The 112,520-nt window shown below is 73.9% G+C and carries 104 protein-coding genes, 1 pseudogene and 1 riboswitch (1 of these 106 running past the window's edge); of the genes and pseudogenes, 52 read left to right on the top strand and 53 right to left on the bottom strand.

Translation table 11 applies throughout. The features are described from left to right. Both AC07AL_RS18750 and AC07AL_RS18745 read left to right on the top strand, forming a co-directional pair. A protein-coding gene (locus AC07AL_RS18750; protein ID WP_363580645.1) for a DEDDh family exonuclease crosses the window boundary here: on the top strand, positions 1-462 show its final stretch. Its footprint begins 534 nt before the window's first position; only the last 462 of its 996 coding nucleotides appear in the window; the start codon falls outside the window, past its left edge; the stop codon is at positions 460-462. A 31-nt stretch (positions 463-493) separates the two neighbouring features. Then, on the top strand, positions 494-1,300 hold the full coding sequence (locus AC07AL_RS18745; RefSeq protein ID WP_363580643.1) for an SURF1 family cytochrome oxidase biogenesis protein: 807 nt from the start codon (positions 494-496) through the stop codon (positions 1,298-1,300). A gap of 46 nt (positions 1,301-1,346) precedes the next feature. Here AC07AL_RS18745 and trxA read toward each other — a convergent pair whose 3' ends face one another. After that, on the bottom strand, positions 1,347-1,679 hold the full coding sequence (trxA, locus tag AC07AL_RS18740) for a thioredoxin (RefSeq protein ID WP_063349617.1): 333 nt from the start codon (positions 1,677-1,679) through the stop codon (positions 1,347-1,349). Positions 1,680-1,682: 3 nt separating this feature from the next. Next, entirely contained in the window at positions 1,683-2,108 is a 426-nt protein-coding gene (locus AC07AL_RS18735; RefSeq protein WP_350880255.1) for a MerR family transcriptional regulator, read from the bottom strand. Between the two features lie 191 nt (positions 2,109-2,299). On the opposite strand from AC07AL_RS18735, the gene AC07AL_RS18730 reads away from it, so the two are divergent. After that, entirely contained in the window at positions 2,300-3,070 is a 771-nt protein-coding gene (locus AC07AL_RS18730; RefSeq protein WP_363580641.1) for an SDR family oxidoreductase, read from the top strand. A 42-nt stretch (positions 3,071-3,112) separates the two neighbouring features. Here the strand turns inward: AC07AL_RS18730 and AC07AL_RS18725 are convergent, their stop codons facing one another. The 9 genes from AC07AL_RS18725 to AC07AL_RS18685 all read right to left on the bottom strand — a co-directional run bounded on the left by AC07AL_RS18725 (position 3,113) and on the right by AC07AL_RS18685 (position 10,069). Beyond that, positions 3,113-3,754, bottom strand: a complete 642-nt coding sequence (locus AC07AL_RS18725) for an alkaline shock response membrane anchor protein AmaP (protein ID WP_363580639.1) — start codon at positions 3,752-3,754, stop codon at positions 3,113-3,115. Further along, positions 3,751-4,347: a DUF6286 domain-containing protein gene (locus tag AC07AL_RS18720; RefSeq protein WP_400807585.1), complete on the bottom strand. Its 597-nt coding sequence runs from the start codon at positions 4,345-4,347 to the stop codon at positions 3,751-3,753. Before AC07AL_RS18720 ends, AC07AL_RS18725 begins: the two co-directional genes overlap by 4 nt. Further along, entirely contained in the window at positions 4,344-4,691 is a 348-nt protein-coding gene (locus AC07AL_RS18715) for an Asp23/Gls24 family envelope stress response protein (protein WP_400807583.1), read from the bottom strand. The genes AC07AL_RS18720 and AC07AL_RS18715 overlap by 4 nt, the downstream gene beginning before the upstream one ends. Further along, entirely contained in the window at positions 4,691-4,882 is a 192-nt protein-coding gene (locus AC07AL_RS18710; protein ID WP_063349611.1) for a hypothetical protein, read from the bottom strand. Before AC07AL_RS18710 ends, AC07AL_RS18715 begins: the two co-directional genes overlap by 1 nt. Positions 4,883-4,934: 52 nt before the next feature. After that, positions 4,935-5,441 (bottom strand): Asp23/Gls24 family envelope stress response protein, encoded by a 507-nt coding sequence (locus AC07AL_RS18705; RefSeq protein ID WP_400986588.1) that lies wholly within the window; start codon positions 5,439-5,441, stop codon positions 4,935-4,937. 198 nt (positions 5,442-5,639) lie between these two features. After that, positions 5,640-6,446: an enoyl-CoA hydratase/isomerase family protein gene (locus tag AC07AL_RS18700; RefSeq protein ID WP_400807579.1), complete on the bottom strand. Its 807-nt coding sequence runs from the start codon at positions 6,444-6,446 to the stop codon at positions 5,640-5,642. 232 nt (positions 6,447-6,678) lie between these two features. Continuing rightward, on the bottom strand, positions 6,679-6,912 hold the full coding sequence (locus tag AC07AL_RS18695) for a helix-turn-helix domain-containing protein (RefSeq protein WP_030059940.1): 234 nt from the start codon (positions 6,910-6,912) through the stop codon (positions 6,679-6,681). A 327-nt stretch (positions 6,913-7,239) separates the two neighbouring features. After that, positions 7,240-8,838 (bottom strand): ribosomal protection-like ABC-F family protein, encoded by a 1,599-nt coding sequence (abc-f, locus tag AC07AL_RS18690; RefSeq protein WP_363580629.1) that lies wholly within the window; start codon positions 8,836-8,838, stop codon positions 7,240-7,242. A gap of 205 nt (positions 8,839-9,043) precedes the next feature. Next, positions 9,044-10,069 (bottom strand): hypothetical protein, encoded by a 1,026-nt coding sequence (locus tag AC07AL_RS18685; RefSeq protein ID WP_478317812.1) that lies wholly within the window; start codon positions 10,067-10,069, stop codon positions 9,044-9,046. Positions 10,070-10,429: 360 nt separating this feature from the next. On the opposite strand from AC07AL_RS18685, the gene AC07AL_RS18680 reads away from it, so the two are divergent. Continuing rightward, positions 10,430-11,677 (top strand): glycoside hydrolase family 26 protein, encoded by a 1,248-nt coding sequence (locus AC07AL_RS18680; protein WP_478317811.1) that lies wholly within the window; start codon positions 10,430-10,432, stop codon positions 11,675-11,677. A gap of 16 nt (positions 11,678-11,693) precedes the next feature. Here AC07AL_RS18680 and AC07AL_RS18675 read toward each other — a convergent pair whose 3' ends face one another. From AC07AL_RS18675 to AC07AL_RS18635, 9 genes are all read right to left on the bottom strand, one after another. Continuing rightward, positions 11,694-12,854: a GNAT family N-acetyltransferase gene (locus AC07AL_RS18675; protein WP_363580623.1), complete on the bottom strand. Its 1,161-nt coding sequence runs from the start codon at positions 12,852-12,854 to the stop codon at positions 11,694-11,696. Further along, positions 12,851-13,678 (bottom strand): Wzz/FepE/Etk N-terminal domain-containing protein, encoded by an 828-nt coding sequence (locus AC07AL_RS18670; RefSeq protein ID WP_400807573.1) that lies wholly within the window; start codon positions 13,676-13,678, stop codon positions 12,851-12,853. Before AC07AL_RS18670 ends, AC07AL_RS18675 begins: the two co-directional genes overlap by 4 nt. Before the next feature lie 49 nt (positions 13,679-13,727). Continuing rightward, positions 13,728-14,843, bottom strand: coding sequence for a glycosyltransferase (locus AC07AL_RS18665; protein WP_400807570.1), 1,116 nt, complete (start codon positions 14,841-14,843; stop codon positions 13,728-13,730). After that, positions 14,840-15,754, bottom strand: coding sequence for a polysaccharide deacetylase family protein (locus AC07AL_RS18660; protein ID WP_363580617.1), 915 nt, complete (start codon positions 15,752-15,754; stop codon positions 14,840-14,842). Before AC07AL_RS18660 ends, AC07AL_RS18665 begins: the two co-directional genes overlap by 4 nt. Beyond that, positions 15,744-17,480, bottom strand: a complete 1,737-nt coding sequence (locus AC07AL_RS18655; RefSeq protein WP_363580615.1) for a lipid II flippase MurJ — start codon at positions 17,478-17,480, stop codon at positions 15,744-15,746. The genes AC07AL_RS18660 and AC07AL_RS18655 overlap by 11 nt, the downstream gene beginning before the upstream one ends. After that, positions 17,477-18,790, bottom strand: a complete 1,314-nt coding sequence (locus tag AC07AL_RS18650; RefSeq protein WP_363580613.1) for an O-antigen ligase family protein — start codon at positions 18,788-18,790, stop codon at positions 17,477-17,479. Before AC07AL_RS18650 ends, AC07AL_RS18655 begins: the two co-directional genes overlap by 4 nt. 5 nt (positions 18,791-18,795) lie before the next feature. Then, positions 18,796-20,319, bottom strand: coding sequence for a sugar transferase (locus tag AC07AL_RS18645; RefSeq protein ID WP_363618561.1), 1,524 nt, complete (start codon positions 20,317-20,319; stop codon positions 18,796-18,798). Between the two features lie 378 nt (positions 20,320-20,697). Beyond that, positions 20,698-21,852, bottom strand: a complete 1,155-nt coding sequence (locus AC07AL_RS18640) for a glycosyltransferase (protein ID WP_363580609.1) — start codon at positions 21,850-21,852, stop codon at positions 20,698-20,700. 253 nt (positions 21,853-22,105) lie between these two features. After that, positions 22,106-22,546 (bottom strand): SRPBCC family protein, encoded by a 441-nt coding sequence (locus tag AC07AL_RS18635; protein WP_363580607.1) that lies wholly within the window; start codon positions 22,544-22,546, stop codon positions 22,106-22,108. Positions 22,547-22,676: 130 nt separating this feature from the next. On the opposite strand from AC07AL_RS18635, the gene AC07AL_RS18630 reads away from it, so the two are divergent. Beyond that, on the top strand, positions 22,677-23,570 hold the full coding sequence (locus AC07AL_RS18630; protein WP_363627915.1) for a HipA family kinase: 894 nt from the start codon (positions 22,677-22,679) through the stop codon (positions 23,568-23,570). 121 nt (positions 23,571-23,691) lie between these two features. Here AC07AL_RS18630 and AC07AL_RS18625 read toward each other — a convergent pair whose 3' ends face one another. From AC07AL_RS18625 to AC07AL_RS18615, 3 genes are all read right to left on the bottom strand, one after another. Further along, positions 23,692-25,179, bottom strand: coding sequence for a S8 family peptidase (locus tag AC07AL_RS18625; protein WP_363580603.1), 1,488 nt, complete (start codon positions 25,177-25,179; stop codon positions 23,692-23,694). Positions 25,180-25,387: 208 nt separating this feature from the next. Continuing rightward, positions 25,388-26,524 (bottom strand): amidohydrolase family protein, encoded by a 1,137-nt coding sequence (locus tag AC07AL_RS18620; protein WP_363627916.1) that lies wholly within the window; start codon positions 26,522-26,524, stop codon positions 25,388-25,390. Positions 26,525-26,527: 3 nt separating this feature from the next. Continuing rightward, on the bottom strand, positions 26,528-27,982 hold the full coding sequence (locus AC07AL_RS18615; RefSeq protein ID WP_363580599.1) for a glutamine synthetase family protein: 1,455 nt from the start codon (positions 27,980-27,982) through the stop codon (positions 26,528-26,530). A 530-nt stretch (positions 27,983-28,512) separates the two neighbouring features. On the opposite strand from AC07AL_RS18615, the gene AC07AL_RS18610 reads away from it, so the two are divergent. The 9 genes from AC07AL_RS18610 (at position 28,513) to AC07AL_RS18570 (ending at position 40,115) form a co-directional block, all read left to right on the top strand. Then, positions 28,513-30,288 carry a 3-hydroxyacyl-CoA dehydrogenase family protein gene (locus AC07AL_RS18610; protein ID WP_478317810.1) on the top strand — a complete coding sequence of 592 codons (1,776 nt, stop codon included), beginning with the start codon at positions 28,513-28,515 and terminating at the stop codon, positions 30,286-30,288. Between the two features lie 194 nt (positions 30,289-30,482). Then, positions 30,483-31,403: a TetR family transcriptional regulator gene (locus AC07AL_RS18605; protein ID WP_363580595.1), complete on the top strand. Its 921-nt coding sequence runs from the start codon at positions 30,483-30,485 to the stop codon at positions 31,401-31,403. Positions 31,404-31,770: 367 nt separating this feature from the next. Next, positions 31,771-33,108, top strand: coding sequence for a crotonyl-CoA carboxylase/reductase (gene ccrA / locus AC07AL_RS18600; protein ID WP_478317809.1), 1,338 nt, complete (start codon positions 31,771-31,773; stop codon positions 33,106-33,108). Between the two features lie 10 nt (positions 33,109-33,118). Continuing rightward, positions 33,119-35,146, top strand: a complete 2,028-nt coding sequence (locus tag AC07AL_RS18595; RefSeq protein WP_400986473.1) for a protein meaA — start codon at positions 33,119-33,121, stop codon at positions 35,144-35,146. A gap of 27 nt (positions 35,147-35,173) precedes the next feature. Continuing rightward, positions 35,174-36,157: an HpcH/HpaI aldolase/citrate lyase family protein gene (locus tag AC07AL_RS18590; protein WP_478317808.1), complete on the top strand. Its 984-nt coding sequence runs from the start codon at positions 35,174-35,176 to the stop codon at positions 36,155-36,157. An 11-nt stretch (positions 36,158-36,168) separates the two neighbouring features. Next, the gene (locus AC07AL_RS18585) at positions 36,169-36,672 is read left to right on the top strand and encodes a MaoC family dehydratase (RefSeq protein WP_363580587.1); all 504 of its coding nucleotides are present in this window, start codon (positions 36,169-36,171) and stop codon (positions 36,670-36,672) included. A gap of 149 nt (positions 36,673-36,821) precedes the next feature. After that, entirely contained in the window at positions 36,822-38,024 is a 1,203-nt protein-coding gene (locus AC07AL_RS18580; protein WP_363580585.1) for an acyl-CoA dehydrogenase family protein, read from the top strand. Between the two features lie 533 nt (positions 38,025-38,557). Next, positions 38,558-39,250: a phosphatidylserine decarboxylase gene (locus AC07AL_RS18575; protein ID WP_363580583.1), complete on the top strand. Its 693-nt coding sequence runs from the start codon at positions 38,558-38,560 to the stop codon at positions 39,248-39,250. Further along, a complete protein-coding gene (locus tag AC07AL_RS18570) occupies positions 39,237-40,115 on the top strand; it encodes a CDP-alcohol phosphatidyltransferase family protein (RefSeq protein ID WP_030059975.1) in 879 nt (292 codons plus the stop codon). Before AC07AL_RS18575 ends, AC07AL_RS18570 begins: the two co-directional genes overlap by 14 nt. A gap of 102 nt (positions 40,116-40,217) precedes the next feature. Here the strand turns inward: AC07AL_RS18570 and AC07AL_RS18565 are convergent, their stop codons facing one another. Further along, positions 40,218-41,651, bottom strand: a complete 1,434-nt coding sequence (locus AC07AL_RS18565; RefSeq protein WP_363580581.1) for a hypothetical protein — start codon at positions 41,649-41,651, stop codon at positions 40,218-40,220. Positions 41,652-41,996: 345 nt separating this feature from the next. Then, entirely contained in the window at positions 41,997-43,118 is a 1,122-nt protein-coding gene (locus AC07AL_RS18560; RefSeq protein ID WP_363580579.1) for an alpha/beta hydrolase family protein, read from the bottom strand. A 264-nt stretch (positions 43,119-43,382) separates the two neighbouring features. After that, a riboswitch (cobalamin riboswitch) is annotated at positions 43,383-43,514 on the top strand. A gap of 107 nt (positions 43,515-43,621) precedes the next feature. On the opposite strand from AC07AL_RS18560, the gene AC07AL_RS18555 reads away from it, so the two are divergent. Genes AC07AL_RS18555 through AC07AL_RS18535 form a run of 5 tightly spaced genes read left to right on the top strand, consistent with a single transcriptional unit; the run spans position 43,622 to position 50,292 of the window. Beyond that, a complete protein-coding gene (locus AC07AL_RS18555; RefSeq protein ID WP_363580577.1) occupies positions 43,622-44,590 on the top strand; it encodes a cobalamin biosynthesis protein in 969 nt (322 codons plus the stop codon). Further along, a complete protein-coding gene (locus AC07AL_RS18550; RefSeq protein WP_363580575.1) occupies positions 44,587-46,125 on the top strand; it encodes a cobyric acid synthase in 1,539 nt (512 codons plus the stop codon). Before AC07AL_RS18555 ends, AC07AL_RS18550 begins: the two co-directional genes overlap by 4 nt. Beyond that, positions 46,122-48,266 (top strand): putative cobaltochelatase, encoded by a 2,145-nt coding sequence (locus AC07AL_RS18545; RefSeq protein ID WP_400986480.1) that lies wholly within the window; start codon positions 46,122-46,124, stop codon positions 48,264-48,266. Before AC07AL_RS18550 ends, AC07AL_RS18545 begins: the two co-directional genes overlap by 4 nt. Before the next feature lie 6 nt (positions 48,267-48,272). Next, positions 48,273-48,878 carry a cob(I)yrinic acid a,c-diamide adenosyltransferase gene (cobO, locus tag AC07AL_RS18540; protein WP_363580571.1) on the top strand — a complete coding sequence of 202 codons (606 nt, stop codon included), beginning with the start codon at positions 48,273-48,275 and terminating at the stop codon, positions 48,876-48,878. A gap of 25 nt (positions 48,879-48,903) precedes the next feature. Then, on the top strand, positions 48,904-50,292 hold the full coding sequence (locus tag AC07AL_RS18535) for a cobyrinate a,c-diamide synthase (protein WP_478317814.1): 1,389 nt from the start codon (positions 48,904-48,906) through the stop codon (positions 50,290-50,292). A gap of 23 nt (positions 50,293-50,315) precedes the next feature. Here the strand turns inward: AC07AL_RS18535 and AC07AL_RS18530 are convergent, their stop codons facing one another. The 5 genes from AC07AL_RS18530 to AC07AL_RS18510 all read right to left on the bottom strand — a co-directional run bounded on the left by AC07AL_RS18530 (position 50,316) and on the right by AC07AL_RS18510 (position 55,161). Next, entirely contained in the window at positions 50,316-50,789 is a 474-nt protein-coding gene (locus AC07AL_RS18530; protein ID WP_363627922.1) for a hypothetical protein, read from the bottom strand. A gap of 210 nt (positions 50,790-50,999) precedes the next feature. Then, positions 51,000-51,782, bottom strand: coding sequence for a hypothetical protein (locus tag AC07AL_RS18525; RefSeq protein ID WP_478317807.1), 783 nt, complete (start codon positions 51,780-51,782; stop codon positions 51,000-51,002). Positions 51,783-51,848: 66 nt separating this feature from the next. After that, a complete protein-coding gene (locus AC07AL_RS18520; RefSeq protein WP_063349576.1) occupies positions 51,849-52,883 on the bottom strand; it encodes a TolB-like translocation protein in 1,035 nt (344 codons plus the stop codon). Beyond that, positions 52,880-54,208, bottom strand: a complete 1,329-nt coding sequence (locus AC07AL_RS18515) for an MFS transporter (RefSeq protein WP_400986488.1) — start codon at positions 54,206-54,208, stop codon at positions 52,880-52,882. The genes AC07AL_RS18520 and AC07AL_RS18515 overlap by 4 nt, the downstream gene beginning before the upstream one ends. Before the next feature lie 5 nt (positions 54,209-54,213). After that, positions 54,214-55,161, bottom strand: coding sequence for an alkaline phosphatase family protein (locus AC07AL_RS18510; protein WP_400807528.1), 948 nt, complete (start codon positions 55,159-55,161; stop codon positions 54,214-54,216). 243 nt (positions 55,162-55,404) lie between these two features. On the opposite strand from AC07AL_RS18510, the gene AC07AL_RS18505 reads away from it, so the two are divergent. Both AC07AL_RS18505 and cobC read left to right on the top strand, forming a co-directional pair. After that, positions 55,405-56,781 (top strand): cobalamin biosynthesis protein, encoded by a 1,377-nt coding sequence (locus tag AC07AL_RS18505; RefSeq protein WP_400807526.1) that lies wholly within the window; start codon positions 55,405-55,407, stop codon positions 56,779-56,781. Then, positions 56,778-57,824, top strand: coding sequence for an Rv2231c family histidinol phosphate aminotransferase CobC (gene cobC / locus AC07AL_RS18500; RefSeq protein WP_400807523.1), 1,047 nt, complete (start codon positions 56,778-56,780; stop codon positions 57,822-57,824). Before AC07AL_RS18505 ends, cobC begins: the two co-directional genes overlap by 4 nt. Positions 57,825-57,871: 47 nt before the next feature. Here cobC and AC07AL_RS18495 read toward each other — a convergent pair whose 3' ends face one another. The 7 genes from AC07AL_RS18495 to AC07AL_RS18465 all read right to left on the bottom strand — a co-directional run bounded on the left by AC07AL_RS18495 (position 57,872) and on the right by AC07AL_RS18465 (position 64,911). After that, positions 57,872-58,663, bottom strand: coding sequence for an MOSC domain-containing protein (locus AC07AL_RS18495; protein ID WP_363580555.1), 792 nt, complete (start codon positions 58,661-58,663; stop codon positions 57,872-57,874). Further along, entirely contained in the window at positions 58,660-59,190 is a 531-nt protein-coding gene (locus AC07AL_RS18490) for a hypothetical protein (RefSeq protein ID WP_400807522.1), read from the bottom strand. Before AC07AL_RS18490 ends, AC07AL_RS18495 begins: the two co-directional genes overlap by 4 nt. 49 nt (positions 59,191-59,239) lie before the next feature. Then, positions 59,240-60,337 (bottom strand): LLM class flavin-dependent oxidoreductase, encoded by a 1,098-nt coding sequence (locus AC07AL_RS18485; RefSeq protein WP_400807519.1) that lies wholly within the window; start codon positions 60,335-60,337, stop codon positions 59,240-59,242. Positions 60,338-60,554: 217 nt separating this feature from the next. After that, positions 60,555-61,577 (bottom strand): glutamine synthetase, encoded by a 1,023-nt coding sequence (gene glnII / locus AC07AL_RS18480; protein WP_363580549.1) that lies wholly within the window; start codon positions 61,575-61,577, stop codon positions 60,555-60,557. A gap of 220 nt (positions 61,578-61,797) precedes the next feature. Further along, positions 61,798-62,853, bottom strand: coding sequence for an SCO1860 family LAETG-anchored protein (locus AC07AL_RS18475; RefSeq protein WP_478317806.1), 1,056 nt, complete (start codon positions 62,851-62,853; stop codon positions 61,798-61,800). Between the two features lie 184 nt (positions 62,854-63,037). Beyond that, the gene (locus AC07AL_RS18470) at positions 63,038-63,715 is read right to left on the bottom strand and encodes a uracil-DNA glycosylase (protein WP_400807513.1); all 678 of its coding nucleotides are present in this window, start codon (positions 63,713-63,715) and stop codon (positions 63,038-63,040) included. A gap of 104 nt (positions 63,716-63,819) precedes the next feature. Continuing rightward, complete coding sequence (locus AC07AL_RS18465) at positions 63,820-64,911, bottom strand: amidohydrolase family protein (protein WP_063349565.1); 1,092 nt, start codon at positions 64,909-64,911, stop codon at positions 63,820-63,822. Between the two features lie 97 nt (positions 64,912-65,008). Between AC07AL_RS18465 and AC07AL_RS18460 the strand changes: the two genes are divergently transcribed. From AC07AL_RS18460 to AC07AL_RS18450, 3 genes and pseudogenes are all read left to right on the top strand, one after another. After that, positions 65,009-66,094: a pyridoxal-phosphate-dependent aminotransferase family protein gene (locus AC07AL_RS18460; RefSeq protein WP_363580541.1), complete on the top strand. Its 1,086-nt coding sequence runs from the start codon at positions 65,009-65,011 to the stop codon at positions 66,092-66,094. A gap of 431 nt (positions 66,095-66,525) precedes the next feature. Next, positions 66,526-67,560 (top strand): annotated as a pseudogene (tmpA, locus tag AC07AL_RS18455) (2-trimethylaminoethylphosphonate dioxygenase); the annotation flags it as partial. After that, positions 67,555-68,112 carry a phosphonate degradation HD-domain oxygenase gene (locus tag AC07AL_RS18450; RefSeq protein ID WP_478317813.1) on the top strand — a complete coding sequence of 186 codons (558 nt, stop codon included), beginning with the start codon at positions 67,555-67,557 and terminating at the stop codon, positions 68,110-68,112. The pseudogene tmpA and the gene AC07AL_RS18450, both read left to right, overlap by 6 nt. A gap of 48 nt (positions 68,113-68,160) precedes the next feature. Here the strand turns inward: AC07AL_RS18450 and AC07AL_RS18445 are convergent, their stop codons facing one another. Further along, complete coding sequence (locus AC07AL_RS18445) at positions 68,161-68,940, bottom strand: GntR family transcriptional regulator (RefSeq protein ID WP_363580537.1); 780 nt, start codon at positions 68,938-68,940, stop codon at positions 68,161-68,163. A 369-nt stretch (positions 68,941-69,309) separates the two neighbouring features. Between AC07AL_RS18445 and AC07AL_RS18440 the strand changes: the two genes are divergently transcribed. From AC07AL_RS18440 to AC07AL_RS18370, 15 genes are all read left to right on the top strand, one after another. Then, a complete protein-coding gene (locus AC07AL_RS18440) occupies positions 69,310-70,476 on the top strand; it encodes an ABC transporter substrate-binding protein (RefSeq protein WP_363618622.1) in 1,167 nt (388 codons plus the stop codon). A 7-nt stretch (positions 70,477-70,483) separates the two neighbouring features. Beyond that, entirely contained in the window at positions 70,484-71,521 is a 1,038-nt protein-coding gene (locus tag AC07AL_RS18435; protein WP_400334696.1) for an ABC transporter permease, read from the top strand. Then, entirely contained in the window at positions 71,521-72,330 is an 810-nt protein-coding gene (locus AC07AL_RS18430; protein ID WP_387818562.1) for an ABC transporter permease, read from the top strand. The genes AC07AL_RS18435 and AC07AL_RS18430 overlap by 1 nt, the downstream gene beginning before the upstream one ends. A gap of 78 nt (positions 72,331-72,408) precedes the next feature. After that, positions 72,409-73,494, top strand: coding sequence for an ABC transporter ATP-binding protein (locus AC07AL_RS18425; protein WP_363580531.1), 1,086 nt, complete (start codon positions 72,409-72,411; stop codon positions 73,492-73,494). A gap of 55 nt (positions 73,495-73,549) precedes the next feature. Then, positions 73,550-74,284: an HAD family hydrolase gene (locus AC07AL_RS18420; RefSeq protein ID WP_400807504.1), complete on the top strand. Its 735-nt coding sequence runs from the start codon at positions 73,550-73,552 to the stop codon at positions 74,282-74,284. A 5-nt stretch (positions 74,285-74,289) separates the two neighbouring features. Beyond that, positions 74,290-74,610 (top strand): DMT family transporter, encoded by a 321-nt coding sequence (locus AC07AL_RS18415; protein ID WP_363618628.1) that lies wholly within the window; start codon positions 74,290-74,292, stop codon positions 74,608-74,610. A 100-nt stretch (positions 74,611-74,710) separates the two neighbouring features. After that, on the top strand, positions 74,711-75,199 hold the full coding sequence (locus AC07AL_RS18410; protein WP_363580525.1) for a hypothetical protein: 489 nt from the start codon (positions 74,711-74,713) through the stop codon (positions 75,197-75,199). A 134-nt stretch (positions 75,200-75,333) separates the two neighbouring features. Then, complete coding sequence (locus AC07AL_RS18405) at positions 75,334-75,630, top strand: hypothetical protein (protein ID WP_363580523.1); 297 nt, start codon at positions 75,334-75,336, stop codon at positions 75,628-75,630. Beyond that, positions 75,627-76,940: a putative T7SS-secreted protein gene (locus tag AC07AL_RS18400; RefSeq protein WP_478317805.1), complete on the top strand. Its 1,314-nt coding sequence runs from the start codon at positions 75,627-75,629 to the stop codon at positions 76,938-76,940. Before AC07AL_RS18405 ends, AC07AL_RS18400 begins: the two co-directional genes overlap by 4 nt. Next, complete coding sequence (locus tag AC07AL_RS18395; protein WP_400807501.1) at positions 76,933-77,604, top strand: hypothetical protein; 672 nt, start codon at positions 76,933-76,935, stop codon at positions 77,602-77,604. The genes AC07AL_RS18400 and AC07AL_RS18395 overlap by 8 nt, the downstream gene beginning before the upstream one ends. Then, a complete protein-coding gene (locus AC07AL_RS18390; RefSeq protein WP_478317804.1) occupies positions 77,601-78,494 on the top strand; it encodes a hypothetical protein in 894 nt (297 codons plus the stop codon). Before AC07AL_RS18395 ends, AC07AL_RS18390 begins: the two co-directional genes overlap by 4 nt. A 307-nt stretch (positions 78,495-78,801) precedes the next feature. Beyond that, a complete protein-coding gene (locus AC07AL_RS18385; protein ID WP_400807498.1) occupies positions 78,802-79,134 on the top strand; it encodes a WXG100 family type VII secretion target in 333 nt (110 codons plus the stop codon). Between the two features lie 30 nt (positions 79,135-79,164). After that, positions 79,165-80,760 (top strand): WXG100-like domain-containing protein, encoded by a 1,596-nt coding sequence (locus AC07AL_RS18380; RefSeq protein ID WP_478317803.1) that lies wholly within the window; start codon positions 79,165-79,167, stop codon positions 80,758-80,760. A 20-nt stretch (positions 80,761-80,780) separates the two neighbouring features. Next, positions 80,781-81,341, top strand: coding sequence for a hypothetical protein (locus AC07AL_RS18375; protein ID WP_400807494.1), 561 nt, complete (start codon positions 80,781-80,783; stop codon positions 81,339-81,341). 175 nt (positions 81,342-81,516) lie between these two features. After that, positions 81,517-82,131: a hypothetical protein gene (locus AC07AL_RS18370; protein WP_363618644.1), complete on the top strand. Its 615-nt coding sequence runs from the start codon at positions 81,517-81,519 to the stop codon at positions 82,129-82,131. Between the two features lie 60 nt (positions 82,132-82,191). On the opposite strand, the gene AC07AL_RS18365 is transcribed toward AC07AL_RS18370, so the two are convergent. The 5 genes from AC07AL_RS18365 to AC07AL_RS18345 all read right to left on the bottom strand — a co-directional run bounded on the left by AC07AL_RS18365 (position 82,192) and on the right by AC07AL_RS18345 (position 86,177). Continuing rightward, the gene (locus AC07AL_RS18365) at positions 82,192-82,866 is read right to left on the bottom strand and encodes a phosphonatase-like hydrolase (protein ID WP_363627935.1); all 675 of its coding nucleotides are present in this window, start codon (positions 82,864-82,866) and stop codon (positions 82,192-82,194) included. Positions 82,867-82,877: 11 nt separating this feature from the next. Next, complete coding sequence (locus AC07AL_RS18360) at positions 82,878-83,999, bottom strand: TIGR03364 family FAD-dependent oxidoreductase (protein WP_400807492.1); 1,122 nt, start codon at positions 83,997-83,999, stop codon at positions 82,878-82,880. A gap of 104 nt (positions 84,000-84,103) precedes the next feature. After that, a complete protein-coding gene (locus tag AC07AL_RS18355) occupies positions 84,104-84,619 on the bottom strand; it encodes a pyridoxamine 5'-phosphate oxidase family protein (RefSeq protein WP_350880400.1) in 516 nt (171 codons plus the stop codon). A gap of 221 nt (positions 84,620-84,840) precedes the next feature. Continuing rightward, positions 84,841-85,512, bottom strand: coding sequence for a phosphatase PAP2 family protein (locus AC07AL_RS18350; RefSeq protein ID WP_371519329.1), 672 nt, complete (start codon positions 85,510-85,512; stop codon positions 84,841-84,843). Beyond that, a complete protein-coding gene (locus tag AC07AL_RS18345; RefSeq protein ID WP_363580503.1) occupies positions 85,509-86,177 on the bottom strand; it encodes a DedA family protein in 669 nt (222 codons plus the stop codon). The genes AC07AL_RS18350 and AC07AL_RS18345 overlap by 4 nt, the downstream gene beginning before the upstream one ends. A gap of 115 nt (positions 86,178-86,292) precedes the next feature. Here AC07AL_RS18345 and AC07AL_RS18340 point away from each other — a divergent pair, with 115 nt between their 5' ends. From AC07AL_RS18340 to AC07AL_RS18330, 3 genes are all read left to right on the top strand, one after another. After that, positions 86,293-86,748, top strand: coding sequence for a BlaI/MecI/CopY family transcriptional regulator (locus AC07AL_RS18340; protein WP_363580501.1), 456 nt, complete (start codon positions 86,293-86,295; stop codon positions 86,746-86,748). After that, complete coding sequence (locus tag AC07AL_RS18335; protein ID WP_363627936.1) at positions 86,748-87,842, top strand: M56 family metallopeptidase; 1,095 nt, start codon at positions 86,748-86,750, stop codon at positions 87,840-87,842. Before AC07AL_RS18340 ends, AC07AL_RS18335 begins: the two co-directional genes overlap by 1 nt. 307 nt (positions 87,843-88,149) lie before the next feature. Next, positions 88,150-89,673 carry a GAF domain-containing protein gene (locus tag AC07AL_RS18330; RefSeq protein WP_400807487.1) on the top strand — a complete coding sequence of 508 codons (1,524 nt, stop codon included), beginning with the start codon at positions 88,150-88,152 and terminating at the stop codon, positions 89,671-89,673. Here the strand turns inward: AC07AL_RS18330 and AC07AL_RS18325 are convergent. Next, positions 89,592-90,092 carry an SsgA family sporulation/cell division regulator gene (locus AC07AL_RS18325; protein ID WP_400807484.1) on the bottom strand — a complete coding sequence of 167 codons (501 nt, stop codon included), beginning with the start codon at positions 90,090-90,092 and terminating at the stop codon, positions 89,592-89,594. The genes AC07AL_RS18330 and AC07AL_RS18325 overlap by 82 nt on opposite strands. 340 nt (positions 90,093-90,432) lie before the next feature. On the opposite strand from AC07AL_RS18325, the gene AC07AL_RS18320 reads away from it, so the two are divergent. The 4 genes from AC07AL_RS18320 to AC07AL_RS18305 all read left to right on the top strand — a co-directional run bounded on the left by AC07AL_RS18320 (position 90,433) and on the right by AC07AL_RS18305 (position 95,070). Next, positions 90,433-91,770 carry a hypothetical protein gene (locus AC07AL_RS18320; protein ID WP_478317800.1) on the top strand — a complete coding sequence of 446 codons (1,338 nt, stop codon included), beginning with the start codon at positions 90,433-90,435 and terminating at the stop codon, positions 91,768-91,770. A gap of 234 nt (positions 91,771-92,004) precedes the next feature. Further along, complete coding sequence (locus tag AC07AL_RS18315; protein WP_400807619.1) at positions 92,005-93,282, top strand: TerD family protein; 1,278 nt, start codon at positions 92,005-92,007, stop codon at positions 93,280-93,282. Positions 93,283-93,474: 192 nt separating this feature from the next. After that, on the top strand, positions 93,475-94,437 hold the full coding sequence (locus AC07AL_RS18310) for an SGNH/GDSL hydrolase family protein (protein WP_478317799.1): 963 nt from the start codon (positions 93,475-93,477) through the stop codon (positions 94,435-94,437). A gap of 144 nt (positions 94,438-94,581) precedes the next feature. Continuing rightward, complete coding sequence (locus AC07AL_RS18305; RefSeq protein WP_400807481.1) at positions 94,582-95,070, top strand: GNAT family N-acetyltransferase; 489 nt, start codon at positions 94,582-94,584, stop codon at positions 95,068-95,070. 9 nt (positions 95,071-95,079) lie between these two features. Here AC07AL_RS18305 and AC07AL_RS18300 read toward each other — a convergent pair whose 3' ends face one another. Then, positions 95,080-95,457, bottom strand: coding sequence for a hypothetical protein (locus AC07AL_RS18300; RefSeq protein WP_478317798.1), 378 nt, complete (start codon positions 95,455-95,457; stop codon positions 95,080-95,082). A 98-nt stretch (positions 95,458-95,555) separates the two neighbouring features. On the opposite strand from AC07AL_RS18300, the gene AC07AL_RS18295 reads away from it, so the two are divergent. Continuing rightward, positions 95,556-95,741, top strand: a complete 186-nt coding sequence (locus AC07AL_RS18295; protein WP_363580485.1) for a hypothetical protein — start codon at positions 95,556-95,558, stop codon at positions 95,739-95,741. Positions 95,742-95,820: 79 nt separating this feature from the next. Here AC07AL_RS18295 and AC07AL_RS18290 read toward each other — a convergent pair whose 3' ends face one another. The 4 genes from AC07AL_RS18290 to AC07AL_RS18275 all read right to left on the bottom strand — a co-directional run bounded on the left by AC07AL_RS18290 (position 95,821) and on the right by AC07AL_RS18275 (position 100,612). Further along, positions 95,821-96,750, bottom strand: coding sequence for a proline dehydrogenase family protein (locus AC07AL_RS18290; RefSeq protein ID WP_363580483.1), 930 nt, complete (start codon positions 96,748-96,750; stop codon positions 95,821-95,823). 213 nt (positions 96,751-96,963) lie between these two features. Continuing rightward, entirely contained in the window at positions 96,964-98,592 is a 1,629-nt protein-coding gene (pruA, locus tag AC07AL_RS18285; protein ID WP_363580481.1) for an L-glutamate gamma-semialdehyde dehydrogenase, read from the bottom strand. Between the two features lie 161 nt (positions 98,593-98,753). Next, the gene (locus tag AC07AL_RS18280; RefSeq protein WP_478317797.1) at positions 98,754-100,019 is read right to left on the bottom strand and encodes an FAD-dependent oxidoreductase; all 1,266 of its coding nucleotides are present in this window, start codon (positions 100,017-100,019) and stop codon (positions 98,754-98,756) included. Then, complete coding sequence (locus AC07AL_RS18275; RefSeq protein ID WP_363580477.1) at positions 100,016-100,612, bottom strand: PadR family transcriptional regulator; 597 nt, start codon at positions 100,610-100,612, stop codon at positions 100,016-100,018. The genes AC07AL_RS18280 and AC07AL_RS18275 overlap by 4 nt, the downstream gene beginning before the upstream one ends. A gap of 142 nt (positions 100,613-100,754) precedes the next feature. On the opposite strand from AC07AL_RS18275, the gene AC07AL_RS18270 reads away from it, so the two are divergent. After that, entirely contained in the window at positions 100,755-102,410 is a 1,656-nt protein-coding gene (locus AC07AL_RS18270) for a PucR family transcriptional regulator (protein ID WP_363580475.1), read from the top strand. A gap of 27 nt (positions 102,411-102,437) precedes the next feature. Here AC07AL_RS18270 and AC07AL_RS18265 read toward each other — a convergent pair whose 3' ends face one another. Together AC07AL_RS18265 and AC07AL_RS18260 are read right to left on the bottom strand one after the other, a co-directional pair. After that, entirely contained in the window at positions 102,438-103,928 is a 1,491-nt protein-coding gene (locus tag AC07AL_RS18265) for an alkaline phosphatase PhoX (RefSeq protein ID WP_363580473.1), read from the bottom strand. A gap of 203 nt (positions 103,929-104,131) precedes the next feature. Beyond that, positions 104,132-105,220, bottom strand: coding sequence for a hypothetical protein (locus AC07AL_RS18260; protein ID WP_400843996.1), 1,089 nt, complete (start codon positions 105,218-105,220; stop codon positions 104,132-104,134). Positions 105,221-105,505: 285 nt separating this feature from the next. Between AC07AL_RS18260 and AC07AL_RS18255 the strand changes: the two genes are divergently transcribed. Then, a complete protein-coding gene (locus AC07AL_RS18255; protein ID WP_363618678.1) occupies positions 105,506-105,949 on the top strand; it encodes a VOC family protein in 444 nt (147 codons plus the stop codon). Between the two features lie 43 nt (positions 105,950-105,992). On the opposite strand, the gene AC07AL_RS18250 is transcribed toward AC07AL_RS18255, so the two are convergent. After that, positions 105,993-107,633, bottom strand: coding sequence for a hypothetical protein (locus AC07AL_RS18250; protein WP_478317796.1), 1,641 nt, complete (start codon positions 107,631-107,633; stop codon positions 105,993-105,995). Positions 107,634-107,978: 345 nt separating this feature from the next. Here AC07AL_RS18250 and AC07AL_RS18245 point away from each other — a divergent pair, with 345 nt between their 5' ends. Then, a complete protein-coding gene (locus AC07AL_RS18245) occupies positions 107,979-109,310 on the top strand; it encodes an MFS transporter (protein ID WP_363618682.1) in 1,332 nt (443 codons plus the stop codon). Between the two features lie 66 nt (positions 109,311-109,376). Here the strand turns inward: AC07AL_RS18245 and AC07AL_RS18240 are convergent, their stop codons facing one another. Next, positions 109,377-110,021, bottom strand: coding sequence for a Uma2 family endonuclease (locus tag AC07AL_RS18240; RefSeq protein ID WP_363627944.1), 645 nt, complete (start codon positions 110,019-110,021; stop codon positions 109,377-109,379). A 182-nt stretch (positions 110,022-110,203) separates the two neighbouring features. Here AC07AL_RS18240 and AC07AL_RS18235 point away from each other — a divergent pair, with 182 nt between their 5' ends. Next, on the top strand, positions 110,204-111,409 hold the full coding sequence (locus tag AC07AL_RS18235) for a helix-turn-helix domain-containing protein (protein ID WP_363618686.1): 1,206 nt from the start codon (positions 110,204-110,206) through the stop codon (positions 111,407-111,409). 98 nt (positions 111,410-111,507) lie between these two features. Then, entirely contained in the window at positions 111,508-111,945 is a 438-nt protein-coding gene (locus AC07AL_RS18230; protein WP_363627945.1) for an ATP-binding protein, read from the top strand. Positions 111,946-112,520 lie beyond the last annotated feature (575 nt).

Raw genomic sequence — 112,520 nt, 5'->3', positions numbered from 1 at the left:
CTCGCCGAGGCGTTCCGCCCCAGCCTGCACCTGGCGCGCCAGGGCGGCGTCCCGCTGCCGGTGCAGGCCTGCGTGGCGGTCACCGACCTCGGCGAGGACGAGCCCGCCACGCCCGGCCGCGCCTCCTGGACCGGCGCCGCCTACCGCCAGGCCAAGAAGCGCCCGCCCTGCCCGTACCCCAACCCCGGACGCTGGGAGGACGGCAAGCCGCTGGTGCAGGGCATGCGGGTGGCCTTCACCGGCGACACCGCCACCGACCGGGAGCTGCTGGAGGACCGCGCCGCCGAGGCCGGCCTGCACATCGCCACCTCGGTGAGCCGGCTCACCAGCCTGCTGGTCACCAACGAGCCGAACAGCTGGAGCGGCAAGGCCCGCCGGGCCCGCGAGGTCGGCACGCCGGTGGTCGGCGAGGACGCCTTCCTCCAACTGCTCCGCGAAGTCGCGCCGCACCCCGGTGCGTGAGCCGGATGTGAGGTCGGCGTACCGTGCCCATGTGTACCGTTTTCTGCTGACCCGCCAGTGGCTGATCACCATGCTGATCGCGCTGCTGCTGATCCCCGCGACGATCGAGCTGGGCTTCTGGCAGCTGCACCGCCACGAGGCGCGGGTGGCCCGGAACGACCTGATCGGCAAGGCCCTCACCGTCGCCCCGGTGCCGTTCGACACGGTGTCGTCGACCCCCGGCTTCACGGTGCCCAAGGACCTCATCTGGCATCCGGTGACGGCCACCGGGCAGTACGACACGGCGCACGAGTTCGTCGTCCGCAAGCGGACCGACTCCAGCGGGGACACGATCGGCTACTTCGTCATCACCCCGCTCAAGCTCTCCGACGGCAGGGGCAGCATCCTGGTCAACCGCGGCTGGGTGGCCGGCGACGGCGGCGCCACCGCCTACCCGACGGTCCCGGCCGCCCCGACCGGCGAGGTCTCCCTCACCGGTCGGATGCGCGCCGACGAGACCACGGGCAGCAGCGGTATCAAGGACCGCGCCGGCCTGCCCGACCGGCAGTTCAACCTGATCAACACCGAGCAGCAGGCCAAGGAGACCGGCGTCACCACCGTGCTCGGCGGCTACCTGGAGCTCACCGCCACCAACCCGGCCCCCGCCGACCAGCCCGAGCTGATCCCCGAACCCAACCACTCCGACATCGGCCCGCACATGGCGTACGCGATCCAGTGGTGGCTGTTCACCGCGATGATCCCGGTCGGGGTCGGGGTGCTGGCCCGCCGCGAGGCCAAGGACCGGGCCAAGCAGGCCGCCGAGGCCGAGGTGCCGGTCGAGGCCGTACCGGCGGCCTGAGGCCCCGGCCCGGAAGGACGGCCCCGCAAACGCCCCGGAGAACCGCCTACAGCACGTCCTCCAGCTCGCGCAGCAGCCGCGCCTTGGCCCGGGCTCCGACCACCGAGCGCACCGGCTCGCCGCCGCGGAACACCATCAGCGTCGGCATCGACAGCACCCCGTACGCGGCCTGGGTGCGCGGATTGCGGTCCACGTCCACGCTGACCACCCGCAGCCGGTGCGCCTCCTCGCGGGCGACGTCCGCCAGCACCGGCGCCATCATCCGGCACGGCGGGCACCAGTCCGCCGTGAAGTCCACCAGCACCGGACCTTCGGCCGCCAGCACCTCCGCGGCGAACGTGTCGTCCGTCACCGCGGGCACCCCTGGGATCTGCACCATCGTCTACTCCTTCGCCCATTCGTTCGCCAGTTCACAGCGCGGCGGCTGTCCGGAGGGCTCGGCCGCCAGCCCGTCCCGGGCCCGTACCGCCCGGTCGAACTGCCCGGCCACCCGGGCCCGGACGTCCTGGAGCCGGGCGATGCACTCGTCCAGTTCGGCGAGCTTGCGCCGGTACACCTCCAGCGAGGCCGGGCAGGAGTCGCCCTCGGGGTGGCCCGCCTGGAGGCACTCCACGAACGGGCGGGTCTCCTCCAGGCCGAACCCGAAGTCCTGCAGCGTCCGGATCTGCCGCAGCAGCCGCAGGTCCTCCTCGTCGTACGCCCGGTAGCCGTTGCCCGCCCGGCGGGCCGGCAGCAGGCCGAGCTGCTCGTAGTACCGCAGCGCCCGGGTGGTCGTCCCCGCCCGCTCCGCCAGCTCCCCGATCCGCATCCCCGCACCCGCTCTCCCGGCCCGCCTCCGCACGCCGCCGGGACCGACGGTAGACCTTGACCCGGACGTCAACGCCAGCCCGCCCCCGGCCCCACCTCACCCCTGCTCCCTCCACCGCCCCCGGCGCCACGCCACCCCGCCACCCGCCCCCAGCCCTCCCCCTCGCGCCCGCCACCCGGCAGGATGGCCCCATGGATCTTGGACTGAAGGACAAGGTGTACGTGGCCACCGGCGCCACCCGGGGCCTCGGCTTCGCCGCCGCCCGGGAGCTGGCCGCCGACGGAGCCCGGGTGCTGGTCAGCGGGCGCGGCAAGGAGTCCGTGGCCGCCGCCGTCGCCGAGCTGGACGCCATCGGCGGCGCCGGGACGGCCCACGGCCTGGCCGCCGACAACGCCGACCCGGCGACCGCCGAACGGCTGATCGCCGAGGCGACCGGGCGCTTCGGCCGGCTCGACGGCGTGCTGATCAGCGTCGGCGGCCCCCAGGCCGGCCCGGTGGCCACCGCCCCCGAGGAGGCCTGGCGCGACGCGTTCGAGTCGGTCTTCCTCGGCGCGCTGCGGCTCGCCCGCGCCGCCGCCGCAGCCCTCGGCGAGGGCGGCGTGATCGGCTTCGTGCTCTCCGGCTCGGTGCGCCAGCCGATCCCCGGCCTGGGCATCTCCAACGGCCTGCGCCCGGGGCTGGCGATGGCCGCCAAGTCCCTCGCCGACGAACTCGGCCCGCGCGGCATCCGGGTGGTGGGCCTGCTCCCGGCCCGGATCGACACCGACCGGGTGCGCGAGCTGGACTCCCTGGGCGGCGACCCGGACGGCGCCCGCGCCCAGGCCGCCGCGACCATCCCGCTCGGCCGCTACGGCACCCCCGAGGAGTTCGGCAAGGTCGCGGCCTTCCTGCTCTCCCCCGCCGCCTCCTACCTGACCGGTGTGATGATCCCCGTCGACGGCGGCGCCCTGCGCCCCCTCTAGAACGCACACGGGGGCGGGCGTCCGACTCCGCCCGCCCCCGGTTCACTCCACCCGCGGGGGCCTGCGCCGCCCTCGGCGCCGTCGCGACTCGGGCCGGGCGGCCTGGAGGACCCGGATCCGCAGGTCGGCGGGGAGTTCCGGGAGGCCCAGGCTGGTCCGGGCGTCGGTTCGCGGGCCGGTGTCGAAGTGCTCCACCAGGGCCGCCGGATCGCCACCGGGGGTGAGCCGGACAGCGCCCCGCAACCGCGGGTGCCCAGGTGCGCGCACCAGGCGTACGCCCGCGCGCTCGACTTCGGGGAGCGTGGCCGTCCCGTTCTCCAGCGCCTCTTCCAGCGCCCGGGTGCGGACCCGCAGCCGGAGTCCGGTGGCACCTGGCGTCGGCACGACGAGGCCGGCCGGGCCGCTGCGCCGCAACTGCGCCACCAGCCACCAGGCGGTGCCCGCGATCACCACGGCCAGCCCGCCGATGACGGTGGGCCACCACCAGGTCGAATCCGCCCAGCGGGTGCGCGAGCGGGCACTGAGCACCGGCTGGTCCGGGGAGGTGAGCGGCCACCAGCCCGGCGGGTCGGCGCCGAGCCGGCGGTACAGGTCGAGCCCGCCGGCCAGCACCAGCACGCCGACGGCCAGCAGCACCGCCCCGACCACCCCCAGCAGCAGCCGGTTGACACCCGTCCGCCTCATCCCGCCGCCCCCACCCCGGGCCCCGCCCGCACGTCGAGGCGCAGCGGCCGGGCCAGCGTCACCCGCGCCAGCTCGTCCCGCAGTTGGCACTGGACCGACACCGGGTCCGCCGCCCCAATGAGGGTGACCCGGACGCGCCGGCGGCTGATCCGGATCCGCAGCTCGTCGATGCCCTGGAGTCCGGCGGCGCGGTCGGCGAGCAGGTGCCCGATGCCGGCCCGGTCGATGGCGGCGCCGGTGTCGCCGTGCGGGCGCAGCGGGAGCCAGCGGCCGAGACCGGGGGCGAGGGCCAGCCAGAGCAGCACCCCGCCGAGGAGGACGGCGGTGCCGGCACCCACCAGCACCCACAGGTCGTCGAGGTGACGGGTGGCCAGTTCGTCGGCGATCCGGGCGCGCCACCGGCGGGTCGGGTACCCGGCGCGGACGGCGACCACGTCGTACAGCAGCGCGCCCGCGAGCACCAGCAGCACGGTGGCGACGAGCGCCGCGACGACGGCCCGCGGCGCCCGCGGCCGCCGCACCTTCTCCGGCGGGGGCCCGTCCCCGGCCGCCGTCGCCTCCTCGCCGGGCACCGGTTCGCCCCCCGCACTCATGACACTCCCCCGGTCACCAGCCGCTCCACGACGACGACCACCTCGGACACCCTGGTCCCGGTGAACCCGGCGACCTGCGCGGCGACGCGTTCGCGGACGGCCCGGGCGAGCGCCGCGAGGTCGGCGGGGAAGGGCAGTGCGACGGCGACCCGGACGGTCACGGTGCTGCCGGGCACGGCCACCGAGACGGCGGGCGGTGCGCCCTTGACGGTGCGGCCGGTCCAGGCGTCGGCGAGGGCCTCGCGGGCGGCGCGGGCGGCGATGCGGGCGTAGACGCGGTCGGCGATCCGGAGTCGGCCCCGGGCCGCGGGTTCGCGGCGGGCACTGGTGGTGGGAGCCGTCATCAACGGCGCCGGTCGCGGCCGCGGAGCAGGTCGCCGAGGTCGCCCAGCTCGATGTCTCCCTCCAGCAGGCGGCCGGCCACGAAGCCGACCAGCCCGAGCGCGGCGACCAGCAGGAACGCCGCGAAACCGCCGAAGTACCCGGCGAAGCCGAGGGCCATGCCCACCACCAGGCCGACGATGGCCAGGTTCATCCGCTACTCCTCGTCCTCGCTGCCGCCCGCCGCCGGGCGCTTCGTGGGCTCGCTACTTGAGTTTGGGCCGCTGCCCCGCGACGACCGTCTCCTCTTCCTCCTCCTCGACGTCCGGCTCGTCGGGGAGGTGGACGTCGTTGACCGCGATGTTGACCTCGACGACTTCCAGGCCGGTCATCCGCTCGACCGCGTCGATAATGTTCTCCCGTACCTGCCGGGCGAGTTCGGGGATGACCACGCCGTACTCGACGACCAGGGCGATGTCGATGGCGGTCTGCTTCTCGCCGACCTCGGCCTTGATGCCGCGCCCGACGCCGGACTTGCCGCCCGGCACCCGGTCGCGCATCGCGCCGAAGGTGCGGGCGAGGCCAGAGCCGAGGGCGTGGATGCCGTTGACCTCGCGGGCGGCCATCCCGGCGATCTTCTCGACCACGCCGACGGCCAGCGCCGTGCGACCGCGCTCGCCGGTCGGCTTGCCGGCGTCGGTCGCGGCGGAGGCCGAGGACGGCGCGTGGGCGGCGGAGCCGGCGGCCGCGGCGTGGCCGGGGTTCTTGTGCATGGTGGCGGGGGTCGGAGTGTCAGGCATGGGGGCGCATCTCCCGTCGTACGGCTCCAGCTATATCGCAAATCCCCATAACTCTGACATTTCGCCACGTTCCGCGCCCGCCGGGAGGGCCACCGGGATGCCTCCGGAACGCCGAGGGCCCGGCCCGGGGAGCACTCCCCGGGCCGGGCCCGTTCACACGACGCAGCCTGGCTAGTCGCCGATCCCGGCGAGGTCCCGCAGGCGGCGGGCCTGCGCCGCCCGTTCGGCCGAGCGCTGCTCGTCGAAGGAGCGGCCGGCGGCGCCCTGGAGCAGGGCCTTGGTCTCGATGACGGCGTTGCGCGGCGCGCCCAGCAGGGCGGCGGCGAGGTCGCGGGCGGCGGCGTCCAGTTCCGCACCGGGGACGGCCAGGTTGGCCAGCCCGATGGCGGCGGCCTCCTCGGCGCCGACCCAGCGGCCGGTGACGCAGATCTCCAGCGCCCGCGCGTAGCCGACGAGTTCGGTGAGCGGCTTGGTGCCGGCCAGGTCGGGGACGAGGCCGAGCGAGGTCTCCTTCATGGCGAACTGGACGTCGTCGGCGACGACGCGCAGGTCACAGCCGAGGGCGAGCTGGAAGCCGGCGCCGACGGCATGGCCCTGGACGGCGGCGATGGAGACCAGGTCGGGGCGGCGCCACCAGGTGAAGGCCTGCTGGTAGGAGGCGATGGTGTCGTCGAGCTCCTGGTCGGGGGCGCCGGCGAGCTGGAGGAAGGTGGGCTCGCCGGGGATGCCCTCGGGGGTGAACATGGCCCGGTCCAGGCCCGCCGAGAAGGAGACGCCCTCCGCACGCAGCAGGACCACCCGGACGCCGCCGGGCAGGTCACGGCCCGCGGCGGCGAGGGCGCGCCACAGGGCGGGCGACTGGGCGTTGCGCCGCTTGGGCTGACACAGGGTGACGACGGCGAGCTCGCCGTCGATCTCCAGGCGGACGCCGTCCTGCTCCCAGCTCGGGGCCTGCGGGTCGGTGACGGGGGCGGTCATGCGGGGACCTCCGGTGGCGAGGGGCTTGGCTACCGGAGAGTAACAAACCTGGGCGCGCGCCGGCAGGGCGCTGGCCCGGAAAGATCGACGGAAGGAGCGCGCCCGGGGGCGGACGACACCCCGGACATGACGATCGGCGGCCGGTCCACTCGACCCGAGGGCGGACGATCGGTTCTCGTCTCCCCGGTCGGCGCCCTGCCGCCGCGCCATTCAGCCATGAGCTGACGGACCGTCAGGAACCGGCCCCGGCGGTCGCCTTGTTCTTGCCACGCGTGGCACCACCGCGGCCCCGGAGAATGACTCCGGACTCGCTCAGCATCCGGTGCACAAAGCCGTACGAACGACCGGTCTCCTCCGCGAGAGCGCGAATGCTCGCCCCGGAGTCGTACTTCTTCTTGAGATCGGCCGCGAGCTTCTCACGCGCGGCACCGGTCACCCGGCTGCCCTTTTTCAGAGTCTCGGCCACCCGTGCCTCCTCGTAGCGTTGCTCGGTCAGATTCCCATGATCACCCATCCACCGCGTCCTGGCCACCCATTCGGCAAGGTCGATGTCGGGAATGCGTGGTCCTGCGGTGGTGATCCGAGCGCATCAGGGCGCTCACGTAGAGTGCGCGCCCCCGGGCGGATTCCGCCATCCGCCGAGAAAGGGCTGATCAGCAGTGTCGGCCCGACCACGATCGAGTGGCGGGCCGACAGGAAGTCCTTAAACGGAATCCAGGCTTTCTTCATTCCCGGACACGCCGTAAGTACTAGTTTTTCTGGTCCTAAAAGCGGAGATCGCGTCTACACCCGGTCAGGCCAGCGAGACCAGATCGGCGTACGCCGGGCTCCAGAGGTCCTCGACCCCGTCCGGCAGCAGGATGATCCGCTCCGGCTGGAGCGCCTCCACGGCGCCCTCGTCGTGGGTGACCAGCACGACCGCGCCGGAGAACTCCCGCAGTGCGCCGAGGATCTCCTCGCGGCTGGCCGGGTCGAGGTTGTTGGTGGGCTCGTCGAGCAGCAGCACGTTGGCGCTGGAGACCACCAGCGAGGCCAGCGCGAGCCGGGTCTTCTCACCGCCGGAGAGCACCCCGGCCGGCTTGTCGACGTCGTCGCCGGAGAACAGGAAGGAACCGAGGATCTTGCGGATCTGCACCAGGTCGGTGTCCGGCGCGGAGGAACGCATGTTCTCCAGCACCGTGCGGTCCGGGTCCAGGGTCTCGTGCTCCTGGGCGTAGTAGCCGATCTTCAGGCCGTGGCCCGGGATCACCTCGCCGGTGTCCGGCTGCTCCACCCCGGCGAGCATCCGCAGCAGGGTGGTCTTGCCCGCGCCGTTGAAGCCGAGGATGACGACCCGCGAACCGCGGTCGATGGCCAGGCCGACGTCGGTGAAGATCTCCAGCGAACCGTAGGACTTGGAGAGCCCGCTGGCCGTCAGCGGGGTCTTGCCGCAGGGCGCCGGGTCCGGGAAGCGCAGCTTGGCGACCTTGTCGTTCTGGCGCACCTGCTCCAGGCCGGAGAGCAGCTTCTCGGCACGGCGGGCCATGTTCTGCGCGGCCACCGTCTTGGTCGCCTTGGCCCGCATCTTGTCGGCCTGGGAGTTGAGGGTCGCGGCCTTCTTCTCGGCGTTGGCCCGCTCGCGCTTGCGGCGCTTCTCGTCGTCCTCACGCTGCTGCTGGTACTGCTTCCAGCCCATGTTGTAGACGTCGATGGCGGAGCGGTTGGCGTCCAGGTAGAAGACCTTGTTGACGACCGTCTCGACCAGCTCGACGTCGTGCGAGATGACGATGAAGCCACCCTTGTAGGTCTTCAGGAAGTCCCGCAGCCAGACGATCGAGTCGGCGTCGAGGTGGTTGGTGGGCTCGTCGAGCAGCAGCACGTCGGAGTCCGAGAACAGGATCCGGGCCAGCTCGACGCGGCGGCGCTGACCACCGGAGAGGGTGTGCAGCTCCTGGTTCAGGATGCGGTCCGGCAGGCCCAGGGCGGCCGCGATGGTGGCGGCCTCGGCCTCAGCAGCGTACCCGCCCTTGGTGAGGAACTCGGTCTCCAGGCGCGCGTACTTCTTCATCGCGTTGTCCCGGGTGGCGCCCTGGCCGTTGGCCATCCGGTCCTCGTTCTCGCGCATCTTCTTGAGCACGGTGTCGAGGCCGCGGGCGGAGAGGATGCGGTCCTTGGCGAGGACGTCCAGGTCGCCGGTGCGCGGGTCCTGCGGGAGGTAGCCGACCTCACCGGAGCGGGTCACCGTGCCCGAGGCCGGCATGCCCTCGCCGGCCAGCACCTTGGTCAGCGTGGTCTTGCCGGCGCCGTTGCGCCCGACCAGGCCGATCCGGTCGCCGGCGGCGACCTTGAAGTTCGCGGACTCGATCAGGATTCGGGCACCGGCGCGCAGCTCAAGGGCGTTGGCGGAAATCATGGCGGAAACTACTCCTGGGACGTGGGCGGGCGGCCGGACGGGGCCTGGGGCCGGGCAGCGGGAAGGGGCGTCGTCGGTGGTCGGCACAGCGCACGAGGCGGTGCCGCGCGCCCGCTATTGCCCGGAGAAGTCAGCCATGACGGCAAGTCTACCGGGCCGCGCGGAAACCCCCGGGGCTACCGCCCAGGGGTACCGGCGGGCGGCGTTACTGCTGGGACTGCTGGGGCTGCTGAGGCTGCTGCGCCTGGGGCTGCATGGGCACCTGGTCGCCCACCGGGGCGTCCTGACCCACCGGGGCGTCCTGGGCCGGGCTCGCCGCCGGGTCGGTGCAGCCGCCCTGCGGACGGACCGCCGCGAACGGCGCGGACGGGCTGCCGCAGGCCGCCTCGGGGGCGGCCGCCTTGGTGTCGAACACCCGGGCCGGAACGATCGGGCCGTCGGTGATCAGCACCCGGCTGCCGTCCAGCGCCTTGACCGAGGCGCTCGGGCCGGTGTTCAGCTGCCAGCCGGTGCTGTCCAGCCGGTACCCGTTGATGCCGCCGGAGACGGCCTGCCCGGCGCTGTTGGTGCAGCTGCGCGGGACGAGCACGGCGTACTCGGTGCCGACCGTGCGCAGCGGGTCGTAGACGCAGCTGCCGGGCGGCTTGGAGTTGTAGCGCAGGTCACCGTCGGCGTCGCGCAGGCCCATGGTCAGGTTCGGGGTCACCACGGCCACCCAGGCGGAGCCGCCCTGCGGGACGGTGTGCAGGGCCGCCGCGGCCCGCTCCTGGGCCAGCTCCTTGCGCTGCGCGTCGGTGCGCTTGTCGGCGCCGGGCTCGCCGTCGCCGCGCAGCCAGTCCGCCAGGCCGGGCACCGCCCGGTGCCAGCGCACCTCGTGGTCGCCCGGGCGCACCGAGGTGACCAGGCCGTCGTCCCAGACCACGATGGCGTTGTCCCCCGCCATCGACAGGTACAGCGCGGTGGCGCCCTCGCGGCGGTAGGACCAGGCCTGCTCGCCGCTCTGCCGGTGGAAGGCCTCCAGTCCGGGGCCGACCTTCAGATCCAGGTCGGCCGTGCTCAGCGACTGCGTGCTGACCGGCGTGGCCTCCGCCTCGCCCGGCCCCGCCACCCGGTCGCCGAACGGCACCGGCTTGTTGGCGTGCGCCGCCGCACCGGCCGCAAGGACCAGCATCACCGCCAGGGCAGGCAGGATCGAGCGGGGGGTCAGTACACGCAGCGGCTTCCAGGACACGGCCGGAGCGTACCTTTCACCGGGCACGCGAGTCAGCCTGGAATCGCCCCCGCCCCACCCCTCGGACCGCGCGTCCGGCCGCGCGCGCCCTCCCCGCGCACCCGCCCGCCCACCTGCACCGTCGGTGCCGAGGCCGGGCCGCCGCCCGCTCCGGGGCCCGGCGCCGGGGCCCGGCCGGACCGTTACAGAGCTGATACACGCGGCGAGGCCCGGCCGGGCGTTGCGGCAGACGGCGTTCGAATACCGCCCACTTTAGGGTGACATTCGGCTTTTCCGACGCCCGCCGGGCCTACTGTCGGCGAGCGGAGCGCCACGGTCCGTCCAGCGCGCCCCCGCCCCGCGACGCCCGGAGGAGAGACCATGCGAATCGGCCGCCTGACGCTGGCCGCCGCCGCCCTGCTGCTGATGGCCACGGCCAGCGTCCCGGCCGGGTCGCCGCTCAGCCAGACCGAACGGCACACCCTCTCCTCGGACGCCTTCGAGCCGCGCGGCGCCGCCCCCCGCCCGCCCGTCCAGCGGCCCAAGCACGAGCCGCCGTTCGGCGCCTTCGTCGGTTCCTGGGACGACTACATCCCGCAGATCGGCCGGTACGCGCAGTGGCTGGGCGACGCCAACCTGCAAGTCGGCCACACCTACCTGGCGGGCAACAGCTGGGCCGACGTCGAGGGCGAGCTGATGGTGCTCGGCATGTGGTCGCAGTGGCGGCTGGCCGACCCGTCCCGGACGCTCGTCCTCGGCGTGCCGATGCTGGTGCCCAACGAGGCGAACGTGCCGGACGGCGAGGTCGCCAAGCTGCTCGCCCAGGGCGCGCGCGGGGACTTCGACCGGCACTTCCTGCGGCTCGCCCACCGGCTGGTGTCCCTCGGCGGCGCGGACACCGTGCTCACGCTCGGCTGGGAGATGAACGGCGTCACCTACACGCACCGCTGCAAGCCCGACCCGTCCGCGTGGAAGGCGTACTGGCGACGGATCGTCGGCGTGATGCGCTCGGTGCCGGGGCAGCGGTTCCGCTTCGACTTCACCCCGAACCGGGGCCTGGACGCCATCCCGTGGACCAAGTGCTACCCCGGCGACGACGTGGTCGACATCATCGGCATGGACAACTACGACCAGCCCGCCGGGGGCACCTTCGACGACTACGTGCGCGAGCCGTACGGGCTTCAGGACCAGGTGGAGTTCGCCGCCAAGCGCGGCAAGCCGGTCTCCTACCCGGAGTGGGGGCTGTTCCGCAACGGCGACAACCCGGAGTTCGTGCAGCGGATGGTCGAGTGGATGCGCACCCACGACACCGCCTACCAGACCGTCACCGACTACTGCCCGCACGGCTTCTTCGAGTGCGACCGCAACCCGCGCTCCGCCGCCCGGTTCAAGCAGCTGATGTCCGGGTCGAAGGGGGCGCCGGCGGTGGTGCCGACGGCGCCCCAGGCCCCCGTCCCGCCGATCGTCCCGCCGCGCCCGCCCACGCCCTCGGCCGTGCCCGGGGCCCCGAGCGTGGTGCCCGGCCCGTCCGCGAGCCCGTCGCCGGGCCCCTCGGCCACCACGTCGGCAAGCCCCTCGGCGAGCCCGTCCGCGAGCCCGTCGGCGGCCCGGACGCCCGCCCGCCGCTGAGCCCGGGCGGGGGCGGTCAGCCGCGGCGGCGGGCCAGCAGGGCCTCCTTGAGCCGCGGGAAGCGGGTCCGCAGCACGTGCGCCGCCTGCTGGCGGACGCGCACCGCGCCGGACCGGGCGACGGCCGCCGGCGCCGGCCCGGGCGGACCGAACAGCAGGCGCTGGTTGGACAGCTGGTCCGGCCGCCAGCGCTGCTTGTACGGCTCCTGGCCGCGCAGCAGGCCGAGCAGCGGGACGCCCGCGCCGACCGTCTCGTCCAGGGCGGCGCTGAACAGCAGCCCGGCGATGTCCAGCCGCTCGCGCAGCACCGGGTGCGCGCCGTACATGTACAGGCCGCCGAAGGAGGGGCAGAGCAGCAGCAGGTTCACCGCGACCAGTTCGCCGTTCAGCCGGAACTGGTGGACGGCCGCCCTGCCGGTGGCGACCAGGCCGACGGTGGACTCGGTCAGGTGGCGGGCGAAGCGCTCGGTGCGGTGCTCCGGGGTGACGCCGCGCTCCTGCCACTGCAGGAAGTGCAGCCGCAGCAGGCCCTCCAGCGCCGCCGGCACCTCGGCCGCCGGCGTCGAGCTGACCTGCACCCCGGCCTCGGCGATCTTGCGCAGCTTCACCCGGCTGCGCTGCGCGGTCTTGCCGGGCACCCGCTTCAGCAGCCGGTCCATCGGGACGGCCGGCAGGTACTGGCAGAGCGAGTCCTGGTAGCGGCGGCGTCGGCCGTGCCAGTGCTCGTACACCCGCTGCACCGCCGCCTCGGGGTGCACCTCGCGCAGCTCCAGGGAGTGCCACGGGCGGGTGAGCGGGAGGGCGGCGGCGAACTCGGCGGCGGCCCGGTCGGCGCAGTCGTCGTCGAGCAGCACGTCGGAGTAGTCGACCAGCCCGGCGCCCAGGGCGGTCAGCCCACCGAGCGGGCCGCCGCGGCGTCTGAAGGCACCCGCGCCGACCAGCAGGCCGTCCCGACGGACGAGCACCACCAGCAGGCTGCCCGGGCTGCCGTAGTGGCGCCACCAGGAGCGCTGCCAGTCGGCGGCCTGGAAGAAGGTGGCGGTCCGGCAGCGGGCGGCCAGGTCGTCCCACTCCTCGGCGAGGGTGTCCAGAGCGTCGTCCTCACGGCGCAGCTCGGTGGTCCAGCCCGGCGCAGCCGGCTGGGCGGGGAGGCCGGCGTGCCGGGTCTCAGTGCTCATCGCCCGCTCCCGGCCGCGGCCTTCTCCTTGGCCGGGGGCTCCTCGGCGCTCTTCTTCGCGGCAGCGGCCTTCCCGGGCTTCTCTTCCGCCTTCTCGGGCTTCTCTTCCGCCTTCCCGGCCTTCTCGGTCTCCTCCGCCTGGCCGGTCTTGCCGGCCTGGTCGGCGGCGGGCGGCTCCTCGCCGCGCGGGCGGGGGGTGGCCGGCGTCGTCGGCTCCACCGGGGCCCCGGCGGCCTCGGCGGGCTCGGCGGCCTCCGGCAGGGCGGCCTCGCCCCGGCGGCGGGTCATCATCACCAGGGCCCCCACCAGCAGCCCGGCCGCGCCACCGACCGCGACGTCCAGCGTGGCGGACGGGGTGGTCGGCTTGTCCGGCTCGGCGGCCGGGGCCAGCGTCACCAGCCGGACGCTGGTGTCCCTGCTGCTGGTGTTCGCGAAGGAGACCAACGAGCGGGCCACCGCGTCGGCGGTCTGGGCCGCCTCCTGGGGGCGCGTCCCGGTGCCGGTGATCTCGATCATCGGGGCGTCCGGGGAGGTGGTCCCGTGCACCAGGGACTCCAGCTCGGCACGGGTGTGGCCGGTCTCGGCGGCCGCCACCGCGAGCACCTGCGGCTGGCCCGCCAACCGCCCGTACGCCTGGGCGAAGTTGGTCGCGGTGGCGGCCTCCCCCGGGTTCTGCGGCACCACGAGGACGTAGGCGCTGGCGGCGTACGAGGGGTGCGAGACGACGGCGTACCCGGCGCCGGCCGCGGCGCCCAGCGGCACCGCGAGCGCCACCGGCCACCAGCGGCGGACCAGGTGGCGGGCCCTTCGGCGCGGTGTGGTCATGGGTGTGACTCCTTGGGTATGTGACGGCGGTTCCGGCGGCGGCGGGCGGTCAAGCGCGGGCCAGCCGGTCGTAGAGGGCGCCCAGGTCTGCGGCGACCCGGGCGATGTCGTAGTGGCCGACCGCCGGGGGGTGCGGCAGCGGATCGGAGTTGTGGTCGTTCAGGTGCCGCAGGTCGCGCAGCGCGGCGGCGTACGCGGCGCCCTCGGACGGGATCCGGCGGGCCTGCGGGGCGGCGCTGGGCGGCAGTTCGTCGAGCGCCGGGCAGGCGCTGTGCCGCACCGGCAGGCCGGCCGCGAGGCCCTCCAGGATGCCGAGGCCGAAGGTCTCCGCGGTGGAGGGGGCGGCCAGCACGTCCAGGGCGGTCAGCAGGTCGGGCACGTCGTCGCGCTCGCCGGTGAGCACCAGCCTTTCCCAGACGCCGAGTTCGGCGGCCCGGTGCTCCAGCGCGGCGCGCTCCGGGCCCGCGCCGACCAGCACCAGCCGGGCGGCCGGGTCGAGAGCGGCGAGGGCCTCCAGCAGCACCTCGAAGCGCTTGCCGGGGACCAGCCGGCCGACTCCGCCGACCACCCAGCTCCCCTCCGGAAGGCCGAGTTCGGCCCGCAGCCGGCGGCGGGTGGCGGCCCGGTCTGCGGCCGGGCGGCGGTAGCGGGCGGAGTCGATGCCGTTGGGGATCAGCTCGACCCGGGCCGGTGGGACGCCCCAGGAGTGCAGCGTCTGAGCGACCTGCCGGGAGACCGCGACGGTGGTGCTGCCGAGTCGCTCGGCCGCCAGGTAGAGGCCCTTGACGCCGCGGGTGACCGGGCGGCCCTCGATCACCCCGGCGTGCAGCGAGTGCTCGGTGGAGACCACCGTGCGGACCCCGGCGAGCCGGGCCGCCAGCCGGCCGTACAGCTGCGCCCGGTACAGGTGGGTGTGCACCAGGTCGTAGCGGCCGGAGCGGACCAGCCGGACCAGCCGGGGCAGCGCGCCCAGGTCGCGGTTGCCGCGCATGCCGAGGTGGTGGACGGTCACCCCGTCGGCGCGCAGCGCGGCGGCGACCGTGCCGGGGTTGGTCAGTGCGACCACCTCGCACTGCTGGTGTGCGGGCAAGTGCCTCAGCAGCAGGTGGAGTTGGCGCTCGGCGCCGCCCGAGGCGAGGCCGGTGACGATGTGCAGGACCCTCACGGCCGGGCCCCCCGCCGGGCGGCCAGGGGGCTTCGGCGCAGCTCGGTGACGGCGTCGCGCAGCCGCTGCCGGCCACGTTTGGCGCGCAGCCGCCAGGCGCCGTCGCGGTCGCCGACGTAGCAGCGGGGCAGCGCGAAGCGGCCGGTGAGCGGGGAGTGCGCGATGGCGCAGGCGTAGTCGTAGCCGGCGTCGCGCACGGCCTCGGTGGCGGGCAGGTCGACGGCGCCGTACGGATAGCAGAAGCCGGTGACCGGGCCGCCGACCACCTCCTCCAGGAGGCGCCGGCTCTCCCGGGTCTGCACCGCCAGGACATCGGCCGGCAGGCCGGGCAGCGCCTGGTGGCCGAGGCCGTGCGAGCCGATCTCCCAACCGGCGGCGGCGAGTTCGGTGACCTCCTGGACGGTGAGCAGCTGCTTGCGCGGCCCCTTCGCGTCCCAGCCGTTGTCCTGGCCGAGCAGGTCGGCGACCACGTACGCGGTGGCGGTGAAGCCGTACGCCTGGAGGATCGGCACGGCGTGGCGCGCGAAGTCCGCGTAGCCGTCGTCGAAGCTCAGCCCGACCAGTCCGCCGTCCCGGCCGACGGCCCGGGCCCGCATCAGCTCGCGCACGGAGACGCCGCGCCGCCCGCGCCGGTGCAGCCAGGCGACCTGCTCGGCGAACCGCTCGGGGCTGACGGTCAGCTGGTACGGGTCCTCCTTCTCGACCGCCACCGAGTGGTACATCAGGATCCACGGCGAGGAGGAACCGGGGCCGGACGGTTCGCCGAGCGGGCGGCGGCTCCTGGGCAGCTGCGCCTTCGGCCCGGCGGGGTCGGTGTACGGGAGGTCGCCACGTGGTGCGGCTGCGGCCGGTACGGCCTGGCGGCGGACGCCCGCCTGGGCCGAACGGACGGTTCCCCGTTCATTGTCCATGGGGAAGCTTCCCTTCATCGGCGACGGTTGGCGGGTTCAGGGCCCGGGCCACGGCGAGGACCGGACCGCGCACCTCACGCGCGCCGAGGCCGGTGCCGAGGACGGCGAAGGCCAGCGCCACGGTGAGGCCCCCGAGGAGGGTGGAGAGCAGGGGGCCGGCGGCCAGCCCGGCGACGGCGGCGCCGAGGGCGGTGGCGCCGCCGGCGGCGGCCACCAGCCGGGCGTGGCCGCCGAGCACCCGGCGCAGCCGCAGCGGGATGCCGCGCAGCACCAGGCCGTGCAGCAGCAGTGCGGCGGTGGCGGTGATGCCGGCCGCGTTCCCGGCGGCGAGCCCGAGAGCGCCGAAGCGGGGGGTGGCGAGCAGGCTGACCACGACGGTGACGCCGAGGCCGAGCAGCATCGCGGCGACCGGGAACCAGTCCAGCAGCCGACGGCCGCCGTCCTCGGTGCCCGGATCGTCGGCCCGGCGGACCACCGGGCGCAGCGAGAAGTACGGGCGGATCATCACGCCGATCAGCGCCTGGGCGGGCAGGCCGAAACTGTAGACCCGGATGACGGCGGCGGTGGCGGCGGTGTCCTGCGGGCCGAAGGCGCCGCGCTGGAAGAGCAGCGAGACCACCGAGGGGGCGCAGGCCATCAGGAAGGCGGTGCCGCCCAGGACGACCGCCGCGGCCTGGCCGAGGTCCTTCTCGACCCGGTCCCGGGCGGCGGCGAGGTCCCCGGCCGCCAGCGCCCGGGCGACCAGCGGGAAGGTGACGGTGCAGATCAGGATGCCGGCCGTCATGGCCAGTTGGGAGACCTTGGCGGCGTAGTTGAGGTGCGAGATGGTACCGGGCGGCAGCGCCGAGCCGAGGTAGCGCTCGACGAAGACCTGCGACTGGCGGGTCAGGGTGAACGCGGCCACCGGCAGCAGGGCGAACGGCATCAGCACCAGCGCCTTGCGGGAGCGGCCGGCGCGGCCCGCGCCGGGGTGCGATCCCGGGCCCGCACCCTGGCGCAGCCGGCGCAGGAACGGGGCGACCAGCAGGCCGGCCATCAGCAGGCTGCCGAGCGCGACGCCCAGGGCGGCGGAGCGCACGCCCAGGAAGGACTGGCAGCCGAGCAGCACGGCGAGGATGCCGACGTTGTAGGCGACGTAGATGCCGGCCGGCGCGGTGAAGCGGTGGTGGGCGCGCAGCGCGGCGGCGAGGTAGCCGGCCACGCCGAACGGCAGCACGGTGATCGCGGTGATCCGGGTGCAGGTGACGGCGAGGCCGGGGTTGGCCAGGCCGGGGGCGAGCAGCTCGACCAGCTGCGGGGCGCCGAGGGCGGCGGCCAGCGCGAGCCCGCTGAGCGCGAGCAGCAGCCAGGGCAGGGTGGCGCGGACCAGTTGGCGGACCGGGTCGGGGGCGTCCGGGTCCTCCTCGCGCAGCACCAGGGCGAGCGCGAAGGCGGGCACCATGAGGAAGGACATGGCGTCCTCGATCAGCAGCGGCGCGGCCGTCTCCGGGACGGTCCAGGCGACCAGGAAGGCGTCGGTGCCCTGGTTGGCGCCGAAGTAGCGGGCCAGCAGGAGGTCGCGCAGCAGGCCGAGGCCGGATCCGGCGGCGCTGAGGACGGCGGTGATGCCGAAGGCCTTGGCGAGGAAGCCGCGCCTGGGGGCCGGGTCGGGCCCGGACGGCGGGCCGTCGGCGGCGCCGCGCGGGGCGGGCACGGCGGAGGCGAGGGCCGGCTGGTCGGTGGTCATCGCGGGTCGGCCTCCGCGACGCAGGCCCGGGCCGCGAGGCCGAGGACGACGGAGGTCAGCACGGTGGTGGTGCCACCGATGTCCGCGTACAGGAAGTCGACCAGCACCCAGGTGAGCAGGGCCAGGGCGGCGAGGGCCGGGCCGCGGGAGTGGCGCAGGCAGCCGAGCAGCAGACCGAGGAAGAGCGCGGCGTAGGCGACGATGCCGATCAGACCCTGCTCGCTGAGCACCAGGAAGTACATGTTGTGCGGGGAGAGCAGCGGTTCGCGCTGGAAGCCGATGGTGGGGTCGGCGGCGTCGCTGCCGGAGGAGAGCCGCAGCGGGGCGTGGCTGTCGCGCAGTTGCTGGAAGGCCTTGGGGCCAGCGCCGTGGACGGGGTGGTCCTGCCAGATCCGCCCGGCGGTGGACCACAGGTCGTAGCGGTCGGAGACGGACTGGTCGGGGGCGGCGGAGACGGAACCGATCGAGCTGAGACGCTCGGTGACGCCGGAGGCGCCGAGGCCGAGGCCGCCGACCAGGACGACCGCGGCGGCCAGGCCGAGGACGGCGCCGCGGACGGCGAGCCGGGCGTCAGCGCGCAGCAGCAGCACGGTGGCCGCGGCGGCGGTGGCGATCCAGCTGCCGCGGCTGAACGAGACGGCGAGCGGGAAGGCCAGGAAGGCGGCGGCCGCGAACATGGCGCGGCGCAGCCGGACGTCGCCGCCGGGGCGGCGCTCGGCGAGCGCCAGGGCCAGGGCGGCGAGCAGGCCGTAGCTGACGACCGTGGACATCGCCATGATGTCGAGGGCGCCGAAGGTGCCGACGGCCCGGATCGGCTGGCCGGTGTAGGAGGCGCCGGTCCGGGTGAGGTACTGGTGCGCGCCGACCACGCCCTGGATCAGCGCGGCGAGCACGAAGGAGCCGAGGACCAGCCGCTGGTCGACGCGGTCGCGCAGCGAGCAGAGCACCCCGGCCGGTACCAGGACGAACACCTGGGTGAGCCGGACGAAGCCGGTGAGGCTGGTGGCCGGGTCGATCGAGCCGACGGTGGCGACGGCGGCGGCGACCACGATGCCGCCGAACAGCACGCAGGTGGCGCGGCTGACGGCGGGCAGCCGCCCGCGCAGCAGGTTGAGCGCGGTGAGGGCGACCAGGGCCAGCGAGGCCACGTCGGCGGCGGTGACGTGGACGGCGGCGGCGACGTCCTTCTCACCGGTGGGCACGCAGACCAGCAGGACGGTCGCCGCGGCGAGCGGGCTGGGCCGGTCCGCGAGCGCGGGCAGCGCCTTGCGTAACGCGAGCCGCGGGACGGCGGGAAGGGTCAGGGCCACGCGGGTCAGCTCCCGTCCGGGTGGAGCATCAGGACCGCGGTGCGGCACAGGATCTTGACGTCCTGCCAGAGGCTCCAGCTCTCGATGTAGCGGTTGTCGAACCGGGCCCGGTCCTCGATCGAGGTGTCCCCGCGCAGGCCGTTGACCTGGGCGAGGCCGGTCAGGCCGACCGGGACGCGGTGGCGGTCGGCGTACTCGGGGTAGGCCTGGCCGAACCGCATGACGAAGTAGGGGCGTTCCGGGCGCGGGCCGACCAGGCTCATGTCTCCGCACAGCACGTTCCACAGCTGCGGCAGCTCGTCCAGCGAGCTGCGGCGCAGCAGTCGGCCGACGGCGCCCATCCGGTGGTCCTGGGAGATGTTCCAGCGGGTCGCCGACTCGTGTTCGTTGCTCGGGCGCAGGGTGCGGAACTTGAGGACGGTGAAGACCTTGCCGTCGAGCCCGGTGCGCTGCTGGCGGAAGAGCACGCCGGGGCCGGTGTCGAAGCGGACGGCCAGCGCGCAGAGCACCAGGACGGGGGCGAGCAGCAGCAGGCCGAGCCCGGCGGCGGTGACGTCCAAGGCGCGCTTGGCGGCCCAGCCGGGGCGGCGCATCGCCGGGCTGCCGACCCGCAGGCAGGGGAAGCCCCACAGGTGGTCGGCTCCGGCCAGCGGGCCGGCGGGCAGCGAGCCGTGCTCTCGCAGCGCGGGCACCAGCCAGACCTGGCAGCCGAGCCGGGCGGCGTCGCGCAGGGCGGCGGCGGTCTCGGCCTCGTCGGCGGCGCCGGCGGTGGCGACCACGTGGTGGATCCGGTGCCGGCGGACCTCGCGCTCCAGTACCTCGCGGCCGCCGAGGACGGGCAGGTCGGTGTCGCCGGCGAGCAGCGGCGGGTCGGCGTCGAGGAAGCCGACCGGGCGCATCCCGTACTCGCCGCGCTCGCTGAGGGCGGCGGCGACCCGGCGGCCGAGCCGGCCGGCGCCGAGCACCAGGACGGGGTTGGGGCGGCTGCGGCGGATCCGCCGGACCAGGTGGTAGAGCACGGCGCGGCCGACGGCGGCGATCAGCAGTTGGACGCCGAGCAGGACGGTGAGCCGGGCCGGGGTGGCCGGGCCGCAGTCGGGCCAGCGGCCGTCCAGGCAACCGGCCAGGGTGACGGCGAAGGCGGTGGCGACGACGGCCCGGACGGCCAGCGCGGGCAGTTCGTCCAGGACGGAGAGGGTGAGCCGGGTGCGGTAGAGGCCGCCGACCAGGTTGAGCACGAGCAGCAGGGGCAGGACGGCGGCGGCACCGAGCAGCGGCGCGAGCGGGACGGCCGGGTCGACGGCCCGGTTGGCGAGGCCGGTGGCGGTGCACAGCGCGATCGCGTCGACCTGGACCAGCGCGAGCGGCAGGGCGAGCCGGGATCGGACCGCCCCGCGGTGCCGGCGGGGCGGCGGCACCGTCCGGGTCTGGGCGGATCCGGCCGGGCGGTCGAGCAGCCCGGTGCCGGGCCGCCGCGGGCCGGACAGGGACCGACCGGATCGCGGCACGCTGTCGTGGTCAATAGTCATCAGCGCACGAACTCCCCTGCTGTGTGCCCGGGGTGACGGCGCCCCGGCACCGGATGGCGCGGAGCGGCCGTCCCGGCCCGGTGGGCGCGGTCCTGACAGCACCTGCTACCGCTGGCGGCTTTCGGTCCTCTCGCACCGGGCCCGGCCGCGCGAGGCGCGACCATGAAGGGCTCAGTCGCGAATTCCCGGCGTGAAATCGAAACGAAGCAGGCGAAATCCGACAATACATAACCTGGCTGCGTAGGCTGGAAGTTGACTTGCCGTTTCATTCCAGCCGCCCATTAATAGGTATTTCGGATTTGACGCCTCGTCCCTATCCGGTTGAGGGTGCGAATACGACGGCGCCGGATCGGCGGGCATTCACGGCATGTGAAACGATCAGATCCGCTCTGGGACACGGGCCCGGCGCCGCCCGGCCGCCGGACCGGCACCCAGCAGATGGCGGTACAGCGCGTCCACCTGTTCGACCACCGTGCGGACGTCGTGCCGGGCGACCACGTGATCGCGCAGCCTCGCCCCGCGTCGCTCACACTCGATCGAATCGGACAGCGCTTCCGCCATTCGGGTGGCGAGCGCGGTCACGTCCTCGGGCGGCACCACCGCCCGCCCCCGCTCGGCCTGGGGCAGGCACTCCCGGGCGCCCGGCACGTCGGTCAACAGCACCGGACGGGCCACCGCCATCGCCTCCAGCGGGGCCAACGCCATGCCCTCCCAGCGCGAGGGCAGCACCACCAGGTCGGCCGCCGCCAGCCACGGCCTCGGGTCCGGCACGTCCCCGACCAGCCGGACCCGGGACGGCTCGGCCGACTCCCGGACCAGGTCCGCCAGCCGGTTCTCCTCGGGGCCGCCGCCGACCAGCGCCAGCCGGGCCTGCGGCACCGCCCGCAGCACCTCCGGCCAGGCCGCCAGCAGCACGTCCTGGCCCTTCTGGCGGCACAGCCGGCCGACGCAGACCGCGAGCGGAGCGTCCAGGTCCAGGCCCAGCGCGATCCGGGCCGCCCGGCGGTCGGCGGGTGCGTAGTGGCGCACGTCCACGCCGTTGGGCACCACCGCCCAGTCCGCGCTCACCCCGGCGGCGACGCCGTCGGCCCGCTCCTGGACGCTGACGCAGAGCAGGCGGTGCGCCCAGCGGCCGGCGAAGCGCTCCCAGTGCAGGGTGGCGGTGGCCATCGGGCCCTCGACGGCGGCGAAGGACCAGGCGTGCGGCTGGAAGACGGTCGGCACCGCGCCGCGCACCGCCAGTCGGCCTGCCAGCCCGGCCTTGGCGCTGTGCAGGTGGACCACGTCGGGCGCGGCCGCCCGGACGATCCGGCGCAGCCGCCACGCCTCGGCGGCGGTGCCCGGGCCCGGCGAGCGCCCGGCGGGCCAGTCATGGACCAGCGCGCCCACGGCGGCGGCCTCCTCGGCCAGCCGGCCGCCGCCCGGGCAGGCGACCAGCACCCGGTGACCGGCCTCGCGCTGCCCCCGGACCAGATCGGCGACGACGCGGGCGACTCCGCCGTCCACGGGCTGTGAAATGTGAAGGATCGTCATATGCACGGCGGCGAGCCTAGGGTGGCTCCCCCGCGCCGGGCGGCCCTCGTCACCCGGAGGTGGCGGGCCGTCCACCCGTACGGCTTTCCGCTCGTACGGGTGGGCGGGCCGCTCGAATTCCCGGGCGAATTGCCGCGGGAAAGGCGAACTCGACGAACTCGGCGAGCTCAGTGAGCTCGGCGGACTCAGTGAGCTCGCGGACTCAGTGAGCTCGCGGACTCAGTGAGCTCGCGGACTCAGTGAGCTCGCGGACTCAGCGGACCTCGGCGGCCAGGTTGGCCAGCACCTGGTCGTGGATCCGGTTCAGGCCCTTCGGCGCGAAGGTGCGCTCGAAGAAGCCGCCGATGCCGCTCGCGCCCTGCCAGGTGGCCGAGACGACGACCTTCGACCGGCCCTCACCGGCCGCCGAGACGGTCCAGGTGATCACCATGCTGGAGTTGGCGTCCTTCTCCACCAGCTGGTCGGGCGAGGGCGCCGAGACGGTGAACAGGCAGTCCCGCACGCGCTTCTCGGTGGCCTGGAGCTTCCAGTGCACCTGGGTGCCGGCGCCGGTGCCGCCGACCCGGACCTCGTACTCGCTGTACTGCGGGGGCAGCAGCTTCGGACGGGTCACCCGGTAGTCGGCCAGCGCCTCGTACACCCGCTCGGGGGCGGCGTCGTAGTCCCGCTCGGTGGTGGCCTGCACCTGTCCCATGGCCTTGCTCTCCTCGTCCGGTGGTCTTCTGGTCTTCCGATTCTCACCGGCAAGCCAATCACAGCGCCGGGGGCGGAGGCCGACCGGACGGGCCGCTGCGGTGGCGGGGCGGCGGGATAGGGTGGCCGGTGTGCTCGATCTGGTGACAGCAGTGCGCTACGTCGACCCGCTGCGGTCCGGCGGCTCCGTCCCCGGTGTGGTGGAGACCGACGACCTGGGAACCTACGTGGTCAAGTTCACCGGCGCCGCGCAGGGCCGCAAGGCGCTGGTCGCGGAGGTGATCGTCGGCGAGCTGGCCCGGCGGCTCGGCCTGCGCGTCCCCGAGCTGCGGCTGGTGGACTTCGATCCGGCCGTCGCCGCGGACGAGCCCGACACCGAGATCCAGGACATGCTCAAGGCCAGCGGCGGCCTCAACCTCGGGATGGACCTGCTGCCCGGCGCGCGGGACTACCGGCCGGGCATGATCCCGGTGGACTCCGCCGAGGCCGGGCGGATGGTCTGGCTGGACGCCCTCACCGGCAACGTCGACCGCACCGTCCACAACCCCAACCTGGTGGTCTGGCACGGACGGCTCTGGCTGATCGACAACGGCGCCGCGCTGATCTTCCACCACCGCTGGACCACCGCCGAGGCGGCGGTCGGCAGGCGCTACGACCTCAGCGCGCACGCGCTGGGCGGCTCGGCCCCGGACGTCCGGCTGGCCGACGAGGAGCTCGGCCCGCTGGTCACCGTCGGCCTGCTGGAGGAAGTGCTGGCGCTCGTCCCGGACGAGTGGCTGGCCGACGAGCCCGGCTTCGACTCGGCGGCCGCCGTCCGGCACGCCTACGTGTCCCACCTGGCCGCCCGGGTGGTGCTCTCCGCGCAGTGGCTCCCGGAGGGCTTCGCCACCCCCGAGCAGCTGCGCGAGGCCGAACGCCGCCGGGAGGCCCGGACCCGGGCCGGCCGGCCCGCCTGGCTCCAGGAAGTCCCGGACCTGCACGGCAAGCCGTCGGTGGAGACCGGCTGGGACCAGCACGTCGAGTGAGCGGGCCGGGGCTCGCCCGGAGAGGTCGGCCGGGCGGGGCCCGGGCAGGAAGCGACCGGGGAGCGGACCCGGATGGGCCCGCTCCCCGGCTCAGTGTTCAGGTGTCGCCGTGGTCAGCGCGTCAGCGCCACCACTGGACCGCCTTCTCGGCGTTGATGATGCCCGCGCCGTAGAAGCCGTTGTCGTCCGCGCCGCCCTCGCAGGTGGCCTTGTACGCGCCGGTGCCGCCCGGGTTGTACTCGCCGGTCGGGCAGGGGTGCGACTCCGCCTGGTTGGTGAGCAGCTCGGTCAGCTCGTCCGGGTTGGCCCACGGGAAGGTGCTGGCGAGCAGCGCGACCACGCCGACGACGTGCGGGGTGGCCATCGAGGTGCCCTGCATGTAGCCGTACTTGTTGCCCGGGATGGTGGAGAGGATCCGGCCGTTCTTGTCCGGGGTGTCCGGGATCTGGTAGCGGGCGTCGCCACCCGGCGCGGCGACGGTCACGACGCCCTTGCCGTAGCTGGAGTAGTACGCCTTGTCGCCCTTGACGCCCACCGAGGAGACGGCGATGACGCCGGGCAGCTCGGTCGGCAGCGACAGGCAGTCGTTGGTGACCGGGCGGGTCACCTTGGTGGTGTCGTCCGGGCTGGCGACGTCAACGGTCTTGTGCGCCAGGTCGATGTTCTCGTTGCCCGCCGCGGCGACGTTGAGGACGCCCTTGCGCTGCGAGAACGAGACCGCCTTGCGGACGGCGGCGCTGATCGCGGCCTGGTCCTTGTCGTTCGGGCAGTTGAACATCCACGGGTCGACGTAGTAGCTGTTGTTGGTCACCTTGAACTGGTGCTCACCGGCCCACACGAAGCCGCAGATCGCGTACTCCGGGTAGATGAACCCGCCGTCGTCGACGACCTTGACCGCGGCCAGCTTCACGTTCGGGGCGATGCCGACGACGCCCTTGCCGTTCTTGGCGGCGCCGATCGTGCCGGCCACGTGGGTGCCGTGGTCGCTGGTGGTGGGCTGCCAGGACTTCCAGTCGGTGTTCGGCTTGCCGCCGTCGATGCAGGAGACCGACTGCGAGGCGTCCACGTTGGCGGCCAGGTCCTCGTGCGTCGCGTCGATGCCGGAGTCCAGCACACCGACGGTGACGTTGCGGTTGCCGAGCGAGAGCTTGTGCGCCTTGTCGACACCGATCTGACGCATGTCCCACTGGTTGGCCTCGTACGGCTCCTGACCGGCGGCGGGCGCGCCGGCGGGCTCGGCGGCGACCTCGGCCTTGGCCTGGTCGGCGGCGGTGATGCCCTTGGTGCGGCTGGCGCCGACGGAGTCGACGCCCTTGGCCTGACGCAGCTTCTGCGCGAACGCGGTGTCGTCCGAGCGGGCGATGACGACGCCGATCTGCTCGTACGAGTACACCACCGAGCCGCCGAGGGCGGTGATCGCCTTCTCGACCTTCTGCACCTGGCCGTGGTTGGCCTTGGTGTTGACGACGTAGCTGAGCAGCGGACCGGTCGTCGAGCCCGCCGAGGGGGCCGCGACGGCGGTGCCGGCCGGGAGCGCGAGGGCGCCGGCGGTGGCGAGCACGAGGCCCACCGCCGCGAACCGGGTCCGGCTGATCCGAGGAACTCTCATAGGGGTTGGCCCTCCCGAGTCGTCATGCGGCAGCTGCGGTGTGGCAGGTGCGCCTGGAATGATCGGGACGCTAATGAATATTCGCTGATAAGCGCAAGAGGTAGTCATCTAATCGTCACATGTTGGCCAACATCGGAACCAAGGAGTCCGGAGGCCCAACACGTCAACAGAGTTGAAGAGTGTTAAAAAGTGACGGTTCGCCGACGTGCTACGGTGCGCCGGGCAGTGAGTACAGCGCGCGGGCGTTGTCCGCGGCGACCAGCCGGGCCAGCCGCCGCGCGTCCGCCGCCGAACAGGCGCCACCCGCCTGCCAGTCGGCCAGCACCGCCCCCAGTCCGTACCGGAACTGGGCGGCGCCCACCAGGTACAACTCGGGCAGCCCGTACGCGTCGGTGGAGAACAACAGCTTGCCGAACGGCGCCAGTTCCAGCATCTCGCCCAGCACCGCCGCCACCCGCGGGCCGGTGTAGGAGGCGGTCAGCCCGAGGTCGGTGTACACCGTCGGGAAGGCCTGGGCCAGCCACCCGGCCTGGCGGTGGTACGGGTAGCAGTGCAGCAGCACCAGCGGGACGCCGCTCGGCTCGGCCGCGCGCACGAAACCGGTCAGCAGCGACGGATCGGCCCGGTGCAGGGTGAGGTCGGGATCGCCGAAGCCGGTGTGGAGTTGGAGCGGCAGGCCCAGCCCGGCGCAGACGTCCACGGCCGTCCAGAGCAGGTGGTGCAGCAGCACCGGGTCGGCCAGCCGGCCCCGCCCGCCGCGCAGCCAGGCGCCGGCCGCGGCCACCACGGCCGCCCGCGCGGGCCGTTCGGCGGGGGCGGCCAGGCCGTGCCGGTAGGCGAGCACCGACTTGACCGCGACCGCACCCGCGGCGGCGGCCGCCAGCGCCTCCCCGACGGCCTGCGGCCAGGACTCGGCCGGGCCCGCCACCGCCTCGGCCACCGACTCCAGCCGGACCACCTCGTGCACCACCGCCCCGGCGGCCGCGGCCAGTTCGCCGAGCGGCAGCAGCGGAAGGCCCGCGGCGGTGGTCAGCCCGGTGTCCACCAGGCAGGTGTCCAGCCCGGCGGCGGCCAGCAGCCGGCGGGTGGCCTCGGCGCCGCCCAGCTCGCGCCGCCGGGCCAGGTAGTCGGCGGCCGGGGCGTGCGCGGGCAGGCCGAGGGCGGGCGGGCACCAGCGCCGGACGGCCAGGCCGAGCGCGCTGTCGAAGGGCGAACAGCCGGGCGCGGGCGGTCGGTCGGACTCGGTGAGCAGCCCGGCCAGGGTGTCGTCGGCGAGGTCGGCCGCCACCACGCTGTGGCAGTGGTGGTCGACCAGCCCGGGCAACGCCAGGGCCCCGGCGGGCACCGGTCAGTACCGCCAGCGGGTGGCGGCGACCAGCTGCTCGGGGGTGGCGACGGCGTACTGCTCGCCCTCGGCCCGGCGCACCGCCAGCACCGCCTCGTACAGCGGCCCGCCGAGCGCCTCGCGCAGCACCGCCGATCGCTCGAACGCGGCCAGCGCCTCCGCCGGGCCGGTCGGCAGCCGGGGCACCGAGCCGGGCTCGGCGGCGGCCGGGTCCCCGGTGAACTCCGGTGGCAGCGAGAGGTGTCGGTCGAGACCGACGAGACCGGCGGCGAGCACCGCGCCGACCGCCAGGTACGGATTGGCGCTGGCGTCGAAGCACTTGACCTCGGCGTTGGCGGCGGCGGCCCGCTCCCCCGTGGAGCCCGTCACCAGGCGCAGCGCGGCCTCGCGGTTCTCCAGGCCCCAGCACTGGTAGGCGCCGGCCCAGTGCGAGGGCACCAGCCGCAGGTAACCGGCCGGGCTGGAGCAGCCCAGCACCAGGAGTTCGGGCAGCGCGCCGAGCACCCCGGCGAGGAAGCCCTCGGCCTCGGCGGTCAGGCCGTGCGGGCCGGGGCCGCCGTGGCCGAGGTTGTGGCCGTCCCGCCAGAGGCTCAGGTGCAGGTGCCCGCCGTTGCCGACCGCGCCGGGCTCGACCACGGGGGCGAAGGAGACCCGCAGGCCGTGCCGGGCGGAGACGGCCCGCACGGTGTGCCGGACCAGGACGGAGGTGTCGGCGGCGCCGACCGGGCCCTCGGGGGCCACCGAGACCTCGAACTGGCCCGGGGCGTACTCGGGGTGGATCTGCAGGACGGTCAGCCCCTGCTCGCCGAGGGCGCGCAGGACGTCCCGCAGGTAGTCGGTGAGGTCGGTGAGCCGGTGCATCCCGTACGCGGGGCCGTGTGTCGGGTACTGCGGCTCGTCCTGCGGGCCGCCGGCGAGGGCGACCACCCACTCGACCTCGATGCCGGCCCGCAGGGTCAGCCCGCGCTCGGCGGCGGCGGCCTCCATCCGGCGGGCGAACAGCCGCTGGCAGCCGGGGTGCGGGGTGCCGGCCTGGGTGTGCCGGTCCCCCGGGGCCCAGGCCCAGCCGGGCTGGGCGGCCAGCGGGACGACCCGGTCGAGGTCGGGGTAGAGCCGCAGGTCCCCGGTGGGGCCGCCGGTGCTCGGGCTGGTGGTGATGCCGTCGTCGGCGAGGAAGACGTCGAAGCAGGGTGCGGCGCCGACGCCCCACTGCGCGGCGTGCACCAGGGCGCCCAGCGGGACGGCCTTGACCCGGGTGATGCCCGCGTTGTCCACCCAGGTGACGGCCACCGCGTCGACGGCGGCGGTGCGCAGCCGGTCGACGGCGGCCTCGGCCTGTTCGACGCGCGCGGCGCACGGGGGCAGCGTGACGGCGGCGAGGTGCCCACCGAGGCCTCCGGCCGGGCCGGTGGAGCCGGTGGCGGACGCGGCGGGGCCGGCGGCGGTTCCGAGGGTCATGCCCCCATGTTGCCCCGCCCGTCGCGGCCGGGTAACTCCCCTATCGAGTGGTCCCCGTGGACGCCTGTCCGCCCGTTCACCCGTTCGGGCCGCCGCCAGGCCCCGCCCCGCCGTCCCGATGCCTTTTGTGACGCCCGCACCCCTTCCTACTCGCGGGTAGCTTCGCTACAGTGGCCGGACGCACCACCGCCGGGCTACGGGAGCCGCACCGGCGGGGGCCTGCGGTCGCCGTGTCCACGGCGGGCGCGCGGTGCGTCATTCACCGGCCGGCGCCGCGAACCGCGGCGGGCCGGGTCTCCTTCCTCGTATCAGAGCCGCTTCCTTTCACCCTTGAGCGCCTGAGCACCACGGCACACCCCTCAGTTCGGCCGGAGCGGACCGGCCGCCGCGGCGGTGTGCCGGAACCCGTCATCTCCCCAGCCCCGCGCGCGGACCCTCCCCCGGCGGCGGCCGCCCCCGCCGCACGCGCGGGCGCGGCGGCCCGGCCGCCGGGGCGTGCGCGGGCCCTTCAGGACTAGGAGTCAGGACAGATGGAGCGTCCCTTTTCCACAGTCGCCGTCGTCGGCCTCGGCACGATGGGTGCCGGTGTCGCGGTGGCCGTCGCCAGGAGCGGCCGCCGGGTGATCGGCATCGAGGCCACCGAGGACTCGGCCGCCCGGGCACTGGCCCGGATCGAGGAGGCGACCGCGCACGCGGTCGACCGGGAGCGGATCACCGCCGGGGAGCGCACCGCGCTGCTGGCGCTGATCTCGGTCGGCCACGAGCTGTCGGCCGCCGCCGGGGCCGAGCTGGTGATCGAGGAGGTGCCCGAGCAGCTGGAGCTGAAGCGGGAGCTCTTCGCCGAACTGGACCGGATCTGCCCGGCGGAGACGGTGCTGGCCACCGGCACCACCGCGCTCTCGGTGACCCGGATCGCCGCCGCGACCGCCCGCCCGGAGCGGGTGCTGGGCCTGCACTTCTTCAACCCGGTGCACAGCATGAAGCTGGTCGAGGTGGTCCGCACGGTGCTGACCTCCCCGCAGGTCGCCGAGGACGCCGCCGCGTTCGCCCGGGACCTCGGCAAGGAGCCGGTGGCGGCCGGCGACCGGGCCGGCTTCGTCGTCAACGGCCTGCTGTTCGCGTACCTGAACCAAGCCGCCGCGATGTACGAGTCCAAGTACGCCTCCAGGGAGGACATCGACGCCGCGATGCGGCTCGGCTGCGGCCTGCCGATGGGCCCGCTGGCGCTGCTCGACCTGATCGGCGTGGACACCGCGCGGACCGTCCTGGAGGCGATGTACGAGCAGTCCCGGGACCGCCTGCACGCGCCCGCCCCGATCCTCGGCCAGCTGGTCGCGGCCGGGCTGCTGGGCCGCAAGTCCGGCCGCGGCTTCTACACCTACGAGGCGCCCGGCTCGTCCAGGGCCGTCGACGCGGCGGCCGGCCCGGCGCGGGCCGCGGTGGCGGGCCGGGAGGTCCGCGCGGTCAGCGTCTGCGGCTCGGGCACCATGGCGACCGGCATCGCCGAGGTCTTCGCCAAGGCCGGCCGCCCGGTGCTGCTGGCCGCCCGCAGCCAGGAGAAGGCCGACCGGGCCAAGGCGCAGCTGGCGAAGTCGCTGGCGCGCGTGGTCGACCGGGGCCGGCTGAGCGCGCAGGCGCGGGACGCCGCGCTGGCGCTGGTCACCCCGGTCGGCCAGTACGCCGAGCTGGCCGAGGTGGACCTGGTGATCGAGGCGGTGGCCGAGGACCTGGCGGTCAAGCGCGAGCTGTTCGCCACCCTGGACAAGATCGTCAGGCCGGGAGCGGTGCTCGCCACCACCACCTCCTCGCTGCCGGTGATCAGCTGCGCGACGGCCACCTCGCGGCCGCAGGACGTGATCGGCATGCACTTCTTCAACCCGGCGCCGGCCATGAAGCTGGTCGAGGTGGTCTCCACCGTGCTGACCGCGCCGGACGTCACCGCGACCGTGCTGGAGCTGACCGCCGAGGTCCGCAAGCACCCGGTGGAGTGCGGCGACCGGGCCGGCTTCATCGTCAACGCGCTGCTCTTCCCCTACCTGAACGACGCGGTGCGGATGCTCCAGGAGCACTACGCGACGGTGGACGACATCGACACCGCGATGAAGCTGGGCTGCGGCTACCCGATGGGCCCGTTCGAGCTGTTGGACGTGGTCGGCCTGGACGTCTCGCTGACCATCGAGCAGGTGCTGCACCAGGAGTTCCGCGAACCGGGCCTGGCCGCCGCGCCGCTGCTGGAGCACCTGGTCGCCGCCGGCTGCCTGGGCCGCAAGACCGGCCGCGGCTTCCGCGACCACGCGCGCCGGTGACCACGCCGGCTGCCGGGGGCGCCGCCGCGCGCGAGGCGGCGCCGCCCGGGACCGGGTCCGGCCCGGCCAGACCGGGCTGGAGCCCGGGGACGGTGTCCGCGCGCTGGCCCAGACCGGCCGTCACCGGCCCGGTCGCACCGGTCCGTCGGGGAAGGGCCGCGGCCGAACCGCCGGGGCCGTGTAGCGTTCCGGACATGGATCGGGTTCAGTCAGCCACCCCGCAGCACTCCGCCGGACCGCGCGGCGCCGACCGGACGGGCTCCTCGACCGGGGGCACCGGGCCGGAAGGGGGGCCGGGCAGCCGCCGGGCGGCGGCGCAGCGCCAGCAGATGCGTCAGGACCTGGCCACGGCCGCGATGGAGCTGTTCTCCTCGCAGGGCTACGAGGAGACCACGGTCGACCAGATCGCGGCCGCCGCCGGGGTGGCCCGGCGGACCTTCTTCCGGTACTTCCGGTCGAAGGAGGAGGCGATCTTCCCGGACCACGACGACACCCTCGTCCGGGTGGCCGACCTGCTGGCCAGCGCCGAGCCGGAGGAGCACCCGCTGGACGTGGTCTGCCGCGGCATCAAGGAGGTGCTGCGGATGTACGCCTCGACGCCGGGGGTGTCGGTCGCGCGGTACCAGCTGATCCGTCAGGTCCCGGCGCTGCGCGAGCGGGAGATCGCCGTGGTGGCCCGGTACGAGCGGCTGTTCACCCGGTACCTGCTGGGCCGCTTCGACACCGGGGAGTCCATCCCGTCGGGCTGGCAGCGCGGCGGCGAGGACGACTCGATGCTGGCCGAGGTGTCGGCGGCGGCGGTCGTCGCGGCGCACAACCACGTGCTGCGGCGCTGGCTGCGGGCCGGCGGGCGCGGGGACGTGGAGGCGCAGCTGGACCACTCCTTCGAGGTGATCCGGCGGACCTTCTGGGCCTCCAGCACGCCGGGTGCCAGACGCCGCGGCTCCCTGGTGGCACCGGGTGCCAATGGGGCTCCCGGTGACGTGCTGGCCGAGAGCGCACTGAGTGCCAGTCCTGGAGGTGAGGTACTCATCACAGTCGCCCGGACGGACGCTCCGCTGGACGTGGTGGTGGACAGCATCCGGGCCGCACTGAGTGGCGCCAGGGAGTCCTGAGCCCATCATTTAGCCAGTTCAGGGCGATATCGAGGGCCCGCGTCGAGCAGTCGACGCGGGCCCTTTCGATATCCGCCGCAGCGCGCTCAGGGGCCGCTCCAGCGCGCCGGAATTCGTGACACCCGGTGTCTTTACGAGTGGCACAGGGTGCCACTACCTTGTTACTCACCAGTCGCGGCGCCGCGGCTCCCCACCTCGGCGCGCCGTCGTCCGGCGTTCCCACACCCCGGGAGCAGTGCGCGTTCGGCCCGGTCCACCCCGGGCGCCCAGCCCGACCACCCACCACCCACCTCAGCGAAGCCGGTGTCCGCTCCCGGCTACCCCAGACGCCCTGTGCCCTCACACAGGTACGCCTTCGGAGGCAGCCATGCAGGAAATCCTCGACGCGATCCTCAGCAACGACGCCACGTCGGAGGACTTCGCCGCCGTCAAGCTTCCCGAGTCCTACCGAGCGGTGACGCTCCACAAGGACGAGGAGCAGCTGTTCGCGGGCCTCGACAGCCGCGACAAGGACCCCCGCAAGTCCCTTCACCTCGACGAGGTCGCCCTGCCCGAGCTGGGCCCCGGCGAGGCGCTGGTCGCCGTCATGGCCAGCGCGGTGAACTACAACACCGTCTGGAGCTCGATCTTCGAGCCGGTCTCCACCTTCTCCTTCCTGGAGCGCTACGGCCGGCTGTCGCCGCTCACCAAGCGCCACGACCTGCCGTACCACGTCCTCGGCTCCGACCTCGCGGGCGTGGTGCTGCGCACCGGCGCCGGCGTCAACGCCTGGAAGCCCGGCGACGAGGTCGTCGCGCACTGCCTCTCCGTCGAGCTGGAGTCCCCGGACGGCCACAACGACACGATGATGGACCCCGAGCAGCGCATCTGGGGCTTCGAGACCAACTTCGGCGGGCTGGCCCAGATCGCCCTGGTGAAGACCAACCAGCTGCTGCCCAAGCCCAAGCACCTCACCTGGGAGGAGGCCGCCTCCCCCGGCCTGGTCAACTCCACCGCGTACCGCCAGCTGGTCTCGCGCAACGGCGCCGGCATGAAGCAGGGCGACAACGTGCTGATCTGGGGAGCCAGCGGCGGCCTCGGCTCGTACGCCACCCAGTACGCGCTGGCCGGCGGCGCCACCCCGATCTGCGTGGTCTCCAACGACCAGAAGGCCGCCATCTGCCGCGCCATGGGCGCCGAGGCGATCATCGACCGCTCCGCCGAGGGCTACCGGTTCTGGAAGGACGAGCACACCCAGGACCCGCGCGAGTGGAAGCGCCTGGGCGCGAAGATCCGCGAGTTCACCGGCGGCGAGGACGTCGACATCGTCTTCGAGCACCCGGGCCGGGAGACCTTCGGCGCCTCGGTGTACGTCACCCGCAAGGGCGGCACCATCGTCACCTGCGCCTCCACCTCCGGCTTCATGCACCAGTACGACAACCGCTACCTGTGGATGTCGCTCAAGCGCATCGTCGGCTCGCACTTCGCCAACTACCGCGAGGCCTTCGAGGCCAACCGCCTGATCGCCAAGGGCCGGATCCACCCGACCCTGTCCAAGGTCTACCCCCTGGAGGAGACCGGTCAGGCCGCCCTCGACGTGCACCACAACAAGCACCAGGGCAAGGTCGGCGTGCTCTGCCTGGCGCCGGAGGAGGGCCTGGGCGTGCGCGACCACGCGCTGCGCGAGCAGCACCTGCCGGCGATCAACCGCTTCCGGAACGTCTGAGGCCGACCCGATGACCGATCAGCACAAGCGCGACCGCCCCTGGCTGATGCGCACCTACGCCGGGCACTCCACCGCGAGCGACTCCAACGCGCTCTACCGGCGGAACCTGGCGAAGGGCCAGACGGGCCTCTCCGTCGCCTTCGACCTGCCGACCCAGACCGGCTACGACTCCGACCACCTCCTCGCCCGCGGCGAGGTGGGCCGGGTCGGCGTCCCGGTCGGCCACGTCGGCGACATGCGCACCCTGTTCGACGGCATCCCGCTCGAACAGACCAACACCTCCATGACGATCAACGCCACCGCGATGTGGCTGCTGGCGCTCTACCAGGTGGTCGCCGAGGAGCAGGGCGCCGACATCGCCAAGCTCACCGGCACCACCCAGAACGACATCGTCAAGGAGTACCTCTCGCGCGGGACGCACGTCTTCCCGCCCGGCCCCTCGGTGCGCCTGATCACCGACATGATCGCCTACACCGTCGGCCGCATCCCCAAGTGGAACCCGATCAACATCTGCAGCTACCACCTGCAGGAGGCCGGGGCCACGCCCGTCCAGGAGATCGCCTACGCGATGTGCACCGCCATCTCGGTGCTCGACGCCGTCCGCGACTCCGGCCAGGTGCCGGCCGAGCGGATGGGCGAGGTGGTCGCCCGGATCTCCTTCTTCGTCAACGCCGGCGTGCGCTTCGTCGAGGAGATGTGCAAGATGCGCGCCTTCGCCCAGCTGTGGGAGAAGGTCACGCTGGAGCGCTACGGCGTCCAGGACCCGAAGCAGCGCCGCTTCCGCTACGGCGTCCAGGTCAACTCGCTCGGCCTGACCGAGGCCCAGCCGGAGAACAACGTCCAGCGGATCGTCCTGGAGATGCTGGCCGTCACCCTCTCCAAGGACGCCCGCGCCCGCGCCGTCCAACTGCCCGCCTGGAACGAGGCGCTGGGCCTGCCCCGGCCCTGGGACCAGCAGTGGTCGCTGCGGATCCAGCAGGTGCTGGCCTACGAGTCGGACCTGCTGGAGTACGGCGACCTCTTCAACGGCTCCGAGGTGGTCGAGGCCAAGACCGCCGACCTGCTGGCCGGCGCCGAGGCGGAGATCGCCAAGGTGCTGGCCATGGGCGGGGTGATTCCGGCCGTGGAGTCCGGCTACCTGAAGTCCAACCTGGTCTCCTCGCACGCCGCCCGGCGGGCCCGGATCGAGTCCGGCGAGGACAGGATCGTCGGCGTCAACTGCTTCGACACCACCGAGGAGAGCCCGCTCACGGCCGACCTCGACACCGCCATCATGGTCGTCGACCCGGCCTCCGAGCAGTCCGTGCTCGCCGCCCTGGAGGCCTGGCGCGGACAGCGCGACGAGGCCGCCGTCCAGACCGCGCTGGCCGAGCTCAAGGCCACCGCGGCCACCGACGCCAACCTGGTGCCGGCCACGCTCGCCTGCGCCCGGGCCGGCGTCACCACCGGCGAGTGGGCCTTCGCCCTGCGCGAGGTCTTCGGCGAGTACCGCGCGCCCACCGGCGTCGGCGGCGCCCCGGTCGCGGTGTCCGCCGAACCCGGCGGGGAACTGGCCGCGGTGCGCGCCGCCGTCGCCGCCACCGCCGAGGAACTGGGCTCCGGCAAGCTGCGCCTGCTGGTCGGCAAGCCCGGCCTGGACGGGCACTCCAACGGCGCCGAGCAGATCGCCGTCCGGGCCCGCGACGCCGGGTTCGAGGTGGTCTACCAGGGCATCCGGCTGACCCCCGAGCAGATCGTCTCCGCCGCCGTCGCGGAGGACGTGCACTGCGTGGGCCTGTCGATCCTCTCCGGCGCCCACTGCGAGCTGGTGCCCGACGTCCTGCGCCGGCTGCGCCGGGCCGGGGTGCAGGATGTCCCGGTGATCGTGGGTGGCATCATCCCGGCAGCGGACGGCGAGGCCCTCAAGGCCGCCGGCGTCGCCGCCGTGTTCACCCCGAAGGACTTCGGCATCACCACCATCATCGGCCGGATCGTGGACGAGATCCGGCTCGCCAACAAGCTCCAGCCCTGGACGCCCGCACCCGCGCCCACCAGCTGACCACTGGGAAGGAACCGACCCACCCTCATGTCTGCCCACCCGTCGCCCGCCGCCACCTTCAACCGACTGCGCCCGCGCCGCTCCTGCCTCGCCGTGCCCGGCAGCAACCCGCGCTTCCTGGAGAAGGCCCAGGGCCTCCCCGCCGACCAGGTCTTCCTCGACCTGGAGGACGCCTGCGCCCCCCTCGTCAAGGAGAGCGCCCGCCACCACATCGTCGACGCGCTCAACAACGGCGACTGGGGCGGCAAGACCCGCGTCGTCCGGGTCAACGACTGGACCACCCACTGGACCTACCGCGACGTGATCACCGTCGTCGAGGGCGCCGGCCCCAACCTCGACTGCATCATGCTGCCCAAGGTCCAGGACGCCGAACAGGTCAAGGCGCTCGACCTGCTGCTCACCCAGATCGAGAAGACCATGGGCTTCGAGGTCGGCCGGATCGGCATCGAGGCGCAGATCGAGAACGCCAAGGGCCTGGTCAACGTCGACGCCATCGCCGAGGCCTCGCCCCGGCTGGAGACCATCATCTTCGGCCCCGCCGACTTCATGGCCTCCATCAACATGAAGTCCCTGGTGGTCGGCGAGCAGCCGGCCGGCTACCCGGCCGACGCCTACCACTACATCCTGATGCGCATCCTGATGGCCGCCCGCGCCAACGACCTCCAGGCGATCGACGGCCCGTACCTGCAGATCCGCAACCAGGAGGGCTACCGCGAGGTCGCCCGGCGCGCCGCAGCCCTCGGCTTCGACGGCAAGTGGGTGCTCCACCCCGACCAGGTCGGCGCCGCGAACGAGATCTTCTCGCCCTCCCAGGAGGACTACGACCACGCCGAGCTGATCCTCGACGCCTACGACTGGTGCACCTCCGAGGCGGGCGGCGCCAAGGGCTCCGCGATGCTCGGCGACGAGATGATCGACGAGGCCAGCCGCAAGATGGCCCTGGTCATCGCCGGTAAGGGCCGGGCCGCCGGCCTGGAGCGCACCACCAAGTTCGAGATCCCGGAAAGCTGAGGCCCGACGCGATGCAGTTCGGACGCACCTACGAGGAGTTCGAGGTCGGCGCGGTCTACAAGCACTGGCCCGGCAAGACCGTCACCGAGTACGACGACCACCTCTTCTGCCTGCTCACCATGAACCACCACCCGCTCCACCTGGACACCAACTACGCCGAGCGGACGACGGACTTCGGCAGGAACGTGGTGGTGGGCAACTACGTCTACTCGCTGCTGCTGGGCATGTCCGTCCCGGACGTCTCCGGCAAGGCCATCGCCAACCTGGAGATCGAGTCGCTGCGGCACGTCGCGCCGACCTTCCACGGCGACACCCTCTACGGCGAGACCACCGTCCTCGACAAGTGGCCGTCCAAGTCCAAGGACGACCGCGGCATCGTGTACGTCGAGACCAAGGGGTACAAGCAGGACGGCACGGTCGTCTGCATCTTCCGCCGCAAGGTGATGGTGCCGACCGAGACGTACGTCAAGGAGCGCGGCGGCGAGCAGCCCGGCCGCCCGACTCCCCTCTCCTAGGGCCCCGAATCCCCTGAGACCCCGGAGGGGCCGGCCACCTGCCTTACCCCGTCTCCCCCCCGAACCAGGGCCCTGTTCCCACCACCACACCCACCCGGCTCCCCGCTATCTCCGCTCCCCCTTCTCGCACAACCTTTCGGAGCCGCACGATGGGACGCCTGGCACAGACCGACGGCCTCACCGAGATCCAGCGGGACATCCTCGCCACCGTGCGGGATTTCGTCGACAAGGAGATCATTCCGGTCGCGACCGAGCTGGAACACCAGGACGAGTACCCGACCGCCATCGTCGAGGGGATGAAGCAGCTCGGCCTCTTCGGCCTCACCATCCCCGAGGAGTACGGCGGCCTCGGCGAGTCGCTGCTCACCTACGCCCTGGTGGTCGAGGAGATCGCCCGCGGCTGGATGAGCGTGTCCGGCATCGTCAACACCCACTTCATCGTGGCGCACATGATCAACGCCCACGGCACCCAGGAGCAGAAGGACCACTTCCTGCCGAGGATGGCCGCCGGGGAAATCCGCGGCGCGTTCTCGATGTCCGAGCCCGGCCTCGGCTCCGACGTTTCGGCCATCTCCACCAAGGGCGTCAAGGACGGGGAGTCCTACGTCCTCAACGGCCAGAAGATGTGGCTCACCAACGGCGGCACCTCCACCCTCGTCGCGGTCCTGTGCAAGACCGACGAGGGCGGCAGCACCCCGTACAAGAACATGACCACCTTCCTGATCGAGAAGACCCCCGGATTCGGCCCGAACCCGACCGTCCCCGGCCTCACCGTGCCCGGGAAGATCGAGAAGATGGGCTACAAGGGCGTCGACACCACCGAGCTGGTCCTCCAGGACGTCCGGATCCCGGCCGACCGCGTCCTCGGCGGCGTCCCCGGGCGCGGCTTCTACCAGATGATGGACGGCGTCGAGGTCGGCCGCGTCAACGTCGCCGCCCGCGGCTGCGGCGTCGCCCGCCGCGCCTTCGAACTCGGCATCTCCTACGCCCAGCAGCGCTCCACCTTCGGCAAGAAGATCGCCGAGCACCAGGCCATCCAGTTCAAGCTCGCCGAGATGGCCACCAAGGTCGAGGCCGCCCACCAGATGATGGTCATGGCCGCCCGCAAGAAGGACGGCGGCGAGCGCAACGACCTCGAGGCCGGCATGGCCAAGTACCTCGCCTCCGAGTACTGCAAGGAGGTCGTCGAGGACGCGTTCCGCATCCACGGCGGCTACGGCTTCTCCAAGGAGTACGAGATCGAGCGGCTCTACCGCGAGGCCCCGATGCTGCTCATCGGTGAAGGAACTGCGGAGATCCAGAAGATGATCGTCGGACGCCGACTCCTGGAGGAGTACCGGATCGCGGAGTGAGCACCGGGTCACCCCGGCTCGACGAGCGGCCCCCGGGGCGCTCCGGGCCGGCTGGACGACCCCTTCCGAACCGCCGGTCGACGGGCGTGCGGGCCCGTCCCGGCCACCCGCCGTGCCATCACGGCCCCGGCCTGGTCCGCCGGGGTCCGGCACGGCCCTCCGGAAGCGGCCGCAGGGCGTACAGCTGCGGCGACACGCCCCGCGGCCGCTTCCGCACACCCTCGACGGGCCGTGTCCCGCACCCCCGGCGACCGCGAACGGCCCGTTCCGCCCACCGGGTTCCGCCGACAGGCCTGTTGAGACAAGTGTCACCAGCCCCGTCCGGTCCCTTGGGAACCGGACCGGGGCGAGCTACGGTCGTAGAGGTGGGACGCGCACACGCGCTTCCACCGGACACGTGAACGAGCAGGCGGGTTGCCCACCCACCGTGTGCTCCCGATAGCATCCACCGGGACAGCAAGCCGTCCCTCTATTACCCGATCCCGCGGTGGCCCCCGTCCAGCGGCCATGATCCCCCGCGACAAAGGTCTTCGATGCCCATCAGCCCGTCCCCTCACACCTCCGTCACGGACCGCGATGCCCTCGCAGCCACGACGGCCGGTCGGCGACCCCGCGTGACCATCGCGCGCGGAGCCACCCCCTGGTTCGTCCCCACCCTCGCCACGGCCGCCGTGACCACCGCCCTCACCCGGCGCAGCGGCAAGTGGGCCCTGGCAGCGGTACCCGCCTGTGCGCTCGGCGCGGGCATGCTGTGGTTCTTCCGCGACCCCGAGCGTGAGATCGGCGCGGGCAGAGTGATCTCCCCCGCCGACGGCGTGGTGCAGAGCATCGACGCCTGGCCGGACGGCCGCACCCGGGTCGCGATCTTCATGAGTCCGCTCAACGTCCACGTCAACCGCGCGCCCCTGCCCGGCACGGTGACGTCGGTCGAGCACGTCGCGGGCGGCTTCGTCCCCGCGTTCAACAAGGACAGCGACCAGAACGAGCGGGTCGTCTGGCACTTCGACACCGAGCTCGGCGACATCGAGATGGTGCAGATCGCGGGGGCCGTGGCCCGTCGCATCGTGCCGTACGTCGCCGCCGGTACCAAGGTCGAGCAGGGCGACCGGATCGGTCTGATCCGGTTCGGCTCCCGGGTCGACACCTACCTGCCGGCCGGCGTCGAGGTCGGCGTCGAGGTCGGCCAGAAGACCACAGCCGGGGTGACGCGCCTTGACCGTGACTGATCCTGAGACAATCGTCGGCCTGGACGACGAGGAGACGGCCCTGCGCCGTCGCCGCTGGGCCCGCGACCGCGAGCTGCGCGCCCCGCGCTCTCCCCAGCACCTGTCCACCGCCGACTTCCTGACCCTGGGGAACGCCGTCTGCGGCTTCCTGGCGATCTACTCGATCACCACCGGGGTCCTGGTCCCGCACATCACCAACCCGGACGCCGCACCCGACCGGCACAGCGCCGCCACCGCGGTCACGCTGCTGCTCATCGGCTCCATGTGCGACCTCTTCGACGGGCTGGTGGCGCGCAAGCTCCGCTCCTCCGCCCTCGGAGCGGAACTGGACAACCTGGCCGACCTGATCAGCTTCGGCATCGCGCCGGCCTACTTCGTCGCCGTCTGGGGCATGGTCTCGCAGGGCTCCAACAGCAAGCTCTCGGCGCTCATCGCGATCACCGTCCTGCTCGCGGTCGTCCTGCGGCTCGCCCGCTTCTCCGCCGTCAAGATGCGGCCCGGGGTGTTCCAGGGCATGCCCTGCCCGATGGGCGCGATGACGGTCATCGCCATCGTGCTGCTCGACCCGCCGTTCCTGCCCGGTCTGCTCGCCATCTTCGGCGCCGCGTACCTCATGGTCAGCCGGATCGAGTACCCCAAGCCCCAGGGGCTGCTGGCCACCGCCACGCTGTGCTGGATCGTCGTCTCGATCGGCTGCCTCGCGGCCTGGGCGACCGGCCTGCCCGGCGGCGACGCCCTGATGCACGTCGGTGCCTTCGCCCAGATCACGCTCGCCGCGATGGCCCCGCTGCTGGTCATCCGGCGCAAGGTCGGACAGAAGGTCGGCGACGTCCGCGCCAGGCGGGCGGAGTCCCGCCTCGGCTGAGTCGTTCCCGTACGCGAGAGGGGCCCGGATCCAGTCGGATCCGGGCCCCTCTTCGTCGTGCCCGCTCTTCTCCTCGTCGCGCTCGTTCTTCGACGGGCGCTGCTACGCGCCGCCGGTGTGCACGCTGAACGCCGAGCGGCGGGCCGCCCGTGCCACGCCCGGATCCGGGTGCACGCCCGAGACCGCCGTCAGCACCGAGGCCGCCCGCGGGTGCCCCGACTGCCGGGCCCGGGCGAACAACCGCACCGGATCGCCCGCCGCGGCGCCCTCGACGTGGCCCACCAGCAGCTCCGTCTCGCCGTGGTCCAGCACCGCCGCAGCCGTGTCCACCCACAGCCAGGCCGCGTCCTCCGCCCCCAGCACGTCCGCCGGCGAAACGCCCTCGTCCGAGCGTTCCGCCAGCCACAACAGCGCGTACGGGCGCAGCACCGGCTCGTCCACCGATGCCCGCACCGCCTGCTCGGCCGGGCCGCCGGCCACCCGCAGCGCCTCGAAGGCCAGGCCGCGCACCAGCGCGTCGTCCCCCTGCGCCGCGTCCAGCAGCTCCGCCACCGCCCGATCGGCCGGACGGGCCGCCACCCAGGCGCGGAACTCGGCCCGCGCCGGGCCCGGCGAGTAGTCCGCGCAGGCGTTCAGCAGCTCGAAGGCGCTCTGCTCGATGTGCCCGGCCGCGGTCTGCGCGACCGTGCAGATCTCCTCCAGCTTCGCCCGCACCGCCCAGTGGCCCAGCGGCGACAGCTCGGCGGCCTCGTCCCTGCGGACCACGGCCCCGACGGCCGCCAGGCCGTCCAGCATCCAGTCCAGGACCGCGGCCACGTCCGCCGGCGACGGCGGGGTGTCGATCTGCGGCTCCCGGCACGTGCCGCGGACCGCCGAGACCGCCGAGGCGGCGTGCGGCACGGGCGACAGGCCCGAACCGTCCGTGCCGCCCACCCGGCGCTCGTCCAGCCCCCGGCGCAGCAGCTCCAGCAGTTCGCCGTCCGACACCGGACCGGCCACCAGGTGCAGGAACGACAGCAGCTGCGGCGCCTGGTCCACCGCCTGGCCGGCCAGCACCGCGAACACGCCCCGCAGGGCGGCGGGCGGCACCGGGGCGAGCAGCGTCCAGGCGTCGAACAGCGCCGACCAGCCGCGGACGACCGCCTCGTCGTCGTGCTCCCAGGCGTGCAGGCGCCAACCCGGGACCGCACCGCCGTCCCTGGCCTCCACCAGGCCGACCAGCAGCGCCTGCCCCCACGCCTTGGCGGCGGCGCCGACCGTCATGGCCAGCGCCCGACCCGCCGCACGGGCGTCATCGGGCAGCAGCTCGCCCCGCTTGTCGACCTCTTCCAGGTCCCCCGCCCAGCGGGCGATCCGGACGGCGTCCACCAGCATCCGGCGGGCCAGCGGCGCCAGCTCGGCCGGCGCGGGGAAGCCCTCCGGTACGGGAACCCTCCCCCGACCGGGCGCCGCAGCGGGCCCTCGTCGGCGGGGTACCCCGGCCCCGCCCGGCTTGCCGGCGGCGGGCCGGTGGGCCGTACCGGGGAGACGGGTCACCGTCGCACCAGTACCGATCGTCGGAGGGAGCGGGGCATCACGGTCGCGCGGATTCCGAGACGTCACGTCGAGCAGTCTTCCCCTTGTACCGGCCTTCTGTCACATCCGGTTGGCTGTACGGACGGGCGGCCGTCGACGGCACCTCCCCAAGATCGGGCAACAATCGGGCAACAGAGGCAAACCGCCTGGCCGGAAACAGGTGGCGGGGTCATGCCATCACGGCTCAACCCTTGCGGCGGCGGTCGCGCTACCCGCCCGACCGGTCACACTCCGTGGCCGACAGGTGAGGTCCGGGTTCCGTACGGAGGCCCCGCGGGTGTGACTTCTCACGCGGGGGGGCTGGGTTCAGAGAAGGGGGGTGAGCCAGCGGCGGAGGAGTTCGGTGTAGTGGGTGGGGGCGGAGTTCCAGAGGGTGGCGTGGTCGGCGCCCGGGAAAGGCCGGAGGCTGACCACGCCGGGGCGGGCGGCGGCGAGGCGCTCGGCGGCGCGGAAGGGGGCGACCTGGTCGTCGGGGCTGTGCAGGAGGAGGGTGGGGACGCGCAGGTCGGCGCCCTCGGCGATGCGGCTGAAGTCGGCGAGGTCGACGCCGGTGCGGCCCTCGGCGGCGAGGGCGCCGAGCTCGGCGGCGGCGCCGGTGTAGCCGGCCCGGGCGGCGCCGCGGCGGGCGGTGGCGGGCAGGTCGAGGACCGGCGAGTCCAGGACGAGGCCGCTGATGGCATGGGCCCAGGCGGAGCGGGAGGCCGTCTGGAGGGCCATGGTGGCGCCGAGGGACCAGCCGTACAGGATGACCCGGCCGGCGCCGCTGTCGAGGGCGAGCCGTACCGCCGACTCGACGTCGCGCCACTCGGTCTCGCCGAAGTGGCCGAGCCCGTCCGGCGAGGCCGGGGCGCCCTGGTCGCCGCGGTAGGTGACGGCGAGGGCGGGCAGGGCGAGGCGGTCGAGGACGGGGAGGACCGGGAGGGTCTGCTGCCGGTCGGCGCCGGGGCCGTGGACGAGGATCACCCAGGTGCCGCGTTTGCCGTCGAGGCGCCAGGCGGGGAGGGCGCCGAGTTCGCCGTCGGCGGCGGTGTCGGTGAAGGGGAGGCCGAGCGCCTCGGTGGGGTCGCCGAGGTGGACGCGGGGGGTGAAGCGGACCTCGGTGCCGGGGGTGAGGGTGCCCCGGTCCGCGCGGACGAGGCGGCGGGTGACGCCGTTCTCGTCGCTGTGCAGGACCTCCTCGACGACGGCGTGGCCGTGGTCGTCCCATTCCACGGCCCAGCGGCCGGGGCGCAGGCTCTCGGGGCGGCGGTTGAAGGTGATCCGGCCCGCGGCGAGGCTCCGCACCAGGACGGGGCCGGACTCCCGGGCGGCGCTCGCCGGGTGGACCAGCCGTTCGGAGGCCCGGCGGCCGATCACCAGGACGGCGGCCCCGGCGGCCCCGGCGCCGACGACGGCGGCCGCCACGACGGCCGCGGTTCCCCAACGCATATCGCTCCCCGCTCTGCTGGTCTTGGACCGGACGGTGTCCGGGCGGTGTCCGGGCACCAGTTCACCGGGGGGCCGCGCGGGCGGCCACCGGGCTGGGCCGTCCGGGGCACGGCGGGGCCTCGGGCTGGGCGGGCGTCAGGCAGGGCGGGGCGGGCGGATCGGAGGTGGCGACGGGGCTCCGAGGTGTGACCAACCCCTCCGTGACCTCGGTTGACTCCCGGTTCGGCCGCGTGATGGGATCCTGGGGCCAAACGGAGGCATGCAGAGGAAGCCGGTGCGAGTCCGGCGCGGTCCCGCCACTGTCACCGGGGAGCACGCTCGGAACATTGCCACGGCGGACCGTCAGAAGCCGCTGGAAGGCCCGGGGGTGTGTCCGACCCGGAAGCCAGGAGACTCTCGCCCCCGGTACGTCGATCCAGGGCGCGGACCCTGAGTGAGGACACGCACGCGATGCAGGCTGCCCCGCCCCGCCGGACCCCACGCGGCCTTCCGCCGAACCCGCCGTGCGCCCGCTGACCCGCGCCGCCGCGTTCGCGCTCGGCGCCGCCGCGGGCTTCGCCGCGGACGCCCGCTTCGCCGACCCCCGGCGCGGCCACCCGGTGGCCGTCTTCGGCGGTGCGGCGACCCGGCTGGAGCGGCGGGTGTGGCAGGACGACCGGGTGGCCGGCGCCGGGTACACGGCGCTGTGCGTCGGCGCGGTCGCGGCCGGCGCGGTGGCCCTGGACCGTACGGTGGGCCGGCGTCCGCTGGGCCGGGCCGCGCTGGCGGCCGCCGCGACCTGGACGGTGCTGGGCGGCACCTCGCTGACCCGGGAGGCGCGCACCATCGGCCGGTCGCTGGCCACGGGCGACCTGGCGGCCGCGCGGGAGCGGCTGCCGCACCTGTGCGGGCGGGACCCGAGCGCGCTGGACGGGCCTCAGATCGCCCGCGCGGTGGTCGAGTCGGTGGCCGAGAACACGGCGGACGCCGTGGTGAACGCGCTGGTCTGGGGCACGCTGGCGGGCACCCCGGGGCTGCTGGCGTTCCGCGCGGTGAACACGCTGGACGCGATGGTCGGCCACCGCTCGCCGCGGTACGCCCGGTTCGGCTGGGCCTCGGCCCGGCTGGACGACGTGGCGGGCTGGCCGGGCGCCCGGCTGACGGCTCTGCTCACGGTGGCCGCCGCGCCGCAGCCGAAAACGGCCTGGCGGGTCTGGCGGCGGGACGGTTCGGCGCACCCGAGCCCGAACGCGGGCCAGGCGGAGGCGGCCTTCGCGGGCGCGGTGGGCGTCCGGCTGGGCGGGACCCTCCAGTACGGGGAGCGGGTGGAGCACCGGCCGGTGCTGGGCGCGGAGTTGCGGCCGGTGACGGCGGACGACATCGAGCGGGCCTGCGTGCTCTCCCGGCGGGTGGGCGCGCTGGCCCTGGGTACGACGGTCGCGGGGCACGTCGCGCTGCGCTTGCTGACGACACGGTGGAGGGGAAGGGCATGAGCAACGCACTGCTGGTCGCGGGGACGACCTCGGACGCGGGCAAGAGCGTGGTGACCGCGGGCATCTGCCGCTGGCTGGCCCGGCAGGGGGTGCGGGTCGCGCCGTTCAAGGCGCAGAACATGTCGCTGAACTCCTTCGTCACCGCCGACGGCGCCGAGATCGGCCGGGCGCAGGCGATGCAGGCGCAGGCGGCCAGGGTGGAGCCGGAGGCGGCGATGAACCCGGTGCTGCTGAAGCCGGGGGCGGACGGCCGCAGCCAGGTGGTGCTGCTGGGCCGGCCGGTCGCCGAGGTGGGCGCGCTGGACTACCGCGAACGCAAGCCCGTCCTGCTGGAACGGTCGCTGGAGTGCCTGGCGGATCTGCGCCGCCGCTACGAGGTGGTGGTCTGCGAGGGCGCCGGTTCGCCCGCCGAGATCAACCTGCGGGACCGGGACATCGCCAACATGGGCCTGGCGACGGCCGCCGGGCTGCCGGTGGTGGTGGTCGGGGACATCGACCGCGGCGGCGTCTTCGCGGCGATGTACGGGACGCTGGCACTGCTGTCGGCGGAGGACCAGCGGCACGTGGCGGGCTGGTTCGTCAACAAGTTCCGCGGCGACGCGCGACTGCTGGCGCCCGGCCTGGAGATGCTGCACGGGCTGACCGGCCGTCCGGTGCTGGGCACCCTGCCGATGCTGCCGGGCCTGTGGCTGGACGCCGAGGACTCGCTGGACCTGTCCACGGTGGTGGACCGGGTGGACGGCCGCGGCCCGCTCGGGGCGGACGTGCTGCGGGTGGCCGTGGTGCGCTTCCCCCGGCTGTCGAACTTCACCGACCTGGACGCGCTGGCGCAGGAGCCCGGTGTGCTGGTGCGCTGGGTGACCCGGCCGGAGGAACTGGCCGACGCCGACCTGGTGGTGCTGCCCGGCACCCGGGCCACCGTGGCCGACCTGGCCTGGCTGCGCGAACGCGGCCTGGAGCCGGCGCTGAAGGCGCGGGCGGCGGCCGGGCTGCCGGTCCTCGGGGTGTGCGGCGGCTACCAGATGCTGGCGCGCGGGATCGAGGACGAGGTGGAGTCCGGGGCCGGCTCGGTCGAGGGCCTGGGCCTGCTGCCGACACACGTGCGGTTCGGCGCCGAGAAGGTGCTGGCGCGGCCGGCCGGCACGGCGTACGGGCAGCGGGTCGAGGGGTACGAGATCCACCACGGAGTGGTGGCCGTGGAGGGGGGCGAGCCGTTCTTCTCCGATGACGACGGGCACGGCCTGGACGGCTGCCGGGTCGGCCCGGTGTGGGGCACCACCTGGCACGGCGCGCTGGAGAACGACGGCTTCCGCCGTGAACTCCTGCGCGAGGTCGCCGCGTTGGCGGGCCGGGCGTTCGTGCCGGCGCCGGACACCTCGTTCGCCGAGGCGCGCGAGGCCCGGCTGGACCGGCTGGGCGACCTGATCGAGGAACACGCGGACACCGACGCGCTGTGGAAGCTGATCGAGGGCGGGGTGCCGGCGGCCGGATCGCTGCCGTTCCTGGCGCCCGGGGCACCTGGGGAGTATGCATGAGTGACGTCCGCTATCCGTTCACCGCGATCGTCGGCATGCCCGACCTGCGGCTCGGACTGCTGCTCAACGCGGTCTCGCCGGCCGTGGGCGGCGTGCTGGTGCGCGGCGAGAAGGGCACCGCGAAGTCGACCATGGTGCGCGCGCTGGCCGGCCTGTTGCCGACCCTCGCGGCCGTCGACGGCTGCCGGTTCGCCTGCGACCCGGCCGCTCCGGACCCGCAGTGCCCGGACGGGCCGCACGACCGCCCTTCGGCGTCCGAACGCCCAGCCCAGCTGGTCGAGTTGCCGGTCGGCGTGGCCGAGGACCGGATCGTCGGCTCGCTCGACCTGGAACGGGCGCTCGCCGAGGGCGTCAAGGCGTACGAGCCGGGGCTGCTCGCCAAGGCGCACCGCGGCGTGCTCTACATCGACGAGGTGAACCTGCTCCAGGACCACGTCGTGGACCTGCTGCTGGACGCCGCCGCGATGGGCCGCTCGTACGTCGAGCGCGAGGGCGTGTCGGTGCGGCACGCCGCCCGCTTCCTGCTGGTCGGCACGATGAACCCGGAGGAGGGCGAGCTCCGGCCGCAGCTGCTCGACCGGTTCGGCCTGACCGTCGAGATCGCCGCCACCCGGGACCCGGCCGAGCGCGCCGAGGTGGTCCGCCGCCGGCTCGGCTACGACGCCGACCCGGCCGGCTTCGCCGCGCGGTTCGCCGCGGACGAGCAGGCGCTCGCCGAACGCATCACCGCCGCGCGGGAGTTGCTGCCCAAGGTGGAGCTGACGGATGTGGCACTGCGTCAGATCACCGCCGTGTGCGCCGCGTTCGAGGTGGACGGGCTGCGCGCCGACATCGTGATGGCCCGCACCGCCGTCGCGCTCGCCGCCTGGGGCGGGCGGACCGAGGTGCTGGAGGAGGACGTCCGCAAGGCCGCCCAGCTGGCGCTGCCGCACCGGCGCCGCCGCAACCCCTTCGACGCGCCGGGGCTGGACGAGGAACAGCTCGACCGGACGCTGGAGGAGCACGCGCAGCCGCAGGAGCCCTCGGAGTCGTCGGAGCCATCGGAGCCCGAGGAGTCGTCGGAGCCCGAGGAGCCCGGGGGCTCAGGAGAGGCTGAGGGCGACGGCGAGGGCGACGGCCCCGAGGACGACGGTCCGGGCCCGGACGGCGGCCCCGGCGGCGGCCCGGACGGCGGCGGGGCCCCCGAGCCCGCCTCTGGTCCGGAGGCATCGGCCGCCGAGCCGGACGAGCCGCTCCAGCAGCCCGTGCCGGCCCAACACCCCGCCCCTGCACGGGAGTCGGCACCGGTCGCGGCCGGCGACCCGTACCGGACCAAGCTGTTCACCGTGCAGGGCACCGGCCACGGCGCCCAGGGCCGCCGCTCCCCCGCCGAGACCACCGGCGGGCACACCGTGCGCGCCCGGCGCCCCCAGGGTGCGCTCAGCCGGCTGCACCTGACCGCCACCCTGCAGGCCGCCGCACCGCACCAGGCGGCACGCGGGCGGGCCGGCCGGGCGCTGGTGCTGCGCAAGGACGACTTCCGCGAACAGGTCCGCCAGGGACGGGAGTCCAACCTGGTGCTGTTCGTCGTCGACGCCTCCGGCTCGATGGCCGCCCGGCAGCGGATGACCGCCGTCAAGGGCGCCGTGCTGTCCCTGCTGATGGACGCCTACCAGCGGCGCGACAAGATCGGCATGATCACCTTCCGGGGCGCGGACGCCGAACTGGCGCTGCCGCCGACGTCGTCCGTGGAGGTCGGCGCGGCCCGGCTGGAGTCGCTGCCCACCGGCGGTCGCACCCCGCTGGCCGCCGGCCTGCTGCGCGCGCACGAGGTGCTGCGGGTGGAGCGGCTGCGCGACCCGAGCCGCCGCCCGCTGCTGGTCGTGGTGACCGACGGCCGGGCCACCGGCGGGCGGGACGCGCTCGCCCGGTCGCAGCGCGCGGCCGGGCTGTTCGCCGCGCAGGGCACCGCCAGCGTGGTACTGGACTGCGAGTCCGGCCCCGTCCGACTCGGCCTCGCCCGCACCCTGGCCGGGCTGCTCGGCGGCACCGCCGTCAGCCTGGACGAGCTGCGCCCCGAGGGCGTCGCCTCGCTCGTCCGCGAGAACCGGCAGGACAGCCGGCGCGAGAACCGTGCCACCACCATGCGAAAGGCGGCCTGAGCCGACATGCCCAAGGGTGTCCCCGAGAGCGTCCCCGACGATGGCCTGACGACCCGTCAGCGCCGCACGCAGCCGATCACCGCCGTGCACACCGGCCCCGGCAAGGGCAAGTCCACGGCCGCGTTCGGCATGGCGCTGCGGGCCTGGAACCAGGGCTGGCCCGTCGGGGTGTTCCAGTTCGTGAAGTCCGCCAAGTGGAAGGTCGGCGAGGAGAACGCGCTGCGCGTGCTCGGCGCCTCCGGCGAGGGCGGGACGGTCGACTGGCACAAGATGGGCTCCGGCTGGTCGTGGATCCAGCGCTCCAGCGAGATGGAGATGGACAGCGAGGCGGCCGCCAAGGAGGGCTGGGAGCAGGTCAAGCGCGACCTGGCGGCCGAGACCTACCGCTTCTACGTGCTGGACGAGTTCACCTACCCGATGCACTGGGGCTGGGTCGACCCGGAGGAGGTCGTGTCGGTGCTCAAGGACCGCCCGGGCAGCCAGCACGTCGTCGTCACCGGCCGGTACGCACCCGAGCCGCTGACCGAATTCGCCGACCTGGTCACCGAGATGACCAAGGTCAAGCACCCCATGGACGCCGGCCGCAAGGGCCAGCGCGGTATCGAGTGGTAGACCGTTGAGCACTGCCGGCAGGCCGTTGGCCGCCATCCCCCGCCTCGTCATCGCCGCGCCCTCCTCGGGCGCCGGCAAGACCACCGTCGCCACCGGCCTGATCGCGGCGCTCACCGCGCGCGGGCTGGCGGTGTCCCCGCACAAGGTCGGCCCCGACTACATCGACCCGGGCTACCACGCGCTCGCCGCCGGGCGCCCGGGCCGCAACCTGGACGCCTTCCTGTGCGGCCCGGAGCGGATCGCCCCGCTCTTCCTGCACGGCGCGGCGGGGGCGGACGTCGCGGTGGTCGAGGGGGTCATGGGCCTGTTCGACGGGGCCTCCGGGCGGGGGGAGCTGGCCTCCACCGCGCACGTCGCCAAGCTGCTGCGGGCGCCCGTGGTCCTGGTGGTGGACGGCTCCTCGCAGTCCCGGTCGGTGGCCGCGCTGGTGCACGGCTTCGCCTCCTGGGACCCGGAGGTGCGCCTCGCCGGGGTGATCCTCAACCGGGTCGCCTCCGATCGGCACGAGCACCTCCTGCGCGAGGCCCTGGAGGAAGGCTCGGGCGTGCCCGTGCTGGGCGCGCTGCGCCGCTCCACGGCGGTCGCCACGCCGTCCCGCCACCTCGGGCTGATCCCGGCCGTGGAGCGCTCGGCGGAGGCCCTGCGCGCCGTCGCCGACATGGGTGAACTCGTCGCCGCCTCGGTCGACTTGGACGCCCTGCTCGAACTCGCCCGGACGGCACCGGAGTTGACCGCCGAACCGTGGAACCCGTCGGCCGAGGTCGACCCGGTGGCCGGCACACCGCGGATCGCGGTGGCGGGCGGCGCCGCGTTCTCCTTCTCGTACGCCGAGAACGCCGAACTCCTCACCGCCGCAGGCGCCGAAGTCGTCCCCTTCGACCCGCTGCACGCCTCGGCGCTGCCCGACGGCACGGCCGGCCTGGTGATCGGCGGCGGCTTCCCCGAACTGTACGTCCGGGAGCTGAGCGGCAACACGGCGCTGCGCGGGGCCATCGCGGAGTTCGCCGCCGGCGGCGGCCCGATCGCCGCCGAATGCGCCGGACTCCTCTACCTGGGACGCGAGTTGGACGGCCTGCCGATGTGCGGCGTGCTGGACACCGGCGCCCGGATGACCGAACGGCTCACCCTCGGCTACCGGGAGGCCGTCGCCCTGCACGACTCCCCGCTCGCCCGGACCGGCACCCGGGTGCGCGGCCACGAGTTCCACCGGACGGTCTGCGAACCGGGCGCGGGCGAACACCCCGCCTGGGGCTGGCGCCTGCCCGCCGGCCCCCGCACCGAGGGCTTCGCGGGCAGCCACGTCCACGCCTCCTACCTGCACCTGCACTGGGCCGGAGCCCCGTCCCTGGCCACCTCCTTCACCTCCGCCGCAGCCACCTACCAGGCGACCCCCGGGAACCCCGCGTCACCGTGACCCCCCCTCGGGCCCTGCCCGTCTCAGGACGGGCCGTTGCCGAAGGTGCCGGTCAGGGGGTCGGGGCGGTCGGGGCGGTCGGCGCGGTGGCAGGTGGCGCAGCGGAGGCGGGTGTAGATCGCCACCGGGCCCATGAAGACGTCCTCGCGGCCGTCCGCCGGGGAGGCGGAGGCGGCCGGCCCGCCGCAGTCCAGGCAGGCGCGGCGGGGGCGGGCGGCGATGGAGCAGGCGCGGCAGACCAGGTGGGTCGGGTGCTCGGCGTGGACGACCACGGGCTGGGGGCCGCCGTTGAGCAGGTGGACGCACCACGTGCAGGACTCGTCCGCCTGCGCCGCCAGCATCCGGGCCCTGGTCTCCTGCTGCCACCTGGCGGCCTTCTGCACCGGGACCGTCACCGGCGACCCCCACCCGGCGGCACTGAGCCACTGGGCGCCCTCCGCCCCTGCCGCCCGCAGCTGGTCGTCGACGGCGATGTCCCTGGGGGTCTTGTCCTTCATGGGCTCCTCCTCCGGTGCGGTTCCCGCCGGGTTAACGCCACCGGGGAGGCCACGGACACGCGAACTGCCCGACCACTACGGCCGCCTGCCGCTGCCGCTGCCGCCCGCGCACGTCCGGACCGACCGTCACCGCGGGGCCGCCCCGGCCCCCCAACGTACGCCGAAGCGCCGGACCGCGCGGCGGTTCAGGCGCAGACGCCGGGGGCGCGCTCAGCCGGTGGCGCGGATGTAGATGTCGGCGGCGCCGGGGGCGGCGCCGGGGATGGTGGCGACGTAGATGCGGCGGGTGGTCTGGGGGTGGCTGGGGGGCGGGGTGGGGGTGAGGGAGGGAGTGGGGGTGGGCGTCGGGGTGAGCGTTGGGGTCGGGGTCAGGGGGAGGGTGACGGAGGGGGTGGGCTCGGGGGTTTCGTCGTCGAGGTCCGGGGTGGGGTCGGCGTCGGCGTCCGGTTCGGCGTCGGGGTCGGCGGCCTGGAGGCCAGGGGGTGCCGCGGGCGCCGGGGGCGCCGGGTCCGCGGTGGTGGCGTCGGGGGTGGGCTCAGGGTCCGGGAGGAGTTCGGGGGCCTCGGCCGGGCCGTCGCCGCCGAGGGCGGCGGTGAGGTCGGCCGGGAGGGGTGCGGTGGGGCCGGGGGCCGGGAGGTCGTAGGCGCGGAGGAAGTCGCCGAGGCCGACGTCCTTGCCCGCGACGCGGTAGTGCAGGTAGGCGATGGGGGCGCCGTCGGGGGTGTGGGTGTAGACGGCGCCGACGGGGACGTAGGAGCGGCCGACACCGGGGTGCTGGGAGGGGTGGAGGCCGGCGAGGAGTTCGGCGCGGTCGCGGTCGGTCTCGCGGCCGACGCGGCCGGCGGTGAGCGAGTTGACGCCGCGCACCACGAGGGCGGCCACGACGGACACGCAGAGGACCAGTCCGACGGCGACGGTGCGCCGCAGGACGGGGCGGCCGTGCAGGGCCGGCCAGGAGTCGGTGACCGCGCGCTCGGGCGGGATGCCGTCCACGATTGTCGTTCCCCCGTTCGATCAGGACGTCATTGTGCTCGACGAGGGACCGTAGCCGAGAGTTCCTCAGCCCAGGTAGGCGGGGGCGACCGCGGCCTGGGTGACCCGCCGGGGGGCGCCGCCGCCGTCGGCGGGGACGGTCCACAGGTCGGCGCCGTAGTCGCCGGGCAGAGCGTAGAGGAGGGTACCGGTGTCCGACCAGACGGCCTGGTCGTCGATGTTGCGCTGTTCGGCGGTGGCCGTCTCGGTCATGGTGGCGAGGTCGAGGACGTACAGGCGCCAGGGGGCGTCGGGGGACAGGCCGGGGACGCGCTTCTTGTACGCGATGCGGGTGCCGTCCGGGGAGAGCGAGGGGCACTCGACGTTCTCGTGCAGGGTGGTGAGGGTGTGGGCGGCGAGGTCGCCGCGGACGAGGTGGGTGTGGCCGCCGGTGGCGAGGGTCGCGTAGAAGGTGTTGTCGTCGGCGAAGGTCACGCCCCAGATGTTGATGTCGTGGGCCTGGTAGGGGTGGCCGTCCTTGATCACGTCGAAGGTCTCCAGGTTGTCCCGGAGATTCCAGTCGCGGACGTCGACGATGGAGGTGCGGGTGGAGAAGTCGGTGCCCGCGTAGGAGTCGCCGCTGACGAAGACCGTCCAGGCGGCGAGGTGCCCGGACGGGGAGACCCGGGAGCGGGTGGGGATGCCGGCCGCCGGGTAGGAGCGCCGTTCGCGCAGGTGGTCGTCGAGGACGACGGCGCGGTAGGTGTCCTCCAGGGCGCCGTGCTGGGCCTGGAGGCAGATGCCGGTGCCGGCGGCGGCGTAGAAGCGCAGGCACTGGACGCCGGAGGCGGTGCGCGGACCGTCCGGGCGGTCGGCGGGGACGGCGGTGAGTTCGTCGCGGTGCGGGCCCCAGGCCATGTTGCGGAAGACCAGCTTCCGCCCCTCGGAGGGCTTCTGCAGGGTGACGGCGCCCTCGGTGACGGCGGGGCCGCCGGGCTGGGCCTGGTCGCGCCGGGCGGTGCGGTCGGCGGCGTGGAGGACGGCCCCGGTGCCGACGGCGCCGAGCAGCAGGACGGCGACCAGGAGGATGATCACCCTGGTCCGGTTCTGGAGTCGGTTCACGGGCTCTCCTCGACGGTGGTGGTGGCGGGTTCACGCAGGACGGCGGCCGCGCCGAGCACGCAGAGCGCGAGCGCCCCCGCCGACCAGCCCAGCGCGCCGGTGCCGCCGACCGCGCTCCACAGCGCGCCGAACAGCAGCGAGCAGGCGAACCGGGCGAGCGCCTGCCCGGTGCCGACCAGGGCCAGCCCGGCGCCGCGCTGCCCGGCCGGGACGGCGTCGGCCGCGGCGGCGGCGAGCACGCCGTCGGTGGCCGCGTAGAAGGCGCCGTGCAGCACGAGGACGCAGACGGCCACCGCCGGGCCGCCGGCCGGCGAGAGCAGCAGCCCGTACGCGAGCAGCAGCAGCACGTGCCCGCCGAGGAAGAGCCGGCGGCGGCCGATCCGGTCGGCGAGGGCGCCGAGCGGGACGGCGAGCAGCAGGAAGGCGGCGGCGGTGCCGAGCGGCAGCAGCGGGAACAGGTCGACGGAGAGGCCGAGCCGGCGCTGGACGAGGAGGTAGAGGAAGGAGTCGCTGACGGTGGTGAGTCCGAGCAGGACGGCGCAGAGCGTGAGCCGTCGCAGCCCGGGCAGCCGCAGCAGGGTGAGGCTGTCGCGCAGCGCGGGAGCAGTAGTTGACGGTTCGTCAGTAGACGGCCGGTTCGGCACGAACAGCAGCAGGACCAGCACGCCGAGGGCGGCGACGCACGCGCTGACCGTGAACACCGCGTTGTAGCCGTGCCGCTCTCCCCCGTCGGCGAGCATCGGCCCGCCCGCCAGGCGCAGCACGAGGAAGGCGGTGAGCGGGCCGAGCAGGGCCCCGGCGGTGTCCATCGCCCGGTGCACGCCGAACGCCCGTCCGCGGTGGGCGGGTTCGGTGGAGAGCGAGATCATCGCGTCCCGGGGCGCGGTGCGCAGGCCCTTGCCGGTGCGGTCGACGGCGATCACGGCGCCGATCAGCGGCACGGTGTGGACGAGCAGCAGCAGCGGTTTGCAGAGCGCGGACAGGCCGTAGCCGACGGCCGCGACGGCCTTGTGGCGGGCGGCGCCGTCACGGCCGCGGCGGTCGGCGAGGTGGCCCCCGGCGAGGCGCACGAGTGCGCTGAACCCGTTCTGGATGCCGTCCAGCAGCCCGAACCCGAGCGGGGAGAGGCCGAGGCCGGTGAGCAGGTAGAGCGGCAGGACGGCGGTGACCATCTCGGAGGAGATGTCGGTGACCAGGCTGACGGCGCCGAGGGCGAGCACCGTCCCGGGTACGGCGCGCAGGGCGGCGCCCCGCCGCCCCGGCGGCTCCGTTGCGGAGGCCGGGGCGGCGGGGGCCTTGGAGCTGCGGGAGTCCGCGACGTACACGGGCGTCAGTTCCAGATGCCGGTGATGTCGGTGGCGTTGGCGGCGTTGCCCGCGTGGGTGGTCAGCCCGGCGAGGTCCTCCAGGGTGCGCAGCACGTTGTAGTGGTTGTAGGTGGTGCCGGTGCTGCTGCCGGGGGTGACGTGGGCGCCGTAGACGACGGTCGGGATGCGGTTGCCGGCGAGGCGGTTGTCCTCGTCGAAGGTGACCACGAGCAGGCTGTTGTGGCTCTTGGCCCAGTCCGCGTAGGCGGCGAGGTTGGTCTGCAGCCAGGCGTCACCGGTGCCGACGGAACAGTCGTGCATGTCGTTGCACAGGTCCGGGATGACGAAGGAGACCTTGGGCAGGGTGGTGTAGTCGGTCGGGAAGGCGTCCATGCCGTAGGCGCTGGAGGCGGGCACGTTGCCGAAGCCGAACCACGGGTTGTGCTTCTGCGCGTAGTTGTCGACGCGGCAGTCGGTGGCGCCCTGGGCGGGCAGGCCCTCGTTGTAGCTGGCCCAGGTCCGGCCGGCGGCGAGCAGTTCGGAGCCCAGGTTGGGCTGCTGGAGGGCGCCGACGTCGACGCAGCTGTCGTCGGTGACGCCCTGCGCGCTGCCGGAGAACAGCATGTAGTAGTTGGGCTGGCTGGGGTGGGTGAGCGCGAAGGACTGGGTGAGCGCGGCACCGCCGGCGACCAGCGTGTTGTTGATGTACGGCGCGCTGGAGCTGCTGCCGATGACCTGCGAGTAGGCGTGGTTCTCCATCATCACGACGATCACGTGGTCGGGCGAGGGCAGCCCGCCCGTGGTGTCGGCGGCCGCGCTGCCGCCGGCGGCCCACAGGCCGAGCGAGCCGCCGACGAGGCCGAGCCCGGCGGCGAGGGCGGTGAGGGGCCGGCGGAGCGGGCGGCGGAGCGGGCGGCGGGAGGGGCGGCGGGGGGACGTGGTTCCGGGGGTGCGGAGTCGTGCGAAGGCCATCGGGTCCTCCGTGCGTCGGGGCTGCCTGGTTGGAGCGCCGAGAACAGTAGGATCGCGCCGTGTCGTGTACCGCACAAGACAAGTGAAGAACAGACGAACAGCTGCCGCCCGTCGGCGGTCCACGTCACAACCGCCCCGATTGACCCGTTCCGACCGGGCGTGGTGGGATCACGGGGGCCCTTGTGGCGGGATCGCGGATGCTCGTGCGCGGGGATCGCGGGGCTTTGGGTGAAGGAGCGGGACGTGATCGGACTGGTCGCCCTCAACGGGACGGGCCGCCTGCTGGCCGACGAGATCCACGCCGCCTGGCCCGAGACCACCCGCGTCCACACCGCGGTGGTCAGTGCCTGCTTCGGTCCGACCGAGGCCCTGGACTACGCCCTCGGCCGGGACGACCTGGTGGTCTGCCTCGCGCCGGTCGCGGCCACCGTGCGGCTGTTGATCGACGGCTCGCACCTGCGCCCCGGCGGGCCCGGCCTGGTCAGCCTGGACCTGAACCTGCGCTACGCCGTCCCGCTGACCGGGCGCGACAGCGGCGCCGACGAGCTGGCCGAGGAACTCGCCGCCCTGCTCGGTGTCCGGGCCGTCCTGGCCAGCGGCCCTCCCCCGGCCACCGCCCCGCCCTTCGCGCATCTGGCCGGGCACGCGTCGACGTCCACCCGCGGGCCGCGCGGCTCGGCGGCCGCGCAGGCGCTCGCCGAGGGCCGACCGGTCCGGCTGGAGAGCGACCTGGCGCACCCGCTGCCCGCCCTGCCGTCCTCCGCCCGTCCCGACGCGCCCGCCGACGCCCCCGTCCTGCGGGTCACCGACCGCACCCACCCCGAGGAGGACGTGCTCCTCGTGCACCCGCGCACCCTGGTCGTCGGGGTCGGCGCGGGCGGCGGCGCCACGGACTCCGAGCTGATGCGACTGATCACGGACACCCTGGCCGAACACGGCCTGGCCCGCGCCTCGATCGCCCGGCTGGCGACGGTGGCCGGCAAGGCGGACCACCCGGAGGTGCGCTGGGCCGCGTTCTGCCTCGGCGGGGTGCCGGTGGACGAGCACCCGGCGGCGGCCCTGGCCGCGGTGGCGGTGCCGAACCCGTCCGACCTGGTCGGCGCCGCCGTCGGCACCGCGAGCGTCGCCGAGGCGGCCGCCCTGGCGAGCGCCCCGGGCGGCGAACTCGTCGCCACCAAACGGAAGTCCGCCGCGGCGACGGTCGCGATCGCCCGGGCGGCGGTCCGCGGACGCCTCGCCGTCGTCGGGCTCGGGCCCGGCGCGCACGACCTGCTGGTGCCGCGCGCGCTGGCGGAACTGCGGCGCGCGTCGGCGGTCGTGGGCGCGTCGGGCGCGGTCGAGGCGGTCGCCGAGCTGCTGCGGCCCGGGACCAGGCGGATCGCGACGGACGACGGCGCCGGGGCGGCCGTCGGGGCGGCCGTCGACCTGGCCGCCGACGCGGCCGTTGACCTGGCTGTTGACCTGGCCGCGCACGGGCACGCCGTCGCACTGGTCGCCCTCGGCGACGGCGCGGCACTGAGCGTGCCGCCGGGCCCGTACGACGTCCACCGCGTCCCGGGGCTGCCCCTTCATCCGCTCGCCCCCGATGTGCCCGCCCACCCGCAAGGAGACCCCGCGTGACCGCCCCCGAACCCGACCTGCGCCACCACGGCGACGCCGAGGTGCGCGCCGACGGGTCCGGCCTGGTCGACCTCGCCGTCAACGTCCGCACCGGCACACCCCCGGCCTGGCTGCGCGACCGGCTCGCGGCCACCCTCGGCGACCTCGCCGCCTACCCCGACCAGGGCGCCGCCCGCGCCGCGGTGGCCGCCCGGCACCGGCGGCCGGCCGACGAGGTGCTGCTCACCTCGGGGGCGGCGGAGGCCTTCGTCCTGCTGGCCCGTGTCCTGACGGCACGTCACATCGTCGTCGTGCACCCGCAGTTCACCGAACCAGAGGCGGCTCTGCGGGACGCCGGACACCAGGTGCACCGGGTGCTGCTGTCCCCCGAGGACGGGTTCCGGCTGGGGGCCGTCCCGGAGGAGGCCGACCTGGTCGTCCTCGGCAACCCCACCAACCCGACCTCCGTCCTGCACCCCGCCGACGCCGTCGCCGCACTCGCCCGCCCCGGACGCACCCTGGTGGTCGACGAGGCGTTCATGGACACCGTGCCCGGCGAACGCGAGTCCCTCGCCCCGGCCCGGGACCTGCCCGGCCAGGTCGTCGTCCTGCGCAGCCTCACCAAGACCTGGGGCCTGGCCGGACTGCGGATCGGTTACGTCCTCGGGCCCGCGCCACTGATCGCCGCACTCGGCGCCGCCCAGCCGCTCTGGCCGGTCTCCACCCCCGCGCTGGCCGCCGCCGAGGCGTGCAGCGGCCCGGCCGCGCTGGCCGAGGCGGAGGCAGCCGCCGCCGAACTGGCCTTGTGGCGGACGTACTTGCTGAAGGGCCTGGCCGCCTTCCCGACTCTTCGGGTGTACGGCGAGCCGGCCGCGTCCTTCGCCCTGGTACGGCTGCCGGAGGCGGCGGCCGTCCGGGAGCGGCTGCGCGGGCGCGGCTTCGCCGTCCGGCGCGGGGACACCTTCCCGGGGCTGGGCGAGGAGTGGCTGCGGATCGCCGTCCGGGACGAGGCCACCACCGACCGCTTCCTGGACGCCCTCGCCGCCGTCCTCGGCCCAGCCTGACCCCCGCCACCGCCCCGACCCCGCCTGACCGCCGCCCCGACCCCTCCTCAGTCCAGCCTGATCGCATCCCCCACCGCGACCCGGCCGGGCACCAGCACCTGCGCGTACACCCCCGCGCAGGGCAGCGCGGGCATGCCCTCCAACGGGACCAGGCGGTTCCGCTCGGCCGGGACGCGCAGGGCGGACGTGCTCCGGGGCAGCGGGCCGTGCCGCAGGGTCGGGACGGCGCAGCGCGGCGTGGGCACCACGACGCGCAGCCGCAGCACCGGCCCGATCGCCAACTCCCGCCCCACCCAGGCGTTCTCGACGTACCCCTCGCCCTCGGTGCGGATCACCAGGTTCGGCCGGTAGCGCTCCGCCTCGGCGCCGGTCGCGGCCAGCGTCGAGGTGGTGACCAGGTGCAGCGGGGCGAAGTCGAAGAAGCCGCCGTCCGGCGCGGCCCGGCCCAACTCGTTCACGGTGACGTCGACTTCGGCCTCGATGCCGTGCGCCAGCACCTCCTCCGGCACGGCCCGCTCGATCGTTGCCCCGGGCGGGCACTCGGCGATCAGGGCGACCTTGCGGCCGAGCGCCGCCGACAGCTCCTCCTCGTCCACGCACCGCCCGTCCGGGCCGGTGATCACCACGCCGCCCGCCGTGGTCGCCGCCGTGTAACCGAGCAGGCCCGCCCACAGCCGCGGGTTCTTGGCGCTGGCGACCTTCCCGGTGTCGAGGTCGAGCAGGGCGCGGCCGCGGTCCCGCTCCAGGCCGCGCCCGTCCACCCCGACCGCCGCCAGTTCCTCCCCCAGCAGCGACTTCACCGGGTAGCGCCGCAGCCGTTCGACCGTCCCGATCCTCATGCCGCGACCGCCCATTCGCGCAGGGCCATGAAGTCGGCGGCCAGCAGGCCGATTCGGGGGTTGACGTGGAACGTGAGTGCCGGGGCGGGGTGGTGGGCGGCTATCCAGGCGGTGTCCTGCGGGCCCAGTTCGTCGTCCACCCAGGCGAACGGGCGGCCGTCCGCCCAGGCGACCACGTCCCGGGTCTTCCAGTGCAGGCCGTCCGGGTCCTCCCCGAACAGGTCCGTCCACTGGATGTAGGGGAGTTCGGGCAGTCCGAGGTTCGGGCCGATGTGGGTGTTCGCCTCGCCCATCCAGCCGGTGGCCCACACCAGTTCGTACGGCAGGCCGAGCAGTTCCGGCCCGTGCGCCGGGTTCAGCCACACCCGCAGCGGCTTCGCCCGCGCGTGGGAGTAGTGCGCCTGCCGGTCCGCCCACCAGGTCGGGAGCAGGCGGTGGGTGTCGTACCCCTCCGGCCGCCGGGTCGTCGGCGCGGCGTAGGGGTTGAGCGGTCCGTCCACGTCGAGGAGGAGCAGGGGCAGCGTCATGCCGTGAATTCTCCGGCCGACCCGGCGGATTGACCAGCGGTTTGCGGGTTCACGGCCGGTGCCACAGGTTGCGGGCGGCCAGCAGCGGCAGCACGCCCTCGCCGAACCAGTACGCCTCCTCCAGGTGCGGCATGCCCGACAGCACGAACTCGTCGATCCCCAGCTCGTGGTACTCGGTGATCAGGTCCGCGACCTCCCGGTGGCTGCCCACCAGGGCCGTCCCGGCGCCGCCGCGCAGCAGGCCGATCCCGGCCCACAGCCCCGGGTACACCTCCAGCCGCTCGGCCGATCCGCCGTGCAGCGCGAGCATCCGCCGCTGGCCCTCCGACTCGCTCTCGGCGAGCGCCCGCTGGGTCCGGCGCACGAGCCCCGGGTCCATTCCGGCGAGCAGCCGCTCGGTCTCCGCCCAGGCCTGCGCGGCGGTGTCCCGGGTGATCACGTGCAGCCGGATCCCGAACCGCACCACCCGCCCGCGGGCGGCGGCGAGTTCGCGGATCCAGCGGATCTTCTCCCGCACCTGGGCGGGCGGTTCGCCCCAGGTCAGGTAGACGTCCGCGGACTGCGCCGCGACCTCGCCGGCCGCCGGGGACGAGCCGCCGAAGTACACCGTCGGCACCGGCTCCGGCAGCCGGTTCAGCCGGGCCCGCTCGACCCGCAGATGGGGCCCGTGGTGGTCGACCGTCCCGCCCGCCCACAGCCGCCGGACGATGTCCAGGAACTCCCCGGTCCGCGCGTACCGGGCGTCCTTGTCCAGGAAGTCCCCGTAGGCGCGCTGCTCGGCGGACTCCCCGCCGGTCACCACGTTCAGCAACAGCCGTCCGCCGGACTGCCGTTGGTACGTCGCGGCCATCTGCGCGGCCAGCGTCGGGCTGATCTGCCCGGGCCGGAACGCCACCAGGTACTTCAGCCGCTCCGTCACCTGCGTCAGCATCGCCGTCGTCAGCCAGGCGTCCTCGCACCACGCCCCGGTCGGCGTCAGCACCCCCTCGAACCCCAACTGCTCCGCGCTGCGGGCGACCTGCCCCAGGTACCCCAGGCTCGGCGGCCGGTCCGCCCCCGCCACCCCCGGCGTGGACCCGTGACCACCCCCGACGATCTGCCGACTGTCACCGTTGGTGGGAAGGAACCAGTGGAACACGAGCGACATGAACGGACACACTCCTACGCCGGGTTGCCTGCGGGATGAGGACGGAGACACTCACCGGCAACACGCGGCCGCGCACACCCGCACCAGGTCCACGTGCAGACGTCGCACGAGGACACGGCGGGCGGAAGCGGTCATGCGAGCGATTATGCCCGACGACGACGGCCGCCGGCCCTCCCTCGTACGGGAGGACCGGCGGCCGGTGCGGAGCGGGGGCGGATCAGACCTGGCCGGCCTTCTCCAGGGCCTCGCAGCAGGTGTTGATCATGAGGCGGGTGACGACGTACGGGTCGATGTTGGCGTTCGGGCGACGGTCCTCGATGTAGCCCTTCTGCTCCACCTCGACCTGCCACGGGATGCGGACCGAGGCGCCGCGGTTGGAGACGCCGTAGCTGTAGACGTTCCACGGGGCGGTCTCGTGCTTGCCGGTCAGGCGGGACTGGATGTCGTCGCCGTACTGGCTGACGTGCTCCAACACCTTGTCCTGGGAGGCGCCGAGGGACTCGCAGGCGGTGATGATGGCGTCGTAGCCCTCGCGCATCGCCCTGGTGGAGAAGTTGGTGTGCGCACCCGCGCCGTTCCAGTCGCCCCTGACCGGCTTGGCGTCCAGGGTGGCGTCGATGCCGAACTCCTCGGCGGTGCGGTACAGCAGGTAGCGGGCGATCCACAGGTCGTCCGAGACGGTCAGCGAGGAGACCGGGCCGATCTGGAACTCCCACTGGCCGGGCATGACCTCGGCGTTGATGCCGCAGATCGCCAGGCCGGCGTCGATGCAGCGGTCCAGGTGCAGCTCGACGATCTCGCGGCCGAAGACCTCCTCGGCGCCGATGCCGCAGTAGTAGCCGCCCTGCGGGGCCGGGAAGCCGCCCTCCGGGAAGCCGAGCGGGCGGGAGCCCTTGAAGAAGGTGTACTCCTGCTCGATGCCGAAGATCGACTCCTGGGCCGCGTACTTCTCGTCGACCTCGCGCAGCAGGGCGCGGGTGTTGGACTTGTGCGGGGTGCCGTCGGTCTCCAGCACCTCGCACAGGACGAGGATGTTGTCACCGCCGCGGATCGGGTCCGGCACGACCTTCACCGGGTCCAGCACGCGGTCCGAGGCGTGGCCCTCCGCCTGGTTGGTCGAGGAGCCGTCGAAACCCCAGGTCGGGATCTTGTCCGCGTTGGGCAGGACCCGAGTCTTGGAACGGAGCTTCGCGGTCGGCTTGGTGCCGTCGATCCAGATGTACTCGGCCTTGATTGCCACGGCGGTGTACCTCGCATTGCTGGGTGGTGGGTGCCCGCGTAGCGTCGCAAGCCGCCGTTTCCCGGTTGTTCCTCTCGTGTAACGCGGATGTGAACCAACCCTCCGTGATGGCACGGTCACGGTGCGGGAGTGCCAGGGCGACACCCGGAGTGGCGGGGTGGCACCCGGGGTGCCGAGGTGGCACCCCGGGTGGCGCTCCCGCACCGCGAGGGGCCGGGGCTCAGTGCCGGCGGGCGTGCGCGGCCCGGCGGCGCCGGGTGGCCCACAGGGCGCCGGCCCCGCCGGCGACGAGGGCGGCGGCCCCCGCGGCCAGCGGGCCGGTGGCGCTGCTGCCGCCGGTCGCGGCGAGGCCCGCGACCGGCTTCTCCGACGGGCCGGGCTTCTCGGTGGCGGCCTGCGGGACGACGGCGCGGGTGGTGGTGTCCGCGACCGGCTGGGCGGTGGCGGCGGTGCCGGTCGGCGCGGGCGACGTCGGGGCCTGGGTCGGGGTCGCGACGGCAGCCGGCGCGGAGGGCTTCTCGCAGCTCACCGAGGCCACGGTGATCTTGCCGGTGACCTTGGCGACGTTCAGGTTCAGCGGGTTCACCTCCACCTGGACCTCCAGGGCGGAAGCGGCGGCGGTGGTCGAGGTGGTGCTCTTCTTGGAGAGCTCCACCGACACGCTGCCGATCAGCGGCACGTCCACCTTGGTCGGCCCGTACAGGCCGATGGTGACGGGCTTGCCGAGCACCGTCAGCTTGGCGGGCGCGACGACGTCGGCGGTCGGCTGCCCGTCGACGGGGCAGGTCGCCTCGGCGCTCATCGCCTCCAGGCCGATCAGCGTGGTGGCGGGCAGGCCGGGGGCGTGCACGTCGGCGTTGACCAGCTTGACGGAGGCGGCGGCGCCCTTGGCGTCGATGCGGGTCACGGCCGTGCCGATGTCGGCCTTGACCAGGGTGACCGGGCCCTGCTGGTCGACGCCGTCGACCTTGGCGGTGAGGAGCGAGCCCTCGCTCTGGGCCGGCGTCTCCACCTTGTTGAGCGCGAGGTCCACCGGGACGTCGACCGTCTTGTTCAACAGGCTGACGTCCAGGGCGAGTTCGGCGGTGACGGCGCGCGCCTTGCCGGGCGAGGCGGCGGACGACGGAGAGGACGACGCAGTGGCCGCCGGGGCGGCGCACGCGGGCGGGACGGTGAGCAGCGTGCAGGCCGCGACCACGGCGGCGGCGGAAGCGGTTCGGCGGACGGAACGGACGGAACGGGCGGAGCCGGCGGAACGGGTGGAACGAGAAGACATGGCGGTACCCCCACAGGTGCTGTTGATCCGGAGCGCGCCCAGACGTCACCCGCGACAGGCGGGGAGGGGCCGGCGTTCCGAACGGTGAGCCGCCAGTCTTCTCGAACAGTCCGTCACAGGAGCCACACAGAACGTCATTTCACTCGTTGGAGTGAGATTGACGTCTGCTACTGACTCCGGTCTGCTACGGCAATCGCCAGTCCACCGGCTGCGCCCCCTGCCGCGCCAGCAGCTCGTTCGCCCGGCTGAACGGCCGCGAGCCGAAGAAGCCGCCGCTCGCCGAGTACGGGCTCGGGTGCGCCGACTCGATCGCCGGGACGTCTCCGAGCAGCGGCCGCAGGTTGCGGGCGTCGCGCCCCCACAGGATCGCCACCAGCGGGCCGCCGCGCGCCACCAGCGCCCGGATCGCCTGCTCGGTGACCTCCTCCCAGCCCTTGCCCCGGTGCGCGGCGGGCTTGCGCGGCGCGGTGGTCAGCGCGCGGTTGAGCAGCAGGACGCCCTGCCGCGTCCACGGGGTGAGGTCGCCGTTGGACGGCTGGGGCAGGCCGAGGTCGCTGCCGTACTCCTGGAAGATGTTGATCAGGCTGGCCGGGATCGGCCGGGTCTCCGGCGCCACCGAGAAGCTGAGCCCGACGGCGTGGCCCGGGGTCGGGTACGGGTCCTGTCCGACGATCAGCACCCGCACGTCGGCGAAGGGCTGTTGGAAGGCCCGCAGCACGTTCGGCCCGGACGGCAGGTAGGTACGGCCGGCGGCCAGTTCGGCGCGCAGGAAGTCGCCCATGGCGGCGACCTGCCCGCCGACGGGCTCCAGGGCGGTGGCCCAACCGGGCTCGACGATCTCGTTCAGTGGACGCGGTGCCATGGTGGCCACCCTATCGGCCTACACCGACAGCGCGTTCAGCGGATGATCATGCACACGAGCCCGGGGCCGCCCGGCCCGGCGGCCGGCCATGACGGGCCACCCGCTCACCCCACCGGCCGGCCGCGCAGCACCACCAGCCGGGGGTCGGCGAGCACCCGGACGTCCGCCCGCGGGTCCTCCCCGTACACCACGAAGTCGGCCGACTCCCCCTCCTCCAGCCCCGGCCGCCCCAGCCACTCCCGCGCACCCCAACTGGCCGCCGACAGCGCCTGCGCCGGGCTCAGCCCCGCCTTCACCAGTTCCGCCACCTCCTCCGCGACCAGCCCGTGCGCCAGCGAGCCGCCCGCGTCCGTGCCGACGAACACCGGGATGCCGGCGTCGTGCGCGGCGCCGACGGTGGCGTAGCGGCGCTCGTGCAGCCGCCGCATGTGGGCCGCCCAGGCCGGGAACCTGCCCTCGCCGCCGGCCGCCAGGCCCGGGAAGGTGGCGATGTTGACCAGCGTCGGGACGATCGCCACGCCGCGCTCGGCGAAGGCCGGGATCAGCTCCTCGGTCAGTCCGGTGGCGTGCTCGATGCAGTCGATGCCGGCCGCCAGCAGGTCCGGCAGCGACTCGGCGGCGAAGCAGTGCGCGGTGACCCGCGCGCCTTCCTCGTGCGCCGCCGCGATCGCCTCGGCCAGCGCGTCGCCGGGCCAGCAGGCGGCGAGGTCGCCGCGCTCGCGGTCGATCCAGTCGCCGACCAGCTTCACCCAGCCGTCGCCGCGCCGGGCCTCCGCGCGGACGTACGCGGCGAGGTCGCCGGGCTCGATCTCGTGCGCGTAGTTGCGGATGTAGCGGCGGGTGCGGGCGATGTGCCGCCCGGCGCGGATGATCCGGGGCAGGTCCTCGCGCTCGTCGATCCACCGGGTGTCGGCGGCCGAGCCGGCGTCGCGGATCAGCAGGGTGCCGGCGTCACGGTCGGTGAGCGCCTGCTTCTCGCTGGTCTCCGCGTCGACGGCGCCGTGCGCGTCCAGGCCGACGTGGCAGTGCGCGTCCACCAGGCCGGGCAGCACCCAGCCGGTCACCGTCCGGACGTCCTCGGCGCCGGGCGGGCGGGTGAAGCTCACCCGGCCGTCCACGACCCAGAGTTCGTCCCGGACGTCCTCCGGACCGACCAGCACCCGACCCCGGACGTGCAGCACCGCGCCATCGCTCATGGCCCGCACTCTACCGACGGGCGTGTTCCCTGTAAGCAGCAAAGATGCGGCAGACTCGTTCCGGCACCCACCACCCCACGCCCGAAAGGCCGCTACCGTGAGCCCCTTCCTCGACCTCCCCCCGCTCAGCGCCGCCGAGTTCGCGGCGATCGAGGACCAGGTGGCCGCACTGCTGCACACCACCGCGGACGTCATCGTCACCCAGGGTGAGGCGCTGCTGCCGCTGGAGGCCGCGATCCGCGGCGCCGCGCACCCCGGCTCCACCGCGCTCAACATCGTCACCGGCCCGTACGGGCAGACCTTCGGCAACTGGCTGCGCTCCTGCGGGGTCGAGGTCGTGGACCTGGCCGTCCCCTTCGACAGCGCGGTCAGCGCGCAGCAGGTCGCCGACGCCCTCGCCGCCCGTCCGGCCGTCGACTTCGTCTCCCTCGTCCACGCCGAGGCCGCCACCGGCAACACCAACCCCGTCGCCGGGATCGCCGCCGCCGTCCGCGAGCACGGCGCCCTGCTGATGCTCGACGCGGTCGCCTCCGTCGCCGCCGAGCCGCTGCTCACCGACGAGTGGGGCGTCGACCTGTGCGTCATCGGCGGCCAGAAGGCCATGGGCGGCCCCGCCGGGGTCTCCGCCGTCTCCGTCTCCCAGCGCGCCTGGGAGCGGATCGCCGCCAACCCGGCCGCCCCGCGCCGCTCCTACCTGTCCCTGCTCGACTGGAAGGAGCGCTGGACGGACGCCGGGCGCACCGTGCTCCCGCACGCCCCCGCCCAGTTGGAGATGCTGGCCCTCGGAGCCTGCCTCGACCGGATCGCCGCCGACGGCCTGCCCGCCGTCATCGCCCGCCACCGCGCCGCCTCCGCCGCCACCCGCGCGGGCGCCCGCGCGCTCGGCACCCTCGCCCCGTTCGTCACCGAGGACGCCCACGCGGCCCCCGTCGCCACCACCCTGCGCACCCCGGCCGGCGTGCACGCGGCCGAGCTCGCCGCCCGCCTCGATCCCGCCCTCCCCGTCCAGCCCGGCGGCGGCCCCCTCGCCGCCTCGATGCTCCGCGTCAACCACTACGGCCCCGCCGCCGCCCTGCCCACCGTCCACGCCTGCCTCACCGCCCTCGCCACCGCGACGGACGCGGACCCGGCCCCGGCCCTGGCCGCCGCGGAGGCGGCCTGGACGGCAGCCGTCCAGGGCTGACACCACGGCGCCGTCAAGGCCCGAGCACGCGGAGGGGGGGGGGGGGGGGGGGGGGGGGGGGGGGGGGGCGGTCCCCCCCCCCGCCCCGACCCGTGCCCCACCACACCACTGGGGGTTTTCCCCGGCCTCCCTCCCCCCACCTCCCCACCCCCCCCCCCCCCCCCCCCCACCCCACCCCCCCCCCCACCCCCCCCCCCCCCCACCCCCCCCCCCCCCACCCCCCCACCCCCCCCCCCCCCCCCCCCCCCCCCCCGCCTCTCCCCCGGACAGGGCCTGGCCGCGCACGGCACGGCGGGTTTCGGCCATGGGCTCCCGGCACAGTTCCCGCAGCGTTCATCTGCGCGGCACACCGATCTCACCGGGGACCGGCAGGCTCCGGCCAGGGGTGAAGTTGGCTATACAACTTCACCCGAGACGCCGCCGAGGAGGAGACCACCGTGACCGAGCTGCCGCCGTACTGGCTGCGCGACAACTGCCCGTGCGCCGAGTGCCGGGACCCCCGGAACGGGCAGAAACTGTTCCAGATCGACGACCTGCCGCAGGACCTGGCGGTCGCCGCGAGCACCGAGACCGACGGGGGCCTGGAGGTGCTCTGGTCGGACGGGCACCGCTCGCGGTACCCGCTGGAGTGGCTGGGCGCCGAGCGGGACGGTGACGGGCGGACGGAGGAGGGCAAGCGGCTCTGGGTGGCGGCGGACTTCGCGCGCGGGATCCCCGAGGCGCGGTGGGAGGCGTACCTGTCCGACCCCGCCGAGCAGGCCGCCGTCCTCACCGCCGTGCGCAGCAGCGGCTTCGCGGTGCTGCGCGGGGTGCCGGCGGTGGAGCGGCAGGTCCTCGCGGTGGCCGAGAGCTTCGGCTACGTCCGGGTCACCAACTACGGGGAGCTGTTCGACGTCCGGGTCGAGCCGGATCCGAACAACCTGGCGTTCACCAGCGTCGCGATCGCGCCGCACACCGACAACCCGTACCGGGACCCGGTGCCGACGCTCCAGCTCCTGCACTGCCTGGAGAACTCCGCGACCGGCGGCGACTCCGGCCTCGTGGACGGGTTCCGGGCGGCGGCGGTCCTCCGGGAGGAGGCGCCGGCGGACTTCGAGACGCTCACCCGCACGCCCGTCCCGTTCGTCTTCCGCGACCGCCGCACCGAACTGCGCGCCGACCGCCCGCTGATCGAGGTGGACGCCCTGGGCCGGATCCGCGAGGTGCGGTTCAACAACCGCTCGATCGGCACCCTGCGCGGGAGTTCCGCCGAACTGACGGCCTTCTACGCCGCGTACCGCCGCTTCGCCGCGATCACCCTGCGCCCCGAGCTCCAGCTCGCCTTCCGCCTCGACCGCGGCGACTGCCTGATCTTCGACAACACCCGGCTGCTGCACGCCCGTACGGCCTTCCAGCAGGACGGCCACCGCCACCTCCAGGGCTGCTACGCCGACCTGGACACGCTGGGCAGCACCCTCGCCGTGCTGCACCGGCGCGCCGCCGCGCTGGACGCGATCGCCGGGCTGTTCGCGGGCGAGGGCGCCGGGGAGTACCTGGGCGAGGAGGTCACCATGGCCGAGCACATGCTCCAGGCCGCCGCTGCCGCCGAGGCGGCCGGGGCGCCGGACCACCTCGTCGCCGCCGCGCTGCTGCACGACGTCGGCCACTTCCAGGGAGCACTGCACGGTAGAGACTTGATGGAGGGTCAGGACAACCGGCACAACGACACCGGCGCCGACTGGCTGGCACGGTGGTTCGGCCCGGAGGTGACCGAGCCGGTCCGGCTGCACGTGGCCGCCAAGCGCTACCTGTGCGCGGTGGAGCCGGACTACCGGCAGCGGTTGTCCGAGGCCTCGGAGTACACCCTCACCGTCCAGGGCGGCCCGATGGACGAGCGGCAGGCCGCCGCGTTCGCCGAACTCCCGGGCGCCGCCGACGCGGTGGCCGTCCGCCGCTGGGACGAGCAGGCGAAGACGGCCGGGGCGCCGACACCCGGCTTCGAGCACTACCGCCCGCTGCTCGCCGCGCTCATGCACTGACGGCACCGGCCGGCACGCCCGGGAGGATGGCCGGGCTCGGCCCCGGACTCAGTCGCCCTCCCGGGCGTGCCGCGAAAGCGCCGACGCGGCCAGCGAGTTGTGGATGCTGAAGGCCACCGTCCCGGGCAGGTAGCGGTCCTGGGACCACTCCACCGGAGTGCCGGTCGGGTCCGTCGTGCGCCGCCGTTCGCGCAGCAGCGGGCCGCCGCGGCGGCAGCCGAGGAGCCGGGCGTCCTCGGCGTTGGCGGCCACGATGTCAATGGTGTGGTCGGCGTCGGTGAACAGGATGCCGTGCTCGCGCAGGACTTCGGTGTGCGAGACGACGTCCGCCGGCAGCTCGGCGACGATCTCGCCGACCCGCGGCGGGTAGACGGTCCGCTCGACCATCACGGGCGCGCCGGAGAGGGTGCGCAGCCGGACGGTCACGTACACCTCGGCGCCCGGCTCCAGGCGCAGTTGCTCGCGTTCGGCGGTGTCGGCGGGGCGGCGGACCAGCGAGTCCAGGATGCCGCCGGGCTCCTCGCCCATCGAGTACGCCCAGTGCGTGAAGCTGAGCAGTTCGGAGAAGCTCTGCACCCGGGCGCCCCCGAGCACGACGCGCCGGGTGCCGCGGCGGGAGGTGACCAGCCCGTCGGAGCGGAGGACGGCGAGCGCCTGGCGGACGGTGCCCCGGGAGACGCCGTACTGCTCGGCGAGCGCGCCCTCGGCGGGCAGCCGGCCGGCCTCGCCGTACGCGCCGGTGGTGATGGCCTCGCGCAGGTCGGCGGCGACCTTCCGGTACAGGGCGCCGGGAGCGCGCTCGGCGGGGCGCCCGGGCTCAAGTGCCACGTCAGTCAATGTCCCTCCTGGGGCGGTGTCCTGCGCAGCCGTACCGGCACGGACAGCCCGACCTTATCCCGCTGCGCCTTTGAAGCATCGCACCGAACGGATCACGCTCAGATGGCCGGATTCGACCGTTCCCGCAGCCGACCCCGGTTCTGGGCCGTCCGTTCACCTTCCCGTCATCGGACTCCGGCGTACTTACCTCCGTCAGCGAAGTTGGCTAGTCAACTCGGACGGCCTCGAACGGCTCCGGGCGGCTCCGAACGGCACCGGACACCTCAGAACGGCTCCGAACGGCCACTCGCACGATCCCCCGATCAGACAACCCCACCGCAGCTCACCCCCTTGCAGTACACCCGATCAGGAGACTGACCCGTGTCCGTGCACCGCGCCCGTTCCGCCGCCTTCGCAGCGGTCCTGACCGCCGCCGCGCTGTCCCTCACCGCCTGCGGCTCCGCCGGCTCCTCCACCGCGAAGTCCGGCGACGCCGCGGGCGGCAAGAGCGCCAAGACCGCCACCTCGGTCGCCGACTTCGGCGGGATGGACGGCCTGATCGCCGCCGCCAAGAAGGAGGGGAAGCTGCACGTCATCACGCTGCCTCGCGACTGGGCGAACTACGGCAAGCTGATGGACGACTTCAAGGCGAAGTACGGCATCGAGATCGAGGACGAGAACCCCGACGGCGCCAGCCAGGACGAGATCAACGCGATCACCTCCCGCAAGGGCCAGGACCGCGCCCCCGACGTCGTCGACCTCGGCTCGGCCTTCGCGCTCAGCGCCGCCAAGCAGGGCCTGCTGGCCCCGTACAAGGTCACCGACTTCGACAAGATCCCGGCCACCATGAAGAACGCCGACGGCCTGCACTACAACGACTACGGCGGCTACATGTCGATCGCGTGCGACGCCAAGAAGGTGTCCGCCTGCCCGAAGACCTTCGCCGACCTGCTGAAGCCCGAGTACAAGGGCATGGTCGCCCTGAACGGCAACCCGACCAAGGCCGGTGCCGCGTTCGGCGCCGTCTACGCGGCCGCGCTCGCCAACGGCGGCTCGCTGGACAACATCCAGCCCGGCATCGACTTCTTCGCCAAGGTCAAGCAGGCCGGCAACTTCAACCCGGTCGAGGTCACCCCGGCGACCATCGAGAAGGGCGAGACCCCGATCAGCATCGACTGGTCGTACCTGAACGCCGGCTACGCCGACAAGTTCAGGAGCAAGGGCATCGACTGGCAGGTGGCCATCCCCTCGGACGGCTCCTACGCGCAGTACTACAACCAGGCGATCAACAAGGACGCGCCGCACCCGGCCGCCGCCCGCCTGTGGGAGGAGTACCTGTACAGCGCCGAGGGCCAGAACGGCTTCCTGGGCGGCTACGCCACCCCGGCCCTGTTCGACGCCATGAAGACGGCCGGCACCCTGGACGCCGCGGGCGCCGCGAAGCTCCCGCCGGTCGAGAAGCCCTTCACCACCTTCCCGACCCAGGAGCAGACGGACACGGCCAAGAAGACCGTGACCGAGAACTGGGCCAAGGCGATCGCGGGCTGACCTGACGATGACCACGGCTCCCACCCCGGTGCCGGCCCCCGCCTCCGCCGCCCAGAGCGGCGGGGGCGCCCCCGGCCCCGCAGCAACCACCCCCGCCACCGCCGACGCCACCACGGCCGAGGCCACCGACACCGCGGCCGAGACCGCCGCGGCCAAGAGCACCGAGACCGCCAGGGCCCCCCGCCCCGGCAAGCCCCGGGCCGGCCGCGGTCGTGCCTGGATGGCCGCCCTCCCCCTGCTCCTGTTCTTCCTGGTCGGCTTCGGCCTGCCCGCCGTCGCGATCGCCATCGGCGCGTTCACCACCTCGCCCGACGCCCCCGACGGCGGCGGCACCTTCACCACCGACAACCTCACCGGCTCGCTGCAGGGCGCCTACTGGACCGCCCTGTGGGGCAGCGTCAAGCTCTCCCTGCTGACCGCGCTGATCGCCGCCGTGGTCGGCCTGCCGCTGGCCCAGGCCGTGGCCACCTCCCGGTTCCGGGTGTTCCGCGAGGCGGTGCTCTCCGCCTCCGGCGTGCTCGCCAACTTCGGCGGCGTGCCGCTCGCCTTCATGTTCGTCGCCACCCTCGGCAACGCCGGCGAGGTCACCAAGAAGTTCGGCCTCACCAGCCACGGCTGGAACCTCTACACCTTCACCGGCCTCTCCGTGGTCTACCTGTACTTCCTGGTGCCGCTGATGGTCATCACCATCACCCCGGCCCTGGAGGGCCTGCGCACCCAGTGGCGCGAGGCCGCGTACAACAACGGCGCCACCGTCGTGCAGTACTGGCGGCACGTGGCCCTGCCGGTCCTGGTGCCCTCGCTGCTCGGCGGCTTCGTGCTGCTGTTCGGCGCCTCCTTCGCCGCGTACGCCACCGCCGAGGCCATGGTGGGCAGTTCGGTGCCGCTCATCTCGATGCAGATCGGCGACGCGCTGTCCGGCAACGTCCTGGTCGGCCAGGGCAACCTCGCCCTCGCCCTCGGCCTCGACATGATCGTGGTCGCCTGCCTGGTGATGGCCGTGTACCTGCCCCTTCAGCGCCGGAGTGCCAAGTGGCTCGCCTGATCAATCGCATCCGTTTCGGCCGCGGCCTCGTCCTGCTGCTCTGCGGCGTCTACTTCGCCGTACCGCTGGCCTCCTCGGTGATCTTCAGCGTCGACGACAACAAGGGCGGCACCACCTTCCGGGCCTACACCGAGCTGCTGAACGCGCCCGGCTTCCTGGACAGCCTGGTGCTGAGCCTGGAGCTGGCCGGCGTCACGGTGGCGGTGCTGCTGCTCCTGCTGGTCCCGGCGATGCTCGCCGCCCGGCTCGGTGCGCCGAAGCTGCGCCCGGTGATCGAGGTGATGTGCTCGATGCCGCTGGTCGTCCCCGTGGTCGCGCTCACCACCGGCATCATCGGCGTGCTGCGCTGGGGCCCGGACTACCTCCAGGACACCCCGCTGTTCCAGACCATCGTGGCCATCCAGGACCCGAAGTTCCCGATCGTCCTGGTCATCGCCTACGTGCTGATGGCGCTGCCGTTCGCCTACCGGGCGCTGGACGCCGGGCTGCGCGGCGTGGACGTCGCCACCCTGGTCGAGGCCGCCCGCAACTGCGGGGCCGGCTGGCTGCGCGCGGTGTTCACCGTCGTCCTGCCGAACCTGCGCAGCGCGCTGCTGAACGCGGCCGTCCTCACCGTCGCCCTGGTGCTCGGCGAGTTCACCACCGCCTCCATCCTCGGCTTCGCCCCCTTCTCGGTGTGGATCAACTCCAACGGCAAGAGCGACGGCCAGATGTCCGTCGCCGTCTCGATGCTCAGCCTGCTGATCGTCTGGCTCGTCCTGCTGCTGATGTCCGCCGCCGGCCGCGGCCGCAAGGGCGCGCGGGCCTGAGGCGCCCCGCCGCACGGCCATCCCGCGCTCCGGCCGCACGGTCCTGAACCACCCCACGCTTTCCAGGAGTTACCAGCCATGACCACGGTTTCCGCCCCCGTCACCGGTGTCGCGCTCGCCCCCGGCGGCGCCACCGTCGAGTTCCGCTCGCTGCGCCGCTCGTTCGGCGCCACCACCGCCCTCGACGGCCTGGACCTGACCGTCCACCCGGGCGAACTGCTCGCCCTGCTCGGCCCGTCCGGCTGCGGCAAGACCACCGCGCTGCGCATCCTGGCCGGCTTCGAGCAGCACGACTCCGGCGAGGTCCTGGTCGACGGGCAGGACATCACCGCGATCCCCGCCCACAAGCGCGACGCGGGCATGGTGTTCCAGTCGTACAGCCTCTTCCCGCACCTGACCGCGCTGGACAACGTCGCCTTCGGGCTGCGGATGCGCGGCGCCGGCAAGGCCGAGCGCCGCAAGCGCGCCCAGGAGCTGCTGGAGCTGGTCGGGCTGCCGCACCGCGCCGAGCACTACCCGCACCAGATGTCCGGCGGCCAGCAGCAGCGCATCGCGCTCGCCCGGGCGCTCGCCCTGCAGCCGCGCGTGCTGCTGCTCGACGAGCCGCTGTCCGCGCTGGACGCCAAGGTCCGCCTCCAGCTGCGCGAGGAGATCCGCCGGCTCCAGCAGGAACTGGGGATCACCACCCTGTTCGTCACCCACGACCAGGAGGAGGCGCTGTCGATGGCCGACCGGGTCGCGGTGCTGCGCGCGGGCCGGCTGGAGCAGTGCGCCACCCCGTCCGAGCTGTACGGCCGCCCGGCCACCGCGTTCGTCGCCGAGTTCGTCGGCACCATGAGCCGCATCCCGTGCACCCGCACGTCCGACGGCGTCGAGGTGCTCGGCCGCCGGCACGCGGTGGACGGCGACCTGCCCGCCGACGGCGAACTCCAGGTGCTGGTCCGCCCGGAGAACGTCACCCTGACCCCGTCCGAGGCCGGCCCGGCCCTGGTGATCACCGCGTCCTTCCTGGGCGCCGTCACCCGGCTCACCGTCCGCCTCGACGACGGCACCGAGGTCAAGGCCGACCTGCCGACCGAGGCCGCCGCCGCGCTGCCGGCCGGCTCGCGCGCCGAGCTCCTGCTGCCGGAGCGTCCGGTGCTGGTGGACCGCCGCACCGTCTGAGAGCCTCGAACCCCATCTGCGTAGCACCATCTGATGAACCACCGAAGGTACCGCCATGCCTGAAGCCCTGACGCCATCCTCCCCGACGCCCTCCTCCCCGACGCCCGGCCCCTCGACGACCGAAGCTCCCCGCCCCGCCGCCGTCCTGTTCGACATGGACGGCACCCTGGTCGACACCGAGCAGCTCTGGTGGCAGGCCGCCGCCGAACTCGCCGACGAGCTCCACCACGCGCTCACCGACCAGGACGCCCCCGAAGTGCTCGGCCAGGCCGTCGAGCACACCGCCGCCCACCTGCACAGGGTCAGCGGCACCACCCTCACCGAGGCCGAACTCGCCGCCCGGCTCGGCGAGTCCTTCGCCGCCAAGGTCGCCGCCGAGACCGTCCCGCGCCCCGGCGCGCTCGCCCTGCTGGCCTCCCTGCGGGACGCGCGGGTGCCCACCGCGCTGGTCTCCGCCTCCCCGCGCCAGGTCGTCGACCTGGTCCTCGCCGCCATCGGCCGGGACTGGTTCGCCGTCACCCTGGCCGCCGAGGACACCCCGCGCACCAAGCCCGCACCGGACCCGTACCTCGCCGCCGCCGAACGGCTCGGCCTGGACCCGGCCACCTGCGTCGCCGTCGAGGACACCCCGACCGGAGTCGCCTCCGCCGCCGCGGCCGGCTGCGCCGTGCTCGCCGTGCCGTCCACCGCGACGCCGATGCCCGACGGCGGCCGGATCACCCTGCTCGCCAGCCTGGAACAGGCCGACCTCGCCCTGCTGGGGAAGCTCGGCGCCGCCCGGGCCGTTTGACCGGCATGCCCTATCTCCTGCTCTCCCTCGCCATCCTGAGCGAGGTCTGCGCGACCAGCTGCCTCAAGCTCACCGAGGGGTTCACCCGCCTCTGGCCGAGCGTGGGGGTGGCGGTCGGCTACGTGCTGTCCTTCGTGCTGCTCGGGCGCGCGCTCAAGCACATCCCGGTCTCGGTCGCCTACGCCGTCTGGTCCGGGGCCGGGACGGCGGCGGTCGCCGGAATAGGCGTGGTCGCCTTCGGCGAATCGCTGGGACGCCTCCAGTGGCTGGGGATCGCCCTGGTGATCGTCGGAGTGGTCGTGCTCAACCTCAAGAACAGTCACTGACGGGCCGCCCCCCGCCCGCGGCGCTGGTCAACTACCCTTTCGGAGCGGGAAGTCGGATGTGCCGACCGCCCGCTCCGAGTGGTTCGCTACCGTGGGCCCCATGAGCGACCCACGACCCCACCACTACCGCTTCGTCCACCGCGAGCTCGCCCGCCAGGTCCTCGAATTCGGCCCCCGGCTGACCGTCCCGGACGCCGGCGGCAGCCTCCTGCCCGTCCTCACCGGTATCTGGGACAACCTCGGCCAGACCCTCCCGCCCGAGGACCGGCTGCCCAGCCACGGTCTGGACTGCCAGCACCTGCGGGCCGACGGCCACCCCCTGCTGCTCGTCACCCTCCCCACCCCGACCAGCGCCACCGAGGCCCACTTCGTCGCCGCCGTCCACCCCCAGGGCACCAAGACCGTCCGCTACGTGACCCTGGAGCACGCGCTCAACCCCTTCGACAGCAGCCCCGGCACCGTCCTCGGCGAGTGGTCGTCCGAAGGCCACCTCAACCACGGCGAGGGCCCCTCCCCCGTCGCCGAACTGTTCGTCGCCGCGGTGGCGAAGCTCGTCACCCCGAAGAAGCGCGGCTTCTGGCGACGCTGACCCCGACGCCGCCGCGCGCCGGCGCATCGTCAAGGTCCCGTCATCGCACCGTGAAGCACCCGTCACAACAGATCGCCCGCGCACCGACTGCGGCTATGCTCGGCCGGTCACGCCATCGACACATCGGGGGAGCAGTGGCCGACTTCACGGTCAGCACCGAGTTCCTCGCCAAGCTGGCCAAGGACCTCAAAGGCTGCGGCGACGAACTCGACCAGGGACTCAAGGCGCTCAAGGAAGCGAGTCGCAGCGGACTGGGCTACGACTTCCTCGACGAGGCCTGCGGACACTTCCAGGGCACGTGGGAGTACGGACTGAAGAAGGTCCGCGAATGCGTCAAGATCCTTGACGACGGCCTGGAGAAGGTGCAACAGGGCTACGACAGCACCGAACAGGACACCACCAAGGCCCTCACCCCCCAGGGGCGCTCATGACCGACCCCACGCCCGACTGGTCCGGCCTCGGCTTCAACCCGACCCCCGGCGACACCGCCGCCGTCACCGGCCTCAGCGGAAGCCTGCGCCGGGTCGGCCAGCACCTGACCGACGTCCACACCACGCTCTCGCAGCTCTCCGCCAACCAGGGCCAGTGGACCGGCGAGGCCGCCAAGGCCTTCGCCGGCCAGTTCGGCAAGCTCCCCGCGTACCTCCAGGACGCCGCCGACTCGATCACCGCCGCCTACCAGGCCCTCGACGTCTGGTACCAGGCGCTGACCGAACACCAGCCCAAGGCCGCCGAGTTGGCCCGCTCCGCGGTCGCCGCCAAGCAGCAGAAGGAGCAGGCCGAACAGGCGCACACCGCCGCGGCCGCCGCCCCCGACCTCAAGCTCGCCGGCCAGACCTTCCCCGACGACGCCGGCCTCGCCGCCGCCGAACAGCGCTACACCAAGGCGAAGGACCACCTGGACGCGGCCGCCAAACTGGTCTCCAGCGCCGCGAGCGACCTCACCCAGCTCCAGAACCAGGCCCACGAACTCGCCGGGGGCCACAAGTCCGACGCCCACAAGACCGCGGCCGCCATCCGCAAGGCCGCCGACAGCAAGGCGCCGCCGGAGCCCGGCTGGCTCAGCAAGGTCGGCAACTGGCTCAAGAACCACGGCGCCGACATGCTCACCGTGGCCGCCGGCATCTGCGGCGTCGCGGCGATCTTCTTCCCCGCCTTCGCGCTACCGGCCCTCCTGCTGAGCGCCGCCGCGGCAGGCGCTCACGTGAAGCAGTACGGCATCAAGGGACTGATGCCGACCAGCATGGCGAACCTCGGCAACGACCTCACCCTGGCCGGTGATCTCCTCGGGGCGCTCCCCGGAGGAGCCCTCCTCAAAGGCGGAATCACCGCGTTCAGGGGTGCCCGCGCGGCCGGCACCGGGGTCAAGGCCGTGAGCGCCGGCGCCACCGAGATCCGCACCGCCGCCAGGGCAATGGACCCGGCCAGCCCGATCTTCACGACGGCGATCGAGAAGCCCGCCATCAAACTCGGGCTATCCAAGGCCGCTGCGATGAACGTCTCCGACGGCGTGCAGGCAGCCAGTGGCGTCGCGCTGACGGCCCCTACCGCCTGGGGCCTCACCCAGGACAACCCGAGCCCGGGGCTGAGCGCCGCGGTGAACTACACCACCGGAGGCGGGACGGCGCTCAACGGTGCCGGATCCGCCATCGGCGGCAGCGGCAAGAGCCGGATCGTAGCCGGACTGCTCGGTGGCGGCAGTGCGATCGTCACCGGTGTGTGGGGAGTCGGCCATGGCTGACACGACCGCCCCGTCGTTCTGGCTCTCCCTGCCCGAAGGGTTCACGAGCATCGACCTGTCCGAGGATCCGGGCGACCGCATGAGTCGGATCGTGGACGGACTCGACGCGCTCACCGATGCCGGTCCGGAACAGAAGCTCGGTATCACTGTCTCTGCCGAGCTCGCCCTCCAGGCGCAGCTGCGCGAGGGTGCGGTCCACGTCTCCAACTGCCTGGTACAGACCGAGGAAGGCACGATCGTCCAGGGCATGTTCAGCCTGTTCCTCCGCGAGCAGGAGCAAGGCGCCCCGGGCACCTACCCCCAGCGCGTCGCCGAGGAGCTCGCGGCCGCCTGGCCGGACGCCGACGTCGACGTCCTCGACTTCCGGCTCGGCCGTGCCACCGTGACCGTCCGCGACCTGGCCGTACCCGTGTCCGGGGCGGTCTACGGCCTGCCGGGATCGGGCGTCGTCACCGTCCGCCAGCTGGAAGCCCTGTTCCCTCATCCGTGGAGCCCTCACGTGCTCGCCGTCGTCTTCACCACCCAGCACCTGGACTACTGGGACGGGTGGTCGGTCCTGGTGGGCGCCGCCATCAGTGGGATCTCCTTCTACCCTCCGCTCGACGAAGCACAGAACGCCCTGTCGCCGGAGCGGCGGGACACCATCCGAAAGGCCTTCGGGTGACACTCACCCAGTCCGCCCCGGAGACGGGAAGCAAGGCGCGCTGGCTCCGCCGTGGCGCCGTCCTGGTCGCCGTCCTGACCTGCCTGTCCGTCGGCACCGTCCTCGCGTTCGTGTACGTCGGCACCCTCCTGGCTTTCGGCCTGGGTGCGCTCTACATGGTCGCGACGGGCGTCGGACTGGCGAAGCTCGGAGGACCGGGGAACGACCCCGATGGCAAGGACGTCAGCGCCGGGCTGGTCCTCGTCTTCTTCGCCGTCCTCATCGCCACCGGTGCGGGCGCCGACGCCTGGCACAACCAGCTGCTGGGTTCGGGGCGGGACGTCAAGGCGGTGGTCATCGCCGAGCACGTCGACAAGTCGATCCACGGCACGAAGCGGACGTACGACCTCTCCACGCAGGGCGAGAAGGTCCCCGGCGGACCCCTGGAGCCGGACAGTCGGCGCTTCAACCCCGGCGACCACGTCACCGTCCGGATGGACCCGGCCGGCCGGGTCGCCCCCAAGCTGCCCGGGGAGGCCGATTCCCCGGCATCCCTGTGGAGCGCGATCGGAATCAACGCGGTCATCGCCCTGTTCCTGCTGTGGTTCGCCTACGACAGCAGCAAGCCGCCCCGGGACCCACGCCCGGCCGGACCGTGGCGCGAGCGCATGCGCCGACTCGACGGGCTGCCGCTCACCGCGGCGGCGACGGCGGTCTCGGTGCCCTGGCTCCTGTGCTTCCTGCTCGTCCAGAACCGTCTCGGCTTGGCCCTGATGGTCGCGATCCCCTATCCCCTCGCCGGGTTGGCGGCCTTCGGCTCGCTCGTTCGCGACGAGGACCGGAAGCAACCCCAGGGCCTGGTCCTCCTCGCGGTCGGTCTCGTCTTCACCGCGCTCGCCCTGTTCCTCTGACCGACGACCCGGCACGCGCCGGCGGAAGGAGTCGGGACGGCACGGAAGGCATTCGGACGATGACCGCCCGGTTCGGCCGGGGCACACAGGGCCGAGTTGGCCGACGAGGTCCCCGGCGGGGGCCTGGAACAGAGTTCCGCCCGGCTCAAGCCCGGCGACGTGATCACCGTCCGGTGACGCGCGGCCGAGCCGACCAGCCCGCCACGGCGTGACGCCCGTCACACGAAGTATCGGCAACCCTGTCGCTCCGAACGGGCATCTCACTCCTCGCTGCTCATGACACACGGACAGTACGGGGGATGACGCCATGGCGGATGATGGACCGAAAGCCGGCGGCCCGGAGTTCAAGATCCGGCCGGGGGACCTGAAGGCGGCCGCGCCGACCTTCCAGGCTCAGAGCAGGGCACTCAAGGACGCCCTCGACACGCTCAGGCACAGCCTCGCCGACGCCGGCAGCCCGTGGGGCGACGACAAGCAGGGCAAGGAGTTCGCCCAGGCCTACAACGGCCCGCACGACCACGTGCTCTCCGCGCTGGACACCCTGGTCAAAGGCCTCACCAGCATTCACGACGGGCTGAACGCCCACGCCGACAACCACACCGACGCCGACAACCACGTCCACAAGGACCTGACGCCGTGATCGGCCGCCCACCGCGGAGGGAGCCGGCGCGTGGGTGAGTCCGCGGCCGAGAAGATCGTCCGCAAGGTCACCGGCCTGTGGTGGCCCGACGCCGACCCGGACCAGCTCCGCACGGTCGCCGCCGCCTGGGACACGATGGCCACCGCCATCGACAACGTCACCGCGCCCACCCACCAGGCCGCCGCCGCCATCGTCGCCAACAACCACGGCCCCGCCATCGACGCCTTCGGCAAGTTCTGGGGCCAGTACTACGGAGGCAAGGGCAAGGGCTGGCTCCCCGATGTCGCCGCCGCCTGCCGCAACCTCGCCAAGGCCCTGCGCGCCTTCGCCGACGAGGTCGACAAGGCGCTCAAGAAGCTGAAGGAGGAGGCCGCGATCGTCGGCGCGACCCTGGTCGCCGGCACCGCCCTCGCCATCTTCACCGCCGGCATCTCCGAAGCCGCCGCCGGCACCGCCGCCGCGGGCATCATCGCCACCGCCGCGAGCCTCGGCGTCGCCGTCTCCGAAGCCATCGCCACCATCGCCGCCACCATCCTCACCGGCGTCGTCTTCGGCGCCGTCGAGGCCATCGCCGTCGACCTCGCCGTCGCCCAGCCGATCCGCGTCGAGTTCCTCGACGACGGCGGCTACAGCCTCCAGGAGGCCGTCGACTCCGCCGAGACCGGCGGCGTGATGGGCGGCGCCGGAGGCGGCCTCGGCGCCGGCGGCCGCGTCGTCGCCAACACCGCCGAGGGCGCCGAGAACGCCTCCGTCGCCCTCGCCGGCCTCGCCAAGGCCGCGGGCGCCGCCGATACCCTCCCCGGCCGCATGCTCACCGGCGCCGGCCTCACCTACGGCTACGACGCCACCTTCAAAACCGGCCCGGTCATGCCCCTCGACCTCATCCTCGGCGCCATCGGCAGCGCGGCGGCTCCCGGGAGCAGCACCCCGAAGCGCCGCCCCGGTTTCACCGGGGCCGACGCGAACGGCTGGGAGGGCGGACTTGGCGCCCGCCCAGAACCCTGGCTCTCCGAGTCGGGAACCCCGTACGCGATCGACCCGACCGGTACACCGAACAAGAGGGCCGTGCAGCGCTACGAGGACTACCGCACCAGGACGGACGATGTGATCGAGGTCGCCAAGGAAACCGGTGTCGATCCGCGGATCGTCCAGGTCGCCAAGGACAACCTCATGATCAACCGGCATGACGTCCCGGTGGGACCGGGCGCACACAATGTCCTGAAGAACGTCCATTTCGAACCGGACCCGGCGGTCTCCACACCCTGGAACGCCGCCGTCAACGGTTTCATAAAACCGGGCAGCATTCCACCGCTGCGTGGAACGCTCGCCCACGAGTATGTCGAGGCCAAGCTTCTCGAAGCCGGCCTCCCCTATCTTTCCAGCCATCCGGACGCATGGAACTCGGAGGGCGCGCCAATTGTCCACCCCGAGCATTTCGGCGCACACAATCTGGCACCGCGGAGCTATCACGAGGGAGAAGTGTCGGCGGACGGATCACTCGACCACTGGAAGCTCTACGGACTCAAGGCGCCCACCGGGGCTGTAGCCGAAGACCTCTCGAACCTTGATATCGTAGTCGATGCCATTAAATCCCAACTCCGCGAGAAAGGTTATGATCTCAAGTGAGCACGGAAAATGTTCAGTTGATGGTCGACCGCCTCAAAGCCATCCAGTGGACGGCCTATCGGGAGGGGGAACGGAAGGCCTTTTCTCGCGCGGCGCTCATGAAGGAGTACTTCCGACGGGCCGCGCTCTGGCTCGATGCCTACGGGGAAACCGAAGAATGGCCTTTCTTCGATCTCGCGGCGATTGTGGCGCCGTCCGTGCGGGCCGACCCGGCGGTGGTCTCCGACATCGAGGATTTCGTGGAGGACGCCTCCGGTTCGTGGCACGCGATCGAGTGCTCGGCGGCCGCCGTCCAGTGGGCCGCCCTGGGTGACACCCCCGGGCCGGTGCTGCATCCGCTGCCCGATCCCTTCGAGCCACTGATCCGGGTCTACGAGCGCGGCGGCGCCGGTTTCTCGTTCGCCAACGGCTTCCTCGACTTCGGCATGCTGATGGTGAAGCGTGGCAACTGGCGCGCCCACCTGTCGCCGGAGCCCGTCGTCGAACTCGACGACGGCCTCCTCGACGACCTGGATGCGCAGTCCTGGGCCGAGTTCCGAGCGCTGGCGGCCCGCACCGGACACCCGGTGGACAACAGCTGAGCGCTACGAGCGGCTCCGCGTGCTCGCGGCCCTGCGCCATGCCTGACGAAGGCCCACGCCTGCCGCTTCCTCGGTGCCGAGGAAGTTCCCCCTCCCGCCCGACCAGCCCCCGTGTCCGGGGGCGAGGGGACGCGTCGTACTCTTCCAGCCCGATCGGACGCACGCGGGGAGAGTCATGGGTACGACCAGGGACCGCAGCCGGGCCACCGCGCTGAGCACTGTCCTGATCCTGGGCGTCCCCGTGGGGACGTTCGGGCTGGTGCTCGCGGGCACCTACCTCGGTGGGGCTGCCGCGTCGCTGCTCGGGCTGGTGCTGGTGGTGGCCTGGGTGGTGGGTTTGGTGCGGCTGCTGGGGCGGTGGGTGGGCTGTTGGGTGGCGCTGTTCGCCGTCGTCCTCGCGGGCGTGGCGACGGGGGCCGTGGCCATGGCGCGGGACGACGTGATCCTGCGGCTGTCCGGCGAGACGGTGACGGCCCGGGTCACCGGGGAGACGGACCGCCTCGCCGGGAAGCACCCGTCCTCGATGTACGACCTCGCGGCCGAGGACGGCACCGCGTTGCCCGGCGGCGAGTTGTCGACGGGGCTGCGCGCGCTCGCGGTCGGTGACCGGGTGACGGTCCGTTTCGATCCGGCCGGCCGCGCCGACCCGCAGCGCCCGGGGGACATCAGCCTTCCCCGGGATCTCGGGCTCGCCGTCGGGCTGACGGCCGCCCTGATGCTCGCCGTCACCTGGCTGTGCCGCGAGTCGGCCCGGCGGCGAGGCGGCGGAGCGGCCGGGCAGGTGTCCTGATCCGACCCCGGGGAGCAGGAAGTCGGCCGGGCCGACTTCCTGCTCCGGGAAAAGGATCGATCAGCCCAGCAGAGCCGGCAGTTCCGCGACCGAGCCCAGCACGTGCGTCGCCCCGTCGGCGCGCAGCCGGGCCTCGTCGTGGGCGCCGGTGAGCACGCCGGCGACGACGGACGCCCCGGCCCGTACGCCGGTCAGCATGTCGTAGCCGGTGTCGCCGGCGACGGCGATCTGCCGCACCGACTCGACTCCGGTCCGCAGCAGCGCGGTGAGCGCGAGGTCCGGGTAGGGGCGGCCGCGGCCGGCCTCGGCGGGGCTGAGGGTGAGGTCGGCGACGGACTGCCAGCCGAGGGCGGTGAGGATGCGGTCCTGGGTGGCCCGGGAGAAGCCGGTGGTGAGGGCGACCTTCCGGCCCTGGCCGCGCAGTTCGGCGATGGCTTCGGCGGCGCCGGGCAGGGCGGCGCAGTGCCCGGCATCGACGAGGTCGTGGTAGGCGGCCTCGAAGGCGGTGTTGGCCCGCTGGGCCTTGTCCTCGTCCCCGAAGAGGTGCCGGAAGACGGAGATCTTGGATTCGCCCATGGTGGCGCGGACGTGTTCCAGCATGGGGCCGAAGCCCGGACTGCCGGCCTCGACGCCGAGCGTCCGGGCGGCGGCGGTGAAGGCCTGTTCGACGAGGCCGTCGTCGGCCACGGTGGTGCCGGCCATGTCGAGGACGACCAGGCGGATATCAAAGGACATGTCAACTACCCTTACAGGTTTGCGAGTTCGGCGGTGGTTTCGGCGATGGCCGGGGAGCAGGTCATGCCGCGGCCGCCGGGGCCGGTGACGAGCCAGACGCCGTCGCGGAGTCGTTCGCGGTGAACGACCCGGGTGGTGTCGACGCACTGCGCGTACACCCCGGCCCAGCGGCGGCGGACGCGCGGCAGGGGGCGGCCGAGCAGGTCCTCGGCCACGGCGACCAGGTGGTCGTACGGGTCCTCGACGACGTCGAAGCCGAACGGCTGGTCGTACTCGTGGGTGTCGCCGATGGTGAGGCCGCCGTCGCGCCGCTGGACCATGAGCAGCTGCATCTTGTGTTCGGCGGCGACGTCGGGCTGCGGCTGGGTGTCGCGGAGGCGGTCCAGGGCGGTGCCGGCGAAGGCCGGGTAGTAGCGGAAGCTGTCGCCGTCGGCGACGGAGGTGGTGAGGGTCTCGCCGAGCGGGTCGGTCTGCATCATCTGCAGCCGGACCCTGCGTACGGGCAGCGAGGGGGCGAGTTCGCGGACGAGGCCGCCGAGCCAGGCGCCGGTGCAGAGGATGACGAGGTCACCGGTGTGGATGTCGCCGTGGTCGTCGCGGACGGCGTTCTCGCCGATCACGTCGCGGACCTCGCGGCCGGGCAGGAAGGTGTAGCGGCCGGTGGTCTGGAGGGCGGCGCGCAGCGCGGGCTGGGCGGTGCGGGGTTCGACGGCGGCGTCGCGCTCGCACCACAGGGCGCCGAGGAGTTCGCCGCGCAGGGCGGGGTTGGCGGCCCTGGTCTGGTCGGCGTCGAGCAGCCGGTAGCCGCGGGCGGCGGCGTCGGGCAGGGTGAGTGCCTGTTCGGCGACGGCGAGTTCGGCCTGGGTGCGGATCGCGGTGAGCGATCCGTTGGCGCGGAAGCCGAGGTCGGGGACCCGGGCGCCGATGCCTTCCCACAGTTCGCGGGCGCGCAGCGCGGTGTCCAGTTCCTCGCCCTGCGCGCGGCCGCTGACCCAGACCAGGCCGAAGTTGCGCACCGAGGCGCCGCGCGCCTCGGTCTCGCGCTCCAGGTGGACGACCTCGTGGCCGCGTTCGACGGCCTGCCAGGCGTGCATGGTGCCGAGCACGCCTGCTCCTACGACGATGACTCTCATGCGGCCAGGCTGGTGCGCCCAGGTGTCCTGGGGGCGTCCCGGCAGCGTCCCGCAGATGAATCACCCGAAAAGTTGTACAGACAACCCTGGGGACCGGACAGGGCCTACGGCCGCAGCACCCGCGCCCGCAGGTAGTTGCGCCGCCCGAAGTTCGGCTCGTCCACCGCCGTCAGCTCCTCCACCTGGAACCGGTACAGCGCCGCCGCCCCGCCCCCGGTGAGGAACTGCCGCCGCACCTGCTCGTCCTGTGCGAAGGACGGGTACCGCCCCTGGTAGGCGGCCAGCGCCGCCTCGGCCTGCCGCCCCCAGGCCTCGCTCGCGCCGCCGGCCAGTTGCAGGCCGCGCAGCTGCTCGCCGAAGACCGGCGGCGGCAGGAAGACGGTGGCGGCGGCCCGGGCCTCCTCGGCGAGGTGGTGGCTGTGCCGGGTGGAGCGCTCGCTGACGAAGTACAGGACGAGGTCGTCGTCGTACGCGAAGAAGGCCAGGTTGGCGTGCGGGCCGTGCTCGTGGCCGGCGGTGGCGAGGGTGAGCACCATGGCCTCGGCGAGCAGGCCCTCGACGCCCTTGTGCGGCGACTCGCCCGGCCAGTCCCCCTGCGTGATGTCGAGTCGGTACGGCATTGGCACTCCCTCCGCTGGCACGCCCGGCGCTCCCGCGCCCCGGCACGACTGAGCCGGGCGGGTTCCCCGCGAAGGGGCCCCACGCCCGGCTCACATGCTCTACCCGCCACCCCGGCCAGACAAGGGTCGGACGGGCTACGGGGAGGCTACGGAATCAGCGCTGTCGGGTCTCGCCGCCAGTGCCGCCGACACCCGCCAACAGTGCCGTCGGCACCCGCCGTTCAGTGCTGCCGCGTCCCGTACGCGGCGTGGCGGCCGGCCGTCACCGGCACCGCGCCCGGGCCGAGCAGCGGGCGCAGCGCACCCGTCCGCATCCGGTCCACCAGCGGCCCGCAGCGGCCGGCGAGCGGCGCCAGCACCACCGCGACCAGGAGGCCGACCAGCGCGCCGACGGCCACGTCGTGCGGGTAGTGCACGCCGACCCAGACCCGGGAGGCGCCCATCAGCACCGCGAAGATCCCGGCGATCCAGCCGAGCCGCCGGTCGGCGAACCAGAGTGCGGTGGCGGCGGCGAAGGCGATCACAGTGTGGTTGCTGGGGAAGGACCAGTCACCGGCGCCGGGGCAGGTCTCCAGCGAGACGCTGCCGGGGATCTGGGCGCACGGCCGGACTTCTTCGACCATGCCCTTGAGCACCGAGTTGACGCCGTACGCGACGACGACGATCACCGGCGAGGCGAGCACCTTGGCCATCACGGCCGAGTCGGCGCCGCGCGCCCGCCACCAGGCGTAGAGCATGAAGACCGCGAACAGGCCGAGGCCGAGCGCCGACCAGACCTTGATCAGCTCGTCGAGCCAGTGCGGGGCGGCTTGCGCCCACCCGTTCACCCGGGTGTAGAGGCTGCCGTCGATGCCGCTGCCGTCGTAGACGGCGAGAGCCCGGGAAGACGTCACTTGTCACCTCCGTGACGGTGCGCCTTACGGGCGCGGAACAGTTCGAGAACAATGGGGAGCACGGAGACAACTACTACCAGACCGATGATCGGGAGCAGATATCTGTCGATGCTGGGGATCGACGATCCGAGCCCGTACCCGGCGAGCACGACGCCGACGGTCCAGACGGCGCCGCCGGTCACCTGCCAGAACGTGAACGAGCGGGCCGGCACTTCGAGCACGCCGCAGAGCGGGTTCAGCACCGTTCGGACCACCGGGATGAAGCGGGCGAGCACGATCGCCTTGCCGTGGCCGTACTTGCCCAGCAGTTCCTCGGCCCGCTCGACGCCCTCCAGCAGGCTCTTGCGCTCGGTGCGGCGCAGCAGCGCGCGGCCGCCGCGCTTGCCGATCAGGTAGCCGACCTGGGCGCCTGCCAGCGCGCCGACCAGGGCGGCGGGCAGCACCTGGTAGAGCTCCAGCTGCGGGCCCCTGGTGGCGCCGGGCACGCACAGCAGCCCCGCGGTGAACAGCAGCGAGTCTCCGGGCAGGAAGAAGCCCACCAGCAGGCCGGTCTCGGCGAAGAGCACGACGGCGATGCCGAGTGCGCCGAAGGCGGCGAGCAGCGAGGACGCGTCCAGCGGGTTCACCGCGAGGTGAGCGGCCGGATCGGCGAGGAACTGAAGCAAGGCTGGCGGACCTCCCGTACGTTGGGGGGCGGTTCACAGCGGAACCCGCCCCGACCGTCTACAGTGACGTAGACGGTCTACATGACTGTAGACGAAACCTGGAGGAAGCGCCGCCATGTCCGACGTACCGTCCGCCCGCCGGCCCGCCGGGGAGCTGGAGGCCGAGGTGCTGGCCGCGCTCTGGTCGGCCCGGCAGCCGATGACCCCGCAGGACGTCCAGTCGGCACTCGGCGGGGACCTCGCCCGCACCACCATCGCCACGATCCTCGCCCGCCTCCACGACAAGGGCACCGTGGAGCGCACCCGGGCCGGCCGCGCCTACGCGTACACCCCGACCGTCCAGGACACCGCGGGCCTCGCCGCCCGCCGGATGCACACCGAGCTCGGCCGCGAGGCCGACCGCTCCACCGTGCTCGCCCGCTTCGTCTCCGACCTCTCCGCCGAGGACGAGCAGCTGCTGCGCGACCTGCTCGGCGACGGCGCCCCGGGTCTCGACTCCACCCCGGGCATCGCCCCCGCCCCCGGCCACCGCACCTCCGGCCACGGCACCCCCGGGGCGGCCGGATCGTGATGATCGCCGTCTGGGCCCCGCTGCTGCTGCCGTTCCTGGCCGCCCCGCTGGCCCGCCGCCTCGCCGACGCGCTGCCGCCCCGGGCCGCCGCCTGGATGCTCGCCGGGACGTCCGCCGTGCTGGCCGGCGGCACCCTCTGCTCGCTCGGCCTGCTCGCCGCCGCCGGGCTGCTCCAGCTACCGCCGGTCGCCGCGATCGGCCACCTGTCGCTGCCCTGGCTCACCGCCGCCGCACCCGACGCGCCGGTGGCGGCCGCCGCGGCCGGTCTGGTGCTCGCCGCGCTGACCGCCCGGGCCGTCCGCACCGCCCGCCGCCACCGGCTGGAACTGCGCGAGGCCCGGGCCGCCCTCCCGGCCTGCCCCGCGCCGGACTGCCCCACGCCGACCGAGGGCCGGCATCCGGACACACGCCCCGGGCACGTCACCATGCGCCGGGCACGCACCCCGCAGGCCGTCCTGGCCGGCGCCCGCGCCCTGCTCCAGCCGAGCGAGCACCCGCTCGCCGTCCTCGACGACGAGCGCGCCGACGCCTTCGCCCTGCCGGGGCGCCTGCCCCTCCCCGGCCGGCCCGGCGAGCCCGGCCGGATCGTGGTCACCTCCGGCATGCTGCGCATCCTCACCGGGCCCGAGCGGGCCGCCCTGCTCGCCCACGAGCGCGCCCACCTGACCGCCCGCCACCACGTCTTCCTCGCCCTCGCCGAGCACGCCGCCGACCTCCACCCGGCGCTGCGGCCGCTCCGCGCGCCCCTCGGGTACCACCTGGAGCGCTGGGCCGACGAGGTGGCGGCCGCCCGGGTCGGCGACCGCGCCGTGACCGCCCGCGCGGTCGGCCGGGCCGCCCTGGCCGCCAGCCGCTCCCCCTGGCCGGCCCGGCCCCGGCTCGTCCCCGCCGCCCACTCCGGGCCGGTCCCGCGCCGGGTCGCCGCCCTGCTCCAGCCCCGCCCGGCGACCACCGCCACCGGCACCCGCCTGCGCGCGGTCGCGATCGCGCTGGCCGCCTGCCTGGCGCTGAGCACCGCCGCCTCCCTGGAGGCCACCGCCGACCTGCACCACACCGTCGAGGCGGCCCAGCGCGGCACCGGCGCGGAACGCTGACCGCTGACCGCTGACCGCTGACCGCTGACCGCTGACCGCTGACCGCGGCACGATCCACCGAGCCCGCACCAGGCCCACGCAAGGCCCTCACCAGGTCCCGTGCCAGGCCTCGCACCAGGCCCGCGTCAGGCTCACACCAGGCCCGCACCAGGACCCCCGCTAGTCATCACACCCCGGCATGTCCACGGTCATACCGTCCGGTATGCCGAGTTGGCAGACCCCGTCCCCAGACACTCACCGCCCCCGTACGCTTTCGTCAGCGCGTCGACCCCGGCGCGGCCTCGAACGGCGGCGAGGAGCAACGCGAGTGCGGCAGACCGGACGGCAGTCCCGACGACCAGAACGCCGCACCGCGCCGAGCACGGCCGAGCTGGCCAGGGTCCACGACCGCACCCTCGCCGAAGCCGCCGCCCGCGAACTCGCCCAGCCCCCCTACCCCGACCCCGGCTCCCCCGGCCTGCTCGAACCCCGCCCCGAGATCGGCGACTCCTGGGCCCGGCTGCGCCGCCTCGGGCTCGACCCCGACGCCGGTGCCGCCGCCGTCCACCTCGGCCCCGCCGAGATCGAGCAGCGCCGCCGCACCAGCGGCCTGGACGCGGTCCTGCCGGTGCTGCGCGACACCCTGCTCCAGCCGGTCGGCCAGAGCCCGCTGATCCTCGCCATCGCCGACGCCGACGGCCACGTGCTCTGGCAGGAGGGCGAGCGCGCCCTGCGCCGCAGCGCCGACCGGATCGGCTTCCTCACCGGCGCCCGCTGGATCGAGGAGAGCGTCGGCACCAACGGCATCGCCGTCGCACTGCGCGCCCAGCGCCCGATGCACGTCCACTCCGCCGAGCACTACCTGCGCAGCCACCACTCCTGGACCTGCGTGGCCGCCCCCGTGCACGACCCGGGCACCGGGCGGCTGGTCGGCGCGATCAACCTCAGCGGCCCGGCCCGCAACGTCCGCCCGTACCTGCTGCAGCTCACCGCCACCGCCGCCCGGCTCGCCGAGACCGAGCTGCGCGCCCACCGGCTGGAGGCGCTGCACCAACTGCGCACCCTGGCCGCGCCGGTGCTCGCCCGGGTGGCCGGCCCGGCCCTGGTGGTGGACTCCGCCGGGTGGACCGCCGCCGCGGCCGGGCTGCCGCCGCCCGGCCGGCTGCGGGTGCCGGTCGGCGGCTGGGGGACCGCCGCCGTGCACTGGGTGCCGGGCCTCGGCGAGTGCGCCCTGGAACCGCTCGCGGACGGCTGGCTGGTGCGACCGGTCCGGCCACCCGAGGCGGACGGCTCCGGCACGGTGACGGCCGAACAGTCCGAGCAGGCCGAGGGCGCCCGCCTCCGGCTCGACCTGCGCCGCCAGGACCGCCCGGAGCTGACCGTCCGGGGCGCGGCCGGCAGCTGGTCTCACCCGCTCAGCCCGCGCCACGCCGAACTGCTGCTCCTGCTCGCCACCGGACGCGAGGGCAGCACGGCCGCGCAGCTCGCGGAGGCGCTGTTCGGCGACCCGGGCCGGACGGTGACGGTCCGCGCCGAGCTGTCCCGGCTGCGCCGCTACCTGGGCGGCCTGCTGGCCCACCGGCCGTACCGCATCGCCGAGTCGGTGCTGGTCACGGTGGACGGGCCGGACGACCCGTACGACCTGCTGCCGGCCTCCTCGGCCCCGGCCGTCCGGCGGCTGCGGGCCGGGCTGGCCACGGGGACGGTCCGGCTGCCGGGTACGGCGCCCGTCCCGCCGCCGCGCGGGCCCGCCGGCGCCCCGACCGGGCCTCAGCCGCCGGCGAGCAGCGCGGCCAGCTGGGCGTCGGTCGGGCCGCAGGCGCGCTCCGCCTCGGCGGAGACCAGCACGTAGGTACGGTCCAGCCACGCCCGCACCCGGGGCTTGGAGGCCTCCAGCAGGGCGCTGCCGTGCGGTGATTCGAGCGCCAGGTGCAGCGTCGAGCCGTGGCACGGGCAGTACGCCGGCCACAGCTTGACGTCGCCCTGGCCGCTCAGCGCCTGGAGACCGTCGCGCAGCAGCTCGCGCGAGAACACCCAGTCGGCCTCGTCCGGCCGCCCCAGATGGAAGGTCAGCAGCACCTCGTACGGGCGCGCGGCCTCGAACCGGAACCGGGTGCGCACCTCGCCGACCACCTCCTCGCCCAGCGAGATCCGCAGCATCAGCACCTCCTCCACCGCCGCCGGAGCGGCGGTGGAGCCGTCCCCATCGCCGCCCGTGGGGGTGGCGGCGAGGGGTGCACTGGAGGCTGCGGACAGCGGGTCGGGCGGCATGACGGTCTCTCCGGGACGGCGTGGGATGACCTCAGCCTGAGCCACTTCCGGCCGGGCGGGCAAGGGTTGCAAGGAGGTTGCATCGATCCCCGTCCGGGCGGGTCCGGCCGCCCTCACCGACTTATCAGACGGATCGTCAACTTCCTTCTGTCGAACGGGTGTCCACGAAACGGATCAAAACCGTCCAGGCCGCGACGAGCCGCTGGTACGCTCTCCCCCTCCCGGCGCGGGCCCCACCCGGACCCCGGCCGACCGACCCCGGGCGGCCGATGCCGGCCCGGTGGCAGCGCATGGGAGAATACCGCGACCGCGACGGCGACTTCGGGGAGGGAGGGGTCCGGTGGCTGCGCGCGAGGACACTGCGCGGGACGTTCGGCACGAACCCGAACGGCACGGCCGGCACGGGCGGCCACGCCCGTTCGGCGGCCGGTTCCGGCTGCCCACCCTGCGCTTCTCCGGTGCCGCGATGGCGATGTCCACCGTCGTCGGCATCAGCATCGCCACCACCCTCCTGCTCAACGAGCAGCAGGGCGTGGGCCGGCGGGCCGGGGTCGCGCGCGTCGGCACCACCCCGCCGCCCACCCCCGCCGCGGGCGACCAGGCCGAGGCCGCCGCCGACCGGGCCCCGACCGCGCCGAACCCCACCGCGCCGAACCCCACCGACCTCCCGGCCACCGGCCGACCGCCCGCACCGAGCCCCTCGGCGCACCGCCCGGGGGCGGCGGAGGGCACGGCCGCCGGAGCTGCCTCGCCCAGCGCGCCCGGCACCCGGTCGGCACCCCCGGAACCCGCCGGCGGACAGGCCGCGGCCGAACCCATGGCCGACCACGGCCCCGGCACCCGGCCGGCCGGCACCGGCGAGCCCGCCACGCCGGCCGACGCCGCCGCGCCCTCGCCGTCGGCCCAGCCCGTCGCGCCCGCCGCCGAGCAGCCGGCCGACCCCTCTTCGCCCTCCCCCTCGCCGACCACGCCGCACGCGCCCGGACCCCGCCCGGCCGCCCCGGCGCAGCCCGCACCGCCGCCGCCCGGCGCGGTTGCCCCGGGCACCGACGGCCCGACCGCCGACACCCCTGACCCGGACACCGACCCGGGCACCGACCAGGCCCTGACCGGCGTCGCCACGGTCACACCGCTCGGCCGGGACGGCCTCCGGCACCAGCTCGACCTCACCGCCACCGAGCCGCTCACCGCATTTCAGGCCGAATTCCGCCTCACCCCGGGCGAGTTGGCCCCCGGAAGCGGCGCCGCCTGGACCGACCTGCCCGGCGCGGTCGTCACCGCCCAACAGGAGCGCGGCACCCTCGTCTACCGCTTCACCACCCCGGCCGGCATCGACGTCCCGCCCGGCCACTACGCCTTCGGCGTGCGCGGCACCCGCCCCGCCGCCGAACCCCCGGGGCCCACCGGCCCGTCCGGCCCGTCCCTCCCGTCCGGCCCCTCGCTCCCGTCCGGTTGGCCCGCTTCGTCCGGCCCGGTCCGCAAGGTCGCCGCGGCGGAGAGCTGGAGCGCCGCCGCCTTCGGCATCGACCGGCCCCGGGCGGTCGCCGCGCTCGGCGCCTTCGGCCCGGTCGCACCACAGCCGGCCGCGCCGCAGCCGGTCACACCGCGGCCCGCCGCGCCCGAGGCACCCGGGCTCCCGCCGCGCCCCGGCACGCCGACGGCCTTCACGCCCCGCTGACCTCCGGCCGCGCCGTCCCGCCGGCTTGCCACCTCGCAGCCTCGCCACCTCGCCGGGGTCTGCCGCCCACCCCCGTCGTCCGGCCGTACCGTCCGACGATCCGACAGGTCACCGCCCCGGACGGGCTCATCCCGACGCGCCCGTTCGTTACTGTGGGCAGCACCCGGCCCGGCGGTCCCAGCGGCCCCGGCCGGCCGCCGTTCCGCATCCGAGGAGGAGTCCGTGTCCACCGTCCTGACCCAAGGCGGCAACGCCCCGCTGACCGCCGCGCGGGTGACTGTCGAGGTCACCGCGCCCAAGGCGCTGGACGTCTCCGGCCTGCTGCTGACCGACGCCGGAAAGGTGCGCTCGGACGACGACTTCGTCTTCTTCAACGCCCCGCACGGCCCCGGCGTCAGCCACCGCCCGGCCGCCGCCGGAGCGCCGGACGCGATCACCGTCGACACCCTGGCCGTCCCGGCCGGCATCACCAAGATCGTGGTGACCGCCAGCCCCGCCGACCAGTCCTCCACCTTCGCCGGGATGGAGCCGACCGCCACCGTCCGCGACGCCGACACCGGGCAGGCCCTGGTGACCTTCACCCCGCCTCAGCTGGGCCAGGAGACCGCGCTCATCGTGGTCGAGGTCTACCAGCGCGGCGGCGCCTGGAAGGTGCGCGCGGTCGGCCAGGGCTACGCCAACGGCCTGGCGGGCATCGCCACCGACTTCGGCGTCTCCGTCGACGACTCCCCGGCCGCGGCCCCGGCCGCCCAGGCCCAGGCCCCGGCCCCCGCCACTCCCCCCGCGGCCCCGCCCACCCCTCCGGCCGCTCCCCCGGCTCCCCCGGCTCCCGCGGCTCACCCGGCTCCCCCCGTCGACCCGCGGATCGCCCTCGCCGCCACTCCGCCCGCGCCCCCCGTGCCCCCGGTCGCCCCGCCGGCCCCGGCCGCCCCCGCCAAGGTCACCCTGGACAAGGGCCGGGTCAACCTGGTCAAGGGCAGTTCGGTCTCCCTGGTGAAGAACGGCCGCCCGTTCCTCTCCTCGGTCCGGATGGCGCTCGGCTGGGAGCCCGCCGGCCGCGGCCGCAGCGTCGACCTGGACGCCTCCTGCCTCGCCTTCGACGCCCGGCGCAAGAAGCTGGAGACGGCCTGGTTCATGAAGCTGACCGTCTTCAAGGGCGCGATCGCCCACTCCGGCGACAACCTCACCGGCGGCGGAGCCGGCGACGACGAGTCGATCACCGTCCATCTGGACGGCCTGCCGGCCGAGGTCACCGGCCTGGTCTTCGTCGTCAACTCCTTCTCCGGCCAGCGGTTCACCGAGGTCAAGAACGCCTACTGCCGCCTGCTGGACGCCCGGACGGAGGAGGAGCTGGTCCGCTTCGACCTCACCCACTCCGAGCCGCACACGGGCGTGGTGATGTGCAAGCTGGTCCGGCAGTCGTCCGGCGAGTGGGTGATGACCGCGCTCGGCGAGTACGTCGATGCCAAGACCGCCCGGGCGATGGTCGATCCGTCCGCCGCCCTGCTCTGAACCGTCTCGCCCCCACCCCGCTCCGCCCCACCCCTCACCGAGACCGCCCTGACGCCCAGGGCCGATCGGCCCAACGTCATGGCCGCACACGCGAATTCACCCTCCTGAGGGATCAAGTCGTCCACCCGCCGACTCGATTTACCTCTAGGGGGGTGAATCGCGCTCTCCCGCGCACTCGTTGAGGGAGAGACCGTGCCACGCTTCCTGTCCCGCCTCGCCGTCGCCGGCACCGCCGTCGCGCTCACCGCCGGCCTGATCACCCCGTCCGCCGCCCAGGCCGCCGCCGAGCCGTCCGGCCGCGTCCGGACGCTCGCCTGGGCCGCGCTCGGCGACTCCTACACGGCCGGCTTCGTCGAGGCCGCCGGCGCCGAGACCGAACCCCGCGACGGCTGCGCCCGCACCACCGGCTCCTACCCCGAGCTGATCCGCCGCGGCCTCGGCCCCCTGGTCGAACTGCGCAACGCCAGCTGTTCCGGCGCCACCGTCAAGGACGTCTACCAGACCAAGGAGGCCCCGCCCGGCCGCCCGCTCCCGCCGCTCGGGACCAACCCCGGCGCCCCCTTCCCACCGGTCCCGTCGCAGATCGACGCCGTCTCCCCGAGCGCCGACGTGATCACCGTCGAGATCGGCGGCAACACCCTCGGCTTCGCCGAGATCCTCAAGGGCTGCATCGAACTCGGCGCCGCGGTCCTCGGCCAGGGCACGCCCTGCAAGGACAAGTTCGACGCGAGCCTGCCCGACCGCTTCGACCAACTGCGCGGCGACTTCGACCAGATGCTCGGCGCCCTGCACGCCAAGGCCCCGTCCGCGCGACTGCTGGCCGTCGGCTACCCCCACCTCGTCCCCGAGGACGCCACCCGCTGCACCTACGGCGACCTGGAGCAGTTCGCCACCTTCACCACCGGCGACCTCGCCTGGGCGCGGACGGCCATCCTGGAGCCGCTCAACGCGATCATCGCCCAGCGGACCGCCGCCCGCGGCGACACCTTCGTCGACCTCTACCCCTCCACCACCGGCCACAGCGTGTGCGACCAGGACCACTGGCTGGACGGCGTGCTGACCAGCATCATCCCGCTGCGTTACGCCCTGGTGCACCCCAACGCCAAGGGCCAGGCCCACGCGGCCGCCCTGGTCGAGGACGCCGTCCTGAACTGACCGGCCGCACCGGAAGCGGCCGTACCCGGAAGCGGCCGAACCGGAAGCAGCCGCGCCGGAAGCAGCCGCGCCGGAAACGCCCGCGCATCGAGAACCGATCGAAAACCAGTGGCAGGCCCTCCCGTCGCGGATCATGCTGAGCGGATGCTCATCCGCGAAGCCACCCCCGAGGACTGGCCTGCCGTCTGGCCCTTCTTCCACACCGTCATCGCCGCCGGTGAGACGTTCCCCTACCCCCTCGACCTCTCCTCCGACCTCGGCCGGGAGTGGTGGATGCTCGCCGCACCCCATCGCACGGTGGTCGCGGTGGACGAGGCCGGCACGGTCGTCGGCACCGCCAACATGACCCGTAACCGCCCCGGCAACGGCGCGCACGTGGCCAGCGCCAGCTACCTGGTCGACCCGGCGCACCACGGCCGCGGCATCGGGCGGGCCCTGGTCGAGTACACCCTCGACTGGGCTCGCGCCAACGGCTACCGCGCCATGCAGTTCAATGCCGTGGTCGCCAACAACCACCACGCCGTGAAGCTCTACCGGTCCCTCGGCTTCGACATCGTCGGCACCGTCCCCGAAGGCTTCCGCCACCCCGTCGACGGCTACGTCGGCCTGCACGTCATGCACCGGGCACTGTAAGGGAGTTCGCTACTCCTCGATCGCCCCGCCGACCCGCCGCAGGTGCTGCCGGAAGCTGTACGACGGGTCGGCGGCGCGGCGCTCCAGGTACTCGTCGAAGGCGGTCTGCCGGCGCAGCGTGTCGCCGGAGGCGATCCGCCCGGCCTGCGCGCGCTCGGTCCCGGCGATCCCGGCGGCCGTATCCAGCACCTCCCCGGCCCGGTCGGCCGGGACGAACAGCACCCCGTCCGCGTCGCCGAACACCACGTCCCCGGCGCTCACCAGGTGCGGCCCGACCCGCGCCGTCACCGCCGCCACCCCCACCGGCGCCGCCCTGAGCCCCACCCCCAACCGCACACACGCATCCGCCACCAACGACGTCGACAACCCCGCGAACTCCTTCAGCATCCCCAACTCCTCCCGCCAAAAGCCCAGTTCACGCTGCCTCGACCCTAATCCGGGGTTCCGCCTCACCCCATTGAGTGATCGTCATCCATCCACCCGACGTGCCACTCCGAGCTCACCTATTCTGTTGGCGCGTCCAACCAATCGACCGCGAGCGGGCCCAGGTCAGCCTCTTCAGCAATCCCCACCGCGACGAGTACACCGAGGTGCACCTGGCAGCCTTCGGCGAACCGCTCGCCCTCCCCGCCCCGTTCGAGTTCGAGTTGGACACCAAGGACTTCCTCTAGAAGTCCCGGGAACGCGACAAACGGCCCGCACCCCCCTTCCACCGGGGGTGCGGGCCGTCGTCGTGCGGGTGCGCGCGGGTCAGCCGCGGGTGGCCATGGCGCGCAGGAAGAAGGTGAGGTTGGCCGGGCGCTCGGCGAGGCGGCGCATGAAGTAGCCGTACCACTCCTGGCCGTAGGGCAGGTACACGCGCATGGTGTTGCCCTCGCCGGCGAGGCGCAGCTGCTCCTCGGGGCGGATGCCGAACAGCATCTGGTACTCGAAGGAGTCGCGCTTGCGGCCGTTCCACTGGGCGAGCTGGCCGGCGATCTTGATCATGTTGGGGTCGTGCGAGGCGATCATCGGGTAGCCCTCGCCGGCCATCAGGACCTTGAGCGCGCGGACGTACGCGAGGTCGACCTCGTGCTTGCCCTGGAAGGCGACCGACTCGGGCTCCTTGTAGGCGCCCTTGCACAGGCGCACGCGCGAGCCGGGGCCGGAGAACTCGCGACAGTCGGCCTCGGTGCGGCGCAGGTAGGCCTGGAGCACGACGCCCAGCCAGGGGAAGTCCGCCCGCAGCTCGCGCGCGATGCCGAGGGTGGAGTCGGTGGTGGTGTGATCCTCCATGTCGAGGGTCACCGTGGTGCCGGCGTCGGCGGCGGCCTCGCAGATGCGGCGGGCGTTCTCCAGCGCGATCTTCTCGCCGTCCACCGGGAGGAACTGGCCGACGGCCGACAGCTTGACCGACACCTCGGCGCCGGCCGCGAGGCCGGTCTCCTTGAGCGCCTTGAGCAGGTGCTCGTAGGCCTCGGCGGTGCCGGCGGCCTGGGCGGCGTCCTGGGTGTCCTCGCCGAGGTGGTCCAGGGTGACCTTGCGGCCGGTGGCGATCAGGTCGTCGGTCGCGGTGACGGCGTCGTCGAGGACGTCACCGGCGACGAAGCGCTCGACTATCGCGTGGGTCGGCGGGAACTTCTCGACCACGGTGCGGACCTGCGGCGACCGGGAGGCCGCGAGAAGGGCGGAACGGAGCATCGTGACTCCTGGAGCTGGTGCTTCTAAGGGTGGCAGAAGGGGGGCCGGGGCGGCGGGCGGCGGGTATGTGACACCGCCGCCCCGGCGGGCGACGCCCGGCTGCGGGGCCGGGCGTCGCGGGTGACCGAGTGGTCAGGCGACCGGAGTGGTCAGGTGACCGGCGCGGCCACGTGACCTGGACGGTCAGGCGACCGGAACGGTCGGGAGGGGCACTCAGCCCATGTGCGGGTAGCGGTAGTCCGTCGGCGGGACGAAGGTCTCCTTGACCGAGCGGGTCGAGGTCCACCGCGCCAGGTTCTGCTTGGCACCGGCCTTGTCGTTGGTGCCGGAGGCCCGGCCGCCGCCGAAGGGCTGCTGGCCGACGACGGCGCCGGTCGGCTTGTCGTTGATGTAGAAGTTGCCGGCCGCGAAGCGCAGCTTGTGCATGGCGTCCTGGGCGGCCGCGCGGTCCTGGGCGATGATCGCGCCGGTCAGGCCGTAGGCGGAGGCCGACTCCATCTGGGCCAGCATCTCGTCGTACTTGTCGTCCTGGTAGACGTGCACGGCGAGGATCGGGCCGAAGTACTCCTCGCGGAAGTACTCGGACGCCGGGTCCTCGCAGACCAGGACGGTCGGGCGGACGAAGTAGCCGACCGAGTCGTCGTAGGTGCCGCCGGCCAGGACCTCGACCGCGGGGTCGGCCTGGGCGCGGTCGATGGCGGCCTTGTTCTTGGCGAAGGCACGGTCGTCGATGACGGCGGACATGAAGTTCGCCAGGTCGGTGACGTCGCCCATGGTGAGGCCCTCGACCTCGGCGGCGAACTCGTCCTTGAGACCGGCCCAGATCGAGGCCGGGACGTAGGCGCGGGAGAGCGCCGAGCACTTCTGACCCTGGAACTCGAAGGCGCCGCGGGTCATCGCGGTCTTCAGCACGGCCGGGTCGGCGGACGGGTGGGCGACCAGGAAGTCCTTGCCGCCGGTCTCGCCGACGATCCGCGGGTAGGTGCGGTAGCCGGCGATGTTCTCGCCGACGGAGCGCCACAGGTGCTGGAAGGTGGCGGTGGAGCCGGTGAAGTGGATGCCGGCCAGCGCCGGGTGCTTGAGCGCCACGGCGGAGACGTCCAGGCCGTCGCCGGTCACCATGTTGATGACGCCCTTGGGCAGGCCGGCCTCCTCCAGCAGCTGCATCAGCAGGTGCGCGGAGTACTGCTGGGTCGGGGACGGCTTCCAGAGCACCACGTTGCCCATCAGCGCGGGCGCGGTCGGCAGGTTGCCGGCGATCGCGGTGAAGTTGAACGGGGTGATCGCGTAGACGAAGCCCTCCAGCGGGCGGTGGTCGCTGCGGTTCCACACGCCGTCCGAGGAGATCGGCTGCTCGGCCATGATCTGGCGGGCGAAGTGCACGTTGAAGCGCAGGAAGTCGACCAGCTCGCAGGGCGTGTCGATCTCGGCCTGCTGGGCGGTCTTGGACTGGCCGAGCATGGTGGCGGCGGCCAGGGTCTCGCGCCAGGGGCCGGCCAGCAGGTCGGCGGCCTTGAGGAAGATCGCGGCGCGGGAGTCGAAGGAGAGCGCCTGCCAGGCCGGGGCCGCGGCCAGGGCAGTGTCGATGGCCTCCTGCGCGTCGGCCTGGGTGGCGTTGCGCAGGGTGCCGAGCCTCGCCGCGTGGTTGTGCGGCTGGACGACGTGGATCTCGGCGCCGCCGCCCATGCGGCGCTCACCGTTGATCGTCATGGTCAGCTGGACCGGCTCCTGGCCGCCCAGCTCCTTCAGCTTGGCCTCCAGACGGGCCCGTTCCGGGCTGCCCGGGGCGTAGCTGTGGACCGGCTCGTTCACCGGCGCGGGGACCTGGGTCACAGCGTCCATAGAGCGCACGCTCTCCTTCGTTGATGCGGGGGGATGCCGGCGCGGGTCGCACGTCGGCCACAGCACGAACGCTATTCCTGCCCCTGGGGCCACTTGATTGGCCGGAAGGCTAAATTCCCCCGTACGGCGTTGTCCGGCCCGACGAAGGGGTCACGGCGCAATCACGGCGCGGTCACGGCGCGCCGTTGCCGGCCCGTCGCGCCGGAGGCCACCGGGAGCACCGGCCGGTCCCAGTCGATCCGGTGGCCGTGCACCGGGCGGAGCATCTTCTCCGGGCTCAGGAAGGTCCGCATCGCGATCGGCGCGAGCAGCCGGAACAGCGCCCGGCCGACCGGCCCGGAGGACTTCTGGTTGTTGGTGCGCGCCGCGTCGGCCGCGATCTTCTCGACCCGGGGCCGGCGCAGCGCCTCGTAGGCGGCGAAGGCGGCGGTGTGGTCGGGCAGGTCCCGCAGGCAGCGGGCGAGTTCGACGGCGCTCTCGACGGCCAGCGAGACGCCCTGGCCGGAGCTGTTGGAGGGGGCGTGCGCGCAGTCGCCGACCAGCACCATCCGGCCGCGGTACCAGTGCGGGACGGACGGCATGATCTCCAGCCGCGGGAAGACCTCGACGGTGTCGGCGGCGGCCTCGCGCAGCACGTCCCGGGCGGGCAGGTCGTCGGCGTGCAGGTCGCGGACCCGGCGCAGCCACTGCTCCGGGCTGACGGCGCGGACCTGCTCGGCGGTCAGCTGATCGGGCTGCGGGATGTTGCTGAACCAGGCCGTCCCGGCGCCGTCCGGCAGCCCCCAGTAGCCGAAGAAGGCGCGGGCGCCGTTGGCGAAGTGCATGGTCTCGCCGTGTCCGGCCCGGCCGGGCAGCCGGTGCGGGCTGTAGCCGCCGACGCCGAGCAGGCCGGTGTACCGCGCACCGGGTGCGGCCGGGTCGATCAGGGTGCGGACGGTGGAGCGGGTGCCGTCGGTGCCGATCAGCAGGTCGCCGGTGGCGGTGTCGCCGTCGGCGAAGCGGGCGGTGATGCCGTCGGCGCCCTCCTCGGCGCCGACCAGCCGTTTGCCGTACCGGACTTCGATGCCGCTCTCGCGCAGCCGCCGCTGGAGCACCTCGTACAGTTCGGCGCGGCGCATGACCCGGCCGGGCGGCAGGTCGGGGAGGCCGGCGAACTCGGCCAGCACGCCGCCCCGGCCGTCCTCGATCAGCATCGGGCCGATCGGCTGCCCGATCGCGCCGACCTCCGCCCCGAGCCCGACGGTCGCCAGGGCGTCGAGCCCGTTGGGGGCGATCATGAAGGTGCCGCCGATGCCCTCGGCGGAGGACTCGTAGGCCTCGAAGACGACGGCTTCGACGCCGGCCTTGCGCCGGGCCAGTGCCGTCACCGGCCCGGCGATCCCGCCGCCGATGACGAGGGCCCTCTTCTCCCCGTTGCTCGTACTCATTCCAGGCTCCCGAAGATCTCGTGCCAGGTCCGGATGAACTCCGGCTCCTTGAGTCGACCGACGAGGTGCTCGACGAAGCGGCCCTCGGCCTCCAGCGCGCCGACCCGGTGCTCCTCCTCGATCAGGAAGATCCAGGCCACGCCGTCGTCCGAGGCCTTCCGCAGGGCCGCCCGGATGCCCGTCACCTCGGCGGCCAGCGCGGCCCGCCGCTGTTCCAGCAGTTCCACGGCCTCGGCCGGCGGGACCACCATGAGCAGCGACAGCGCGACCCCGAACGCGGGGTACTCGTGCTGCGGTTCGGCGACGAGTTCGCGCATCCAGTCGGTGAGCTCCGCCCGGCCCTCGGGGGTGACGGCGTAGACGGTGCGCTCCGGTCGCTGGGTGTCGCGGACGGTCTCCTGTTCGGCGACGAACCCGGCCTTCCGCAGTTGCTCCACGACCATGTACAGCGAGCTGCGGTTGTACTTGATGTTGCGGTCCTTGCCGTGCTCCTTGAGTCGGCGCCCCATCTCGTACGGGTGCATCGGCCCGGCCACGAGTTCGGCCAGGACCGCGAGGGCCAGCGGGTTCGACACCTTGCGTCGCTTCGCCACGAGACGTCCTCATCTCTTGGTCAGTACTGACTATCCAATCCCGAATAGTCAGAGTCAACTATTTACGAAAGCCGGGCCACGACTCTGTCCGCCCGGCTAAAATCAACCACACGGCATTGTCCGAGCGGATGAAGGAGGCCCGATGACGACCCCCGGCCTCCCCGCCACCCCCGGACTCCCGCCCGTCCCCGGACTCCCGCCCACCTCCGGCCTCCCGCTCCGCCGGCTGCTGATGTCCCTCGGCGAACCCCTGGTCGAACTCCAGGCCGCCCCGCAGGGCCTGGACGTCCCGGTCCGCGACGTCGCGATCCTCGACCCGGAGGACCCGCCGACCGCCGCCCCCGGCGAACTCGTCCTCGCGATCGGCGCCCGCGGCCGCGCCGCCCTCCCCGCCCTGCGCGCCGCCGGACGGGCCGGCGCCGCGGCGGTCGCGGTCAAACTGGACGGCCCCGGCCAGGCGGACGCACTGCGCGAGGCCGCCACCGAGGCGGGCGTCGCCCTGCTCTCGGTCCGCCGCGAGACCCGCTGGGAGCACCTCGACTCGCTGGCCCGCGCGATCATCGCCGGCCCGGACGCCCCGGACACCCCCGGCGCCCCCGAACCCAACGCGGGCGACCTCTTCTCCCTCGCGCAGACCGTCGCCGTGCTCACCAACGGCATCGTCTCGATCGAGGACACCTCCAGCCGGGTGCTGGCGTACTCCCGCTCCTCCGACTCGGACGAGGTCGACGACCTGCGCCGGCTCTCCATCCTCGGCTGGCAGGGCCCCGAGCCGTACCTGTCCAAGCTCCGCGAGTGGGGCATCTTCCAGCACCTGCGCACCTCAGACGCCCCGATCGCGGTCGAACCGCACCCCGAACTCGGCCTGCGCCGCCGCCTGGCGATCGGCATCCGGGCCGGGGCGCAGCCGCTCGGCACCATCTGGGTGCAGGAGGGGGCGCAGCCGCTGGCGCCGCTCGCCGATCAGGCCCTGGTCGGCGCCGCCCGGGTGGCCGCCGCCCAACTGGTGCGCCGCCGACGCGAGTTGTCCGCCGACACGCGACTCACCCGGACGCTGCTCACCGGCCTGCTGGAGGGCTCCACCGGCCCGCAGTCGCTCGCCACCCACCTGGGGCTGGACCTGCGGCGCCCGGCCACCGTGCTCGCCTACAGCGCGCACACCACCGAGGCGCTGCACCGCTCCGACGTCACCGGCCTGATCTCGGTGCACGCCGCCGCCCGACACCGCACCGCACTGCTCGCCCCGATCGAGTCCCGGGTGTACGTGCTGCTGCCCGAACTCCCGCCCGGCCTGCCGATGGCCACCGTGCGCGGCTGGGCGGACGAGGTGGTGGCGGCCGCCCGGGAGCACCTCGGCGTCCCGCTGCGCGCCGCGATCGGCTCGACCGTGGACGGCCTGGCCCAGGTGCCGGACTCCCGCGCGCAGGCGGACCGCATCCTGGACGCGATGGGCCGCGGCGGGGTGGACCTCGACGTGGCGGCGCTGATCGACGTCCAGGCCGAGGTGCTGGTCAGTGAGATGCTCGCGCTGCTCCAGGAGCGCTCCGGCCTGCGCGACCCCCGGCTCACCGCGCTCGCCGCGTACGACCGCCGGCACGGCACCCGGCTCGCCGAGTCGGTGCTGGCCTGGCTGGACGCGCTCGGCGAGGTCCGGGTCGCCGCGGACGCCCTGCACATCCACCCCAACACCCTGCGCTACCGGGTGCGCCGCGCCGAGCAGTTGACCGGCATCGACCTCGCCCAGCCGCAGCAGCGCCTGCTGGCGATGCTGCAACTGAGGCTGCCCGCGGACGAATGACCGCGGGCAGCCTCGACTCTCAGTGGCTCACTCGCCGTAGCCCTGGCCGCGCTTGTGCTCGTTCAGCCGGTGCCACGGGCCGGTGATGGCCAGCTGGATGCCCGGGGTCTGGATGTTGGCGAAGAGGGTCTTGCCGTCGTCCGAGAAGGTCACCCCGGTGAACTCGCTGAACTCCGGCTTCTCGGCGGTGCCGATGTTCAGCTCGTTGCGGGCGACGGAGTAGGTCAGCCCGTCCTCGGTGGCGCCGAACAGGTGCGACACGCCCTCGCCGTCCTCGGCGATCACGATGCCGCCGTACGGCGAGACGGTGATGTTGTCCGGGCCGTCGAAGTTGTCGTGGTCGCCCCAGACGTCGGTGTTGACGCCGAGCAGCACCTTCAGGGTGATGGTGCGGCGGGTCGGGTTGTAGAACCAGACCTGGCCGTCGTGCTGCACCGGGCTCTCCGAGCGGGCGAAGCTGGAGACGAAGTAGAAGCCGCCGTCACCCCACCACATGCCCTCCAGCTTGCGGGCGCGGGTGACCTCGCCGTCCTTGAACTGCTTGCGGACCGAGACGGTCCTGGCGTCGCGGTCCTGAACCTTGACCCAGTCCGCGCCGTAGGTGGTGCCGACCTTGGTGGCGCGGGAGAGGTCGTCGACGAACTTGCCCTGGGAGTCGAAGACCTTGAAGGCCTCCAGCACGCCCGCGTCGGCGGCCAGCTTGCGCAGCTGGTAGCGGCCGTGCTTGAAGCCGGCCGGCGGGGTCCAGCGGAACAGCAGGCCGTTGGGGTTCGAGGCGTCCTCGGTCAGGTAGACGTGGCCGCGCTTCGGGTCCACCACGACGGCCTCGTGCGCGTACCGGCCGAAGGCCTTCACCGGCTGCGGGTCGCGGTTGTAGTCGTCGTCGAACGGGTCGACCTCGAAGATGTACCCGTGGTCCTTGGTGAAGCCGTTCTTGCCGGCCTTGTCCTCGGTCTCCTCGCCGGACAGCCAGGTGCCCCACGGGGTCACGCCGCCCGCGCAGTTGGTGGAGGTGCCGGCGATGCCGACCCACTGCTCGACCGAGCCGTTCCGCTTGGCGTGCACGATGGTGCAGCCGCCGGCCGCGCCCGGGTCGTAGACGTGGCCCTCGGTCAGCGGCACCGGGTACGGCCAGTTGGCGCGGGCACCGGACAGCTCGTGGTTGACGACCAGCAGGTTGCCGCCGCGCTCGTCCTCGAAGGCGGAGGTGCCGTCGTGGTTGCTCGGGGTGAACTCGCCGGTGCGCAGCCGGGTGACGCCGGCGCGGTTGACGACCTTGTACGCGAAGCCCTTGGGCAGCGACAGCAGCCCGGCCGGGTCCTGCACCAGCGGGCCGTAGCCGACGGCGGCGCGCGCGGCACCGGTGTCACCCGTCGCGGACGCGGCCGGCAGCTCGCCGCCGGCCGGGGCGGCGATCGCGCCCGGAGCGCTGGCCAGCGCCTCCGCGCTGCCGGCGATCAGCACGCCGGCCCCGACGAGGGTGGAACGGTTGACGAAGTCCCGGCGGGACAGCGGCATGGCAGCAACTCCTGAGGAATCGGCCGCCGGACCGGGGGCGGGCCCGGTGCCCGGCGGGCGGGGCGTCGAGACGGGGCGTCGACGACCAGCAGACTCCGCCGCGGGGATGAACCCGGCATGAAGCCCACCTCACGCCCAGGCGGCCATTTGCCGACCGATGACCGACACATGACCTCCGCTTTGCCTAAGGCACCTGCCGGGGGTCACCCCGACCGCGTCGTCCGCCACTGCTCCCAGGCCGACAACCACAGCTGCTCGGCGAGCCGGTGCTCCTCCCAGACCTCCGGCCCGCCGCCCCGCCGCTCCCGCCAGAGCTGCTCCCAGGCCCGCTGCGCCGGCAGGCTCGCCACCTCGCTGGCGAACACCGTGTACCGGACGACCTCCTCGACGGCCGCCCCGCCCTCCGGCGTGCCGATCAGCCAATGCGTGTGCCGGGCAAGCCGGTTGAGGTGGTTGACCATCGCGGTCAGCGCCGTCACCGCCTCCTCCCGGGTCTCGGTGGCGAGCCGCATCTGCTGGCGCACCGCCACCTCCCAGCGCACCTCGTAGGCGTCCCCGCGCGGGCGCCGCGGCGTCCGCCCGGCCCGGACCTGCGCCTCGACGGCGGCGGACTCGGCGACGCTCTGCGCGATCAGCTCCCGGTGCGCCTCCAGCCCGACGGCGGGCGGCAGTTCGCGCTCCTCCACCGGGACCTGCCGGGCCCGCCGGGCGGCCAGCTCGCCCAGCAGCTCGGCCCGGCCGCGCAGGTACGGCTCGAAGTCCGCGATCCCGCCGAGCTCCACGCCGCCGGGCGGCACTCCGCGCCCGCACACCGTCACGGTCAGCCCGCCGATCCGCAGCCGCCCGGCCCAGACCGGTGCCGCCCCGTCGGCGGCCGACGCGCCCGGCCAGAGCACCGGCCGGTCCTCGTGCACCTCCACCGGGTACGGCTCGCCGTCCACCGTGATCCACTCGCGCAGCGCCCGCACCCGGCCCGGCCCGTCGCCCTCGTCGACCCCGAGGTGGTCGTAGACCCGGTCCCGTTCGTCCTCGACCACGTCCTCCAGCTCGGGCAGGTCCTCGCCGTGCTCCGCGCCCGGCCGGTAGGTGCGCACGCTGACGTACGGGCCGGCCACCGAGCTCCAGTCGCCGGACTGCACCTCGACCCAGGCGAGTTCGCCGCCGGAGGTCTCGAAGGCGGCCAGCGCCTCGCCCCAGCCGCCCGTCGCGCCGCCCCCGCGCGACAGCCCCGCGACGACGCCGTACACCGGGAAGTCGGCCGCGGCCACCGTCCGGCGGGAGAAGTCCTCCACCGCGGCGAGACGCTCCTCCCTGCTCCTCGGGTCCGGGACGCGCGCAGGGTCCGTCCGCCCGACGTTCCACTCCGGGGGCCTGCCGCCACTCTCCCGCATCATCCTGTGCCGCACCCCCGAGTCCTCGCGCCCGCACCGCCGACGCCACCTTAGTGCCCGGGACCTGCCGGGTCATCAGCTCGGGTACCGGGCACCGGCGCAGGCCGCGTCGGGACGCCCGGTCGCCAACGGGCACGGGCCGTGTCAGGAGGCGCGGTTGTCAGCCGCCCTCCCTACCCTGGCGGCATGACAGCAGACAGCAGCTTCCCGGCCCGGATCAGCATCGTCACCCTCGGGGTCTCCGACCTCGACCGCAGCGCCCGCTTCTACGAAGGCCTGGGCTGGCGGCGGTCCTCCGCCTCCAGCCCGGAGATCGTCTGGTTCCGCACCGCCGACTCGGCGCTCGGCCTCTTCCCCACCGAGGAGCTGGCCGCCGACGCGGGCGTGCCCGCCACCGGCGAGCCCGCCTTCCGCGGCGTCACCCTCGCGGTGAACCTGGAGTCCCCCGCGCTGGTGGACGCCGCGTTGAAGACGGCGGTCGAGGCCGGCGCCGTGGTGGTCAAGCCGCCGGTCCCGACCAGCTGGGGCGGCTACTCCGGCTACTTCGAGGACCCGGACGGCCACCTCTGGGAGCTGGCCCACAACCCGTTCTTCCCCTTCGCCGAGGACGGCTCCCTGGATCTCCCCTGACCCGCCCGCCCATCAGCCCGCCGAAGCCCCCCCCGTCGGCCCGTCAGCCCTTGGACCGCGCCTTGAAGGCCGCCTTGCGCGCCTCCTTGGCCACCGCCCGGTCCAGGTGCAGCTCCCCGACGGCCTCCAGGACGTCCGCCGTGTACGGGTGGTCGACCCGCCAGAGCTCGCCGAAGTAGGACGCCGGGTTGCCGGTCACCGGCAGGTCCGCGATCAGCTCGCGCAGCAGCTCGGCGTCGCCGCCGCTGTCCAGCAGCTGGGCGGCGAAGGTGTCGACCACCGTCCACAGCGCCATCGTCCGCTCCGGCACCGGCACGTCCGTCGCTCCCTTCGAGGTCAGCCAGGCCCGGGCGGCGCCGCCCAGCTCGGGGTCGTCCAGTACGTCGCGCACGGCCGGCTCGGCGGCCGTGCCCAGCATGTTCAGCGCCGAGACGCCGAGCATCCGCCGCATCGGGGCGTACGCGTCGTCGCCGCGCGCCGCCGCCAGCAGCTCGCGCGCCGCCGCCACCGGCTCCCGGCCGGTGATCCAGACCCGCAGCTCCTCGTCCGGCAGCACGTTGGCGGCCTCGCACACCGCGCGCAGCAGCTCGGCCGCGTCGCCCTGGGCCAGCTCGCCGACCAGCGGCGCGTCGTAGCCATCCTCCAGCAGCCACTGCCGGATGCCGTACTGGCCGAGCGGGGTGAGCCGGACGAGACCGAAGCGCGCCGACTCCTCCTCGTCCAGCGGCGCCTCGCCGACGAGGGCGGGCTCCTCGCCCTCCGGGCCCTCCTCCTCGTCGAACAGCTCCGGGTCGATCGGCCGGTACTCCAGCAGGCCCAGCTCGGCCAGGTCGCCCAGCATCGGGTCCAGTGCGACCATCACATCGGTGATGTCGCCCAGCAGCTCCTCGCTCGGCTCCTCGCCCTCCGGCACCACCAGCAGCGCGGCCAGCACGCCCAGCGGCACGGTCTCGTTGCCCGGATCGGCGAAGGCGGTGGTCTCGTACAGCACCTGCAACGCCTCGTCCAGCAGCTCGGCGGCGGCGTCCCGGGCCTCCTCGACCTCGCTCAGGGCGTCCTCGTCCTCCTCCCCGGCCTCGCCGGCCTCCCCGCCCTCGGCGGCCCGCGCGGCCTCCTCCTCCGGCAGCGAGTCGGCCTCCACGGCCAGCTCCCGGACGATCCCGGCGGCGGTCAGCCACAGCTCCAGGACGGTCTCCGGGTCACCCTCCTCGGCGGGCTCCAGATCCGGGCCCGGCACGGCGACGTGCTCACCAGCCGCCGTCGTCCCGATCTCCACCAGGTCCAGGTCGCAGGCCAGCGACCAGGCCCGCATCGCCTCGACCTCCGCCTCCTCCGGCACCTCCCCCTCGGCGGGGGCCAGGCCCAGCAGCTGCGCCGCGGGAGCCCGGTCCTCCTCCACCAGGTCGCCGAACTCGTCCACCACCCGGTGCGGGGCGGCCCAGCGGGCCAGCGCCAGCGCGTACCCGAACATCGGCACGGCCTTCGCCAGGGCGGCCAGCTCCTCCTCGGCGGGCAGCTTCACCGGCGGTACCAGGACCGCCGCGTCGTCCAGGTCCTCGTCGTCCAGCCCGTGCGCGGCGAACGCCCCGTAGAGGTCCTGGAGCTCCAGGTCGGCGGGCAGAACCGGCTCGGCCGCACTCTCCCCCGGCGAAGCCCCGGCGTTCTTCCGACGTCGTCCGGCCATCGTTGTGCGTTCTCCCTCAGCCAGCGGTCCGCCTATCAGCTCAGCGTCCCGATCCACCACCTCAGCGTATAGGCCGGGCACCCCCGATGCCCGGCCTCAAGGGGCGCGCGCCGCAACCGTGCGCCCACCCTTTATCCTTCGCATTGGCACCGTGCACACCCCGCGCGGGCCACCGGGCAATGAAGCCCTTCGCCCTCCCCGCCCGACACCGGGCAGGAGGGGCCCACTCAGCTCACCCGCTCCACCAGGGAGCCCCGCACCGCGGCCACCACCACAGCGCCTCAGGACGGGCGCGCCGGCACACCCCGCCGACCCGGTGGTGCCCTGCCACAGGAGATCCCTTACATGGCGGACCTCTCCCCCGCCGGCTCCGGCCTGCGCACCGCGCAGCTCGACGGACGCCGACTCTCGGAGGCCCTGCTTCCCCTGGAGCTCGCGCCCCGCGCCCAGCTCCAGCTCGCCGCGGTCAGCCGCTGGAACGCGCTGCGCGGTGTCCGCGTCGGCCTCGTCGCCGCCGCCCTGCTGCTGATGCTGATCGGTGCCAACCTGGCGACGCCGATCTACCCGCTCCTCCAGCAGCGCCTCGGCCTCGGCCCGCTCGACACCACGATCCTCTTCACGATCTACGTGTTCGCGCTGGTCCCCGTACTCGCCGTGGTCGGCCACTGGTCCGACCACCTCGGCCGCCGCGCCCTGATCCTGCCCGCCGTCGCCCTGGCCGCCGCCGGCGACGTCGTGTTCGCCACCTCGGGCAGCTTCTGGCAGCTCGCCGCCGGCCGGGCCGTCCAGGGCATCGCCGTCGGCCTCTCCACCGGCGCCGCCGGGGCCGCCCTCGGCGACCTGCTGCCCGACCACCCGACGCTCGCCGCCAAGCTCACCCTGGCCTGTTCCGCCGGCGGCGTCGCGCTCGGCCCGGTGGTCGGCGCCCTGCTCGCCAACGGCGCGGACCCGCTGCTGACGCCCTTCCTGCTGCACGCCATCGCCCTGCTGGCACTCTGCGTGCCGCTGGCCCTCGTCCACCCGCGGATGCCCGGCCGCAACCGCCCGCCGACCACCCCGCCCCGCATCACCACCCCGGCCCACCTGCGCCCGCGCCGACTCGCCCTGCCGGTCGCCGGCCGCCGCGAGTTCCTGCTCGCCGCCTCGGCCGGCTTCATCTCGTACGCGGTGTTCGGCGTCTACCTGGCGCTCGCCCCGGCCTTCTCCGCCAAGCTGCTGCACACCTCCTCGCACCTGACCGGCGCGATCGTGGCCGCCCTGCTGCTCGGCTCCTCCGCGCTGGCCCAGTTGGTCGTCCCGCCGACCTCCGACCGTCTGGTGATCGCCCTCGGCATGACCGGCCTGGCCGCCGGCCTGGCCCTGGTCGTCGCCGCCCAGTACACCGGCACGCCCGCCCTGCTCTTCATCGGCAGCATCCTCGGCGGCGCCTGCCAGGGCATCGCCTTCCGCTCCCTGTTCACCAGCGCGGCCGCCGCGATGGACCCGGAGCGCCGCGGTTCCGAGCTCTCCGCCCTCTGGGTCATCGTCTACCTCGGCAGTTCCCTCCCCATCGTGATCGTCGGCGCCCTGGTCCAGCACTACGGCCTCCTCCCCGCCGTCAGCGGCTTCGCCGCCGTCGCCGCCCTCCTCTGCGCGGCCCTGGCCCTCGCCGTGGCCCGCAAACCCAGGCAGTCCTGACCTACCGCAGCCAAAAACGCCGCCGCCCGGGACCGAAGTCCCGGGCGGCAGCGCATTCACCCCGGCCTACGTCCAGGGCTTCCATTTGCCGGTGCCGATCTCAATGTCAAAGGGCTTCGGCAATCGGACGGCTTCTCCGAACTTCCACTCCCCCAACACCTCGTACGCCCCCTCACTCCGGTCCGGCTCGCCGAACAGCGTGACACCGGGCTGCCGCGGATCCCGGTCCACCAGCAGGTAGTACGGCACCCCGGTCCGCGCATACCCGCTCCATTTGGTGGGCTTACCGAATACCGGGCGCCGGTCATTGTGTGCGCTGGGATGCGCGGTGACCTCAGCCACCAAGCTGATCTCGCTTGGACTGAGGTATCGATCCTCTGCCCTTGCCAACAGATCCACCTCAGCGGTTACCACAATGAGGTCGGAGCAGTAGCCATCTCCGATCTCCGCGAGATCGACGCCGACATGCTGCACCACCTGCCACGGGAAACCTTCACCCCCGAGTTCGGCGCGGAACAGCCATTCATGAATGTCCCTGAGCATCAGGGCGTGGTTCACCGGCGGATATGGCGTCACAACGAACTCCCCACCGATTACCTCAACCCGCAGCACTTCGGGCAGCCCCAGCTGTTCATCGAGCTCGCCCCGAACCCAGAGCGCGTAGGGCGATTCGGGCAAGGTCCACTGCCCGAACGCAACAAAAGGCGACATAGCCCCACCTTTGCTGCCCGCTGGCACACATACCGCTGCCACACAAACCTTTCCCTCGAAGGGGAGGTTTGCGCGGCACCAGGTTGACGAAGGCCCGTCCATCAGACGGGTTGAAGCGTGTCCGCCCACCCCTGGGAACGGGTACCTTCCGAGTACGGCCGTGTACCCGGAAGGGGACCAGGATGACGCAGTGGACCGACTACACCACGGGCGAGCGCATCAAGCTGCTACGCGGGCCGGACATGACACAGGAACAGCTTGCCGAAGCATCTGGCCTGTCGGTGGCGACGATCCGCAAGGCGGAACGCAACCTCGGCGGCAGCCTCCAGACGCTACTGCGGATCTCGACCGCGCTGCACGCCGACATCTCGGTGATCCTCGGCCAACAGGCCCCCCGCCGCGCGATGCACGGTGCCGACCGGGCGATGATGCGTGAGCTGTCCCGCGCCGTTCACGACACCGCCGCCGGGGTCGGCGTCGATGTGCAACCCCCGCCCCCGGCCGAACTCGCGGCCGGGCTCGCCTCCGCATGGAAGACCTACCGCTCCGGCGACTTCGTGGGCGCCGGAGTGCGCGTCGCCCCGGCGCTACGCGAAGCCGCCGCCTCGCTGAAAGCCGCTCCGGTCGACCAGGGGAGCGCGGCGGCGGGCATCCTCGCCGACGCCTACCGGCTCGCCGCCTACGTGGCGAACCAGTTCGGCGCCCGCGATCTCGCGTACGCCGGGATCGGGCATGCGCAGCACCAGGCCGACCGCGGCGGGGATACCGTCCGCTCGGCCATGGTCGCATCCGGCCGGTCGTGGATCTACCTGCGGGATGCCCGGCTCGACCAGGCGGAGGAGACCGCCCGCATGTCGTACGAATCCATCGAGCCCAGGTACGGGGACAGGGATCTCGTAATGCTCGCCACCTACGGATGGCACGTGACCTTCGCGGCCGTCGTCGCCGCCCGCCAAGGAGACGTGGACGGCGCCGACGACCTGCTGTCGCAGGGGCATGCGGTCGCGGCTCGGATGGGCCGGGATGTCATGGTGAACGGCACGGCGTTCGGGCCCGCGACGGTCACCGCACAGGCGATCGGCATCTCCGTCTCGACCAGTCGGCCGGGGAGGGCACTCGGCCTGTTCGATTCGATCGCCGACATGAGCTCGCTCACCCCGTCGGCGCGCAACCGGATGATGCTGGACGTGGCGCTCGCACAAGCCGAGACCCGGCAGTCCGACACCGCCCTGGACACCCTGCTTGAGGTGTGCTCGGCCGCCCCTGGTTGGGCTCGTCATCAGGGATTGCCCGGGGTGATCGCGCAGAAGGCGAGCGCGGGCAGCGCAACTACGGCCAAGCTACGCAAGCTCTCATCGATCCTCGGAACATCCGTGATCATCAACTGAGGAGTGATACGCGGCGTATCACCCGGCGCCGGTACGACTTCGGGAAGTGATACACGCCGTCCGTTCACGGACGGTGAGAACTCCGCGACATTGGGCACATGTTGACGCTCCATCACCAGCACCTTGCGCTCGCCCACGTTCCGTCGAGCCTGGCGACCCTGCGGCTGCCCTACACCCCGGCATCGGCCCTCGCTGCCCGCCGCATGGTCCGCGCCAAGCTCACCGAGTGGAACCTGCCCCACCTGGCCGACGACGCCGAGCTGATCGTCACGGAGCTGGTCTCCAACGCCGCCAAGACCGGTTGCCTGACCGCCATGCGGGTCAGTATCACGCGGGTGACCAACCGGGCAGGCCAGGCCGTACGGATCTCCGTCCGAGACGGCTCCCGCGCCCTGCCGGTCCTGATCGGCGCCGCCCACGACGCGGAGTGCGGCCGCGGCCTGGCCCTGGTCGACCGCCTGTCCGTCGCCTGGGGCGTCGACTTGGACTCGCTCGGCAAGACGATGCGGGCCGACATCGCCGCGGACCGAGCATGAACCCCCGGCACCGGGGCGCGCACCGCGACCCTGTGGGCGACGTGCTCACCGGGCTGTGGGTACTCGGCCACGCCGTCGTTCTCGCTCTCTTGTCGGCTTGATCCAGCACCACGTCCAGGCGGGCCCCATGGACCGGACCGAACCCTCGGAGTCGATTCTCGACACGCCATCGCCTGCCTGATCCCTTTACTCCTGCCCCGGCATCAACGGCACCCCGGCCCAGGGCGGGGCCAGGCGACTCCGGGTGAACCCCGACAGCCGGAGCCGCCCCTCTTCGCCGGCCTTGGCGACCCGCCGGGCCGGGAACCCCATCGCACCGAAGGGAGATTCGCCGTGCCGCAAACGGCCGTGCCGATCTTGGAGGCCCCTCAGCCTCCGCCGCCCCCACCGCCTCCGCCCCCGGCACCACCAGGTCCGCCGAAGCCGCCGTACCCGGGCCGGTAGCCCGATCCGGCCCGGGGGGGGGGGGGAGGGGGGGGGGGGGGAGGGGGGAGGGCTCCCCTCTCCACGAGGGTTTGGGGTGGCCCTGGGGAGGGGGGGGCCTTTCTCCCCCGGCACAGCACCACCATTTCTCT

The sequence above is a fragment of the Kitasatospora sp. NPDC043949 genome (genome assembly GCF_056435365.1).
This window is presented reverse-complemented; position numbering and strand designations above follow the sequence as displayed.

Excerpts from the sequence above, each read along its gene's own strand:
- trxA (WP_063349617.1), bottom strand. The coding sequence starts at position 1,679 with ATGGTGCAGATCCCAGGGGTGCCCGCGGTGACGGACGACACGTTCGCC.
- AC07AL_RS18735 (WP_350880255.1), bottom strand. The coding sequence starts at position 2,108 with ATGCGGATCGGGGAGCTGGCGGAGCGGGCGGGGACGACCACCCGGGCG.
- AC07AL_RS18730 (WP_363580641.1), top strand. The coding sequence starts at position 2,300 with ATGGATCTTGGACTGAAGGACAAGGTGTACGTGGCCACCGGCGCCACC.
- AC07AL_RS18725 (WP_363580639.1), bottom strand. The coding sequence starts at position 3,754 with ATGAGGCGGACGGGTGTCAACCGGCTGCTGCTGGGGGTGGTCGGGGCG.
- AC07AL_RS18720 (WP_400807585.1), bottom strand. The coding sequence starts at position 4,347 with ATGAGTGCGGGGGGCGAACCGGTGCCCGGCGAGGAGGCGACGGCGGCC.
- AC07AL_RS18715 (WP_400807583.1), bottom strand. The coding sequence starts at position 4,691 with ATGACGGCTCCCACCACCAGTGCCCGCCGCGAACCCGCGGCCCGGGGC.
- AC07AL_RS18710 (WP_063349611.1), bottom strand. The coding sequence starts at position 4,882 with ATGAACCTGGCCATCGTCGGCCTGGTGGTGGGCATGGCCCTCGGCTTC.
- AC07AL_RS18705 (WP_400986588.1), bottom strand. The coding sequence starts at position 5,441 with ATGCACAAGAACCCCGGCCACGCCGCGGCCGCCGGCTCCGCCGCCCAC.
- AC07AL_RS18700 (WP_400807579.1), bottom strand. The coding sequence starts at position 6,446 with ATGACCGCCCCCGTCACCGACCCGCAGGCCCCGAGCTGGGAGCAGGAC.
- abc-f (WP_363580629.1), bottom strand. The coding sequence starts at position 8,838 with ATGATTTCCGCCAACGCCCTTGAGCTGCGCGCCGGTGCCCGAATCCTG.
- AC07AL_RS18680 (WP_478317811.1), top strand. The coding sequence starts at position 10,430 with ATGCGAATCGGCCGCCTGACGCTGGCCGCCGCCGCCCTGCTGCTGATG.
- AC07AL_RS18675 (WP_363580623.1), bottom strand. The coding sequence starts at position 12,854 with ATGAGCACTGAGACCCGGCACGCCGGCCTCCCCGCCCAGCCGGCTGCG.
- AC07AL_RS18670 (WP_400807573.1), bottom strand. The coding sequence starts at position 13,678 with ATGACCACACCGCGCCGAAGGGCCCGCCACCTGGTCCGCCGCTGGTGG.
- AC07AL_RS18660 (WP_363580617.1), bottom strand. The coding sequence starts at position 15,754 with ATGGACAATGAACGGGGAACCGTCCGTTCGGCCCAGGCGGGCGTCCGC.
- AC07AL_RS18655 (WP_363580615.1), bottom strand. The coding sequence starts at position 17,480 with ATGACCACCGACCAGCCGGCCCTCGCCTCCGCCGTGCCCGCCCCGCGC.
- AC07AL_RS18645 (WP_363618561.1), bottom strand. The coding sequence starts at position 20,319 with ATGACTATTGACCACGACAGCGTGCCGCGATCCGGTCGGTCCCTGTCC.
- AC07AL_RS18640 (WP_363580609.1), bottom strand. The coding sequence starts at position 21,852 with ATGACGATCCTTCACATTTCACAGCCCGTGGACGGCGGAGTCGCCCGC.
- AC07AL_RS18635 (WP_363580607.1), bottom strand. The coding sequence starts at position 22,546 with ATGGGACAGGTGCAGGCCACCACCGAGCGGGACTACGACGCCGCCCCC.
- AC07AL_RS18625 (WP_363580603.1), bottom strand. The coding sequence starts at position 25,179 with ATGAGAGTTCCTCGGATCAGCCGGACCCGGTTCGCGGCGGTGGGCCTC.
- AC07AL_RS18615 (WP_363580599.1), bottom strand. The coding sequence starts at position 27,982 with ATGACCCTCGGAACCGCCGCCGGCCCCGCCGCGTCCGCCACCGGCTCC.
- AC07AL_RS18610 (WP_478317810.1), top strand. The coding sequence starts at position 28,513 with ATGGAGCGTCCCTTTTCCACAGTCGCCGTCGTCGGCCTCGGCACGATG.
- AC07AL_RS18605 (WP_363580595.1), top strand. The coding sequence starts at position 30,483 with ATGGATCGGGTTCAGTCAGCCACCCCGCAGCACTCCGCCGGACCGCGC.
- ccrA (WP_478317809.1), top strand. The coding sequence starts at position 31,771 with ATGCAGGAAATCCTCGACGCGATCCTCAGCAACGACGCCACGTCGGAG.
- AC07AL_RS18595 (WP_400986473.1), top strand. The coding sequence starts at position 33,119 with ATGACCGATCAGCACAAGCGCGACCGCCCCTGGCTGATGCGCACCTAC.
- AC07AL_RS18590 (WP_478317808.1), top strand. The coding sequence starts at position 35,174 with ATGTCTGCCCACCCGTCGCCCGCCGCCACCTTCAACCGACTGCGCCCG.
- AC07AL_RS18585 (WP_363580587.1), top strand. The coding sequence starts at position 36,169 with ATGCAGTTCGGACGCACCTACGAGGAGTTCGAGGTCGGCGCGGTCTAC.
- AC07AL_RS18580 (WP_363580585.1), top strand. The coding sequence starts at position 36,822 with ATGGGACGCCTGGCACAGACCGACGGCCTCACCGAGATCCAGCGGGAC.
- AC07AL_RS18575 (WP_363580583.1), top strand. The coding sequence starts at position 38,558 with ATGCCCATCAGCCCGTCCCCTCACACCTCCGTCACGGACCGCGATGCC.
- AC07AL_RS18560 (WP_363580579.1), bottom strand. The coding sequence starts at position 43,118 with ATGCGTTGGGGAACCGCGGCCGTCGTGGCGGCCGCCGTCGTCGGCGCC.
- AC07AL_RS18550 (WP_363580575.1), top strand. The coding sequence starts at position 44,587 with ATGAGCAACGCACTGCTGGTCGCGGGGACGACCTCGGACGCGGGCAAG.
- AC07AL_RS18545 (WP_400986480.1), top strand. The coding sequence starts at position 46,122 with ATGAGTGACGTCCGCTATCCGTTCACCGCGATCGTCGGCATGCCCGAC.
- cobO (WP_363580571.1), top strand. The coding sequence starts at position 48,273 with ATGCCCAAGGGTGTCCCCGAGAGCGTCCCCGACGATGGCCTGACGACC.
- AC07AL_RS18530 (WP_363627922.1), bottom strand. The coding sequence starts at position 50,789 with ATGAAGGACAAGACCCCCAGGGACATCGCCGTCGACGACCAGCTGCGG.
- AC07AL_RS18510 (WP_400807528.1), bottom strand. The coding sequence starts at position 55,161 with ATGGCCTTCGCACGACTCCGCACCCCCGGAACCACGTCCCCCCGCCGC.
- AC07AL_RS18495 (WP_363580555.1), bottom strand. The coding sequence starts at position 58,663 with ATGAGGATCGGGACGGTCGAACGGCTGCGGCGCTACCCGGTGAAGTCG.
- AC07AL_RS18490 (WP_400807522.1), bottom strand. The coding sequence starts at position 59,190 with ATGACGCTGCCCCTGCTCCTCCTCGACGTGGACGGACCGCTCAACCCC.
- AC07AL_RS18485 (WP_400807519.1), bottom strand. The coding sequence starts at position 60,337 with ATGTCGCTCGTGTTCCACTGGTTCCTTCCCACCAACGGTGACAGTCGG.
- AC07AL_RS18475 (WP_478317806.1), bottom strand. The coding sequence starts at position 62,853 with ATGTCTTCTCGTTCCACCCGTTCCGCCGGCTCCGCCCGTTCCGTCCGT.
- AC07AL_RS18470 (WP_400807513.1), bottom strand. The coding sequence starts at position 63,715 with ATGGCACCGCGTCCACTGAACGAGATCGTCGAGCCCGGTTGGGCCACC.
- AC07AL_RS18465 (WP_063349565.1), bottom strand. The coding sequence starts at position 64,911 with ATGAGCGATGGCGCGGTGCTGCACGTCCGGGGTCGGGTGCTGGTCGGT.
- AC07AL_RS18435 (WP_400334696.1), top strand. The coding sequence starts at position 70,484 with ATGACCACGGCTCCCACCCCGGTGCCGGCCCCCGCCTCCGCCGCCCAG.
- AC07AL_RS18425 (WP_363580531.1), top strand. The coding sequence starts at position 72,409 with ATGACCACGGTTTCCGCCCCCGTCACCGGTGTCGCGCTCGCCCCCGGC.
- AC07AL_RS18420 (WP_400807504.1), top strand. The coding sequence starts at position 73,550 with ATGCCTGAAGCCCTGACGCCATCCTCCCCGACGCCCTCCTCCCCGACG.
- AC07AL_RS18415 (WP_363618628.1), top strand. The coding sequence starts at position 74,290 with ATGCCCTATCTCCTGCTCTCCCTCGCCATCCTGAGCGAGGTCTGCGCG.
- AC07AL_RS18410 (WP_363580525.1), top strand. The coding sequence starts at position 74,711 with ATGAGCGACCCACGACCCCACCACTACCGCTTCGTCCACCGCGAGCTC.
- AC07AL_RS18400 (WP_478317805.1), top strand. The coding sequence starts at position 75,627 with ATGACCGACCCCACGCCCGACTGGTCCGGCCTCGGCTTCAACCCGACC.
- AC07AL_RS18395 (WP_400807501.1), top strand. The coding sequence starts at position 76,933 with ATGGCTGACACGACCGCCCCGTCGTTCTGGCTCTCCCTGCCCGAAGGG.
- AC07AL_RS18385 (WP_400807498.1), top strand. The coding sequence starts at position 78,802 with ATGGCGGATGATGGACCGAAAGCCGGCGGCCCGGAGTTCAAGATCCGG.
- AC07AL_RS18375 (WP_400807494.1), top strand. The coding sequence starts at position 80,781 with ATGGTCGACCGCCTCAAAGCCATCCAGTGGACGGCCTATCGGGAGGGG.
- AC07AL_RS18370 (WP_363618644.1), top strand. The coding sequence starts at position 81,517 with ATGGGTACGACCAGGGACCGCAGCCGGGCCACCGCGCTGAGCACTGTC.
- AC07AL_RS18365 (WP_363627935.1), bottom strand. The coding sequence starts at position 82,866 with ATGTCCTTTGATATCCGCCTGGTCGTCCTCGACATGGCCGGCACCACC.
- AC07AL_RS18360 (WP_400807492.1), bottom strand. The coding sequence starts at position 83,999 with ATGAGAGTCATCGTCGTAGGAGCAGGCGTGCTCGGCACCATGCACGCC.
- AC07AL_RS18355 (WP_350880400.1), bottom strand. The coding sequence starts at position 84,619 with ATGCCGTACCGACTCGACATCACGCAGGGGGACTGGCCGGGCGAGTCG.
- AC07AL_RS18340 (WP_363580501.1), top strand. The coding sequence starts at position 86,293 with ATGTCCGACGTACCGTCCGCCCGCCGGCCCGCCGGGGAGCTGGAGGCC.
- AC07AL_RS18335 (WP_363627936.1), top strand. The coding sequence starts at position 86,748 with ATGATCGCCGTCTGGGCCCCGCTGCTGCTGCCGTTCCTGGCCGCCCCG.
- AC07AL_RS18325 (WP_400807484.1), bottom strand. The coding sequence starts at position 90,092 with ATGCCGCCCGACCCGCTGTCCGCAGCCTCCAGTGCACCCCTCGCCGCC.
- AC07AL_RS18305 (WP_400807481.1), top strand. The coding sequence starts at position 94,582 with ATGCTCATCCGCGAAGCCACCCCCGAGGACTGGCCTGCCGTCTGGCCC.
- AC07AL_RS18300 (WP_478317798.1), bottom strand. The coding sequence starts at position 95,457 with ATGCTGAAGGAGTTCGCGGGGTTGTCGACGTCGTTGGTGGCGGATGCG.
- AC07AL_RS18290 (WP_363580483.1), bottom strand. The coding sequence starts at position 96,750 with ATGCTCCGTTCCGCCCTTCTCGCGGCCTCCCGGTCGCCGCAGGTCCGC.
- pruA (WP_363580481.1), bottom strand. The coding sequence starts at position 98,592 with ATGGACGCTGTGACCCAGGTCCCCGCGCCGGTGAACGAGCCGGTCCAC.
- AC07AL_RS18280 (WP_478317797.1), bottom strand. The coding sequence starts at position 100,019 with ATGAGTACGAGCAACGGGGAGAAGAGGGCCCTCGTCATCGGCGGCGGG.
- AC07AL_RS18270 (WP_363580475.1), top strand. The coding sequence starts at position 100,755 with ATGACGACCCCCGGCCTCCCCGCCACCCCCGGACTCCCGCCCGTCCCC.
- AC07AL_RS18265 (WP_363580473.1), bottom strand. The coding sequence starts at position 103,928 with ATGCCGCTGTCCCGCCGGGACTTCGTCAACCGTTCCACCCTCGTCGGG.
- AC07AL_RS18255 (WP_363618678.1), top strand. The coding sequence starts at position 105,506 with ATGACAGCAGACAGCAGCTTCCCGGCCCGGATCAGCATCGTCACCCTC.
- AC07AL_RS18250 (WP_478317796.1), bottom strand. The coding sequence starts at position 107,633 with ATGGCCGGACGACGTCGGAAGAACGCCGGGGCTTCGCCGGGGGAGAGT.
- AC07AL_RS18245 (WP_363618682.1), top strand. The coding sequence starts at position 107,979 with ATGGCGGACCTCTCCCCCGCCGGCTCCGGCCTGCGCACCGCGCAGCTC.
- AC07AL_RS18240 (WP_363627944.1), bottom strand. The coding sequence starts at position 110,021 with ATGTCGCCTTTTGTTGCGTTCGGGCAGTGGACCTTGCCCGAATCGCCC.
- AC07AL_RS18235 (WP_363618686.1), top strand. The coding sequence starts at position 110,204 with ATGACGCAGTGGACCGACTACACCACGGGCGAGCGCATCAAGCTGCTA.
- AC07AL_RS18230 (WP_363627945.1), top strand. The coding sequence starts at position 111,508 with ATGTTGACGCTCCATCACCAGCACCTTGCGCTCGCCCACGTTCCGTCG.